This window comes from Lentzea albida (genome assembly GCF_900111005.1).
Taxonomy (GTDB): Bacteria; Actinomycetota; Actinomycetes; order Mycobacteriales; family Pseudonocardiaceae; genus Lentzea; species Lentzea albida.
Window position 1 is genome coordinate 114,660 of record NZ_FOFV01000017.1, and the last position, 96,352, is coordinate 211,011.

Below are 96,352 nucleotides of genomic sequence, written 5' to 3' on the forward strand. Positions count from 1 at the left end.
GACCGCCTGCGCCTCGATCGGGTCGCCGAGGCGGGTGCCGGTGCCGTGCGCCTCGACCACGTCGACGTCCCTGGTCGACAGGCGGGCGTCGGCGAGCGCCTGCGCGATGACGCTCCTCTGGGCGGGCCCGCTGGGCGCGGTGAGCCCGTTCGACGCGCCGTCCTGGTTGATCGCCGAACCCCGGACGACCGCGAGCACCTCGTGGCCGTTGCGCCGGGCGTCGGAGAGCTTCTCGAGCATCACCACGCCGACGCCCTCGGACCAGCCGGTGCCGTCGGCGGCCTCGGCGAACGACTTGCACCGCCCGTCGGGCGACAGGCCCCGCTGGCGCGAGAACTCGACGAAGACGCCGGGGCCTCCCATGATGTTCGCGCCGCCGGCGAGGGCGAGGTCGCACTCACCGCTGCGCAGCGCCTGCACGGCGAGGTGGATCGCCACCAGCGACGACGAGCACGCGGTGTCCACCGAGACGGCGGGGCCCTCGAGCCCGAGGTTGTAGGCGATGCGGCCGGAGTGCACCGAGCACGTCGTGCCGGTGAGGAGGTACCCCTCCACGTTCAGGGCCTCTTCGTGCAGCCGCGGTCCGTACTCCTGCGACGACACGCCCGCGTACACGGCGGTCCGGGTGCCGGCGAGGGAGCCGGGGGCGATGCCCGCCCGTTCGATCGCCTCCCACGTGACCTGCAGCAGCAGGCGCTGCTGCGGGTCCATCGCCAGGGCCTCGCGCGGCGAGATGCCGAAGAACTCGGCGTCGAACTCGTCCGCCGTGTGCACGAAGCCGCCGGTGTTCACGTAGCTCGTGCCGGAGCTCTCCGGATCGGCGTCGAACAGCCCCTCCAGGTTCCAGCCGCGGTTGGTCGGGAACGCGGAGATGCCCTCCCGCTCCTCGTCGACGAGCCGCCACAGGTCCTCGGGACTCTCGACGTCACCGGGATAGCGGCAGGCCATCCCGATGATCGCGATCGGCTCCCGGTCGCGGGACTCGGCCTGGCGCAGGCGCGTCCTGGTCTGCTGAAGGTCCGCGGTGAGCTTCTTCAGCAGGCCGACCAGCTTCTCTTGATCCGCCATCTCACAACCTCAAAGGAATGTTGACCAGGACAGGGGGCGTGCGGGTGGCGTGACGCGGAACGGATCCGGGGCGCGCATGCGCCGCCACCGTTCCCCGTCACGCCACCGGGTCAGGAAATGCCGAGCTCTCGTTCCAGGAAGTCGACGACGTCGTCGACCGACGCGTCCGCCAGGTCGTCGCTCCCGGCGTCCGGCCCCGCGGCCGCCGCCGAGAACGTCGACAGCAGCTCCTCCAGTCGCAGCACGACCGTCAGGTGGCCGCCGACGTCGCCGTCGAGGGCCTGCAGGCTCGTCTCCAGGCGGTCGAGCTCCGCGAGCACGGCGGCCGCCGACAACTTCGCGGCCTCCTGCGGGGCCAGCAGCTGCTTCAGGTGCGCCGCGAGCGCGGCCGTCGTGGGGTGGTCGAAGACGGCCGTCGCGGACAGCCGCACCTCCGCCGCCGTGTTGAGCCGGTTGCGCAGCTCGACGGCCGTCAGCGAGTCGAGGCCGATGTCCGTGAACGGCTTGGCCGTCTCCAGCGCCTCCGCGTCGGCGTGGCCGAGAACGGCGGCGGCGTGCACGCGGACGAGGTCGACCAGGAGCGCGTCCTGCTCGGTCGCCGTCAGCGAGGCGAGCCGGTCCGCCAGCGACGACGTCCTGGCCGCCTCGGTGAACCGGCGCGACGTGGCACGAGCCAGGTCGTGCCACATCTGGTTGATCTCGTTGTGCTTGGCGAACCGGCGCAGCGCGGCCCGGTCCAGCTTCACCGGGACGGCGACGGGTTCGTCGGTGCGCAGCGCGTCGTCGAACAGGGCCATGCCCTCGGCCAGGGCCAGGGCCCCGAAGCCCTCCTGCGCCATGACGTCCAGGTCGGCGCGCGACAGGCCGGCTCCCATGCCGTCCTCCCACAGGCCCCACGCGTGGGCCTGGCCGACCTGGCCGGTGCCGCGGCGGTGCTCGGCGACGGCGTTGAGGAAGGCGTTGGCCGCCGCGTAGTTGGCCTGGCCCTCCGTGCCGGTGATGCTGGTGATCGACGAGAACACGACGAACCGCGCCAGGTCTAGGTGCCCGGTCAGCTCGTGCAGGTGCCAGACCGCGTTCACCTTCGCGACCTGCACCGCGTCCAGACGAGCGGGCGTGAGCGAGCCGAGCAGGCCGTCGTCGAGCACGCCGGCGGTGTGCACGACCGCGGTCAGCGGCCGGTCCGCCGGGATGCCGTCCAGCACGCCGGCCAGCGCCTCGCGGTCGGCGGTGTCGCAGGCGGTGATGGTCGCCGTGGCACCGAGTTCGGCCAGTTCGGCCCGCAGCTCCCCGGCGCCCGGCGCCTGCGCTCCACGCCTGCTGAGCAGCAGGAGGTGGCGTACGCCGTGCTCGGTCACGAGGTGCCGGGCGACCGCGCTGCCGAGCGCCCCGGTGCCGCCGGTGATCAGGACCGTGCCGTCCCGGTCGATCGGCCGGGGCAGGGTGAGCACGACCTTGCCGACGTGCCGGGCCTGGCTGATGAACCGGAAGGCCTCCTGTGCCTGGAAGACGTTCCAGCTCCTGGTGGGCAGCGGCGTGAGCGCGCCGCGCTCGAAAAGCGCGTCCAGCTCCGCCCAGATCTCCGCGATCCGGTCCGGCCCGGCGTCGATCAGGTCGAACGCCCGGTAGGTGACGCCGAGCCCGGCCACCTCGGCGGCGTCGCGGACGTCGGTCTTGCCCATCTCCACGAAGTGGCCGCCCTCGGTGACGAGCCGCAGCGACGCGTCCACGAAGTCGCCCGCCAGCGCGTTGAGCACGACGTCGACACCGCGTCCGACGGTCGCCGCGCGGAAGACGTCCTCGAAGTCGAGGTCGCGCGACGAGGCGATGTGCAGGTCGCTCAGCCCGGCCTCGCGCAGGACGTCCTGCTTGCCGGGGCTCGCGGTGCCGAAGACCTCCGCACCGAGGTGGTGCGCGATCTGGGTGGCCGCCATGCCGACACCGCCCGCGGCGGCGTGGACCAGCACGGACTGGCCCTTCTCGAGCCGGCCGAGGTCGCGCAGGCCGTAGTACGCCGTCAGGAACACCAGCGGCACCGCGGCGGCCTGTTCGAACGTCCACCCCGCCGGCATCCGCGTGACCAGCCGGCGGTCGGCGTCGGCGACGGGTCCGATCCCGCCGATGACGAGGCCCATCACCCGGTCGCCCGGACGCAGGTCCGTCACCTGCGACCCGACCTCGAGCACCACGCCGGCGGCCTCGTTGCCGATCGTCCCGGCGTCTCCCGGGTACATGTCGAGCACCGTCAGCACGTCGCGGAAGTTCAGCCCGGCGGCACGGACGCCGATGCGCACGTCACCGGGCGCGATCGGCTCCAGCACACCGGGGTTGGGCGTCAGCACCAGGTGGTCGAGCGTGCCCTTGCCGGACATGCCGAGCACCCACGCGTCGGTCCCCTGCGGCGGTGCCAGCCTGCCCTCGGCCGCGGACACGATCCGCGGTGCGAAGGCCTGGTCGCCGCGCACGGCCAGCTGCTGCTCCCCGGATCCGATCACCCTGCCCAGCAGCTCGTTCCCGATCACGGTGCCGGGTTCGGCGTCGACGAGCAGGAAGCGGCCGGGGTACTCCTGCTGCGCGGTGCGGACGAGGCCCCAGGCGACCGCGGTCGCGGGGTTGTCCACAGTGGAGTCGACCGCGACCGCGCCGCGCGTCACCACGACGAGCTGGGAGTCCTTGAACCTGTCGTCCGCCACCCAGCGCTGGACGACGTCGAGCGTCCGGTGCGACAGCCTGCGCGCCGCTTCGGGCACGTCGACGTCGGTGTCCGCCGCGAGGTGGAGGACGACGTGCGCGGGAGCCCGGCCGCCGACCGCCTCGTAGTCCGTCCAGTCGACGGCGTCGCCGAGCGCGGCCGGTGCCCACTCCACGCGCAACGACCAGTCAATCTGCCGCTGCGTCTGCAGGCCCTCGGCGGAGATGTCCTTCAGCACCAACGATTCCACGGTCATCACCGGTTCGCCGGCGCTGTCCGCCACCAGGATCGACCAGGCGCCCCCGCTCTCCTCGCGCAGCCGGACGCGCAGTGCACCCGCACCCGACGCGTGCAGGCTGACGCCGTTCCACACGAACGGCAGCGACAGCGGCGTTTCCTCGGTGAGGCCGATCGCGTGCAGCGAGGCGTCCAGCAGTGCCGGGTGCAGCCCGTAGTCCGGGTGGGTCGAGTCGTCCTCGATCGTGACCTCGGCGTAGACGTCGTCGCCGAGTCGCCACGCGGCGGTCAGCCCCTGGAACGCGGGCCCGTAGGAGAGCCCGGTCTCGGCGAGCGCCTCGTACCGGCCGGTGACGGCGACCGGCTCGGCTCCGGCCGGCGGCCACTCCCGCAGGTCGAAGTCCGGCGCGGGCGCGGCGGGCACGAGGGAGCCCGTGGCGTGCCGCGTCCAGGCGTCCCCGGTGAGGGCGCCGGCCGCACGCGAGTGGACGGTGATCGAGCGGCGACCGTCGGCGGCGGCGGGCCCGACCTGCACCCGGACGTCCACCGCGCCCGACTCCGGCAGCACCAGCGGGGTCTGGAGGGTGAGCTCCTCGACCGTGCCGCAGCGGACCTCGTCCGCCGCGCGCACGGCCAGTTCGACCAGGCAGGCGCCGGGGACGATGACCTGGTCCAGCACGACGTGGTCGGTCAGCCAGCCGTGGGTCGACCGGGACAGGCTCCCGGTGAACAGGAACCCGTCCCCTTCCGCGAACTCGACGGCCGCGCCGAGCAGGGGGTGCTCGGCGGGGGCGAGCCCGAGACCGGCCGTGCCGGCCGTCGTGCGCGGCGCCTCCAGCCAGTACCGCTCGTGCTGGAAGGCGTACGTCGGCAACGGCACCCGCCGGGCACCGGGGAACATGGCGTCCCAGGTGACGGGCACGCCGTGCGCGTGCAACCGCGCGAGCGCCGTGGTGAACGACTCGACCTCGTCGTGCTTCTTGCGCAGCAACGGAACGAAGACGGTCTCCTCGTCCGCTCCCTCCGCGCCCAGGCCGGACAGGGAGCTGTCCGGGCCGAGCTCGACGAACCGCGACACCCCGAGCTCCGCGCACGCGGCCACCGCGTCGGCGAACCGCACGGCCTGCCGCGCGTGCCGGACCCAGTACTCCGGCGACGTCACCTCACTGGGACCCACCAGGGCGCCCGTCACGGTGGACACCACCGGCACCACGGGCTCGCGGTACCCGATCGACTCCGCCACGGCGCGGAACCCGTCCAGCATCGGCTCCATGAGCACCGAGTGGAACGCGTGCGACACCGACAACCGCGTGCACTTCCGGCCCCGCGCGGCGAGTTCCTCCGCCGCGGCCAGCACCGGACCCTCCACACCGGACAGCACCACCGAACCGGCACCGTTCACCGCGGCCAGCGACACCTCGTCCGACAGGAACTCCGCGATCTCGTCCTCGCCGGCCCGCACCGCCACCATCACACCGCCGGACGGCAGTTCCTGCATCAACCGCCCGCGCGCCGCGACCAACCGGGCCGCGTCGCCGAGGGAGAACACGCCGGCCACGTGCGCGGCCGCGATCTCACCGATCGAGTGCCCCACCAGGAACTCCGGCCGGACACCCCACGACTCCACCAGCCGGAACAGCGCCACCTCGAGGGCGAACAACGCAGGCTGTGCCACCGCGGTCCGGTTCAGCGCCTCGGCGTCCGTGCCGAACACGACCTCGCGCACGCCGGGCAGCAGCGCGCACACCTCGTCGAAGGCCGACGCGAAGACCGGGAACTCGTCGTACAGGCCGCGGCCCATCCCGAGCCGCTGCGAACCCTGTCCGGCGAAGAGGAAGGCCACGGGTCCACTGAGGACGGAGCCCTCCACCACGCCGGCGCCGGTACCTCCGGCGGCGAGAACGTCCAGGGCGGCCAGCAGTTCCCGGCGGTCCGCTCCCGTCACGGCGGCACGCGTCTCCAGCCCGGCGCGGGTCGTGGCCAGCGAGAAGCCGACGTCCGCCGGGGACAGGGTCTCGTCGGCGCCGACGAAGGCGCTCAGCCGCTTGGCCTGCTCCCGCACCGCCGCGGAGGTCCGGCCCGACAGCACCCAGGCGATCCTGGAGGTGCTCTCGCCCGTCGCGCGGACGGGGAGGTCCGCCTCGTCCGGAGCTTCGAGGATCACGTGCGCGTTGGTGCCGGAGATGCCGAACGACGACACGGCCGCACGGCGCGGGCGGTCGGCCGCGGGCCACGGCACCGGCTCGGTCAGCAGCGACACCGCACCGGTGTCCCACTCCACGTGCGGCGTCGGGGCGTCCACGTGCAACGTCGCCGGCAGCGTCTCGTTGCGCATCGCGAGGACCATCTTGATGACACCCGCGGCACCGGCGGCGGCCTGCGTATGCCCGAAGTTGGACTTGATGGAACCGAGCCACAGCGGCGGCCGCCCGTCGCGGTCCTGCCCGTAGGTGTTGAGCAGCGCCTGCGCCTCGATCGGGTCGCCGAGACGGGTGCCCGTGCCGTGCGCCTCCACCGCGTCGACGTCCGAAGTGGACAGACCGGCGTTGGCCAGCGCCTGCCGGATCACCCGCTGCTGCGAAGGCCCGTTCGGGGCGGTCAGGCCGTTCGACGCGCCGTCCTGGTTGACCGCGGAACCCTTGACCACGGCCAGGACCTCGTGGCCGTTGCGCCGCGCGTCGGACAGCCTTTCCAGCACGAGCACGCCGACGCCCTCGGACCAGCTGGTCCCGTCGGCGGCGGCCGCGAAGGACTTGCTGCGCCCGTCGGCGGCCAGGCCGCGCTGGCGGGAGAAGTCCACGAACGTCTCGGGCGTCGCCATGATCGTGACGCCACCCGCGAGGGCGAGCCCGCACTCCCCCGAGCGCAACGCCTGCGAGGCGAGGTGCAGGGCGACGAGCGAGGACGAGCAGGCGGTGTCGACGGTGACCGCCGGTCCCTCCAGTCCGAGCGTGTAGGCCACCCGGCCGGACAGCACGCTCGCCGAGGTGCCGGTGCCGATGTAGCCCTCGACCTCCTCGGGGATCGCGCCCAGGCTGTGCGCGTAGTCGTAGTACATGACCCCGGCGAAGACGCCGGTCCTGCTGCCCTTCAACGACGTCGGGTCGAGCCCGGCGTTCTCGAGCGACTCCCAGACGACCTCGAGCAGCAGGCGCTGCTGCGGGTCCATGGCCAGCGCCTCGCGCGGCGAGATGCCGAAGAACTCGGCGTCGAACGCGTCCGCGTCGTGCAGGAAGCCGCCCTCGGAGGCGTAGGAGGTGCCCCGGTGGTCGGGGTCGGGGTGGAACAGGGTGTCGAGGTCCCAGCCGCGGTTCGACGGGAAGCCGGAGATCGTGTCCGTGCCCGACGCGACGACGGTCCACAGGTCCTCGGGCGAGCCCACACCGCCTGGGTAGCGGCACGCCATGCCGACGATCGCGATCGGTTCGTCCGACGCCGCCGAGGTGACGACCGGGGCTGTCGGGGCGGGCTCGTCGCCGGAGAGCTGGACGTGCAGGAACGTGGCGAGCGCGGCGGGCGTCGGGTGGTCGAAGACCACCGTGGCCGGCAGTCGCACACCGGCGGCGGCGCTCAGGTTGTTGCGCAACTCGATCGCGGTCAGCGAGTCGAAGCCCAGGTCCGTGAACGCCTTGTCCTGCTCGACGCGGTCCGCGGAGGCGTGCCCCAGCACGGCGGCGACCTGGGCGCGCACGATGCCGAGCAGCGCCGTCTTCCGGTCGGCCTCCGGGATGCCGGACAGCGGCGAGCCCGAGGCGGCCGGGGCGCCCGCGGCGGCGCGGCGCGACCTCGTCCTGACCAGTCGTTCGAGCAGCGGCGGGAGGAGGTCGTCGCGGGACCGCGCCTCGAGAGCGGTGAGGTCGAGCCGCAGGGTGACGGCGATGGGGAGGTCGGAGGCCAGGGCCGCGTCGAACAGCGCGAGGCCCTCGTGCTCCGCCAGCGCGGGGAAACCCTGCCTGGCCGCGCGGTCGGCCTCCGCCGCCGAGAGACCACTTCCCATGCCCAGCTGCCACAGGCCCCACACGAGGGACTGGGCCGCGAGACCACGGGCGCGGCGGTGCTGTGCCAGTGCGTCGAGGAAGCTGTTGGCCGCGGCGTAGTTTCCCTGCCCGGCGCCTTCGAAGAGCCCGGACGTGGAGGAGTACAGCGCGAACAGCCGCAGGTCGAGGTGGCTCGTCAGCTCGTGCAGGTGCCAGGCGCCATCGACCTTCGGGCGGAGCACGCCGTCGAGTCGCTCCTCGTCGAGCGACGTGACGACGCCGTCGGCGAGGGAACCCGCGGTGTGCACCACGCCGACCAGGGGGCGGTCCGCCGGGATGGCGCCGAGGACGGCTTCCAGGGCCGCGCGATCGGCGACGTCGCACGCGCTGATGGTGATGTGCGCACCGAGTTCGGTGAGCTCGGCGCCCAGTTCGGCGGCTCCGGGCGACTCGGCGCCGCGGCGGCTGAGCAGCACCAGGCTCGTGACACCGCGGGCCGAGACCAGGTGCCTCGCCAGTGCGGCGCCGAGGCCTCCGGTGCCACCGGTGATGAGGACGGTGCCGTCGGCGGGCAGGACCGGCTCGGCGCCGGTCACGGCCGGGGCGCGCACGACACGGGGTGCGAGCAGGACGCCGTCGCGCACGGCCAGCTGGGCCTCACCGGACCCGGCGGCGACGCCGGCGAACTCCTCCGGGCCGTCCAGGAGGACGAACCGACCGGGGTGTTCGGCCTGCGCCGCGCGCACCAGGCCGCAGACCGCGCCGGAGGCGACGTCGGTGACGTCCGGCCCGGCCGCGCCCTGAGTCACCACGACGAGACGGGAGTCCGCGTACCGCGCGTCCGCCAGGAAGCCCTGCACGGCAGCGAGAACGGTATGGGTGGCCTCGCGCACGCCGGCCGGACCGTCGCTCTCCGGCGAGACGAAGAGCGCGAGCACACCGGGAGCCGCGTCGGCCGAGCCGTAGGTCGTCCACGCCGGTGAATCGCCGACGGGGACGGGAACCCAGTCCACCGTGTAAAGACTGGTCGTGCTCCGCGTGGCCGCGGAGGGCGCACGGGACACCAGTGAGTCGACCGTGAGCACGGGCGCACCCGCCGGGTCGACGGCGTGCAGAGCGACCTCGTCCGCGCTCTTGACGGTGATCTTCACGCGGAGCGCCGTCGCGCCGGTCGCGTGCACGGACACGCCGGACCACGAGAACGGCAGCCGTGCCCGGCCCCCGTCGTCACCGGCTCCGCCGAACGAGATCGCGTGCAGGGAGGCGTCCAGGAGTGCCGGGTGGACGGCGAAGTCCGCCGCGGCCACCGCGACCGACTCGGGCAGGGCGACCTCGGCGAAGATCTCGTCACCGGCGACCCACGCGGCGTGCAGCCCGCGGAAGACCGGGCCGTAGGCCAGACCGGTGGCGGCCAGGTCGTCGTAGACGCCGTCGAGCGCGACCTCCCGCGCCCCGGCGGGCGGCCACGACGTCGCGGACCACTGCTGCGGTGCCGACGGCTCCACGGCCAGTGCGCCGGAGGCGTGCAGGACCCACTCGTCGGAGCCCGGCAACCTGGAATGCACGCTGATCGTGGACCTGCCACCGGGCTCGGCGGGGGTGGACCGCAGCTGCACCTGCACTGAGCCCGACTCTTCGAGCACCAGGGGTGCCTGAAGGGTCAGCTCCTCGACCGCGGCGCAGCCGGCCTCCTCGGCGGCCCGCACCGCGAGGTCGAGCAGCACGGCCCCCGGTACGACGACGCGGCCGAACACGACGTGGTCGGCGAGCCACGGGTGCGTCGCCAGGGACAACCGTCCGGTGAGCACGTGGCCGTCCCCGTCGGCCAGTGCGACGGTCGCGCCCAGCAGCGGGTGCTCGCCGGGTTGCAGGCCCAGCGCGGCCGCGTCCCCGGCGGCCGTGCCCGGCAGCCAGAAGTGTTCGCGCTGGAAGGCGTACGTGGGCAGTGCGACCGTCGTCGCGGTCTCCGGGAACACCGCTGGCCAGTCGACGCGCACACCGCGCACGAAGGCGTTGCCCAGCGCGCTGAGCGCCTCGGCCTCCTCGGGGCGGTCGCGGCGCAGCACCGGCCGGACGAGCACGTCGGCCTCGTCGCTCAGGCAGTCCGCGGCCATGGCGGAGAGCACGCCGTCGGGGCCCAGTTCCAGGCACGTGGTGACGCCGGCCCCTTCGATGACCCGCACGGCGTCGTGGAACCGCACGGCCTCGCTGACGTGCGCGACCCAGTAGTCCGGTGTGGACAGTTCCGCCGGGCTCACCAGGCGGCCCGTGACGGTGGAGACGAACGGGACGGCCGGAGCGGAGAAGGTGAGGAAGTCGAGGAGCCGGCGGAACTCGTCCAGCACCGGCCGCATCAACGGCGAGTGGAAGGCGTGGCTCACGTTGAGGCGCTTCGCCTTGCCGCCCTGGGCCTGCCAGCGGTCGGCGATCGCCAGGACGACGTCGTCGGCGCCGGAGACCACGACCGAGCGCGGTCCGTTGACCGCCGCGATGCCGGCGACGTCCTCGTGCCCGCTCAGCAGCTCCCGCGCTTCCTCTTCGGTCGCGCGCAACGACACCATCGCGCCGCGCACCTCGAGTTCCTGCATCAGCCGCCCGCGGGCGGCCACCAGTGTCGCCGCGTCCTCCAGGGAGAACACGCCGGCCACGTGCGCCGCGGCGATCTCGCCGATGGAGTGCCCGCTGACGTAGTCGGGCCGCAGGCCCCACGACTCGAGCATGCGGTACAGCGCGACCTCGATCGCGAACAGCGCGGGCTGGGAGAAGGAGGTCTGGTCGACCAGGGCGGCGTCCTCGCTGCCCTCCTCGGCGAACAGCACGTCCAGCAACGGGACGTCCAGCTGGATGTCCAGGTAGCCGCAGGCGTCGTCCATCGCGCGGGCGAACACCTCGTTGCGCTGGTACAGCTCGAGTCCCATCGCGCGGCGCTGGGAACCCTGACCGGCGAACAGGAAGGCGAGGCCGCCGGTGCCCGCGACGCCCCGCAGTGCCGGGGTGGTCTCGCCGATCACGGCGTCGAGGCCCGCCAGGAGCTCGTCGCGGTCGCGGCCGACCACGGCGGCGCGGTGGGCGAGGGCGGCGCGGGTGGTGGCGAGGGACAGGCCGACGTCGGCGGGAGCGAGCGCGGGGTCGGCGGCGACGAAGGACTTCAGCCGTTCGGCCTGGGCGCGCAGGGCTTCCGGCGTCCTGCCCGACAGCACCCAGGGAACGGTGACGTCCCGGGTGTCGGCGGTCCGCTCGCCCTCCGCGGGCGGGGCTTCTTCGATGATCACGTGGGCGTTGGTGCCGGAGATGCCGAAGGACGAGACGCCGGCGCGGCGCGGGCGGCCGGTCTCCGGCCACGGCCGCGCCTCGGTGAGCAGCGAGACGGCACCGGCCGACCAGTCCACGTGCGGCGTGGGCCGGGTGAGGTGCAGCGAGCGCGGCAGCGTTCCGTGCCGCATCGCCATGACCATCTTGATCACGCCGGCGGCACCGGCGGCCGCCTGGGCGTGGCCGATGTTCGACTTGATCGACCCGACCCACAGCGGACTGTCTGCCTCGCGTTCCCGGCCGTACGTGGCGAGGATCGCCTGCGCCTCGATCGGGTCTCCCAGGCGGGTGCCGGTGCCGTGGGCCTCGACGGCGTCGACGTCCGCGGCGACGAGCCGCCCGTTCGCGAGCGCCTGGTGGATCACGCGCTGCTGCGCCAGGCCGTTCGGCGCGGTCAGGCCGTTCGAGGCGCCGTCCTGGTTGATGGCCGACGAACGCACGACGGCGAGCACGGGGTGGCCGTTGCGCCTGGCGTCGGAAAGTCGTTCCAGGGCGAGGATTCCCGCGCCCTCGCCCCACCCGGTGCCGTCGGCCGACTCGTCGAAGGGCTTGCAGCGCCCGTCGGGGGCGAGGCCCCGCTGACGGGAGAAGGCGATGAAGTTGCCGGGGCTCGCCATGACCGCGACACCGCCGGCGAGCGCGAGGTCGCACTCACCGGACCTCAGCGAGTGCGCGGCGAGGTGCAGCGCGACGAGCGAACCCGAGCAGGCGGTGTCCACGCTCAGGGCGGGACCCTCGAGGCCGAGGACGTAGGCGATGCGCCCGGAGACCACGCTCGGCGTGTTGCCGGTCAGCAGATGTCCTTCGAGGCCTTCGGGAGCGTCCGCCAGCCGGGGACCGTACTCCTGGGGCTCCACGCCGATGAACACGCCGGAACGGCTGCCGCGCAACGAGGTGGGGTCCACGCCCGCGCGTTCCAGGGCCTCCCACGAGACCTCGAGCACCAGGCGCTGCTGGGGATCCATCGCGGTCGCCTCACGCGGGGAGATCCCGAAGAACTCGGCGTCGAACTCGCTCGCGGCGTCGAGGAAGCCGCCGTGCCGGCTGTAGGTCGTCCCCGCCTTGCCGGCGTCCGGGTCGTAGATCCCCTCGACGTCCCAGCCGCGGTCGGAGGGGAAACCCGCGACGGCGTCGACACCCTCGTCGACCAGGCGCCACAACGTCTCCGGCGAGTCGACCCGTCCCGGGAACCGGCAGCCGATGCCCACGATCGCCACGTCGTCGTCGTGCTCCACCAACGGGAACGCGGGCGCGGACCCGAGCTGGTCGCCGTCCGCTCCCAGGCGCGCGGCCAGTGCCATCGGGCTCGGGTGGTCGTAGACGACGGTCACCGGCAGTTCGAGCCCGGTGGCCGCGACGAGGCGCGCGTGCAGCTCGACCGAGGCCAGCGAGTCGAACCCCAGGTCGAGGAACGACCGGGTGCCGCTGCCCACCGGCGGTGCGCCGGGCACCATGTCGGCGAGGACCTCCGCGGTCACCCGCAGGACGAGATCGCGCGATGCGTGTGCCGCCGCCCCCAGCTTTCCCGCGGGCAGCTCGTTTCCCCGGTCCGCCACCTCGCCAGTGGCAGGACGGAGGTCATCGAACTCGCTCAAGTGCGCACTCCCCAACTTCTCCGTGGGACATCAGTGATGGCGGAAACAACATCGCAATCCGATCCCGGCACATCGGGACGCAGAAGCACCACAAAGCAATCACACGCACGGGCACCTGCGGGATGCAAAGATTCCACTCACCGGCCACTGGACGAGAACCCCGGCAGCCCGGAGGATTCGAGGTTCCCGGGACTACCAACGAATTACTGGGCGATGACCGGCCTGCGGAACCGCTCCATTAACAGCCGGGTTCGCCCGCACATAGGATCCACACCTATTTCTCCGAGAGTTGCGTGGCGCAGCTTCTCGCCGGTGCGGCGCAAGCCGGGAGCACCACCAACAGGCAAACAGGAGGCGTCGTCATGAGCCGCACGGCAGTCGTGTTTCCGGGAATGGGTCCGTCGAGTTTCGCCGACGTCGGCAGGTTCATGACGGTCAGCCCGTTCGCCCGGCGGAGGGTGGCGCAGGCGGACGCCGCGCTCGGCCACTCGCTGCTCGACGAGCTGCGGTCCGGTCCCGACGAGTACAACGCGGCCCACCAGATCGGTTTCCTGGTCAACTCGGTCGCGATGGCCGACTGGATGGAGGCGTCGCTGGGCTTCCGCCCGGACGTCTGCGTCGGGTCCAGCTTCGGCGAGCGCGCCGCCGTCGCCTATTCGGGAGCCCTGCCGTTCGAGGAGGTCGTCGCACTGACCGCCGAACTGGCGCGGTGCGAGCTCGACTACTTCCAGCGGGAGCACCGGGACCTGGTCAGCCAGCTGGTCGTGCGCACGCCGCAGGAACGACTCGACGACGTCCTCGCCACCATGTCCGCGGACGGCGAGTGGTACGAGGTGTCCGGGTACTTCGACCCCGGCGTGCACCTGGTCACGATGCACGAGGAGCACCTCGCCGGGTTCAAGCGGAAGGTCGGCGACCGCGGCGGCTACTGCCTGACGACGATGCGCCCGGCCGCACACGCCGGCGTGCTGGCACCGTTGCGGGCCCGGCTGCGGGACGAGGTGTTCCCGAAGTTCTCCTTCTCCGCACCGGCGATCCCGATCGTCTCCGACCAGGACGGCTCGCTGATCAGCGACGGAGCCGAGGTCGGCGCGCTGCTCGAGGCGTCTACCGACAGCCCGGTGCACTGGGGTCACATCCGGGACCGGCTGGTGGACGAGGGCCTCACGAGGATCTGCGTGGCGGGCCCCGACTACCTCATCCACCGCCTGGGGCTCCTCAAGACCGACTTCGACGTCGTGACCGCAGGCCCCAAGGACGCGCTGAAGCCCCGCAGGCCCGCCAGGTAGGCGTCGCGCCCGGCAGCGCCGCTCCGGCGCGCACATTTTTGCGCCGATTAAAACACAGTCGTATTAAATCGGCGCAGTGTCCGCACACCCTCGACCGAACTTCCGTCAAGCCACTGAGATCCGACGAATCATCGAGGTTTGAGCAAATGGGATTCACGACGACAGTCACAGAGGACGACCCAGCACCGACCACCGGCTTCTCCCCGGACTTCCCCTTCGTCTACCAGGAATGGCTGGACCACCAGGCCGGGCTCGGTTCCGTGCCGGCGCACCGCCTCGGCACCGAGGTCGCCGTCATCGGTGGCGGGATCTCGGGAATGGTCACCGCCTACGAACTCATGAAACTCGGCCTGCGACCGGTGGTGTACGAGATCGAGCAACTCGGCGGGCGAATGCGCACCGTCGGTTTCGAGGGGCACCCGGAACCGCGGGCCGAGCTGGGATCGATGCGGTTCTCGCCGTCGGCCACGCTCTTCCACTACGTGAACAAGCTGGGTCTGAAAGCCGCGGCGTTCCCCAACCCGCTGGCGGAGGCGACTCCCAGCACCGTCGTCAACCTGCGGGGCGAGACCCACTGGGCGCGCGGTCCCGAGGACCTGCCCCTGACGTTCCAGCAGGTCTCCGACGCGTGGTCGAAGGCGTTGCACGAGAAGGCCGACCTGCCGGTCATGATGGGCGCGATGGAGCGCCGCGACATCCCCGTCATCAAGGCGTTGTGGAACCGCACGGTCCGCGAGCTGGAGAACCAGTCGTTCTACGGCTTCCTGGCCTCCACGACGGCGTTCTCCTCCTTCGAGCACCGGGAGATCTTCGGCCAGGTGGGCTTCGGGTGCGGTGGGTGGGACACCGACTTCACCAACTCCGTGCTCGACGTCCTGCGGGTCGTCTACACCGAGGTCGGCGACAAGCAGTACCGCATCATCGGCGGCAGCCAGCAGATCCCGACCGGGCTGTGGCACCACGAACCGGACGACCTCGTGCACTGGCCCGCCGGCACGTCGCTCGCGCGCCTGCACGACGGGCGGCCGCTGCCGGGGGTGAGCAGGATCGACCGCAGCGGCGACGGCTACCTGGTCGAGGACGTGTCCGGCGGTGTCCGCGAGTACCCGGCGGCCGTCTTCACGGCGCAGAGCTGGAACCTGTTGTCCCGCATCCGCTGCGATCCCGACCTGCTGCCGTCGGACCTGTGGACCGCCGTGGAGCGGACGCACTACATGGGCTCGTCGAAGCTCTTCGTGCTGACCGACCGCCCGTTCTGGCGCGACCGCGACGAGAGGACCGGCCGCGAGCTCATGGGCATGACGCTGACCGACCGGTTGCCGCGCGGCGTCTACCTGTTCGACGACGGGCCCGGCGAGCCCGGCGTGATGTGCCTGTCGTACACGTGGAACGACGACTCGCTGAAGGTCGCGACCCTCACCGCGGAGGAGAGGCTGGAGGTGGTCCTCGCGTCACTGGCCCAGATCTACCCGGACGTCGACATCCGCTCGCACATCATCGCGCCGCCGGTCTCCGTCACCTGGGAGACCGAGCCGAACTTCATGGGCGCGTTCAAGTCGAGCCTCCCGGGGCAGTACCGGTACCAGCGCGCGTTGTTCACCAACTTCATGCAGGACGGGCTCGACGAGAAGCACAGGGGCTTCCTCATGGCGGGTGACGACATCTCGTGGCTGGGCGGTTTCGCGGAGAACGCCGTGGAGACGGCGCTGAACGCGGTCTGGGGCGTGGTGCACCACCTCGGCGGCTCCACCCACCCCGACAACCCCGGCCCCGGCGACCTCTTCGACGAACTGGCGCCGGTCGTCATCTGAGAGGCGTCCCAGGTCGTGGCCGCGGACCCGGCCAGGACCTGGGACAGGCTCAGTACAGCTCCGGCCGCCGGTCGGTCAGGTACGGCGTCTCGGCGCGGACCTTCGGAATCAGCGACAGGTCGAGATCGGTGACCAGGAGTCCGTCCGAGGCCCCGGCGTCGATCCCGGTCACCCGGCCGTCCGGTCCCACCACCCTGGTGAGACCGCAGTACTCGAGATCGCGTTCCCGGCCGGTCCAGTTGGTGTAGGCGAGGAAGAGCTGGCTCTCAAAGGCGCGGGCCGGCACCAGCGTCTCGGCGACGAAGTGCCACGGCGACATCAGCGCGGTCGGCACCACCAGGAGTTCGGTGCCGCGCAGGGCGTGCGCGCGAACCAGTTCTGGGAACTCCACGTCGTAGCAGACGATCAACCCGACCGTCAGTCCGTCCACATCGGCCTGGACGACACCGGTCTCCCCGGCGCTGAAGCTCATCCGGTCGATGGCGCCGAACAGGTGCGTCTTGCGGTAGGAGGCGAGGCCCGTCCCGTCGGCGCCGACCACCCGCACCGAGTTGTAGACGCGCTCCCCCGCCAGTTCGGGCCAGCCGTGCACGATGGCGATGCCGGACTCGGCGGCGATGCGCGAGACCTCCTCGCACATCGGCCCGCTCTCCGGCTCGGCGAGCCGGCGCAGCCCCCGGCTGCCGATGTTGTACCCCGTCAGCGACATCTCCGGCGTGACCAGCAGCCGCGCGCCGGCCGCCGCGGCCTCTGCGGCGCGCACGCGCAGACGAGCGAGAGCGCCCGTCACGTCGGACGGGCGCGTCAAGGTCTGCCAACACGCAATTCTCATCGCGGGATTTCCTCCAGGACCGCACTCGGGATCGAAACTCAGGCGACGTACGTCTCCCTGGCGCCCCTGCGCGGACGCGGCGGGCGGATCGTCGTCAGGAAGGGACCGAGGACGAACCAGGCCACGCCAGTACCCGTCATGACCGGCAGCGCGACCTTCCACAGCACCTCGGTCTGCGCGGGCGTGCTGACGAAGAAGACCAAGCCGCCCATGATGACGGCCGAGATCAGCCACGCGATCGCGAACCTGCCGAACTGCTTCCACTCGTACCGCACCTTGGCGCGCCCGTACTTCGGCGGGCGGACGGGCGGCGGACCACCCGCGAAGCGGTGCTGGAAGCGCTGGTCGGCCCACCGCATCATGCTGTGCCCGAACCCGAGGGTGAGACCGAGGTAGATGGCCGCCGCCGCGTGCGGCCACGTCGCCTCACCACCGGTGCGCAGGTCGAACACCGTGACGACGAGCAGCACGACGTCCACGAGGGGCGTGCACAGGAGCAGGACACCGCCCACTTTGGGACTCCGCAGCGGATAGCGTGCGACGAGCCCGGCGAGCAGGAAGAACCAGAACCCGATCTCGCAGCCGATGATCAGGGCGAGAATGAGGTTCTCGCGGAGTTGGTCGAAGATCTCCGTCATGCCGGGAGCGTGACATCGCGATCTATTGTTCCTCTATCGCTCGTCGCCGCACCACCGCGGCGGCTCACTCGACCACCACCACGGCCTTGCCGCAGATCAGGTTCGCCTCCATGTCGCGGTGGGCCCGCGCGATGTCGGCGATGCGGTAGACGCGCCCGACGGGCACGTCGAGACGCCCCGCCTCGACCTCGTCGATCATCCTCTGCAGCACCTGCGGACCGGGCTTGCGGTCCCCGTGGCAGAGGACGAGGCGACCATCTCGCGACACCGCTGGACCTGCGTGCGACGAACCCGTTTCATCGCCGAGCGAGCCGGTGAGACACACCGTTCCCGTTTCGCTGGTTGCGCGCAGGGTGTCGGCCAGCGTGGACCAGCCCACCAGCTCGACCGCGCCGTCCACCCCGTCCGGGAACAGAGCGCGCACCTGCGGCTCCACGAAGCCGTCGTCGATCACCACGTGGTCCACGCCGTGCAGGCGCAGCAGATCGACTTTCTCGGGATCACGCGTGGTGGCGAGCACGGTCGCACCGAGGTTCTTCGCGAGCAGGATCGCGGCCAGTCCCACCGAAGACGTGCCGCCACGCACGAGCACGGTCTGCCCACGCCGCAGATCGACAGCGACGACAAGTGATTCGTAGGCGGTCTGGAACATCGTGGGCATGGCACCGAGCACGGCCCAGTTGAGCTTCGACCTGAACGGGCAGATGCCTGCCATCGGAACGCACGCGTACTCCGCGTAGCCGCCGTCGAGCTGCCGTCCCATGCCCGTGAGCACGGCCGCGACCTGCTGCCCCCGCGCGAACCGGCCGGAGCGGTCGAGGTCGACCTCCCCCACCGCCTCCGCGCCCAGGACGCGCGGCAGGCTCACCGCGTGTCCGGGAAACCCGCGCCGGGACAACAGATCCGACCGGTTCAGCCCGAACGCGCGAACGCGGACCCGCACCCACCCGGCCGGCGGATCGGGCACGGGGAGGTCGCGCACCACCAGGTTCTCCGGCGGTCCCGGAGCCTCGAGCACGGCGGCCCGCATCGTCCCGATCACCAACAAGCTCCACTCCAGACGAGGACTGGCCAGGTATGACGTTCCAGTCCGGCAACGGCTTCGGCCGGCGCCGGAGGACCCCCGCGAGGGAGTCCGCTGCGGTGATCGACTCCCTCGCGCACCGACAGGGCCACCTCTAGTCGTAGCCGCGGACGTGCCCGTCCTCGTCGGCGAGAATGTCATACCTGTCCATACGAACCTCCTGTCAACGACATCCACAACGGACAACCGGGGGACGGCGCAGCCCGCCGGGGACGAGGCAGGTCCAGGACCGCGACGCTCCCCCGGCGAGTTCATCGCGCAAGTCCACCCTCCCCCGCCATCGCCGCGCTATCGAACGGCCATCGGCGTCGACGAGCCGGACGTCGGTCACTCACGGCGACTGCGCGCACGAGCACGTGCCGTTCGGTGGCGTCACCGCCGTTGTCCACAATGGACGCGCTGCCGCGGGGTACCGCCACCTCGCCCAGCGACAGGCCCTGCGGGAAGAGGACTTCGGTCCCGGCCCACAGCCGTCTTCCCGCCCTGCTCCGAACGGACGCGACCCAGCATCGTCGACGCGTGGAACCAGTCGTGATCATCCAGGACGGCGCCAGACGCGACGAGAACGCGCTGACGTGGGCCGCCGCCCACGCCCAGCTAATGCGCACGGGCCTGGAGGTCCACCGCCCGCAGGACGACTTCCGCGCGCGGCTCGTGGTCGTCGGCTTCCGGGGTCGCGGAGCGCTCGCGATGCCGGCCCCCGCGCGCTGCGACACGGTGGTGGTGCGGGGCACGACCGCGGCCGTCGACTCCCGGCACCGGCACGTGACCGCACTGGTGAGCGGTGGACCCGGTGATGGCCGCGTGCTGCGGCACGCCGCCGACTACGCGCGGTTACGCGGTGCCAAGCTCCGCGTGCTGCACGCGGTCGCACCGTCCCCGGCCCGTCACGGCGCCGACACCGACCACGGTCACGTGCTCGCGCGCGCCACCGCGGCACTCGGTGGCTTCGCCCACCGCGCGGTGCTCGTGCACGCACAGCCGCACGAGGCGATCACCCGGTGCACCGACACCGACCTGATCATCGTCGGTGCCGGGAACGCGCACGAGTGCGGCACCGTTACGAGAGCCGCGCTCCACCACGCGCCGTGCCCCGTTCTCGTTGTGCGCCAACCCGTTCTCGAGACCTTCGACGGTCGGTTCGCCGTTCCGGAACGTCACCGCGCGCTGGGCGCGAGGCCGATCGTCACGTCGACCGCCTGAGGCGTTCCACAGCACACACCGGTCTCGGGCGGCACGAGCTCCACGCGCCGGACCTCCGGCAGCCACGACAGGTCCGGCCGGAACCCGGTCAGCACCACGACCCCGTCCACGCCCTCGACGCGGTGGCCGTCGAACGCCGGTGTCAGGCGTCCCGCAGGACCCGCCCCATCACGCCACGCCGCTGCTCACGACGTCGACACCCTCGTGCCGCAGCGCGTACCTCAGCGCGTCGGCGAGCGAGGCCTTGGTCATGATGTCGCCGAACTCGATGCCCAGCGCCACGATGGTCTGCGCGATCTGCGGCCGGATGCCCGAGACGATGCACTCGGCGCCCATCAACCGGGCCGCGACGACCGTCTTCAGCAGGTGCTGCGCGACCTGCGTGTCGACGGCGAACACACCGGTGATGTCGATGATCGCGTGCTCGGACCCGGTCTTTACCAGCATCTCGAGCAGCTTCTCCATCACGACCTGGGTGCGCGCGGAGTCCAGCGTGCCGACCAGCGGCACCGCGAGCACGCCCTCCCAGATCTTCACCACAGGGGTCGTGAGCTCCAGCAGCTGCTCGGACTGCTCCCGGATGATCTCCTCCCGCGCTCGGGAGAAGGCTTCGAACGTCCAGAGCCCCAGCGCGTCCAGCAGGCCGGAGAAGGCGAGCACCTGCCGGAACAGGTCCGCGTCGTCGTCGTTCTCGACCAGGGCGAAGACCTCGCGCTTGAGCGAGAAGATGCTCGACGCGGTCTCCGACGGCGTGAACCCGCCCCGCACCCTCGCGCGGGAGTACTCCTCGAGGAAGGTCCGGACCCCGCCGAACTCCGGTCCCGAGACGTCCTGGCCGTCCCGGCCGGCCACCGGCAGCAGGAGGTCGAAGAGCTCGCGGAAGTCGCTTTCGAGCTCCGTCCTCGTCGCACGCCCGCGCAGCAGGGCCGCCACGGCGTCCACCCACTGCCCGATCAGGCCTTCCGCGTTGGTCCGCAGCAGCGCCGCCACGCGGTCGACCTGCCCTGCATGTGCAGTCACACGAGCCTCCAAGGGCTTCTACCTCCACAGCCGCGTCGGGACGACGCGCACAACCGGTGAGGTCCGGGCGTGCCGGCATGAAGTGCGTTCGATCGCCGGATGTGGTCAGTCGCGGTCCTGCGGCCGGGGCGAGGCCGGTGCGGCCGAGTCGAGGTCCGCCCTGCGGAGGCGGAACACCTGGAGCTCGATGCCGTAGTACTTCGTGGTCTCGCCCACCCAGTGCATCCCGTTGTTGCGCACGGTGGCCGCCGCGCGGGTGTTGCCCGGCCGGACGACGGCGAACACCTCGTGCACGTCCTGGCTGAACGCATGGGCGGCCAGCGCGTGCGTGGTCTCGGTGGCGTAGCCGTGGCCCCAGGTGTCGGGACGCAGCTGCCAGCCGATCTCCAGGTCCTCCTCGCCCGGCGGCAGCGGGAGCAGGACGGCGCCGCCGATCACCAGGCCGTCGCTGTCGCGCTGGACCGCCCACCGGCCCGCCGGCGCGGACAGCCGCCCGCTCTCCGCGGCCCACTGCTGCAACAGCAGCCGCATGGCCGCCTTGTCGGGGACCCGGTCCATCTCGGGACTGAGCCACCGCGTCACTTCGGTGTGCCCGTAGACCTCCAGTGCCGCGGGTGCGTCTTCGAGCCGCCACGGGCGCAGGGTGAGCCGCTCGGTGGTGAGCACGGTGGTGGCCGTCATGAGCAGATGCATCCCCGCTGCAGCGCGGAGGCCGCGGTGGCGGTGCAGTACCGCACGCCCAGGGGGTCGTGCTCCCGCCACGGGTGGGGGCAGACAGCGCACACGCGCCCGGCTTCGGTCTCGGTGGTCAGCGGCTCGGACGTGGTCATGCGGGAACTCCGATGAACGGTGCAGCAGGAGAAGAACGCCGGTGACGGAGGCGCGGAGACCAGGACCGCGGAACGGAACCGAGGTCGGCCGGGCGCTCCCACCTCCAGCCGGACGGCCGGGTCTCGTGATGCGCCCAAGGCGGCACCAGCTCGACCGCTGCTGCACGACATGCCCTCGGTGGTGGCGAGTCTACGCGACCTACGGGAACGACGCGTCAGCGGTCGCCACGCGTCGAACGCGAGTCTTGTTGGGACGAACGCGTGAGCGTCCCGGCGGACACGTGAACGCACCGCCGACGCGGTGCGAGGTCGGTGGACGAGCTCCAGGACGTGACCGGGAGCGCGTGATGCGCTCGACCGCTCGCACACCGGAAGCCCCGACAGCCCGGGCACCACACGTCCAGGTCCGGGGCGCACCGGGATCCACCAGGTATGTTCAGGAACAACGGCGCCGCGTTCCGCCGAACACGATCTCACCCGATCCGGGTTGTCCGCGCACGGACCGGGGTACCTGGCGAAGAACGGCACACGAGCCCGCGCACGGGAGGACCGCTCCGCACGCCCCCGGCCGGTGCCGACGCGTTCAGTTCAGCCGGCCACCCGCGCCGGACCGCACGCCCTCCTGAGCAAGAGCCACGGGAGCACATGATCCTCCACCGTCCGGAGTAGACAATGTCATCATCGCCCGACGTCCTGACCTCCCAGGCCGACCGCCCGCGGGGCAGCGACTTCGCCCGCCTCACCAAGGAGCTCAAGGAAGCCGGGCTGCTCGACCGGCGACGCGGCTACTACCTGCTGCGAATGGCGGTGAACGCCCTGCTGCTCGGCGCGATCGCCACCGCGTTCGTGCTGCTGGGCGACTCGTGGTGGCAGGTGCTGACGGCGGTCGCCCTGGCCGTGGCGTCCACGCAGCTGGCGTTCATCGGGCACGACGCCGGGCACCGGCAGATCTTCCGCAGCCACCGCCACAACGACGTGGTCGGGCACCTGCACGGCAGCCTCACCGGCATCAGCTACCAGTGGTGGGTCGCCAAGCACAACCGCCACCACGCCAACCCCAACCACGAGGACCACGACCCCGACATCGAGATCCACGCCCTCGCCTTCAGCCGCGCCCAGGCGAGGGGCAAGCGCGGCCTGAACGCCTGGATCACGAAGCGCCAGGCGTTCCTGTTCTTCCCGCTGCTGCTCGCCGAAGCGGCCGTGCTGAGGATCTCCGGCATCATCGCGTTGTGCCGCAGGGAACTGCGCAACCCGTGGCGTGAGGCGGCACTGCAGATCGTCCCGCTCGCCGTCTACCTCACCGCCGCGTTCGTCGTGCTGTCACCCGTGAAGGCGGTCGTCTTCATCGCGGTGCACCAGGGCCTGATGGGTGTGTACCTCGGGTGCTCGTTCGCGCCCAACCACAAGGGAATGCCGATCATCACCGGCGAACAACGCCTCGACCACCTGCACAAACAGGTGCTGACCTCCCGCAACGTCACCGGCGGCCGGTGGGTCGACGCGCTGCTCGGCGGGCTCAACCACCAGATCGAGCACCACCTCTACCCGCACATGCCCCGCCCCAACCTGCGCCACGCGCAACCGGTCGTCGAGAACTTCTGCGAACGGCACGGGATCCCGTACAGCAAGACCACGCTGCGCCGCTCCTACGCCGAGGTCCTGCGGCACCTGCACGACGCCGGCGCACCCCTGCGGACCACGGCCTGATCGCCGCGACCCCCGCACGGCGGGCCGAGGGTGTAGCGTGGGGTGCGAAGGTGGCCGCGTTCCGCGCCCTCGACGCTCCAGTCGGAGATGTCGACCTTCCTCTGCCATTCAACGGAAAGAACCAAGTGACCCTGTTTACGGCGAACGACCTGTTCAGCCATCCCGAAACGCACCAGCCGCAGGCGGAGTCCGGCCCGGCCGGCTCCGACCGGCCGTCCTGGACGAACCTCTTCCAGGAACCGGTGCCCGCACCACGAGTCCCGTCGGAGCACTGACGCACGGGCCCGCCGCACGAGCCGGCGGGCAACGGACCGGCGCGGCATGGAGTAGTGTCGGCACCGTTGGGGTTCCAGTTGCCGGCATCCAGCCGCCGCGGACCCCGATCCAATCCGGTTCGGCGCTCTCGCCTCCGACCGGGGATTGGAGCACCGGCTTGCCGCCGGATCGCCCGTTCTCCCCCTCGCACTCCCCACTCCTGCGCACCACGCGACTCCAGCAGGTGCGCGCATGACGCGAACCAGCCAGATCGGACGCCCGAACGGCGCCGCGGCCGACTTCCAGGAGGCGCGTCTCGCCGCCGAGGAAGCGGGGGCCGTCCAGCAACGTCAAGCGGCACAACGGGTCGCGGAGCACTCCCACGACGCGCAGGACTGCCGCGACCTGCTCGCGATGCTGGGTCTGGCCGACCTGCAACCGCGTGACGCACATCCGGTGCTCGATGCAAATCCGGTGCGCGACGAACCGGCCAACGTGACTTTCCCGGAGGCGCTCGGCGTGTACCGGACGACCGAAGGAGTGGCTCGATGACCCAGGGAACCGTCAAGTGGTTCAACGGCACCAAGGGATTCGGCTTCATCGCCCCTGAAGGCGGCGGACCGGACGTCTTCGTGCACCACTCCGAGGTCCGCGAGTACGCCTACCAGGGCATCCCGGACAACCAGGCGGTGGAGTTCGACATCCAGCAGGGAGACCGCGGGCCGCAGGCCACTTCGGTCCGGCTCCTCTGACGGGACAAGGATTTCAGGAAGCGGGTCACCAGCCGGTGGCCCGCTTTCCGCGTGCCGGACGACCCGCCGCACTCAGCCCTTCCCGATGCGCAGCAAGGCGTAGATCGTGGTGCCGCCCGGACTCGTGTGCACCCGGACGAGATCGGCGAACCGGTGGACCAGGAGCAGTCCCCGTCCACCCGGCAGTTCGGCGGACCTGGGGATGCGTCCGGCGAGCGGGTCCGCCAGGTGCCCGGTGTCGCTGACCGCGCAGGCGACGTGGTCGTCCTGACGCCAGATCCTCAGTCCGCACCGGCCTTCCGGTGTGTGCACGAGGCTGTTCGTGACCAGCTCGGTGGCGATGTACTCGAGGTCCGCCACCCGATCCGCGTCGAGCCCGTGCCGCAGGCCCTCGCTCGTCGCCCATCGACGTGCGGCGGGCAGTTGTGCCGGCTCCGTGACCGTGAACTCCTCGGCGCCGACCGGGTCCGGCAAAGGCCTGTTGTGCCGGTCCAGGACCGCGTCGGGCGCGTACAGGTCACTCCGATGCCGTCCGGTGGCCTCCCAGACCTCCGGGTGGGTCGCGCGCGCGTCGGCGACGACCTGCGAGCTCACGCCCGTGATGTCGTAAGGGCACAGGATCGTGATGTCACGTCCGGCGAACGCCTGGTTGATCAACGCTTCGTGTTGTGCGCACGCCGGGTATTCGACGTCTGTCCGGCCCGGCCAGACCGGCTCTCCGACGATGCGCACGCGCCGGCCCGGATGGGCGTCGGCGAACCCGCGCAGCACCGAGGCGATGATGCGTCCGGGGTTGCGGCCCACCTCGGTCATGTCGAGCCACGTCACCTCGCCGCCGGTGGTCGCGCCCAGAGCCCGGCGCAGCAGGTGCAGGCGGTCGTGCGGCACCGCGACGGCGACGGGCCCGCCGCCGGCGATACCGTCGGTGATGAACGGCACGAGCGTCGCGCGGTATTCGTCGTCCGAGGCGTAGAACAGGGCTGGGTGCACGAACGGGGCCGCACTCGGGGCTGTCCCGGTGTCAGTCTCGGTGGTGGTCACAACGCCACCCCCTTCGGCTGAGGATGTGCCGAACTTCCGGCGCACGCCGCGGACGTTACCCCCTTCTCCTGCCCGCGAGGGCGACGGGCCGGTCCGGACGACGCGCGGCACGCGCCGGCGGTGACGCACCCGGCAGTACTGTCGCCACCATGACTGACGCACAAGGCGGCCCCGCCCTCGGCCCCACGTTGTCCGAGTGGATCAGCGCTCGCGACGAGACCGAACGGCACCTGGCGCAGGCCGCCGGGTCGCCGGTCGACGCCGAGTGGGTGCAGCGGCTCTCGGACCTGCTCGCCACCGAGAGGTCGTGGCAGGACCAGTACACCGATCTCCTCGCACTGGGCAGCGCCGGCGGCCAGTTCCCGTCCTCGAACCGCTGAACCGGCGACCGTTCGTCCATTCGTGTCGTGCGGACGCTCCGGAACGAAACCGCGCTGGTCTCGACGCGTCTGCGGTCCCTCTGCGCCGAACAGCGGCACTTGCCCCGGATGTGATTCGTGATGGACGGGTGCACCGGACGTCGCACGAGCAATCCGGTTCAGCCAGCAGCCGGTGGGACTTCCCACCGTGGCTCCTGTCCTGGACTCCTCGTCGGTCGGCGAGGAGATGGCCCGTGTCGACGTCGAAGCAGGGAGCGCCTTTCCGACGCGCTGAACGGGGAGAGCGACCTGCGCGTGGCCGTGCACCAGGCCTGCGAACAGGTCGTGCGCGCGGCGCCCGGCTTGGACGAGGCCACCGTGACCCTGCTCGACGACGGGGCGCGGCCGTTCACCGCGGCGAGCACCAGCGATCTGGTGGCGGAACTCGACGGTCTCCAGTACCGCGGCGGCGCGGGCCCGTGCCTGGACGCCGCCACCACGCGCAAGCTGGTCAGGGCCACGATCGACGAGGCGCAGCACCGCTGGCCGGCCTTCGGCGCGGCGTCCCGCACCGCCGGCGTGGTGAGCTTCCTGTCCGCGCCGCTCACCGTCGACAGTCAGCACTCCGGCGCCATCAACGGTTGTTCCCAGCGAGGACACGGCTTCCTGGAGCTGGACGCGTCGTTGCTCGCGCTCTACACGAGAGCGGTGGAAACGGCGCTTCGCAGTCACAGCAAGTACTTGGAGGCGACCGAACTGGCCGGCCAGCTGCTGGTCGCGCAGTCGCAGCGCGAGAACGTCAAGCCGCGCAAGCTGGCCGAGCGGTTCGTCACCGACGTCGTGACCCGGTCCGCCGAGCACGAACAGCGCGTGTGACCGGTCGCGTCGCGCGCCCTCAGCGCCGCGACGGGGCGAGGGTCCTCCTCCGCCTGCACCACCACCGACTCCAGGACCGGTCCGCCGAACGTCGTCACCGGCGCGACGTCAGCGGCGTCGCGGCTCCGCGAAGTCCATCGGCGCGCCACGTCCTGCGCCCTGTCGGGCCCGTCACCCAAGCGCTGTGGTGCACTGTGGACGGACCGGCAGGCAGCAGGACGCGAGATCTCCCGTTGCCGTACACACGTCCGTGGGCCAGAGCGGCCACGTCAGCTTCGCCGTGCCGCCGTGGTGGCGCGGGTTCCCAGCACCCGCTCGCGGGCCTGGAGAGTTGTCGTCATCCGGTTACCGGCACCACACCCCGCGCCGCACGGGTTTTGACCGATTCACCCGAGGTACCTCACTGGGTGTGACGCCAGTGGAACGAGGCCCTGCCGCGGCTGATGCCGGTACCGGTGACGGGTGGAGCACCCTCGAGCTCGTGAAGGGCATTCCCGACACCGCCAAGGTGCGCAGATGGGCTCGTGCCGTGCTGTGCGACCTGGTCGAGGACGACCTGGTCGACGTGCTGCTCGTCGTCTCGGAACTCGCGTCCAACGTGTTCGACCACGCCCGGTTCCCCGCGCGTCTCAAGCTGCGCAGGTCGGCTGAGCGCTGCGTCGTCGACATCGTCGCCGAGGATTCCTCACCCCTGCCACCCCGGTTGCGACCGGCCACGCCCGACTCACCGCGCAGCCGCGGACTCGTGATCGTCGAGCAGCTGTCCGAGAGGTGGGGTGTGGTCCAGCGACTGGCGGGCAAGTCCGTGTGGGCTGTCATGCCGTGCGCGCCGGTGTCCTGACCGGCCTCAGTCACCGCGTTGCTCTCGAGGCGTCGTCGCTGACGCGGCCAGCAGGGGCACGAGCAGCCGCCACAGGTTCTGGTCGCAACCGAAGCCGTGCGCCGGCAGCACCACTGGCCCGGTCCCGTGGCCGTGGGCTTGTTCGCACCCGCGGCACGGACCGTCCGACTGTCCCTTGCGGACCGTCGAGCCACCTCGGACCGTCATGCCCACTTCGACCGTGCCCGGCATCGGGCTCGGTGCGATCCTGATGGGGTGGCCGAGCCGGAACACACCTCAGACGGGCACTTCGTCATCATCAACGGGCGGCGGTGGCGGGCCACCGATCCGGAGATACCGCCCGAGCAGGCGGCACGGCTGCGCGCCCTGCTGATGGCGGCACGCCGCGACGTCGGCGCCGCCCTCCGCGCCCAGGACGCCGAGGCGGAACGGGACGCCCGCGGACGGGTCCACCTCGCGAAGACCGCCCTCGGCGAGCGCGGCGACCCGTGGTGGGAACAGACGACGAGCCAACGGCGCCAACGGTGGCAGAACGGTCTGGACGCGCTCGAACACCGCGACACGAGACGTGGTTGATCGACCAGGCGACGGGGTAACCGGGTCGAGCAGGACAATCGACCTTCAGGAGGCTGACGTGATCGGGTTCATCGTCGCCGGACTGATCATCGGCGCGCTCGCCCGACTGATCAAGCCCGGCAAGCAGAACCTCGGCATCGTGGCGACGCTGCTGCTGGGGCTGGTCGGCTCCGTCATCGGCGGCACGATCGCGAACCTGCTCGGCACCGGAGACATCTTCGAGCTCAACGTGCTGGGCTTCATCATCGCCGTGATCGCCTCCGTGCTGCTCATCGGCGTCGCGGAGGCCGTGGCCGGCCGCAACCGCACGGGCGTGCGGTAACACCTCGACCCCCGAACGGCCCTGGGCACCGCATCGGTGCCCAGGGCCGTTCGCTGTGCGCGTCACCTGGATCCGGGAAGTGGTCGGCGCGGCGGAGGAAAGCGCTGTCCCAGCGGTGGACATCACACCTAGTACGGTGTGGCCCGACGACCGGGATGCGCGAGCTCGTCGGCGCGGCCGAGCAGGAAGGACCTCCATGGAGATCTCACTCGACGCCGCTGACGTCCTCCCCCGGGACGCGGCGGACGCCGCGCTCGTCGCGAGGGTCTACGACCCGTCCGCGGGCGGCCCTTCGGTCGTCACGATCCGCGGCGAGCAGGTCGTCGACCTGTCGCCGGCGGCCGCGACCGTGTCCTCGTTGCTCGAACGCCCCGACGCGCTGGAGATCGTCAGGCACCACCCCGGCGGCACGTCGTGGCCGCTCGCGGACGTCCTGGCCGCCACGACGAACCCGGCCGGTGCCGTTCCCCGGTTCCTCGCACCGGTCGACCTGCAGGTGCTCAAGGCCGCCGGCGTGACCTTCGTCCGCAGCATGCTCGAGCGGGTCATCGAGGAGCGCGCCGACGGGGATCCGAAGCGGGCCGAGGAGGTCCGCGGGAAGCTGGGCGCGATCGTCCAGGGGCACATCTCCGACCTGAGGCCGGGTTCCGCCGAAGCCGCGGAGGTGAAGAGGGTCCTCCAGGCCGAGGGCCTGTGGTCGCAGTACCTCGAGGTCGGCATCGGCCCGGACCCCGAGATCTTCACCAAGGCCCCGGTGCTCTCCGCGGTGGGGCTGGGAGCCGACATCGGTGTTCTCGCCCGCTCGGCCTGGAACAACCCCGAGCCCGAGCTCGTCCTGGTGGTGGACTCGCGCGGGAACCCGGTCGGCGCGACGCTCGGCAACGACGTCAACCTGCGCGACTTCGAGGGCCGCAGCGCGCTCCTGCTCACCGAGGCGAAGGACAACAACGCCTCCTGCGCCATCGGGCCGTTCCTCCGGCTGTTCGACGACGGCTTCACCCCGGCGGACGCCAAGGCCACCGAGATCGCCCTCGACATCACCGGCCCCGACGGCTTCGAGCTGCACGGCGTGAACCCGGTCTCCGAGATCAGCCGGGAACTCGAGGACCTCGTGTCCCACGCCTTCGGCGCGCACCACCGCTATCCCGACGGCTTCGCGCTGTTCACCGGCACGATGTTCGCCCCGACCGAGGACCGGGACCGGCCAGGTGTTGGGTTCACCCACAAGGTCGGGGACGTCGTCCGCATCTCCTCGCCCCGGCTGGGCGCGCTGACGAACGTCGTGAACACCGCCGAGGACGCGCCGGACTGGACGTTCGGCATCACCGCGCTGATGGAGAACCTCGCCGCTCGCGGTCTGCTGGGCCCGCGTTCGTGATGTGATCGCCGTCCCGCACAATTCCGGCGGGCCGGAAACCCGCCGGAACCGCTCCAGCAGGGACGCCCTTTCACCTACCGAACAAACGCGGAAGAGTTGCGACTCACCCGTTGTCCGGACGCCCTGGACGTGGAATCAATCAGCACGCGGAGGAAATGGAACGGTAGTACGCGACATGACCGGGAAACAGTTCGTAGCGACCGTTGACCCGCAGGAAGTACTCGTCGTGGTTCGTCCCGTCGTACCGGAAGATCTCCGGATCACTGGTGGCACGCAGTTGGTTGTCGGCACGACCGAACGTCAGCGGCCCCACGCGGCCGTCGTCACCGAGTCCCCTGGCCGCCTGCCACCTGATCGTGGCGCTCTCGGTGCCCGGTCCGAACCTGCAGTCGATGTCGTTGACGGTGAGATACCCGTCCGCGTACAGCACCTTCTGCCAAATGCCCGTCGCGGAGCTGTTGGGGAACGTGGACCGCGACAGCTCGCCCTCGTCGCCCCAGTCGTCGGTCACGGTGCCACTGCCACTGATGTACCCTGCGACACCGATCCCAGCGCGGGGCCTCCCATCGCCACGGTCAGGGCGACAACGGAAGACACCACCGCGACAGCCTTGAACAAGCGCTTCATCCTTCTCCTGTCACAACGCCTCGTCCGATGCGAAACCGCATCATGCCATCCAATGCATTGCCCGGAGCGGGTACTTCGCATTCGAATGCATTCGAGATTCCCGCGATCCGCATTCGTACTCCGAACGGAGGTCGGACCTCACTTCCGAATGCCGCTGCCGAAAACACCCGGATCACCGTCGTGCCGGTACCCGCCGTCGCGATCCCGGCCCGGCCGTGTGACGAGGCCCCGCACCACTGCCGCGTTAGGCGCACCCGTGGCCGGGTAGCCGGTGGCGTCAGGAACCCGAGCTGGAGGAGAGCGATGAGCGACACGACCACGGTGGACCGGCTGCGCACGGCGCTGGCCGACGTGAGCTACCCCGCGGACAAGGGCCGGCTGGTCGACCACGCCTCGCGCAACAACGCCGACGAGGACACCGTGCACGCGTTGCACTCCATTCCCGAGCAGTCGTACGGGTCGTTCGACGAGGTGCTCGGCGTGGTCGCCGTCGACCAGAGCCGCGAATCCTGAGCCGCCGCCGCTCCCGTTGTGCAAGGTGATCGGACTGCCCATACGGTCGGAGCAGGCGCGGACACCGGCAAGGACAGTCGGCACCGGGTTTCCCCGGGCCCGTTCGCGCTGCCCTGATGGCACTTTCCGTCGGCCGAGAGCCGGAAGTGGGAGCACGATGAAGGATCGCAAGGCGGTGCGGATCCCTGCGCCCGCGGGACGTTCTCGCTTCGCGGGCGACGCGCCGGTCGTCGCGGTGGTGGGCGGGGGAATCGCCGGCCTCGCGGCGGCCACCCTCCTGGCGGAGCGTGGCGCGCGAGTCGTGTTGTGCGAGCGCGAGTCCTATCTGGGCGGCCGCGTCGGTGGGTGGCGCACGCGGCTGGCGGACGGCAGCGATGTCACGATGACGCGCGGTTTCCACGCGTTCTTCCGCCAGTACTACAACCTGCGCGCGTTGCTGGGGCGGGTGGATCCAGGCGGCCGCGCGCTGACGCCGATGCCCGACTACCCGTTGTGGCACGCGCGAGGTGACCGCGACTCCTTCGCCGGCATGCCCACGACGGCGCCGTGGAACGTGCTGGCGTTCCTGCGGCGCAGTCCGACGTTCCGCTGGCGCGACCTGCCGGAGATGAACCCAGAGGCGGCCCTGAAGCTCCTCGACGTCTCGGTTCCCGGGATCTACGACGAGATCGACGGCATCGACGCGGCCGGGTACCTGGAACGCGTCCGGTTCCCGGAGGCCGCGCACGCGCTCGCGTTCGAGGTGTTCTCCCGCAGCTTCTTCGCGCACCCGCGGGACATGTCGGCGGCCGAACTCGCCGTGATGTTCCACATCTACTTCCTCGGCTCCAACGAGGGCCTTCTCTTCGACGTCGCGGCGGACCCGTTCCCGCACGGCCTGTGGGATCCGCTCGGCCAGCGCCTCACCGACCTCGGCGCCGACGTGCGCACGGGTGTCGACGTGCGCTCCGTACGGCGGGGCGGGGCCAGGCGGTTCACCGTGACCACCGGGGACGGCGCGATCGACGCCGACGCCGTGGTGCTCGCCGCCGACGTGGGAGGGCTGCGCGGGATCGTGCGCTCTTCACCGGGCCTCGGGGACGCGGACTGGCGGGCGCGCGTGGCGGGGTTGCGGACGGCACCGCCGTTCCTCGTGTCGCGGTACTGGCTGGACACGCCCGTCGACCGCCCCGGCTTCATCGGCACGAGCGGGTTCGACCTGCTCGACAACGTGAGCGTGCTCGACGGCTACGAACACGAGGCGAGGGCGTGGGCGGCGCGCACCGGCGGTTCCGTGGTGGAGCTGCACGGTTACGCCATTACGTCCGATGTGGACGAACACGAGGCCAGGCGGCGGCTCTGGGACCAGCTGACCGAGGTCTACCCGGAGACCAAGCGCGCCACCGTGGTCGACGAACGGCACGAGTGGCGTGCCGACTGCCCGTTGTTCCCGGCGGGCGGCTACGGGGACAGGCCGACGGTGAGCACGCCGGACGACTTCCTCGTGCTGGCGGGGGATCTGGTGCGGATCGACCTGCCGGTGGCGTTGATGGAACGCGCCGCCACGACCGGTTTCACCGCGGCCAACCGGCTGCTCGGCCAGTGGGGTGTCGCCGGCACGGACCTCTGGACGGTTCCCCTGGAGGGTCGTGTGCCGCTGCTGCGGGCGGCCGCGCGCCGGCGGAGGTCGGCGTGAACGTCGGCGTGGACCGCGGTGGTTCCCGAGCCGCCGTGCGCGGGTCCGCCGCCGGACTCCGGGCGGTGGCCTGGGTCTGCGGTGCGCTCGTCGTGCTGGCGCAGATCGTCTACTCGATGACCGAGCCGGACGCCCGGTTCTTCACGACGGTCGCCTCGGTCGTCGCGTTCGCGGTGGCGTCGGTGTGCGACGCCTTCGCCCGCTTCGGGCCGCGCGCGGCGGCACTGCTGGTGGTGGTCGCCGGAGGCGGCGGGCTGGTGGCCGAGACCACCGGTGTGCACACGGGCTTCCCGTTCGGCGACTACCGGTACACGGGCACCCTCGGCCTGGAGATCGCGGGCGTGCCCGTGGTCGTCGCACTGGCGTGGATCATGATGTCCTGGCCCGCGTTGCTCGTCGGGAGGGCGCTCGCGGCCCGCGTGGACCGTCCCTCCTGGGTGGTCGTCGGGATCGGTGCGTGGGCGCTGGCGTCGTGGGACGTGTTCCTCGACCCGCAGATGGTGGACGCCGGTCACTGGACGTGGTCCGATCCGGTCCCGGCACTGCCCGGAGTGGACGGTGTCCCGCTGACGAACTACGCGGGCTGGCTGCTGGTCTCGGTGCTCATGATCACCGCGTTGCACGGGAGCGTCGGGAGGGCGCGCGTCGTGAACGAGCTCGACCTGCGGGCGGGGCCGGCTCCGGTGCTGTACCTGTGGACGTACGGCTCGTCGGTGTGGGCGCACGCGGCGTTCTTCGGGCGCCCCACCGTGTCCCTGGTAGCGGGCGTGCTGATGGGCCTGGTGGCCGTGCCGTTCGCGTGCGCGCTGTGGCGGTCCCATCGGTGAAGCGGTTCCTGCGCGCGGCGGTGCGCGGTGCCGCCGCCGGTTCGGCCGTCGCGGCGGCGCACGCCCTGGTGAACGCGCGACTGATGCGTGTGCCGCCAGCGGATCCGCCCCGCTGCGGCGAGGCGGTCTCGGTGCTGGTGCCCGCACGGGACGAGGCGCACCGGATCGCGCCGACCATCTTGTCGCTGCGGGCTCAGCGAGGCGTCGACGACCTGGAGGTCATCGTGCTCGACGACGGCTCGTCCGACGGCACCGCAGACGAGGTGCGCCGGGCAGCCGGTGACGACCCGAGGATCCGCGTCGTCACCGGGAGAACGCCGCCGGAGGGCCTGCCCGGCAAGCCCCACGCCTGCGCCCAGCTCGCCGAGCTGGCCACCGGCCGCGTGCTGGTGTTCGTCGACGCGGACGTCGTGCTCGCGCCCCACGCGATCGCCTCGGCGGTCGCCCTGTTGCGGGAACACGACCTCGATCTGGTGTCCCCGTTCCCCCGCCAGCTCGCCGACGGCGCCGGAGCGCGTCTCGTGCAGCCGCTGCTGCAGTGGTCGTGGCTGGTGTTCCTGCCGTTGCGCCTGGCCGAACGCTCGCCCAGACCGTCGTTGTCAGCGGCCAACGGGCAGTTCCTGGTCGTGGACGCCGGCGCCTACCACCGCAGCGGGGGTTTCGCGGGCATCGCCACCGCCGTGCTCGACGACATCGCGCTGCTGCGGGCGGTCAAGCGCGGCGGCGGACGCGGTGTGGTCGTCGACGGCAGCACGGTGGCGACCTGCCGGATGTACGAGGACTGGGCCGGGGTGCGCGACGGGTACGAGAAGTCGCTGTGGTCGGCGACCGGCAGCCCGGTGGCGGCGGCGGCGCTGTCCCTCGTGCTCGCCTGGCTGTACGTGCTGCCGCCCGTCGCCGCGCTCGCCGGCTCCCGCGCCGGCATCGTCGGCTACGCCGCCGGGGTGCTCACCAGGGTCGTGACGGCACGGCACACCGGCGGACGGGTGTGGCCGGACGCGCTCGCCCACCCGGTGTCGACCGGGGTGTTGCTGACGCTCGTCGCACGGTCGTGGCGGGCCAGGAAGGCGGGACGACTGCAGTGGAAGGGCCGATCGTTGCGGGGAAGCAGCTGACATGGCACGGGTAGCGGTGATCGGCGCGGGAATGGGCGGACTCGCCGCGGCCGCGCGCCTCGCGAGGTCGGGGCACGAGGTCACGGTGTACGAGCAGGCCGCCGAGCACGGCGGCAAGCTCGGTACTTTGCGGCGCAACGGGTTCACCTTCGACACCGGACCGTCGCTGCTGACGTTGCCGCACGTCTACCGCGACCTCTTCGCGGCCACCGGCGCCCCTCTCGACGACCTCGTCGAGATCGTCGCGGTGGAGCCGACCTGCCGCTACCGCTTCCCCGACGGCTCCGAGCTCGACATGCCTCACGCCGAGGACCAGGCCGAGGCCGCGCTGACCGACGCGTTCGGCCCGGAGGCCGCCCGGCAGTGGCGCGGGATGCTCACCGAGGCGGAACGGTTGTGGGAGCTCGTCGGTGACCCGGTGCTGCAGAACCCGTTGGGCGGCGTGGGAGATCTGCTGCGCCGGTCGGCGAGCGTGCGGGACCTGGTGGCGATCGCGCCGTGGCGCACGCTGCGCGGGGTGGGCAGGCGGTTCAGCGATCCGAGACTGCGCATGCTCCTCGACCGCTACGCCACCTACAGCGGCTCCGACCCGCGCCGCACGCCCGCGTTGATGACGGTGGTCCCGTTCATCGAGCAGCGGTTCGGCGGCTGGTACGTACGCGGCGGGCTGCGCCGGCTCGGCGACGCCCTGTTCGAGCGCTGCACCGAACTCGGGGTGGGATTCCGCTTCCACGCGAAGGTCACCGCCGTGGAGACCGGAGGCGGCCGCGTCACCGGGGTGGTCCTGCGGGACGGCGAGCGCAGGCCGGCCGACGTAATCGTGTCCGATGTGGACGCCGAACACCTCTACGGCGACCTCCTCACCGACCGGCGCGCAGACCGTCCACGACGGACACTGCGCAAGACCCAGCCCTCGCTGTCGGGGTTCGTGCTGCTGCTCGCGTTGCGGGGCAGGACACCGGATCCGGCCCACCACCGCGTGCTGTTCCCGGCCGACTACGACGACGAGTTCGACTCGATCTTCGGACGCCGCCCGCGCCCCGTGCCGGACCCGACCGTCTACGTGTGCGCACCGGACGACCCGGCCGTCGCACCCGAGGGTGACGAGGCGTGGTTCGTCCTGGTCAACGCACCGCGGCAGGGCGACGTCGACTGGACCGCACCGGGACTCGCCGACTCCTACGCAGACCGGGTCCTGCGCGTGATGGCCGAACGCGGCCTCGACGTCCGCGACCGGGTGCGCTGGCGCGAGATCCGCACACCGGCCGACTGGGCGCGGGACACGGGCGCGGTCGGCGGATCGATCTACGGCTCGTCCTCCAACGGCCCACGGGCAGCCCTGCTCCGGCCCGCGAACCGCTCCCCCGTGCCCGGCCTGTTCCTCGTCGGCGGCTCGGCGCATCCGGGCGGCGGCCTGCCGCTCGTGGCGATGTCAGCGCGGATCGTCGCCCAGCTGGTCGGCCCGGCGTGACGCGAACGGCCCGGTCCACGGCCGGCCCGCCAGCTCCCGCCGGATGCCCGCGGCGAGTTGCCCGAACCCGGCCACCGCGCACGCCGCCCACACCAGTGCCGACACGGCCGCCCAGCCCCACCCGGTGACCGGCGTGCCGCCCGGCGCCAGACCCGTTCCGGCACAGGCGATCGCGACCACGACGACTCTCGTCGGCCGCTCCGCCACGGTGATCGCTCCGGCCGACGTCATGCCGACGCCCTGCGCCTTCGCCCGCGTGTACTCGTGCAGCATCACCGACACACCGATGGCGGCGCACCACCACGCCCCCGCGCCGAGCGCGAACAGGACCAGCACCAGTGCCAGGTCCGCCAGGCGATCCGCGACCGCGTCCACCACAGCACCCAACGGCCGCGCACGACCGGTGCGCAACGCCACCGCGCCGTCCAGCCCGTCCAGCACTCCGGCCGAGACCACCAGCAGCAGAGCCAGAAGTGCCCACCGGCCACCCGCCGCGGCGGCGGCGACGGCGCCACCCGCGACCACCACGCCGGCCGCCGACAGCGCGTCGGGCGGAACGCGGTCCAGCGGGCGGGCCAGCACGTGCACGAGCCGCAGCCAGCCGACGACGAGCCTGTTGCCCGACACGTCCTCCCCGTGCAGCCGGGACCACCCGGCGACTGGGTTCGCCTCGTCACCGCTCACGTGACAACCGTAAGCCGAGGGGTGACGCCGTGCAGGTTCGGGTACTTCCCGATCATGCACCTGCTCCGCGCCGTGGTGACGGCTACCGGGAGCGCGCTGCGCGGCCGGGACCTCCTGCTGTGGGCCGCCGGACTGACGTTCTTCTCGGCGCTCGGCCTGGTGCCGCTGCTCCTGCTCGCCCTGCGCGGGGTGTCGCTGGTGTTCGGCGAGGACTTCGTCGTCGACAGCGCGCGCACCGTCGGCCGATCGCTGCCCCAGGCGCACGACGCCACGGAGACGCTGGTCCGGCTGGCCGAGGCGGCGACGAACACCTCGTGGCCGCTGCTCGCCGCGGCCCTGTTCCCCGCCTCGCTCTACGGCGAAGGACTGCGCCGCGGCCTCGTGCAGGCGGCCGGTGAACGCCCCACGAAGTGGACCGGCTGGGCCGGGCGGATCGCTTTCCTGCCCGTGCTCCTGCTCGCGCCCCTGCTCGTCGCGCTACCGCTCTCGCTCGCCTCGGTGGTCGGCCCGCTCTACGAGGAGGGCGGGTGGTCCACCGTGCTGGGAGTGGTGCTGTCGTTCCACCTCGACGTGATCCCGATCGGCGTGACCGTCGCGCTCGTGTTCGCCTTCGTCGGGCCGGTCGCCCTGCCGGTCAGGACGATCCTCGCGGCCGGGGTGTGCGTCGGCGCCGTCCTGACCGGCTTCCTGCACGGGTTCGTCGTGTTCCTCGCGATCCCGGTGGACTGGGCGATCCCGTACGGCGGGCTGGCGGTCCCCGGTGCGGTGGCGGCGATCGGGCTGTGGCTGTTCCTGCTGCACGCCCTGCTCCTGTTCGGGTACCGGACGACGCTCAGCACCTGCGACGTGCTCGGCCGGGACTGAGGCGGCGGGTCAGTCGAGCCCGAGTCCGGGGAACTCCACCGCCGTGGCGTCGGCTCCGAACGGCTGGGACCACGCGCGGTACCGGAGCTCGTCCGGGCTCGTGATCCCGTAGGCCTCGTGCAGTGCCGCGACGCAGCGCCGCGCCAGCCCCGCGAACTCGCTCGTGAGAGCGGGGCGCCGGAGTTCCGACGTCCAGTTGGGTTGGGTGACCTCGGGCTCGGCCCAGTCGAACCTGCGCAGCTGGAACTCGTCGGCGTCCGCAGCGACGTCCGTCCCCGGTGCTTCCGCGTACAGCCGGTCGGGCGCGCCGGCGAACTGCACGTAACGCCTGGGGTCCGCCGCCGCGTGGACGATGAGGAACACGCCGTCGGTCACGTCCCGGAAGCAGTCCGTGAGCCGCTCGGTGAACCGGTCCCACTCGTACGCGATCTTCCACGGCATGGGGACCGGTGTGCGCGTGGTGGTGAACCGCAGCTCGGCGTCGTCGAACGCGATCAGCTTTGCCAGCGGACCGCGGTGGTCGTCCCGCTCGAAGCCTTCGGCGTGCCCCGCCGGGTCGCGCGTGGTGACCCAATAGGCGCTCCCCGAGTCGCCCGCCACCTCGACGGGCAGACCGCGGTAGGTGCCGGGGCGGGCGAGGTCGTAGCACTCCAGCACGTCGTCGTGCGCGAGCCTCTTCACGAAGTGGCGGCGCCCCTGCCGGCTGAACGACTCGTCCACCTCGTGGTCCGCCGTGATCCACCACCTGCCGGCGTGGTGCTGGAGCCGGTAGTCGGTGTCGCGGTACCGGACGAACCGTCCGGGCGCCGGGAGGCGGTCGCCTGCCTGGTTCACCACTGCTGTGCCTTCCGGTCGAGCTCGACGCCCTGGGGAGTGGCGAACATCCCGCTGAAGCCCTTGCGGGAAAGGCTGAACGAGATCGCCCCGCCCGACCCGGTGGCCCACTTCGCCGACGTCGTCGTCTCGAAGTCGCGCATCACCGGCGTGCCCCAGCGCCCCTCCCCCTCGCGCACCACGAGGGTGAAGGCGTCCCCGAGGAACCGCCTCGACGCGGGGGTGACCTCGCGGATCGTGTCCGCGACGGCGAACTTGAGGTAGGACAGTTCGCCCTTGGCGCCGATGGTCATCACGTCCGGGGACGTGAACCCGGACTCCCTGTTCATGAGGTAGGAGACGCCGTTCTCGACCTCGATCGTCCACCCGAGCCACTCGACGGCCAGCTGCTGCACCTGGTCGCGCGTGAGCGGCCAGGGCGCGATCTCCCAGAAGTCCATGAGGTCGCAGGCCTCGGCGGGTGCCATCGCTCTCCACTCCACGACCTGATCGTCTCATGCGATCTCGCGAGCGGTGACGCGCAGGCCGTTCTCGTCCACAGTGGACAGTCTGGCCCGCTGCGACGGGGTGCGTCCATCTCGGTGAACGCACCCTGTCTCGTTGCCGACCGGCGGCGCGTACCTGCATGGTGTTCGCGGGAGAACCGGAGGCTCCACTGGGGGACATCATCCGCGTCGTCTCGCGTCCGAACGCGCCTTCGCCCATCAGTACACTGTGGACGTCGAGCGGCAGCGTCGATCCCTCGTCCACCTGCCCGACACCGCATGCTCACCAGACCCGTGCTCGCCGCACTCACCGTCGTGACCAGCCTGCTCGTCCCCAGCGCGGCGGCCGCCGCCGTCGGCGCGAACGGCGTGGTCGCGGGGTACTCCGGCACCAAACCGGTCGTCTGGACTTGCGGCTGACGTCGGGGGGCGGGCCGGAGGGCTGACGTCCGCAGGGAGGCTGGAGAGCCGGTCCGCCCCTGGCGACGGTCACCCCGCGTCCGCCGCCGCGATCACCCCGCCGCGCCGATCACATCGCGCGCAACGCGCTCGACACGTCCGGCTGAACCTCGACCACCCGGTCGACCCCGGTCATCTCCAGCACCCGCCGCACGATGCCGCCACGCGCGACCACCACCAGCCGCACGCCCAGCCGGGTGGCCTCCTTCTGCGCCTGCACCAGCAGGTTGAGGCCCGAGGACCCCATGAACACGACGCCGGTGAGGTCGAGGACGAGCACCTCCGGCCTGGTCGCGAGCTGGACGCGGACCTCGTGGCCGATCACGTCGTCGGTCGTGGTGTCGACCTCGCCGACGACGGACGTGACCGGGACGGGACCGGTGTGGCCGGTCCGGACCGACACGGGCTGACCTGGATCGAGCTTCGTCATGCCGTCGCTCTTCCTGCCGTGGCGCACCGCCGGAACGGGCGGAACGCGTTCGGAGGGCGTACCCGATCGGCGCGAGGCGCAAACGTGCGATTCGCGAAAGAACCGCGTGTCGCGGTTTACCTGCGCCGGGCCGTGGGTAACGGAGGATTTCGAACGTCTTCACGGAAGAGGGTCAGTTCGACATGGAGTCCAGCGACGAGCCCCCTCCACGACCGGACGTCGCTCTGGAGTTGCACGAACCCACACCTCCCCTCGCCTCCCTGCGCCACCTGCTCTCCGAGGTCTTCGACGACCTCGCCGAGGAGTCGCTGGAGGACCTGCACCTCGTCGTCACCGAGCTGGTCAGCAACGCCTACGACCACGGCCTGCACCCCCGGCACCTCCGGCTCCGGCGCCTGCCCGCCCCCGCCCTGCTCCGCGTCGAGGTCGACGACGGGTCGTCGGACCAGCCGGTCCTCGGCCGGTCCCGGATCGACGACACGCGCGGACGGGGGCTGATCATCGTGGACAAGATCGCCCGGGACTGGGGCGTCATCGGGCGCACGACCGGGAAGACCGTCTGGGCCGACCTGTCGTCGCAGACGTGACGAGCGCGGCCGCAGGGCGCGAACCGGTCAGCAGGTGACGTTGACGGTCGCGTTCGCCTGGAACGACACGTGCACGTGGTCCATGTGGTTGGCCGTGGGGCTGCCGCGGTCCTCCATCGGCGTGAAGCCACTGCCGTCGTTGTAGCGCTGGCGCCAGATCACGTAGGTGACGCCGAACGCCTTGCGGTTGGCCAGCACGTAGTCGGCGAGGGCGTTGCCCGTGGCGGTGTCGACCATGAAATCGAGTGCGAGGCCGGTGGGGTGGTCGCCGGAGCCGGCCCGGCCGGTGGCGCCACCGATGTCGTCCACGCCGAACTTGCCTCCGACGTGGTGGCCCACCTGCGCCACGTGCGGCTTGACGCCGTTCAGGGTGGTCGGGCAGGGCGGCGGCGGGGGTGGCGGCGGCGGCGGGGGTGGTGGCGGCGGCGTGGTGGTCTCGGGGGTCGTCGTCGTGGTCACCGGAGGCGGTGAGGACGGCGGCGTGCTGGACGACGTCGCGGTGGACGACGGGGTCTGACCGGCGGAGCTCGACGAGGCGGCGAGGTTGGCGGCCGCTCCGGTGGGGTCGACCGGCTGGTCGGAGGTGCGGACTACCCAGAAGGTCGCGACGAGGCCCACCGTGAGGGTGGCGGCGACCGCGATGGGGAGCTTCCGGCTTGGTTTCTCTTGCGTTCTATGTCGGCCCGGCATTCGGGAAACACCTTGCGTCGGGGACGGGGGCAGGTACGGCGGGCCATATTACGAAACGAACACGGAAGCGTCACAACCGAGTGTTCACGGTCACATCCCTGCTGGTGAGCACGTCGCTACACAAGGTGAGACCCACTGGTAGCGACCCGTCGAGGTCATAATCCATTCGCGAGAAATCAGACGAAATGGAGCTCGAACGGGCAGAAAAGTACGGGTTCGTACACTTATCGATACGGTACGCGTGTGCAGACGCGTGGAGAAGCACGTCAGGACGAGATCCTCGGCGTCGTCGCGGAGTTGATCGCCGAGGTCGGCTGGGACGGCCTGACGACGGACGCCGTGGTCGCGCGCGCCCAGACCTCGAAGACGACGCTCTACCGGCACTGGCCGGGCGGCAGGATCGACCTCGTGACGGCGGCCCTGCGCCGGGCGGCCGACTGCGCACCGGTCGCGGTGGGCGACGCGGGCGGTGTCGTGGGCGACCTGCGGGCGTGCCTCGACTCGATGGTGGACGTGCTGGTCGGCGTCCACGGCATCGCGTTGATCGAACTGCTCAACGCCGCGCGCCGGGACGACGAGCTCCGCGCGCAGATGCGCCGCCTCTTCGACGCCTCGTGCCAGGAGAACGCGGCCGCGGTGACGCGCAACGCCGCCGCGCGGGGCGTCCGGCTCGACGAGCGACTCGTCGGACGGGCGCTGGAGGTGGCGTTCGCCTGGGCGATGAGCCAGATCGTGTTCGACGCCGTCCCGCCGGACGCGGAAGCACGCCAGGAGTTCGCCGAGCACACGCTGCTGCGGCTGATCGAGAGCACGCCGTGAGCGCGGGGACCGGCCGCGGCGACCTCTTCAACCCCGCCTGCCCGACGAGGATGCTGCTCGACCGCATCGGCACGAAGTGGACGTCGATGGCCGTGAAGCTCCTCGCCGAGGCGGGCGAGGGCGAGATCCGGTTCGCGGAACTGCAGCGGCGCATGCCCGGCGTCTCGCAGAAGATGCTGTCGACGACGCTGCGCTCGCTGACCCGTGACGGCCTGGTCGCCCGCCGCGTCGAGCCGACGGTCCCGCCGAAGGTGCACTACCGCCTCACCGCGCTGGGTCACTCGCTGGAGCTCCGGCTCGCCGCCTTGCGGGACTGGGCCGAGGAGCACATCACCGAGATCAACCAGGCCAACGCCGCGAGCACCGACTGAGCCGTTACCCCGGGGAAACCACCTGACGCGGAAGTGCCGTCTTCCGCCCCCTTCCTGGCGTTCCTATCGTTGCGGCACAACGGGTGCAACGAGATCGGAAAGCGGAACTGATGGTGCTGCGAAGGATTCACACCAACGGCGTCGAGCTGAACGTCGCGGTGGAAGGCGAAGGACCGGTCCTCGTGCTGCTGCACGGTTTCCCGCACACCTGGCAGGTGTGGGAACCGGTCGTCCCGGCACTGGCCGCGCACCGGAGGGTCATCGCTCCCGACCTGCGCGGCCTGGGCGCCTCGGCCCGGCCGGAGAGCGGGTACGCGGCAGCCGACGTGGCGAACGACGTGGCCGGGCTGCTCGACGCGCTGGGGATCGCCGAAGCGGACGTCGCCGCCATCGACCTGGGCGTGCCACCGGCGTTCCTGCTCGCGGCCGGACATCCCGGCCGAGTGCGCCGGCTGGTGCTGATGGAGGCGCTCGTCGGCACACTTCCCGGCGCCGAGGACTTCCTGCGCCACGGACCGCCGTGGTGGTTCGGCTTCCACTCCGCCCCCGGCCTGGCGGAGTCGGTACTGCTCGGGCACGAGGCCGAGTACCTCGACTTCTTCCTGCACGCGGGTACCGCGGGTGATGGCGTCACACCGCGTTTCCGCGACGCGGTTCACGAGGCCTACAAGGGCCGTGCGGCGCTGAAAGCGGCGTTCGAGCACTACCGCGCACTGCCCGAGAGCGCGCGCCAGATCGAGGAGGCCGTCCACCGGAGGCGTCTGTCCGTGCCGACGCTGACGATCGGGGCGGCTCCGGTCGGCGACGCGACCTATCGGCAGGTGAAGCTGGTCGGGGACGAGGTGCGGAACGTGCGGCTCGAAGGCTGCGGTCACATCATTCCGCAGCACCGGCCCGAGGAACTGCTTGCCGTGCTTCAGGAATTCCTGTGAGGGAAGCCCGAACCGGTGCCGGACGACGGGTGAGCAGGATGCCGCCGACCACCACGGCCCCACCGGCCAGGGTGTGCCAGCCGACCGGTTCGGCCAGGAGAAACGCTCCCAGCGCGGTCGACCACAACGGGGTCACGTACGTGACCGTGGCCGCCACCGTCGGCCCCGCCGCCCGGATCAGGTCCAGGTTGAGCACGTAGGCGTAGCCCGTGCCGACCGCGCCCAACACCAGCAAGGCGAGCACGGCGGGCAGACCCGGCCAGGACGGCGGTCCGGAAAGGACAGGGGCGGCGACGGCCAACTGGACGGTGGCGCAGGTGATCTGCACGGCGGACAACGCGCTGGCGCGATGGGACCCACCGGACAGGAAGCGCCTGGTGTAAGCGAATCCGGCGCCGTAGCAGGTCGTGGCGGCCAGACAGGCCAGACCGCCCACCAGCACGTCACCGTCCAGTCCGCGCCACACGCCGAGGAGCACCAGCACGCCCGCGAAACCGAGCAGCAGGCCCGCGAGCCGGGTGGTCCTCACCCGCTCCCCCGGCACGACCAGCAACGCGAACGCCAGCGTCGTCAGCGGTGTCGTCGCGTTCAGCACGCCCGCCAGCACCGAGTCCACCCTGGACTCCCCGAAGGCCAGGAGCGTGAACGGCACCGAGTTGAGCAGGACCGCGACCACCGCCGCATGCCCCCACGTGCGCGCATCGCGCGGTATCGCCGCCCTTTGCACCACACAGATCGCCCACAGTGCCGAAGCACCGAACAGACACCGCGCCAGCGCCACCTGCACGGACGGCACGCCCGCGTCCACCGCCACCTTGATCAACGCGAAGCTGCTGCCCCAGATCGCCGACAACAGCACGAACTTCCCAGTCGACCCCACGGCGCGAGCATCACCCCGGCGGGCATCATGAGTCCAACAAGTGGTGATCGGGTGAGCATGAGAGGCGCTCATGACGTTGAACTTCGCCCAGCTCAGGGCGTTCCTCGCCGTGGTGGACGAGGGCGGGTTCGGTGCGGCCGCCGACGCGCTGGGCGTCACGCAGTCCGCGGTGTCGCACGCGGTCGCCTCGCTCGAGCGCACGCTGGGCCACCCCGTGCTGGCGCGGCGAGGGCGGAGCACCCCGACCGCGTTCGGGGAGGAGGTCCTGGCCCACGCCCGCGCCGCGGTGACGGCGTCGGCCGCGATCGCAGACCTGGCCGAGCGCCGGCGCGGTGGAGTTCGCGGCACGATCAGGCTCGCGGCGCCGCCGACCGTCTGCCAGGGCCTGCTGCCCGACCTGCTGGCGCGGTGGGCGACGGCGTTCCCGCAGGTGCGGATCAGGGTGTTCGAGGGAGAGGACGACGAGGTCGCGGAGTGGCTCGCCGGCGGCACGGTCGAGGCCGCGGTCCTCGTCGACCCGCAGCCAGGGCCGGGCGCACAGATCGGTCAGGACGCCTTCCACGCCCTGCTGCGCACCGACCACCCGCTCGCGGGCGAGCCGCGGATCAGCGTCGCGGACCTCGGCGACGACCCGTTCCTGCTGTCGCACGGGGGCTGCGAGCGGCACGTGCGGCAGGCGCACGCGGGTCATCCGTTCACGCCGCGGCACCGGGTGCGCGAACTGGGCACGCTGCTCGCCATGGTCCGCGCGGGCATCGGCGTGTCGCTCGTGCCGGGGCTGGTGGCGTCGATGTTGCCGCCGGACCTGGTGATGCTGCCCCTGCGGGAACAGGTCGTGCGCACGCTCGTCCTCAGCGGCCCGGCCGGCCGCGAGTGGCACCCGGCCGTGACGGCCTTGGTGGACTCGGTGCGCGGTGCCGCGGCAGGGGAACCCGTCCGGGTCTAGTGCGAAGGCGGTACCCGTCGGTGGATCGGACGCCGAGCCGTTCACTCCCAGGGGTTGCTGCCGGACACCGTGGTGGGGGTCGTGTCGGTCACGGCCTGGGCGGTGGTGGCGGCGACGGTCGTGAGGGCCGCGACGGCGAGGGTGACGGCGGCGATCTTGGCGATGACGGTGCGGACCATTTCGGACTCCTCGGGAATTCGTTTCTCCGGCGATGGGACAAACGTTATGGGGCCTGCTAATCCCGGTACTATCACGCGGTTTATCTCGCCACTATCCCGAGGGTGACAACTCCACCAAACCATCTCTGAGCTGCGAAGAAGCGCGATAGCAGCAGTGTTTTGCAGGCGGGATATGTGCCGGGATTGCCGCGTGATAGCGGACGTGCCGACCATTGGCTCGACAAAATCATCCGCCTGAAACGAGGATGCCGAGATGGCCACTCCGCCCGCCTTGGACCCCGGACTCCCGCCCTTCGCCCTGCTCCTGCGCCGGCACCGCAGCCGGGTCGGGTTGACGCAGCGGGAGCTGGCCGACCTGTCGACCGTGAGCGTGCGGGCCATCCGGGACCTGGAGCAGGGGCGGGCGTTGCGGCCCCGGCCGGACACCGTGCGGCTGATCGCCGAGGGGTTGCGGCTCGGCAGCCGGGCCCGGCACGACCTGGAGGTGGCGGCGGACCCGGACCGGCGCGCCGAGGTCGACCCCGCCGCCGCGGTGCCGCCCACCTCGCTGGCCGTGCAGGTCGGCCGGGACGTCGAGACCGGCGCGCTGGCCGCCGAACTGGCCGGCGGGTGCAGGCTCGCGACCGTCGTGGGTCTGCCCGGGGTGGGGAAGACGCGGTTCGCGGCCGCGGTCGCCGAGGTGCTGCACGCCCGGATGCCGGTGCTGTGGGCCGGTGCGGACAGCACTCCGTTGCGGGATCCCAGGCTGGCCGGACTGGTGACGGCGTGGTCCACGGCCGTGCGGACGGGCGGGCGGATCGAGGACGACCTCGCCGAGGTGATCGGTGCCCGGTCCGCGCTGGTGGTGCTCGACGACGTGGATGGGCCGGTCTGCGGGGACGGCGTGCTGCGGCTGCTCGCCGACTGCCCCGGGGTGCGGGTGCTGATCACCGCACCGGCGCCGTGCGGGCTCGCCGGGGAGCGGGTGTTCCTGCTCTCGGGGCTGGAGCCCGCCGACGCGGCTCGGCTGTTGCTCGCCGAGCACCACGAGCCGGTGGACGCGGTCGAGGTCGACCGGTTGTGCCAGGCGCTCGACGGGGTGCCCGCCGCGCTGGCCGCCGTGGGGTCGTGGCTGTCGGTCTACCCGCTGTCGGAGCTGGCCGCCACCGACCCGGCCTGCCTGCTGGACGACGTGCTCGTGCGCGCGCTTGCCGGCGCTGCGGCGCCCTACCGCCGGTTCCTGGAGGACCTGCCGCCGCGGTTCGGACCGTCGGCCGACACCGGGCGCCTGCTGCGCGACCTCCTCCAGCGCGGGCTGGTGCGGCCCGTCGAGACCGGGACCGGGCGCAGCTTCACCGTGTCGCCGTTGATCCGCTCGGTGCTGGCGGCCACGCCCTGACTCGCCTCCGGTCTGCCGCAGCGACTGCCGAGCGAGCCGCGTTCGCCGTGGTGGACTGGGATCCGACGCCGAGCTCCGGGAGCGTGACCGATGGCCGCCATGACCGACAACGGTCCGATAGGGGCCGCGACGGTTCCCCCCGTGCACGCCTTCTTCGTCCCCACCGGCCCGGAGGTGCTCACCGTGTGGCCTCCCACGCCGCACGCCCGCAGGGCGGCGGCGTGGGCGCTGCGGACGCTGGGGTACGACCACCTGGGCGGGGTGGTCTGCCTGATCACCCCCTCCCCCGACGCCCGCGCGGAGTGCCTGGCGACCGCGCTGGCCGTCGCCGACGCCGCGGCCGGAGGACACCGGCCTCCGGGTCCGCTGCCGGACCTCGCGCTCCGCCTGCGGGCCGACCCGGTGCACCTGTGCGGCCTCAGCGCCGCCGCGGGGCTGGCCTGAAACCACGTGGTGAACAGAGGAACGGCCCGGCCCCGTGAAGGAGGCCGGGCCGTTCCTGATGACCGCGTTACCCCGCCACCATCGAACTCGCGGGCACCGACCACCCCGCCGGCGACCACAGGTCCTCAGTGGACAGTGCGGACGGGTGGTACTTGCCCAGCGCGCTGATGAGCAGGCGCAGCTCCAGGGCCATCGCCTCCACCAGACGCGTCAGACCGGAACGCGGGTTCTCGTCGACCGCCAGCAGGGCCGCCCGGCCGAGACCCGTGGCGGTGGCGCCGGCGGCCAGGCACTTCACGGCGCGCAGCCCTTCCCAGACGCGGCCCGACACCAGCAGGCAGCCGCACGGGGAACCGATGCGGCGCAGGCACTCCGCCAGCGGGAGGCCGACACCCGCCAGTGACGCCGTGGGGGCCCAGCCGCTGCCGCCCTCGGCGCCGTCCACGGTGACCGCGTCCGCGCCCGCCTGCCACGCCACGTCCGCCGCCGCGGCGACGTCACGTCCCGGCGGCAGCTTCACCCACACCCGTGCGCGCGGGTAGTTGTTGCGCATCAGGCGCACCTGCTGCCGGAGGATCTCCTCCGTGAACGTGCCGGGGCTCGCGCTGCGCAGCACCCGGTCTCCCAGCGGTTCCAGGGCGTACTGGCCCGCCAGGCGGTCCGCCGCGTCGCCGTCGACGACGGTCAGCCCGCCGAGGCCGGGTTTGGCGCCCTGACCGACCTTGAGCTCGAACCCCAGCCGACCGGAGTCCAGCAGCGACCGCGTCGCCGGGTCGCTGTAGACGCGGTTCCAGACCTCGGCGTCGGCGTCCTCCGTGCTCTGCTGCACCACGACCCCGCCCGCGCCGTCCGGGGCGTGGTCGGCGTAGGCGGAGATCCGTGCCAGCAGGGACCGTTCGCCGGTGTAGCCGTCGACCGGGACGACGTTCTCGCCGACCACCATCGGGATGCCGAGAGCACCCGCCTGGGCCGCGGCGGCCAGGCCCAGGTCCGTGCCCACCGCGCGGGTCGAGCCGAACGCCGACAGGTACAGCGGGAGGCGTGCGGTGAAACCACCGACGGTCGTCGCCAGGTCCACGTCGCCGTGCAGGGGCTCACGGGCCAGGTCGATGAGCTTCTCCAGCCGCAACGGCATGAACACCGGGGGCACCAGGCGGGCGGCGTCGAGGGCGTCGGCGGGCGCGGGACCCACCGGTTCGCCCAGCAGCGCGCTGCCGTAGTCCGACAGCGACGGGAAGGCCGCCGCGGCACCGGTGCGGGCCCGTTCCCGGACGGCCTGCTCCGGGAACGTGCCGGCGCGCAACGCGGTCACGGGGACACCACGCCGGGGATCTTCGGGAACGCGCTCGCCTGCCAGACCGAATCCAGCCCGCACAGGTAGCGGACCAGGCGCTCCAGACCGATGCCGAAGCCCGCGCTGGACGGCACGCCCTCGCGCACCATCTTCAGGTACCACGCGTACTTCGCGGGGTTCTCCCCGGTTTCGCGCATCCTGGCGACGATGGCGGCGTACTCGTGTTCGCGCTCGCTGCCGCTGCACAGCTCGCCGTAGCCCTCGGGGGCCAGCAGGTCGAAGTTGAGCAGCCGTCCGGGGTTCGCCGGGTTCTCGCGGTCGTAGAAGCCGCGCGAGCCCTTGGGGTAGTCCGTCACGAAGAACGGGCTGCTGGACTTGGACGACAGCAGCGCCTCCCCCGTCCAGTCGATCTCCGCGTCGGGGTTCTGGTCGTGGCCGAACCCGTGCAGGTCGGCGACCGCGGTGGCGTGGGTGCGCCGCTCGAAGCCGCGGCCGGACACCAGGTCCGTGAAGGCGTCCGGATCACGGCCCAGGACCCCCAGCTCGGCGACGCAGTGCTCCACGACCCGGCGCACGACGTGCACCACGAGGTCCTCGGCCACCCGCGTCGCGTCGTCACGGGAGGCACCGGCGACCTCGACGTCGATCTGGTGGAACTCGGCGAGGTGCCTGCTGGTCGAACTGGTCTCCAGCGGCTCCAGGCGCACGTTGGGGGCGATGCAGAAGATCCGGTCGAACGCGGTCAGCGACGCCTGCTTGTAGAGGATGGCGCTGGTCATCAGCTTGTAGCGGTGACCGTAGTAGTCGACGTCGACCTGCTTGGCCCCGCGCGCGCCGGGGTCGGTGACCGGGCCGATGACCGGGGGCAGCATCTCGGTGAAACCCCGCCCTCCCAGGTGTTCGCGGACGGCGTCGAGCACGCGGTGCTGCACGCGCAGCACCGCGCGGGTGGCCGGGGAGGTCAGGTGGGCGCGCGGATCCGCCGGCGCCGGGGTGGTGGTGTCCATCGTGGTCACTCCTTGGGGACGGGGATCAGCCTCGGTCGAAGGTGCGCTCGACGTGGGTGAGCGAGCGCAGGAGCTCGTCGGCGGTGTGGTCGGCGGCGGGGACGGCACGGCCCGCGGGCAGCGGCAGGGCGCCGGTGCGCGACCACTGCAGCCGCCCGTCGCCGTCCACGAACGCCCTGGTGCGCCCGGCGTTGTCCTGGTGCAGGCAGTAGGGCACGTCGAGGTAGCCGCGCTCGACCGCGCGGACCAGGGCGATGCCGACGTCGGGTGCGAGGTCGAGCACGGCCTCGACGAGCGCGCGGGCCTCGGCGAGCACGCCCGTGTCCTCGACCTCGCCACCCGGCCGGGCGCGCGCCGCCGCGGCCGCGGCCGTCACCAGTGCGGCGACGTTCTCCGCGACGGTGGGGATGCGGTGCGCCTCCGCCGTCGTCTTGACGATCAGCCGTTCCGCCCCTGTGCGCACGGCCAGTTCGGCCGAGCGTTCCAGCAGGGCGGTCGCGCCGTGCGGGGTGCGCGGGAACACGCCCATGTACGTGTACAGCACGACGTGCCAGTCCACATCGGACAGGTGTTCGGCGGCGAGGGTGCGCAGGGCGGCCACGGCCTCGGCGTCCTGGTCGGCGTCGGTCTGCTGGGCGTAGCTCAACGACATGCTGTCCACGCCGTGCTGGCGGAAGAACAGGCCCTCCAGAACACTGATCGCCACCAGCAGGCTCGGCGGGCAGAGCTGGCCCATCATGCAGCCGCCGAACGACTCCAGGTGCGGGCGGGCGCCGCGTTCGCGGGCGTCGGAGAGCAGCAGGCAGGACTCGGCCCACGCGCGCACCGACTCGGCGACCGGAACGCGGCTGTAGGGCAGGCAGTACGACAGCGGCCCGCCCTCCGTCGCGTCCAGACCGGCGGCCAGCAGGGCCGCGACGATCTTCTGCGGGCACGCCGAGCCGTGGCGCACCTGCACCGGGAAGTCCGGTTCGCGCAGACCGTCCAGCACGGCCCTGGTCGTCTCGGGCGGGTGGGCGGCGATGGGATAGCCGTTGAGCTCGGCGCCGGTGTCCAGGGCCTTGCGCACCGCGCGGTGGTCCCCCACGCGCGTGAAGCTGTCGACCGTGATCGTGCCCGCCGCCCGCACCCCGGCTCCGCGCACCGCGGCGAGTCCGGCCCGCATCCGCGCCGGTCCGGCGACGCCCATCCTGGGCTGCACGACCAGTTCGCCCGCGGCGGCGGCGCGGGCGACGAACTCGCCGAACGAGCCACCGGTCACGACCGCACCCCCGCGGCGAGCCGGTCGACGTAGCGGCGGAAGGCCGGGATGGCGTCGCCGTCCTCGAACACCGCGTCGAACCCGGCGGCCAGCAGGACCTCCTCGCGGCCTCCCGCGCCGTCGACGCCGAGCTTGCCGCCGATCACGACCGGGGTGCTCGCGAGGCGTGCGCGCAGCGGTCCGATGACGCGCCGGGCGTCCTGGAAGCCGTGCCCGTTCACGCTGCTGATCACGACGAGGTCCGGTGCCGCCTGTCCGCACCGGGACGTCAGCATCCCGTCGGGGACGCACGCGCCCAGGTTGGTCACGCGGTGACCCATCTCCTCCAGCACCAGCTGCAGGTACACGAGGTTCCAGGTGTGCGCGTCGGAGGCGAGCCCGGAGACCACGATGTCGAGGCGGGCTGAGTCCGTCCGGGCGGCGTCCAACTCCATGGGGGCGAGCTCCCTTTGTCGCGCGGGTGTTTCCCTGTCCCGAACGTAGGAGCCGCGCCCGGCGCCTCAAGGCAGCGGCGACGGCAGCCTTCCGGCAGTTGGCGCTATCGGGAAGGCGGATCGAAGTAGTAGAAACGTCGGCTGCAGAGCAAAAGGCCCTCGTCCGACAGGGTCACCACGTCGGCGAACTCGGCCGGGTCGGGGCACTCCGCGTCCGGAGGAGGGGTGTAGCGGCCGACGACGACCACGGTGTCCTTGTCCGCCACCAGTTTGTGGATGTGGTGGCGGCCGCGCAGGGCCGGCAGGGCGGTCAGCAGCCCGACGGTGTGGTCGCGGCCGTGCCCCGCAGGCGCGTCACAGCGTTTGAGCTGCATGTCCGGATGCAGCAGGGAGGCGTACCCGTCCAGGTCCCCCGTGTCCAGGTAGTGGTAGGAGAGGCGGACGTGGTCGGCGCCTGCGGCGGTGCTCATGGCGGTTCTCCTCACGCGATGCGCCACAACCGTCCCGCCGCCGGGCAACCTGCCGATATCTTCCCGCTATCGCGGGGGCTTGTCCTCCTCCGTGATCATGTGCTTACCCTCGGGGCATCGCAGATCCGGAAAGGGTGGCCGCGCGCTATGTCCCCAGGGGGTTTCCGGGTTCTCGGCCCGGTGGAGGTCGACGGTCTCGGCGGCGCGGCGCGGATCCCGCCGGGCAGGCAGCAGGTGATCCTCGGGCTGCTGCTCGTGGAGGCGGGCCGGGTGGTGAGCACGGCGACGCTGGTCGACGCCCTGTGGGACGAGAACCCCCCGGACACCGCCCGCACGCAGGTGCAGATCTGCGTCTCCCGGCTGCGCCGCACGCTCGACACCGCCGGCATGTCCGCGGTCATCGACACCCGCCCGCCGGGCTACCAGCTGCGGCTCAACGGGGACGCGCTGGACCTCGCCGAGTTCCTCACCCGCACCGCCGAGGCCCGCGTGCTGGCCAAGGAGGGCCGTGCCGCCGAGGCGGCCGCGCTGCTGCGGGAGGCCGCGGCGCTGTGGCGCGGGCCGTGCCTGGGCGGGGCTCCCAACCGGTCGCTGCGCACCCGCGCGATGCGGCTGGACGAGGACCGGCTCACCTGCGTCGAGGACTACCTGGAACTCGAACTGGAACTGGGCCAGCACCACCAGCTCGTCGGGGAGGTCACGCGCCTGGTCCACGAGCACCCGTTGCGGGAACGGCCACGCGCCCTGCTGATGCTCGCGCTGCACCGCTCCGGAAGGCAGGCCGAAGCCCTCGACACCTACCGCGCCGGCCGGACCCTGCTGGTCGAGGAACTGGGCCTGGAGCCCGGCGAACGGTTGCGGGAGCTGGAGGCGGCGATCCTCGCCGGCGAGACCCCGGCCAAGTCCCAGGCCGAGCCGGCGCCGAAGGCCGACGAGGTCGTGCGCACAGCACGGCCGCGGCAGCTACCCGCCGACACCGCCGACTTCGTCGGTGACGAGGAGATGCTGCGGGGCGCGGAGTCCGTGCTCGTCGGCGACGCCGCGCGGTCGGCCGTGGGGGTCGTCGTGATCACCGGACGGCCCGGCGTCGGCAAGAGCACGGTCGCCGCCCACCTCGCGCACCGGGTGGCGCAGGAGCACTTCCCCGACGGACAGCTCTACTGCGACCTGCACGGCACCGGTTCGCCGTCCACTGTGGACGACGTGTTGGGCCGTTTCCTGCTGGCGCTGGGGATTCCCGGGCCGGTGATCCCCGACGGCGTGGACGCCAGGCTGGAGATGTACCGGACACTGCTGGCCGACCGGCGGGTGCTGGTCGTGCTGGACGACGCGGCCACCGAGGGCCAGGTCCTGCCGCTGCTGCCGGGCAGCAGCACGTGCGCGGTGGTGGTGACCAGCCGCTCGCGGCTGACCGGTCTGCCCGGCGCCCGCCAGGTCGAGCTCGACGTCCTCGACACCGGCCAGTCGCTGCGCCTGCTGGGCCTGGTCGTCGGGGAGCACCGGGTGGCCCGCGAGCCCGAGGCCGCCGAGGCGCTGGTGCGCACCGTCGGCGGACTGCCGCTGGCGTTGCGGATCATCGCGGCCCGCCTCGCCGCACGTCCACATTGGACGCTCGCGTCGATGGTGCTCCGGCTCGCCAGCGAACGGCACCGCCTCGACGAGCTCGCCCACGGCGAGCTGACCATCCGCGCCAGCCTCGCGCTGACCCACGACGGCCTCGACCGCCGCTCCCGCCTGCTGTTCGGCCTGCTGAGCCTCGCCGAGGGCCCCGCCGTCCCCGGCTGGGTCGCGGGTGCGGTCCTGGACGACGACAGGCCGTTCCCGTCGGACCTGCTCGAGCCGCTGGTGGACGTCCAGGTGCTCGACGTGGTCTCGGTGGAGCCGACCGGCGAGTTCCGCTACCGCTACCAGGACGTCCTGCGCCTGTTCGCGAGGGAGAAGGCGGCGGAGGAGATCCCCGCCGCCGACCGCGCCGCCGCCGTGTCCCGCCTGCTCGGCGGGTGGCTCTCCCTGGCGGAGCAGGCACACCGCGACATCTACGGCGGTGACTACACCGTGCTGCACGGAACCGCACCGCGCTGGCGTCCGCCGACGGCCCAGACCGATCCCCTGGAGTGGCTGGACGGCGAGCTGGAGAACCTGTGCGCGGCCGTCCACCAGGCAGCCACCGCGGGCCTCGACGAGCTGTGCTGGGACCTCGCGGTCACCTCGGTCACGCTGTTCGAGTCACGCGGCTACCTCGACGACTGGGAGCGGACCCACGCCGAGGCCCTGGCCGCCGTCCGTGCAGCGGGCAACAAACGCGGCACCGCGGCGGTCCTGAGCTCGCTGGGCACCCTGCACATCAACCGAGGCCGCCTCGACGCCTCCCGCGACGCGCTCCTCCCGGCCGTGGAGCTGTTCGAGGAACTGGGCGACACGCACGGCCTGGCCCTGTGCCACCGCGACCTGGCGCTGATCGCCCGAAACACCGGCGACGACACCACCGCCCTGCGCCTGTACGACCGTTCGCTCGCCGGCTACACGTCGGTCGACGACGTGGTGGGCCGCGCGATCGTCCTCACCCAGCGCGCGTTCATCCTGGCGGGCGACGGCGAGATCGCCCGAGCCCGCACCGACCTCGCCGAGGCGATGGCGGTCCACGAGTCCGTGGGGTACACCGGGGGCGCCGCCCGCACGCTCAACCGCATCGGCCAGGTCCAGGCGATGGCGGGCGAGCACGCCGAGGCCGCCGCGACGATGCGGCGGGTGCTGGACATGGTGCGGGAGACCCGTGACGTGATCGGCGAGGGGCAGCTGTTGCGGAACCTGGGTCAGGTGAGTGCGGCCGCCGGTCGTTACGGGGAGGCCCGGGCCTATCTGGAGGAGGCTCTGGCTGTTCGCGAGCGGATCCTGGACCACGGGGCCGCGTCGACGATTCGGGCGGAGTTGGCGGCGTTGCCGGAGAGGGAGGGGCAGACGCTGGTGGCGGCGGGCTGACCATCGGGTGTGGCGGGAGAACAGGATGGTGGAACGGCCCGCGGGCTGAGCCGGTGTGGTGTGGGCCGGTGAGGTGGGATGGCGGAGCTGGGACGGCGAGGGTGACGAGTCCTCGGCCCCGTCCCCCACGCCAACCTCCCACACCCCATCACACCCCGGCGGGAACCGGTTCCAGCGCCGGGATGTGCCGCGGCAGCGACCGCCACACCTCCTCGGTGTAGAAGTGCCCACCGGGCAACTCCACGTGCCGGTACTCCCCGCCGGCCAGCGCCCGCCACTGCGCCGCCGTGTCCGCGACGATCACGTCGTCGTCGGCCCCCGTCAGCACCTGCAGCGGCACGTTCACCGTCGTCCCGTCGGTGTAGGCGAACGTGTCCCGCACCCGGATGTCGGCCCGCATCAGCTCCAGCGCCATCTCGCGCAGCTCCTCGTTGCCGAGGACGTAGTCGGCGAGCAGCCCGTTGACCGTCATCCACGAAAGCAGCCCGGCATCGGTGTCGCTTTGCGCGGGGAACATGTCGCGGGGCGTCAGGCCCCTGCTCGGCGCGTTGGCCGACGACACCACCAGGGCGTCCGGGCTGCGGCCGCCCAGGCGCTCGATCCTGGCGGCCACGTCGAACGCCATCCAGCCGCCCATGCTGTGTCCGAAGAGGACGTACGGGCGGGTCGCCGCCGCGAGCACGGCCTGAGTGGCGTCGGCTGCCAGGGCCTGCCAGTCCTCGGCGTGGTCCTCGAGGAACCTGCCGTCGCGGCCCGGGTAGCAGATCGCGGCGAGTTCCACGTCCGCCGGCAGGACGTCGGCCCAGGGCAGGTACGGGCCGGCGCCGCCGCCGCAGAACCCCAGGCACACCAGCGACCGCGTGGCCTCCGGCTTGCGGCGGGGTCGGACCACCACGTTGTCGATGTTGTCCACCAGTCCTCCTAGACGCGCAGGGACTCGACGTGCCGGGCGAGGTCGGTCAGGCGGGGGTGGCGGTAGACGTCGCGGGTGGACATCTTGAGGCCGAAGGTCTTCTTCACCTTCGACACCACCCGCAGCGCGACCAGGGAGTGGCCGCCGAGGGCGAAGAAGTCGTCGTCGGCGTTGACCGAGTCGCGGCCGAGGACCTCGGCCCACACCTGGGCGATGAACTGCTCGAACTCGCCCTCCGGTGCGGTGCCCGACTGTGCGGGTGGCGCGGGCAGGGCGGCGGTGTCGAGCTTGCCGCCCGGGGTCAGCGGCAGCGCGGCGACCTCGACGAACGCGGTCGGCACCATGACCTCCGGCAGCGCTGCCGCGGCGTGCTCGCGCAGCCCCTCCGCGCCCGCCAGGCCCGACGGCACGTAGTAGGCGACCGGCTGGCCGCCCAGGTCGTCGCGGACCACGACCGCGGCCGCGGCGACGGCGGGTGAGGACCGCACGACGGTCTCGATCTCGCCCAGCTCCACCCGGTGGCCGCGGATCTTCACCTGGCGGTCGGCACGGCCGTGGAACTCCAGCAGGCCGTCCTCGGTGCGGCGCACCAGGTCGCCGGTGCGGTACATGCGCCCACCGGCCTCGCCGGAGGGGTCCGGCAGGAAGCGGGCACCGGTCAGGCCGGAGCGGCCGAGGTAGCCGTGGGTGACGCGCGGGCCGGCGACGTACAGCTCGCCGATCTCGCCGTCCGGGACCTCGCGCAGCTTCGCGTCGAGCACCAGGAGCCGGTTGCCGGGCAGCGCGTCCCCGATGGTCGGGTCGTCGCCCTCGACGACGGCGACCGTCGTGTCGACGGTGCACTCGGTCGGGCCGTAGAGGTTGAACGCCTCCACGGTGTCGGCGGCGGCCAGTTCCCGCCACACCGGCACGCTGATCGGCTCGCCGCCGATGAACAGGCGCAGCCGCCTGCCGTCGGGGCGTCCGGGCAGCAGGTGCTCGCGCAGCATCTCCCAGTGCGTCGGCGTCATGTCCACATCGGACACGCCGCACTCGTCGAGCCACGCGGCCAGCTTGGCGGGCTCGGTGCGGTGCGCGTCCTCCAGCACGACGATCGTGTCGCCGCGGCAGATCCGGGCCCACTGCTGCACGGACGCGTCGAAGGACGCACTCGCGTTCCACGCGACGACAGAGGGTTCGGCCGAGTACACGGCCATCTGCTCCAGTCCGTCCACAAGGGACGCGACGCCGCCGCGAGTGGCCTGGACGCCCTTGGGCAACCCGGTGGAGCCGGAGGTGTAGATGACGTAGGCGGCGTCGTCGGCCGACACTGCCAAGTCGCTGAACGCACCGGTGCCGACGACCAGGTCCTCCGGCGTCACGGTCGTGCGCACCGCGGCGTCCGACGCCATGTGCGCCAAGCGGTCCGCCGGGTAGGCCGGGTCGAGCGGCACGTACGCCGCGCCGGCCCGCCACACCGCCAGCAGCGCGACGAGGAGCCCGCTGCCGCGCGGCACGCTCACGCCCACGCGGTCGCCGCGGACCACTCCACGCTCGACCAGCACGGCGGCCAGCGCGGCCGTGCGCGCCTCCAGTTCGGCGAAGGTCAGCGCGCCGGCGGTGTCGCGCACGGCGATCCGCTCGGGCGCCGTCCGCACGACGTCGTGGAAGCGGGACAGCAGGTCTCGGCCCGTCATCGGCCCACTCCGCTCATCGGGGTGGCCGACGGGGCGACGGTCGGCGCGCAGTCCAGCACGGAGACCGGCTCGCCCATGGCGACGACGATCTTGCGGTCGCCGCGGAACGGGTCGCGGCCGTGCGTCGAGAGGATGTTGTCGACCAGCAGCAGGTCGCCGCGGCCCCAGCGGCGGCGGGTCGTGGCGACCTCGTAGGCGGCCTGGATGGTGGCGAGCTCCTCGCGGCTGAGCACCGTGCCGTCGCCGAAGGCGGTGTTGAACGGCAGGTCCTCGACGCCGAACTCGTCGACCAGCGCGTCGCGCAGCTCCTCGTCGAGCGCCCACTCGTTCCAGAACGCCATGTGGTTGAACCACACCTCGGCGCCGGTCACCGGGTGCGAGATGATCCCGGGACGCAGCTGGGTGGTGCGCAGGTGGCCGTCGGACTGCCACTGGCACGAGACCAGGTTCTCCGCGCCGTACGCCTCCACCTCCTCCTTCGTGGTGGCGGCGAACGCGGTCTGCCACGACGTGGAGATGTGCTCGGAGTAGCTGCGGTTGAGCAGCCAGCCGACCTTCCGCATCTTGGCGACCAGCTCCGCCGGCAGCGACGCGAGCACCTCGCGGCAGTCGGCCACCGGCGTCGCGCCGCCCTCCGGCGGGGCGATCAGGCAGGCGAACATGAGCAGGCCGGGGAACGTCAGCGTGTAGCTGTTCTCGTTGTGCATGTGGATCGGCTGCGCGGCGGGCAGGTCGGTCGACGAGAAGACGCCGTTGCCGAAGTCGCTGCGCGGGGTGGCCTTCTCGCGGTACGGCGTGCGCTCGGGCATGAGCGTGTCGCGCACGAGGCCGAAGTCGTCGACGTCGTGCACGGGCAGGCCGCGCACGTACAGCGCGGCGTGCTCGTGCAGCAGGCCGCGCAGGGCGTCGGCGTTGGCCCGCAACCACTCCGTGGCCTGCTCGATCGTGTGCACGTTCTCGGCGTCGACGGTGGCGGGCGCGCCGGGCTCGATCGTGACCACCAACGGCGCCGTACCTGACAAAGCGGTGGGGCTCATCGCACTTTCCTCTCTGCTGGCGTGGTGCCGACGCTAGGGAGGCCGCGAACCGTTGTGCGGCAGGCGGTGCGGCAGCTGCTGGGGCAGGTGGCTGCTTCCGCCAAGGTGCCGCTCGACCTGCCGATCCGGCCGTCGGGGCGCGCCTAGCTTTCGTCTCGAACGTCCACCGCGCACACCGATCCGGAGGGTGACATGTCGCTGCACGAGGAGGTCGGCCGCATCGCGACCGCCGCACCGGATCGCACCGCGGTGCGAATCGGGGGGAGGTCGACCGGCTACGCCGAGCTCGACCGGACGGCGGGCGCGCTGGCCGCGGAACTCACCGGCGCGGGCCTGCTGCCCGGCGGCGTCGTCGCGGTGCGCAGCCGGTCGCGGGCCGACTACGTGACCGCGATGCTCGCGGTGTGGCGGGCCGGTGGCGTGTACCTGCCGCTCGACCCGGAAGCGCCCGTCGGACGCACGCGGGACATGGTCGGGGACGCCGGCGCGACCCTGATCGTCGAGGACGGTGTCGTGCGCAGGACCGGGATCGCCGCTCGCGGCACGACCGCCGGCCTGGCCTACCTGATCTACACCTCGGGCACCACCGGGCGCCCCAAGGGCGTGGCCGTCGACCACGCGGCGTTGGCCGCGCACGTTCCCGCCATCGCGGAGCGCTTCGGGATCACCGGCCAGGACGTCGTCCTGCAGCTCGCGGGCCCGTCGGTCGACGTCGCCGTCGAGCAGGTGCTGACCGCGCTCACCGCGGGCGCCTGCCTGGTGCTGCCCGAACGGCGGTTGCTGTCGGTCGACGAGCTGCTGGGCCTCGTCGAGGACGAACGGGTCACCGTCGCCAACCTCCCCGCGGGCTACTTCCACGACTTCACCGCCGCCCTGGACCGGGTGCCGCCGTCGTTGCGCACCATGGTCTCCGGCAGCGACCGGCTGTCCCCGGCCGCGGCGGCCGAGTGGACCCGGCGCACCGGCGTGCGGCTGCTCAACGCCTACGGCCCCACCGAGACCGTGATCACCGCGACCGTGCACGAGACGGCCGGCGAGACCGGTTCGGTGCCGATCGGCACGCCCGTCGGCGGGCGGCGCGCGCACGTCCTCGACGGCCTGCGCCCGAGCGACGAGGGCGAGCTGTACCTCGGCGGCCCCGAGCTCGCCGTGGGGTACCTGGGCAGCGCGGCGCTGACGGCCGCGCGCTTCCTGCCCGACCCGTCCGGCCCGCCCGGATCGCGCATGTACCGCACCGGCGACACCGTCCGCCGCGGCGCCGACGGCGTGCTCGACTTCGTCGGCCGCGGCGACGACCAGGTCAAGGTCCGCGGCTACCGCGTGGAGCTGGGCGAGGTGCAGCACGCCCTCGCCGCGCACCCGGCCGTGGAGACCTGCGCGGTCGTCCCCCACGGCACCGGCCTCGCCGTCTACGTCACCGGCACCACCGACACCGCCGAGGTGCGCGACTTCCTCGCCCGGCGGCTGCCCGCGCACATGGTCCCGGCCTCGGTGACCCCGCTCGACCGGTTGCCCCTCACCGACGGCGGCAAGGTCGACCGCGCCGCGCTGCCCGCCCCTGTCTCCGCCTCCGCCGAACCCGTCGCCGACGACGCGCCCCGTGACCAGACCGAGCAGCTGCTCGCCGGGATCTGGGCCGACGTCCTGGGCGTTCGCCGGGTGGGCGCGCACGACAACTTCTTCCACCTCGGTGGTGACTCGCTGACCGCCGTCCGGGTCGCGAGCCGCGTGTTCGAGGCGTTCGGACCGGTCTCGCCGTACCTGGTCTTCGAGGCGCCCACGCTCGCCGGGTTCGCCGCCGCGCTGCGTGCCGGGTCGACGCCGGCCCGCCCCGGACCGGTCGCCCGGCCCGGTGCCCCCGCGCCGTTGTCGCGGTTCCAGCGCGGGCTGTGGCTGCGCGAGTGCTGGGAGCCGGGCGGCTCGGTCTACAACGTGCCGTGGCTGTTCCAGTTCTCCGGGCCGCTCGACACCTCCGCGTTGCGCCAGGCGTTGCAGGCGGTGGCCGACCGGCACGACGCGTTGCGCTCGAACGTCCGCACGGACGCGGACATGGCACCGGTGCTGGTCGTCCACGACCACGTCGAGGTGCCGTTCACCGAGACCCGCGCGGAGCTCGAGGAGCAGGTCGCCGTCGTGGCACAGCTCCCGTTCGACCTGGCCGAGGGGCCGCTGCTGCGCGCCCACCTGGTCCACACCGGCGATGACGAGGCGACCCTCGTGCTCGTCGTGCACCACATCGTCTGGGACGAGGGATCGCTGCGGGTGCTCGACCGCGAACTCCGCGAGTGCTACCTCGCCGCCGTCGAGGGCCGCTCGCCGCAGCTGCCCGAACTGGCCGTCCAGTACAGCGACTACGCGCGTTGGTCCGCGGAGGACGAGTCCGATGTGGACTACTGGGTCGAGCACCTGCGCGGCGCGCCTTCCGCGCCCGCCATCGGCCCGGACCGCGGCGGCGGCGCGGGCACCGGACGCGGCGAGGTCCTGCCCTTCGCCTTCGAACCCGAACTGGCCGAGGGGGTGCGCGCGCTCGCCCGTGCCGCCGGCGCGACTCCGTACCTCGTCCTGCTGGCCGCCCTCGTCGAGGTGCACCGGCGTCGCGGGATCGAGGACGTCGTGATCGGCACGCCGGTCAGCGTCCGCGACCGCGCCGAGCTCGACGCCCTCGTCGGCTACTTCATCAACCTGGTCCCGCTGCGGTTCCGGCCCGAAGGCGAGGAACTGACCGGCCGCGACCTGCTCGACCACGTCCGGTCGGTGGCGCTCGACGGCTTCCGCCACCAGGGCGTGCCGTTCGAGGAGATCGTCGCCGCGACGTCCGGCGAGCGCGACGGCGGGGGCACTCCCCTGTTCCAGCTCGTGTTCGAGATGCACACCGCCGACGCCGCCACGGCCCCGTACGGCGCTGTCGAGATGCGGAAGCGGTTGCACGCCAACGAGTTCTCCCGGTTCGACCTGTCCTGGTCGGTCGAGGACGACGGCGTCGGCCTCCACGGCCGCGTCGAGTACGCCGCCGACCTGTTCGACCGCGCGACCGCCGCGGCGCTGGGCGCGCAGTGGCGGGCGGTCGTCGAGGAGCTGGTCGCCGACGTCGACGCGGAACTGCCCCTGCCGGCCGTGCCCGTCGACATCGACACCCCGGTGCACGTCCGCATCGCCTCGCAGGCCGAGCGGACCCCGGACGCGATCGCCCTGGTGTCCGGCGCGGAGTCGCTGACCTACGCGGAACTCGACGTGAGCGCCGACCGCGTGGCCCGGCACCTGCGCGGACTCGGGGTCGCTCCCGGTGACGTGGTGGCGGTGCGCATCCCGCGTGACACGGCGCTCGTCGTGGCGTTGCTCGCCGTGCTCAAGGCCGGGGCGGCGTACACCTTGCTCGACCCGGACCTGCCCGCCGCCCGCCAGGAGCAGGTGATCGCGGACGCGGGAGTGCGCCTGGTGGTCACCGCCGAGATCGTGGCCGGGGCCGTGGGCGGCGATCAGGACTTCGTCGTTCCGGTCGACGCGGACGCCGTCGCCTGCGTCATGTACACCTCCGGCTCCACCGGCCGCCCCAAGGGCGTCGCCGCGACCCACCGGGCGCTCGCGGCCACCTACAGCGGCCAGGACTACGCCGGGTTCGGCCCCGACGAGGTGTGGTTGCAGTGCTCGCCGGTCTCGTGGGACGCGTTCGGGCTGGAGCTCTACGGGGCGCTGATGTTCGGCGGGACCTGCGTGCTGCACCCCGGCCAGCGGCCCGACCCGCAGACGATGGTCGAACTGGTCGCGCGGCACGGGGTCACGCAGCTGCAGCTGTCGTCGAGCCTGTTCAACTTCCTGGTCGACGAGCTGCCGGAGGTGTTCGCCGGCCTGCGGGTGGCGTTCACCGGCGGCGAGCGCGCCTCGGCCGCCCACATCGCCCGCCTCGCCGAGCGGTACCCGCACGTGCGGGTCGTGAACGGCTACGGGCCCGTGGAGAGCATGGGCTTCACCACGACCCACGACGTGGTGTCGGCCGATCCCACCGCGGCCGTGCCGATCGGCAAGGCCGTGGCGCACAAGGGAGTCCGCGTCCTCGACGACAAGCTGCAGCCCGTCTGCGGCACCGAACTCGGCGAGATCTGGGTGACCGGCGCGGGCCTCGCGCTGGGTTACGTCGCCCAGCCCGGCATCACCGCCGGCCGCTTCCTGCCCGACCCGCTCGGTCCGCCGGGGTCGCGGATGTACCGCACCGGTGACATCGGCGGCTGGAACCCCGACGGCACGCTGGCCATCACCGGCCGCGCCGACGACCAGGTCAAGATCCGCGGGTTCCGGGTGGAGCCCGGCGAGGTGGCGGTCGTGCTGGCGGGATGCCCCGGGGTCGGCGACTGCGCGGTCGTGGCGCACGAGCCCGAACCCGGCCGGCCGCGTCTCGCCGCCTACGTCACCGCACTCGGCGACGTCGTCCCGGACCTCGCCTCGGTGCACGACTTCCTGACGGGCCTGCTGCCCGACTACATGTTGCCGTCCAGCGTGACCGTCCTCGACGCGCTTCCGTTGACCGCCAACGGCAAACTCGACCGGGCCGCGCTCCCCGCTCCCGCCGAGACCGTCGTCCTGTCGGGCGGGCAGGTCACGACCGACGCCGAACGGCTGGTGGCACGGGTGTGGGCCGAAGTGCTCGGGCTCGCCGAAGTGGGCCCAGACGACAACTTCTTCCGCGTCGGCGGCAACTCCCTCGCCGCCGTCCGCGTCGCCATGCACCTGTCCAGCGCGACCGGGTCCCGCGTCCTGCCCCGGCAGGTGTTCGCCGCACGGACCGTCAGCGCCCTCGCCCGCACGCTCGAGACGACTGGAGCAGCACAGTGAGCACCACGACGCCGGTCTCCGGCCTGCAGCGCGGCCTGTGGTTCATGGACCGCTGGACCCCGGGCTCCTCCGCCTACCTCGTGCCGTGGGTCTTCTCGTTCGACGGCGCCGTGGACGCCTCCGTCCTGCACCGCGCGCTGCTGGTGCTGGTCGAACGGCACGAGGCCCTGCGCACCACGTTCGACCTCGGCACGGACGGTCCCGTTCGGACTGTCCACTCCGGAGCGCGGCTGCCGTTCTCCTCGGTCGTCGTGGACGGGCCGGCCGAGCTGCGGTCGTTGCTGGACCGCGAGACCCGCACCGGCTTCGACCTGGCAGAGGGACCGCTGCTGCGGGCCACCTTCGCGACCGGCCCCGGGGTGGCGGACACGCTCGTGCTGGTCGTGCACCACATCGTGTGGGACGGCTGGTCGGCCGGCGTGTTCGAGCGAGAGCTGGCCGAGGTCTACAACGCCCTGACCGAGGACCGCGACCCGGAACTCGTTCCGCTGATCGCCGCCGCTGAGACCGCGACGTCCGGCGACGCGCTGGCGTACTGGACCGAACGGCTCGCCGGCGCGCCCGCCGAGCTGACGCTGCCCACCGACCGCCCGCGCCCGCCCACCCGAACCTTCGCCGGCGGCACCGAGCCGTTCGGCCTGCCGGCGGGCACCGCCGCCCGCATCGGCGACCTGGCCGCCGACCTCGGCGCGACACCGTTCGTGGTGCAGGTGGCCGCGTTCGCCGCACTGCTGCACCGCTACACAGGTGCGCGGGACCTGGTGGTCGGCACCCCGGTCACCACCCGCGACCGCCCCGAACTGGCCGGCGTCGTCGGCTACTTCGTCAACATCATCGCCCTGCGCCTGACCATCGACCCCGCCGCCACCTTCGCCGACCTGGTCGAGCAGGTCCGCGACGCCGCCTTCGACGCCTACGCGTACCTGGACGTCCCGTTCGACGAGGTCGTCGACGCGCTGGCGTTGGAGCGCTCGGCCCGGCACGCACCCCTGGTGCAGGTCGTCTTCGGCGCGCACGCCGAGGACCCGTCGCCGCTGCGCTTCGGCGCGGCCACCGCCACCCGGCGCATGCACCACAACGGCACCAGCAAGTTCGACCTGACGTGGTCGACGTTCGACGACGGCGAGCTGCGCGGGGAGGTGGAGTACGCCACGGACCTGTTCGACCGGGAGACCGTGCTGCGGATGGCGGGCCACTGGCGCACGCTGCTCGCGGCGGCGCTGGACGCGCCGGAGGTGGCGCTGTGGCGGCTGAGCCCGCTGGACGCGGCGGAGAGGGCGGCGGCGCTGGCACCGCCGCGCTCCGCATGGGCCGCCGCCGCGCCGCCCACTCCCCTCCCCCTGCACCGCGCGTTCGAGGCCGCCGCCGACGCCCACCCCGACCGCCTCGCCCTCACCCACGGCGACCGCTCCTGGACCTACGCCGAACTCGACGCCGCCGCCAACCGCGTGGCTCACACACTGGCCGCCGACGGCGTCCGCAGGGGCGACCGGGTCGGCGTGCTGCTGGAGCGGGGCGAACGGGTCGTCACCGCCATCCTCGGCGCCCTCAAGGCCGGCGCCGCCTACGTGCCCGTCGACCTGACCACCCCGCAGGACCGCGCCGACTTCGTCTTCAGCGACACCGGCGTGGACGTGGTCGTCACCGACGACTACCTGACCCACCCGCGCCTCGACGAAGCACCAGAACACCGCCCGGACACCCACGTCGACCCGGCCGACCTCGCCTACATCATCTTCACCTCAGGCTCGACCGGCCGCCCGAAGGGCGTCGCGGTCTCGCACGAGCACGTCGGCAGGTTGATGCGCTCGGGCCACGACCACTTCGACTTCGCCGAGACCGACGTGTGGACGCTGTTCCACTCCTACGCGTTCGACTGGACGGTCTGGGAGCTGTGGGGCCCGCTGCACCACGGTGGGCGGCTGGTCGTGGTGCCGCGGGTGGTCAGCCGGTCGCCCGAGGCGTTCGCGGACCTGCTGGCCAGCGAAGGCGTCACCCGGTTGTGCCTGACGCCGTCGGCGCTGCGGACGCTGGAGGGCGTGCTGCGCTCGTGGCCGCTTCCGTTGCCCGCGTTGCGCTCCGTCATGCTCGGTGGTGAGGCGCTCGACCCGGCCGTGGTCCGGCGTTGGTTCGCGTTGGAGCACTGCCCGCCCGCCGTGCTGTGCAACCTCTACGGCATCACCGAGACCACGGTGCACGTCACCACGCTCGACCTGCCGGACGCCAGCACGTTCCAGCGCAGCCTGGTCGGCGAACCCATGCCGCACCTGTCGGCGCTGGTGCTCGACGAGCGCCTGCAGCCGTGTCCGGTCGGCGTCGCCGGCGAGCTGTACGTCGGGGGCGGGTCGCTCGCCAACGGGTACTGGGGGCGGCCGTCGCTCACCGCGCGGCGGTTCCTGCCCGACCCGTACGGCGTCGTGCCCGGCGGACGGCTCTACCGCACCGGGGACGTCGCGCGGCGGCTGGCCGGTGGTGGTCTGGAGTACGTGGGCCGGTGCGACGACCAGGTCAAGGTCCGCGGGTTCCGCATCGAGCTCGGCGAGGTCGAGGCCGCCGTCACCAGCCACCCCGCCGTCACCTCGTGCGTGGTGACGGTGCACGACAACAGCCTCGCCGCGTACGTCACGGTCGATGGCGACGCACCGTCTTACGCCGAGCTGCGTGCGTTCCTGGCCGCGACCCTGCCCGAGCACATGATCCCGGCGACGGCGACCGTGCTCGCGGTGATCCCGCTGACCGTCAACGGCAAGGTCGACCGGGCCGCGCTGCCCGCTCCCGACCTCGGGTCGGTGCGCGACGCCGACGCGCACGTCGAGCCCTCCACGCCGCAGGAACACGCGCTCGCCGAGGTCTACGCCGAGGTGCTCGGGGTCGACGGGGTGGGCGCCGGGGACAACTTCTTCCACCTGGGCGGCGACTCCATCCGCGCCGTCCACCTGGCGGGGAAGCTGCGTGAGCGCGGCTGGACGCTGGAGCTGCCGGACCTGTTCGGCGCGCCGACGCCGGCCGAGCTCGGCCCGCTGCTGAAAACCTTGACCAAGAACGAAAAGCAGTCCGCACCGTTCGACCTGGTGTCCGAAAAGGACAGGGAAGCGCTGCCCGACGACGTCGTGGACGCCTACCCGATGGTCGCCATGCAGATGTCGATGATCTTCCACATGGAACTGTCCGACGACGCGGGCGGCTACCACAACGTCAACAGCTACCGGGTCGCCGGCACGCTCGACGAGACCGCGCTGCGCCGGGCCGTCGAGGACGCCATGACCCGCCACCCCGTCCTGCGGACCACACTCGACGTCTCGCGCTACAGCGAGCCGCTCCAGCTGGTGCACGCCGAGGCGCCGGTCCCGGTGCACGTCGCCGACCTGCGCGGGCTGAGCACCGACGAGCAGGACGCCGCGGTCGCCGAGGTGTTCGACGACAACGTCGCCGCGCGGTTCGACCTGCGCACCGCCCCGCTGTTCCGGATCACCGCCCAGCACCTCGCCGACGACGCCTTCCAGCTCACGGTCGCCGAGCACCACGCCATCCTCGACGGCTGGAGCTTCACGTCGCTGCTCGCCGAGGTCCTGGAACGCCACAGCGCTCTCGCCGCCGACCCGAACAGCACACCGCTGCCGCTCCCGCGGTCGACCTTCCGCGAGTTCGTCGCCGTCGAGAAAGAAGCGCTGGCCTCGCAGGAGAGCGAGCGGTACTGGAAGTCCACACTGGACGGAGCGAGCGGCGCGATCTGGTCCAGCGGCCCGCCCGAGCTCGACGAGCCGGAGATCCCGCGCACTATCGAGCGCGTCCTGCCCGGCGCCGACGCGGTGCTGCGCGACACCGCCCGCCGGCACGGCGTCACGGTGAAGACCGTCGGCCTCGCCGCACACGTCGCCGCGCTGCACCGGATCACCGGCCTGGCGCGCTTCGTCACCGGACTGTCGGTCAACGGCCGGCTCGAGACCGACGGCGGCGCCGAGGCGTACGGGCTGTTCCTCAACACCGTCCCGCTGGTGGTCGACCACACCGACAACGGCGCCGCCCTGGTCAAGGCGATGCACGAGGCCGAGGCGGCGATGCTCCCCCACCGCCGCATGCCGTTCGCCCGGATCGCCCGCCACCTCGCCGACACCCGGCTGGAGGCCTGCTTCGCCTTCCTGCGCTTCCACTCGCTGGGCAGGCTGGCCGACTCCCCCACGAAACTGCTCGACGACCGCATCGGCTGTGAGCCGACCATGCGCTACGAGCCCACCAACTTCGCCCTCGGCGCCGCTCTGGTGCAGGACCCCTCGTCGGCACGCGTGCTCCTCGCCGTCGACCACCTGCCCTCCGTCGTTCCCGACGACGTCGCCGACGCCTACGCCGACGCCTACGCCGAGGCGCTGCACGTGCTCGCCGAGGACACGGACTCACTGGTTCCGGCGTTCGCCCGCTAGCCCCAGATTTTCCCGTTGGAGAAAGGAAAACCCATGGACGCGTTCACCGACTTCGCCGTGGTGATCAACCACGAGGAGCAGTACTCGATCTGGCCGACGGAGCTGGACGTGCCGGCGGGCTGGCACGCGGTCGGCAAGAGCGGCGCGCAGCAGGAGTGCCTCGACTACATCGACGAGGTGTGGACCGACATCCGCCCGCTGAGCCTGCGCACCGCGCTGGGGGTCTGACATGACCGCCACCACCGACATCGAGGGCGTGGTCGCCGAAGTCTGGGCCGACGTGCTCGGCGTCGAGCGGGTCGCGCCGACCGACGGCTTCTTCGCCCTGGGCGGCTACTCGCAGCAGGCGGTGCGCACCGTGCACCTGCTGCGGGACCGCCTGGGCGTGGCCGTCACCCTGCGGGACCTGATGTCGGCGGGCACGCTCGCCGACTTCACCGCCGCCGTGCGGGCCCGTGCCGAGGCGGGCGCGCCCGCCCGGCCGGTGGTGCGCCTGACCGGCAGGCGCGGTACGCGATGACCACCGCCGTCGCCCGCCCGGTCGTGCTGGACGACTGGTCCTACCTGCCCCGTCCGCAGAGGACGGGGACGCAGCGCCTGGTGTGCTTCCCGCACGCGGGCGGCGACGTCGGCACCTTCGCGGAGCTGGCCGCCGCGGTCGGACCGGACGTCGAGGTGCTCGCCGTCCGGCTCCCCGGCCGGGGCGGGCGCTACACCCACCCGCTGCCGGGCACGTTCGCCGAACTGACGTCCGCGGTCGCCGCGGGCATCGGTCCCCGGCTCGGCCCGGACGCGGTGTTCTACGGCCAGAGTTTCGGCGCGCTGCTCGCCTACGAGGTGGCGGTGGCGTTGGGGCACAGGGGTCCTGCGGCGGTCGTGGCCGCCTCGGCGCCCGCCCCGGCCGACTGGGAACGCACCGTCTCAGATGTCGTGGCCGACCCCGCCGCCGGTGCGGAACGGCTGCTCGCCGAGTGCGGGCTGACCGTGCCCGACGACGACGCGGTCCGCGCCATGGTGCTGGCCGTGCTGCGCGCCGACATCGCCGTCGGCGCGACCTACCGGCACCGGCCGGTCCCACCGGCCCGGTTCGCCGTCCACGCCCTGGCGGGTGCCGCCGACTCCGGCGCGAGCCCGCCCGGGACGTGGGCCGGCACCACGACGGGTCCGTTCACGTCGGCGGTGCTGCCCGGCGGGCACCTGCTCGTCGCCCCCGGCGACCCCGGGCCGGCCGACCTCCTCCGAACCCTCTGCCTGGGAGCGCGCAGTGACCACGACCACGACAGTTGACCTGACCGACGCCCGCCTCTGGGCGGAACCCGGCATCGGCGCGCTCGTCGACGAGCTGCGCGCCGTCGCCCCCGTCCAGCTCACCCACACCGCCGAGGACGGTCCGGTGTGGTCGGTGCTGTCGTACGAGCACTCGTCCGCCGTGCTGACCGACGCCGCCACGTTCACCTCGGCGGGCGGCTCCCTGCTCGGCACCGGCGGTGCGCCCGCCGGGGCCGGGAAGATGATGGCGCTGACCGACGGCAAGCACCACCGGGACCTGCGGGCGCCACTGTTGCCGTTCTTCTCCCCCAAAGGCGTGCGCGGCAGCGCCGAACGCATCAACGACCTCGCCGCCCAGGTCGTCACCGAGGCGGTCGCTCGCGGGCAGGTCGACCTCGTCGAGGTCATGGCCACCGTGCCGCTGGTCGTGATGTGCGACGTGCTCGACATCCCCGAGTCCGACCGCGACATGGTCGTGTCGGTGTGCGACGCGGCGTTCCTCGGCACCACCCCGCAGGACCGCAGGGCCGCCCACCAGCGGCTGCTGCCCTACCTGTTCGACCAGGCGATGCGCCGCCGGATGGCCCCGGCCGGCGACCTGATCAGCGTGCTCGCCACGCACAAGGTGAAGGGCCGCCTGCTGCCGATCGAGGACGTCGTCCTCAACCTCGACAACATCATCGTCGGCGGCGTGCAGACCGTCCGGCACACCGCGGCGATGAGCATCATGGCGCTGCTGGACAACCCCGCGGAGTTCCAGCGGCTGCGCGAAGGCGCCGTCGAGGTCGACTCCGCCACCGACGAACTTCTGCGCTACACCTCCGTCGGCCTGCACGTGCTGCGCACCGCCACCCGCGACGTCCGGCTGGGCGGGATCGACATCGCGGCCGGCGACAAGGTCGCGGTGTGGACGTGGGCCGCCGACCACGACGCGGCCGCGTTCGACGCCCCGCACGAGCTGCGCCTGGACCGGTCGCCCAACCGCCACCTGGCCCTGGGCGTCGGCCCGCACTACTGCATCGGCGCGCCGCTGGCCAAGGCCGAGCTCGGCGCCGTCTACCGGGCGCTGCTCGACCAGGTCGCCGAGATCGAGGTGACCGGGGAACCGGTGCACAACCAGTCGATCATCAACTTCGGCTTCGACCACCTGCCCGTCACCCTGCACGCGCGCTGAGAGAGGTCCCTCCCATGTCCCAGACGACGACCGTCGGCGTCGCACCCCCCACCCGAAGGCCCGGCTGGACCCGCGTCGGGATCGTCCTGGGCGGCCAGGGCGTGTCGCTGATCGGCGACCAGGTCTTCTTCATCGCCGCGGTGTGGGCGGCCGCCCAGATGGGCGGGACGACCGCCGTCACGCTGGTCACCCTGGCCGAGTCGGTGCCCCGCGCCCTCGCGATGATCTTCGGCGGGGTGCTGTGCGACGCGCTGGGGCCGCGGGTCGTGTTGCTGCGCACCACCTCCGTGCGGATCGCGGTGCTCGGCGTGGCCACGGTGCTCGCGCTGACCTCGCCGTCGGTGTGGCTGCTCGTCGTGGTGGCCGCACTGGAAGGCGCCTTGCTGGGCCTGGGCACGCCGTCGTTCGGCACGCTCATGCCGCGCATGGTGGACGGCGACCAACTCGGCCGCGCCAACTCCGTGCGCACCATGGTCGCCCGGTTCGCGCCGATCATCGGATCGCCGTTCGGCGCGTGGCTCGTCGCCGAAGGGCAGCTGCCGGTCGCCCTCGGCGTGGTGACGGTCGGGTGTGTGGTCGCGCTGCTGTGCCTGGCACCGGTCACCAGGGAGATCTCGGACCCCACCGGCGCGCCGAGCGGGGTGCCGATGTGGAAGCGCACCGGCGACGGGCTGAAGTTGCTGCGCTCCAACCAGAAGCTGCGCCTGCTGTTCCTCTCCGCGCTGTGCCTCGACTTCGCGTTCGCCTGGCCGATGAACCCCGGCCTGCCGGTGCTCGTGATCGAGCGCGGCTGGCAGGTCTCCGCCGTGGGCCTGGTGATCGCCTGCTGGGCGGGTGGCGCCCTGGCCGGAGCCGGGATCAGCGCCGTCGTCGGCGAGCGGGTCCCCTTGTCGTTCCGGCTCGTGGGCAGCGGTGTCGGCATCGGCGTGCTGCTGGTGGCGATGGTGCTCGCCCCGACGCTGACGGCGATGGCCGTCCTGTCCGTCGCTTTGGGGCTCTGCTCCGGCCTCAACGGTCCCGCGGCCGTCACGCTCTACCAGAAGGCCGCCCCGGCCGACCGGCTCGGCACCGCCATGGCGATGCTCGCGCTGGCGGGCATCGGCTGCGCCCCCTTCGCCTACGCCCTCTCCGGCGCTCTCGCCGGCCTCACCTCGCCCGAGCTCGCCTGGGCGGTCACCGCGCTGGTCGCGTTCGGCGGGCCGATCGCGGCCGCCCGCGCGCTGCGGATCCCGTCGGCCTAGAAAGGAAAGCCTCCCATGTCCGCACTGTCGTTCGGCCAGCAGCGCCTGTGGTTCCTCGACCAGCTCGACGGTCCTGGCTCCGCCTACAACGTCCCGGTCGCCCTGCGGCTGCGCGGACCCCTGGACGTCGCCGCCCTGCGCGACGCCGTCGCGGACGTGGCGGAGCGGCACGAGGTGCTGCGCACCGTGGTCCCGGTGGTGGACGGGACGCCGGGGTACCGGGTGGTGGAGGACGTGAGGCCGCCGTTCGAGGTGGTCGACGCCGCACTGCCCGCGGCACTGATCGCGGCGGCGTCCCGGCCGTTCGACCTCTCCACCGAGATCCCCTTGCGCACCACCCTGTTCCGGGTCGGGCCCGACGAACACGTGCTCCTGTTGCTGCTGCACCACATCGCCGCCGACGGGGGCTCGTTCGGACCGCTGCTGCGCGACCTCGACGCCGCCTACACGGCCCGGGTCGCAGGGACCGGCTCGGGCTGGGAGCCGTTGGAGGTGCAGTACGGCGACTTCGCGTTGTGGCAGCAGGAGGTGCTCGGCGACGAGGACGACCCGGGCAGCCTGCTCTCCGAGCAACTGGCGTACTGGGGCGGCAAGCTGGCCGGCCTGCCCGAGCGGATCACGTTGCCCGCCAACGGACAGGGTTCGGGTGCCGGGATCGTTGAGGTCGAGCTGCCGGCGGAGCTCTGCGCACAGCTGGCCGACGCGGCTCGGGCGGCGGGCTGCACGCCGTTCGTCGGGCTGCAGGCGGCCGTCAGCGCCTTGCTGGCCCTGAACGGCGCCGGACCGGACGTCGTGCTGGGCACCCCGGTGTCGGGCCGGCAGGATCCCGCCCTGGACGACCTCGTCGGGTTCTTCGGCAACACCCTCGCGCTGCGCACCGACCTCTCCGGTGACCCCGGCTTCGGCGAGGTGCTGCGCCGGGCCAAGGAGACCGCGTTCGACGCGTACGCGCACCAGGACGTGCCGTTCGAGCGGGTCGTCGAACGGCTCGGCGTGGATCGCGGTTCGAGCGCCCACCCGGTCTACCAGGTCATGCTGGTGCTGCAGGAGGACGCGGCGCCGCCGCGGCTGGGCGGTCTCGACGTCACCGTGGAGCCGCTCGACCTCGCCGCGGCCAAGCTCGACCTGAGCGTGGTGTTCGGCCGGCGTGCCGACGGCGGCATGGACTGCCAGCTCGAGTACGCCGCCGACCGGCTCGACCGCGCCTTCGTGGCGCACCTGGGCGAGTCCCTCGTCCGGCTGCTCGAGGTCGCACTGTCCACTCCGGACGTTCCGCTGTCCCGGCTCGGTCTGCCCGCCACCCCGGCCCCGGTGCGTGCGGAGGAGCCGGTGCGGGTCGAGGAGGTTCCGGTCCGCCGGGAGCCGCGTGACGAACGCGAACGCATCCTTTGTGGACTGTTCGCCGACGTGCTCGGCCTGGAGTCGGTCGGCGTCCACGACGGGTTCTTCGCGCTGGGCGGGCACTCGCTGCTGGCGACCCGGCTGATCAGCCGCATCGGTGCGGTGCTGGGCGTCAAGCCGGGCCTGCGCACCTTCTTCCGCGCGCCGACCGTCGCCGGGCTGGCCGCAGCCCTCGACCAGGCCTCCGGCGCGGCGCACCCGCCGCTGGTGGCCCAGCCGCGCCCCGAGGTCGTCCCACTCTCGCCCGCCCAGCAGGGACTGTGGTTCCTCTCGGGCGTGCGCGGCCAGGACCGCGCCTACACGATCCCGTTGACCCTGCGGTTGAGCGGAAGCGTAGACGTACCCGCACTCACCACCGCCTTGCGCGACGTGGTCACGCGGCACGAGAGCCTGCGCACGGTGTTCCCCGCCGTCGACGGGCAGCCCCGCCAGCACGTCCTGGCCGAGTTCGGTGACGTGCTCACCACGCGCCGTTGTGCCGCCTCCGACCTCGACCGGCTCGTGGACGAAGCCGCCCGCGCGCCGTTCGACCTCGCCGCCGACCTCCCGTTGCGCGCGACGCTGCTCTCCACGAGCGGCACCGAGTCCGTGCTCGTCCTCGCCCTGCACCACATCGCGAGCGACGGCGTGTCGAGCGGCCCGCTGCTGCGCGACCTGGGCACCGCCTACGAGGCCAGGCTGGTGGGTCGCGAGCCCGGCTGGGCGCCGCTGCCGGTGCAGTACGCCGACTACACGCTCTGGCAACGGGAACTGGACCTCGACGGACGGGTCGACCACTGGAAGACCGCGCTCGACGGCCTGCCCGAAGAGCTCGCCCTGCCCTACGACCGCTCCCGACCGGCCGACCCGACCCACGCCAAGGACGCCGTCACCGCCCGCGTCGACGCCGGCACCCACACCGCCCTCACCGCTCTGGCGCGGGCCAACCAGGCGACGCTGTTCATGGTCGTGCACGCCGCACTCGCCGCCGCGCTGACCCGCATGGGCGCGGGCACCGACGTCGTCGTCGGCACGCCCGTCGCGGGCCGCGCCGACGAGGTCCTCGACGACCTGGTCGGGTTCTTCGTCAACTCCCTGGTGCTGCGGGTCGACACCGGCGGCGGACTCGCGTTCACCGACCTGCTCGCCCGCGTCCGCGACGCCGACCTCGCCGCCTACGCCGCCGCCGACGTGCCGTTCGACCGGCTCGTCCAGGAGCTCAACCCGCCGCGCGTGCTCGCCCGCCACCCGCTGTTCCAGGTGGCGCTGTCGCTGACCGGCGGCGGGGACTCCGCCGGTCCGAAGTGGACAGGGCTCGACGTCCGCCTCGACGACGGCGCGCAGGGCAACGCCAAGTTCGACCTGACCCTGACCGTCGACGAGAAGCCGCGCGGCGCGGGGCTGGACTGCACGCTGGAGTTCGCCACCGACCTGTTCGACCCGGCCAGCGCGCGCCGCCTGCTCACCGCCGTCACCCTGGTCCTCGACGCCGTCGCCGCCGATCCCGGCCAGGCCGTCGACCGCCTGCCCGTGCTCGACGCCGCCGACGGCGCGCTGGTGCTGCGCGAGTGGAACGACACCGGCGCGCCCTTCCCGGACGAGACCGTGCACGCCCTGTTCTCCGCCCGCGCCACCGCCCACCCCGACGCCGTCGCGCTGATCACCGACGACGCTCGCGTCGACTACCGCGAGCTGGACGAGCGGTCCCACCGCGTCGCCCGCCACCTGCGCGACTCCGGAGTGCGGCGCGGGGACGTCGTCGGCGTCGCACTGGAACGCGGCGTCGACCTCGTGGCCGCCGTGCTCGGCGTGTTCAAGGCGGGCGCGGCCTACACCGTGCTCGACCCCGCGCTGCCGGCCGAGCGCATCCGCGAGATCAGCACCGGCGCCGGGGTCGGTGAGGTCCTCACCCCGGAACGGATGGCGGCGGCCACCGCGCTGTCCGCCGAACCCGTCGAGGTTCCGGGCGCGCCCACCGACGCGGCGTGCGTCATGTTCACCTCGGGCTCCACCGGGCGTCCCAAAGGGATCCTGAGCTCGCACCGCTCGATCGTGGCGAGCCTGCTGTCGCAGTCGTTCCTGGACTTCGGCGCGGAGGAGGTGTGGCTGCAGTGCTCGCCGGCGTCGTGGGACGCGTTCGTGCTGGAGCTGTTCGGGCCGCTGCTGACGGGGGCCGCCTGCGTGCTGCACCCCGGCTCGCGTCCCGAACCCGCGGTCGTCGCCCGGCTCATCCCCCGGCACGCCGTGACCACCGCCTACCTGTCGGCCAGCCTGTTCAACTACCTCGTCGACGAGCACCCGGACGTCTTCGCCGGGATGCGCCAGGTGATGACCGGCGGTGAGGCCGCCTCCACCCGCCACGTCGGCGCACTGCTGCGCCGCCACCCGCACGTCCGCCTGGTCAACGGCTACGGCCCGGTCGAGAACATGATCATCGGCACCAGCCACGAGCTGACGCCGTCCGACGCGCTCGGCCGGTCGGTGCCGATCGGCCGCTCCCTCGCCAACAAGCGCACGCACGTGCTCGACGCCGCCCTCCAGCCCGTGCCGCCCGGTGTGGTCGGCGAGGTGTACCTGTCCGGCCTCGGGCTCGCCGAGGGCTACCTCGGCCAGTCCGGCCTCACCGCGGGACGGTTCGTCACCAGCCCGTTCGACGGGCCCGGTGAGCGCATGTACCGCACCGGCGACCTCGGCCGCTGGAGTGCCGACGGCGTGCTGGAGTACGTCGGCCGCACCGACGACCAGGTCAAGATCCGCGGGTTCCGGGTGGAGCCGGGTGAGGTCGGCGCGGTGCTGACCCGGCACCCCGGGGTCGCCCAGGCCGCGGTGGTGGTGCGGGAGGACCGGCCCGGGGACAAGCGGCTGGTGGCGTACCTGGTGCCGGCGGTGGTCGACGCGGCCGGAGGCCGCGGGAAGGACGCCGGGGCCGACACGCTCGACGCCGGCCAGGCGGCCACGTCCGACGCCGCTGCGGTCCGCGTGCTCGACACCGCCGCGATCCGTGCGCACGCCGCCGCCGCACTCCCCGACTACCTCGTGCCCAGCGCGTTCATCGTGCTCGACGCCCTTCCCCTGACCCCCAACGGCAAGCTCGACCGCCGCGCCCTGCCCGCCCCGTCGGCCGAGGCCGCCCCCGACCAGGCCCGGCCGCGCACGGCCCGTGAGGAGATCCTCTGCGGGATGTTCGCCGACGTGCTCGGCGTCGAGGAGGTCGGCGTCCGCGACGGCTTCTTCGACCTCGGCGGTCACTCGCTGCTGGCGGCCAAGCTGATCGCCCGCGTCCGCACCACGTTCGACGCGGAGCTCGCGCTCGCCGTCCTGTTCGCCGACCCGACCGTCGAGGGCGTCGCGGCCGCCGTCGACCGCGCCGCGGGCAGGCCCGTGCGCCCGGCCCTCACCGCGGGGCCCCGGCCGCGGGTGCTGCCGCTGTCGCCCGCCCAGTCGCGGCTGTGGTTCCTCAACCGCCTCGAGAACCAGGGCGCGGGCTACGCCGTCCCGTACGCGCTGCGGCTGACCGGCGCGCTCGACCGCGCCGCGCTCGAAGCCGCCCTGCACGACGTGGTCGGCCGGCACGAGGCGCTGCGCACCGTCTTCCCCGAGGTCGACGGCACGCCGTGCCAGGTCGTGCTCGACGACTGGCGGCCCGCGCTGCACGTCGTCGAGGACGCCGACCTCGACAGCGCGCTCGCCGACGCCGCCCGGCAGGAGTTCGACCTCGCCACCGAGGCGCCCGTGCGCACGACGCTGTTCGCCATCGGACCCGATGAGCACGTGCTCCTGTTGCTGCTGCACCACATCGCCGTCGACGGCGCGTCCCTCGGGCCGCTGGTCCGCGACCTGCGCACCGCCTACACCGCGCGGCTGGAGGGCGCCGAGCCCGGCTGGGCACCCTTGCCGGTGCAGTACGCGGACTACACGTTGTGGCAGCGCGACCTGCTCGACTCGCTGCTGGCGGGCCAGGTCGAGCACTGGCGCGGTGCGCTCGCGGGGCTGCCCGACGAGCTGGCGCTGCCCGCCGACCGCGCCCGTCCCGCCGTCGCGACCCACCGGGGCGGCACGGTGCCCGTCGAGATCGGCGCCGCCCTGCACGCCCGGCTGCTGGAACTGGCCCGCGAGCACCGCGTGACGCTGTTCATGGTCCTGCAGGCCGCGCTCGCGACGCTCCTCACCCGCGTCGGCGCGGGCACGGACATCCCGATCGGCACCCCTGTCGCCGGTCGCGCGGACCGCGCCCTCGACGACGTCGTCGGGTTCTTCGTGAACACGCTCGTGCTGCGCGTCGACACGGCGGGCGACCCCGCGTTCACCGACGTGCTCGCCAGGGTCCGGGAGACCGACCTGCGCGCGTTCGAGCACCAGGACGTGCCGTTCGAGCGGCTCGTGCAGGAGCTGAACCCGGCGAGGTCGCTCGCGAGGCACCCGTTGTTCCAGGTGTCGCTGGTGCTGCAGAACAACGACCAGGCCGACCTGTCGCTGCCGGGTCTCGCCGTCACCGAGCACGAGATCGGCGCGGAGAGCGTCAAGTTCGACCTGGGTCTGGGCTTCGCCGAGTCTCCCGACGGCGGGCTGGACGGTTCTCTCGCCTACTCCGCCGACCTGTTCGACGCCGAGACCGCGCGGGGCCTGGCCGACCGGTTCGTCCGCGTGCTGGCCGCCGTCGCCGCCGAACCCGGCCGGCGCATCCGCGAGATCGAGGTGCTCGCTCCGGCCGAGCGCGTGCGGATCCTGCAGGGCTGGAACGACACCGACGCCGACGTGCCCGCCACGACGTTGCCCGCGCTCTTCGCCGCCCAGGTCGCCCGCACCCCGCACGCGCCCGCGGTCGAGTTCGACGGCACCGGCCTGACCTACGCCGAACTGGACGACCGCGCCACCGCGCTGGCCCGCGCCCTGCACCGCGAGGGCGCCGCTCCGGGCCGCACGGTCGGCGTGGCGCTGCCGCGCTCGCTGGAGCTGATCGTCGCGCTGTACGCCGTGCACAAGACGGGCGCGGCCTACCTGCCCGTCGACCCCGGCTACCCGGCCGACCGGGTGGCGCACATGGTCTCCGACGCCGACCCGGTGCTCGTGCTGACCCCGGAGTCGCTCGCCGCTCTCCCCGCGGCGACCGAGGACGTCCCGCTGCCGTCGGCGACCCCGGACGACGCGGCGTACGTCATCTACACCTCGGGCTCCACCGGCAAGCCGAAGGGCGTGGTCGTCCCGCACTCCGGCATCGTGAACCGCCTGCTGTGGATGCAGGACCGCTACCGCCTCACCCCGGCGGACCGCGTCCTGCAGAAGACCCCGTCGAGCTTCGACGTGTCGGTGTGGGAGTTCTTCTGGCCGCTGATCACGGGCGCCGTCCTGGTCGTCGCGAAACCCGAGGGGCACAAGGACCCCGCGTACCTCGCGGACCTGATCGAGGACGCGGGCGTCACCGTCGCCCACTTCGTGCCGTCGATGCTGGAGGTCTTCACCGCCTCCGTCGCGCCCGGCCGCTGCCCCGGGCTGCGCCAGGTCGTCTGCAGCGGCGAGGCCCTCCCCACGCCGTTGGCCGAACGCTTCGCCGCGGGGTTCGCCGCCCACCTCGACAACCTCTACGGCCCCACCGAGGCGTCCGTGGACGTGACGTGGCAACGGTTCCGGCACGACCCGACGCCGTCCGTCCCCATCGGACGTCCGGTGTGGAACACCCAGGTCTACGTCCTCGACCCCGCGCTGTCCCCGGTGCCCGCCGGCGCGACCGGGGAGCTCTACCTCTCCGGCACGCAGCTGGCCACCGGTTACCTCAACCGGCCCTCGACGACCGGTCAGCGCTTCGTTCCCAACCCCCACCGGCCAGGGGAGCGGATGTACCGCACCGGTGACCTGGTCCGCTGGCACGCCGGTGGAGTGCTGGAATATCTGGGGCGCACGGACGACCAGGTCAAGATCCGCGGGGTGCGGATCGAGCTGGGCGAGGTGGCGGCGGCGGTCTCCGTGCACCCGTCGGTGGTGCAGGCCGCCGCGGTGGTCCGGGAGGACCGGCCCGGGGACAAGAAGCTGGTCGTCTACGTCGTGCCCGTGGGGTCGGCCGGTTCCGGCGCGGCTCCGGGAACGGAGTTCGCCGGCTTCGACCCGGCCGCGGTGCGCGATTTCGCGGCGCGATCCCTGGCCGAGGCCATGGTCCCCGCGGCCGTCGTCCCGGTGGCCGAACTGCCGCTGAGCCCGTCCGGCAAGCTCGACCGCAGGGCCCTGCCCGCCCCCGACTTCACCCGCACCCCGAGCCGCGCGCCGCGCGACCACCGCGAACGCGTCCTCTGCGCCCTGTTCGCCGACGTCCTCGGCCTCGACTCCGTCGGCGTCGACGACGACTTCTTCGACCTGGGCGGCCACTCCCTGCTCGCCACCCGCCTGGTCGACCGCGTGCGCCGGGCCCTCGGGGTGCGCGCGACCATCCGGTCCGTCTTCGACGCCCCCACCCCCGCGGGGATGGCCACCCGCCTCGACGAGGCGGAGACAGACCCGCTCAACGTCCTGCTCCCGTTGCGCTCCACCGGTTCGAAGGCGCCGCTGTTCTGCGTCCACCCGGCCGCGGGCATCGGCTGGGTCTACTCAGGACTGCTCCGCCACCTCGACGACCGCCCCGTCCACGCGCTGCAGTCCCGGGCCCTCACCGAGCCGTGGGCCGGCACGCTGGACGAGATGGTCAAGGACTACGTGGCCGAGATCCGCGCCGTCCAGCCCGAGGGGCCCTACCACCTGCTGGGCTGGTCGTTCGGGGCCCAGGTGGCGCATGCGATCGCGACCCGGCTGCAGGCCGAGAACGCGGAGGTCGCGTTCCTGGCGCTCCTCGACGGCTACCCCGGCAGCTCCACGGGCACGGCAGACGCCTCGGACCCGACCGCGGACCTCCTGGCCTCCCTGGGCCGCACGTCCCTGGACGACCTGGTCCCGGTCCTCGGCGCCCGAGCCGTGGCCGCCCTCCCGGCCGTCTTCGCCCACAACCGGCACCTGTCCGACACCCACACCCCCACGACCCCCTACCGCGGCGATGCCCTGTTCTTCCTGGCCACCGAGGGCCGCACCGAGTCCTCGCCGCACCCCGACGCGTGGGCCCCGCACATCACCGGGACCCTCCACCTGCACCCCGTCCCGACCACTCACGGCGACATGACCCACCCCGTTCCCTTGGCAGAGATCGGAGCCACGATCGCCGGTCACCTGAACAGCGGGTGCTAGATACCCAGGCGCTGCTGTTCGGCCTGCACCACCCGCTGTTCCACCGACACGGCGGAGTCCAGCGCGCTCGCGTGCGAGTGCTTGGTGTCGCTCTCGCGGGCGTAGTGGTCGAACAGCAGAGTCTTGTGGTCGCGGATCTCCTGGACGCGCGCGTCCACGCTGTCCTTGACCAGCAACCGGTGCACGTGCACCTTGCGCACCTGGCCCATGCGGTGGCACCGGGCGATCGCCTGGTCCTCCGTGCTCGGCTTCCACTGCGGCTCGGTGATGATCACCACGGACGCGGCCTGGATGTTGAGGCCCACGCCGCCCGCCTCGATCTGCGCGAGCAGGACGGCGTGGTCCTCGCAGGCGGTGAAGGCGTCCACCAGTTCCTGACGGCCCTGCGCCGAGGTGGCGCCGGTCAGGGGGCCGAAGGCATCGACGTGGTCGGCGACGGCGTCCAGCACGTCGTGGAAGTACGAGAACACCACGACCTTCCAGCCGTTGTCCCTCGACTCCTCGACGATCTCCAGCAGCCGCTCCAGCTTCGCCGAGCCGCGGGGTGTGCGCGGGGTGTAGGCGGCGCGGCGCATCGCCATCAGGTTGCCCTCGCGCACGGCGTCGAGGTAGGCGGCGCGGTCCTGCTTGCCGAACTCGACCCAGTCCTCCACCTCGAGCAGCTCCGGCAGCTCTCCGAGCACGTCCTCCTGGTTGCGGCGCAGGTAGACCGGCGCCACGACGCGGCGGAACGCCTTCGCTCCCACCACGGCGTCGGTGGCGCCCGTGCGGGCCGCGACGCCCGGCTGGAGGTAGGCGACGAGGTTGCGGAACTCCTCGACGCGGTTCTCCATCGGCGTGCCGGTGAGGAGCACGGCCCGTTCCGCGCGCTGCACTACCGCGTTGACCGCCTGCGAGCGCTGCGTGTCCGGGTTCTTCACGTAGTGCGCCTCGTCGACGACGACCAGCGTCGGGCGGAAGCGCTTCGGCAGCACCAGTTTCGGCAGGGTGCCGAAGGTCGTCACGCCGACACCGCCCTGCGCCAGCCACTTCTCCACCGCGCCATCGCGGCCCGTGCCGTGCAGGCGGTGCGGCACGAGGTCGCTGTGCCGCGCGATCTCGTTGACCCAGTTGACGACGACGCTCGCCGGGCAGACCACCAGGAAACCCTTGCGGCCACCGGCGGCGAGGCTCGCCATCACCGCGACGGCCTCGATCGTCTTGCCCAGCCCCATCTCGTCGCCGATGATGACGCGCTTGCGGGCCAGCGCGAACTTGGCCCCGAACACCTGGTAGCCGCGCAGCGACACCTTCAGCAGGCTGGTGTCCAGCGGGGTCGCGTCGACCTCGTGCTCGATCTCGGCCGGAACAAAACCCTTGGCGGCACTGCGATCCGGCACCGCGTCCGCACCCGCGAGGTCGGCGAGGAGCGTGTTGTAGGCGGCCGCGTCGAGCTCGTAGTCGCGCCAGAGCGCGCGGTGGTCCAGGTCCGGCACGCGCAGCTGCGTGCCCACGGCGCGCAACGCCGCCACGTCACGGCCGGCGAGCAGCTTTTCGAGCCGGCCGAGCGAGTCGAGGGCGGCCTGCCGGGTCTTGCGCAGCGAGAAGAACATCCGCACGCGGCTCGCGGCACGGGACGCGGCGCGCACGTCCGCGTCGACCCTGCCCAGCACGTCCCCGAGCGCCTCGTGCAGCGGGCCGACGAGCTGGTTCGCCCTGCGCAGCTTGGACATCAGCTGCAGCAGCTCGGTCTGGGCGCGGTCGGCGCGGTCGGGGTTCAGCCGGACGGTCGTGTCGCGCGCGATGCCGTCGAGCACGGCGCGGGCGACCCGCACGATCTGCTCGGCGGACCGCCTGCCGATGCCGGGCACGCGGTCGAGCTGGTCCGAGCGCGCCGCGGCGACGTCGGCGACGGTCCGGTACCCGGCCTCCTTGAGCGTGCTCAGCCGGAGGTTCGCCCTGGTGTCGCGGAGCTTCTCGACCGGCATGGCCCTGAGCTGCTCGGCCACCAGCGCGTCCCGCACCGCCTGGTACCGCTCGGCCGCGAGCGCGAGCAGCCGGTCCGGTTCCGCGCGCACCCCCGCCGCCTCGGCGCGGAACGCCTTCGCGGCGGCCAGCACCTCACGAGCACGGCCACCGACCTTCGACGAGTCGTCCACCCGTATCCTTCCGTCAGGCGGTCCGCAGGATATCGAACCGGCATCCGATCCGAAGGGGTGTTTCCGACCGCATCGGTGACACAAGGACTTCCCCGTCCGGACGCTGACGGCATGCCCAGCGGTCAACCGGACGACGATCCCGTCCCAGCACCACCTGCGGCTGTGCCGGCGCGTGGTGGTCACCTCGGCGTCGGGGTTCGGCGACCGGGACGCCGAGGCCGAGGTGGGTTTTCCGCTGTTCGACGCGGATCTCCGGCTCCGGGCCACCGTGCTGGAGCGCCGGCTCGACCTGGCCGCCGAGCCGAACACCGAACGACTCGCGCACCGGTACGGGCTCGCCGCCGCCCGCCTGCTGTAGTTCGGCGCACGGCTGCACGCCTAGCTCGTCTTCCCGGAGAGCGACTTCAGGACACTGCCGGCCACGAAGGCGTCCGACGTCTGCGCCGAGCTGCGCGTCCCGGTCGAGGTCTCCACCCCGCTCATCACCGTGCTGCGTTCCGAGGAGGACCACCACGCCGTCGAGAACGCCGTGTTCGACTTCGACGCGGCACTCACCCGGCACCGGCGGCGCACGGCGACCGTCACCTGAAACGCCCTGTGCGGTCAGCCCTTGCGACGGCGAGGTGTCGCCGACCGCGGCGGTGTCGAGCGCATGTGGTCGCGCACCGGTGCCAGCAGTCCGGCGAGGGTGTGGACGTCCTCGCGGGAGAGCGGTTCGAACAGCAGCCCGCTGACCACCTCGACGTGGCCGGGCAGCACCTTCGCCAGCAGCTCGCGGCCGGCGTCGGTGATGGTGACCGTGACGCTGCGCTCGTCCTCCGCGGACGGCGTGCGTTCGACGAGGTCGGCCTTCTCCAGCAAGCCCACCTGGTAGGTCAGGCCGCTGCGGCTGTAGACCACGCCGTCGGCCAGGTCGGTCATGCGGTGGCTGCCCGTCGGTGAGTCGCCGAGCCGCGCCAGCAGCTGGAACTGGACGTAGCTCAGGTCGCCCGCGTCCTTCAGCTGCTGTTCGACCGCGTGCCGCAGCAGGCTCGTCACCTCGACGAGGGCGAAGTAGGCGCCGAGCTGGACGGGGTCGAGCGACGGCGGTGAGTCGGGCATGACGGCAGTCTACTGCTTCGAATTCGAAGAGCAGGGGGCGCAGGGCTCACGTGTCCAGAGGCGTGACTTCGGTCAACACTGAAGTCACGAAGGCGACGCAGCTACCCGTCGGCAGCCACCACCCGCGGTCACCCGGCGGGCGCGGGAACCGGAATCGGCTTGGTGCGCAACAACTCCAGCGACTCGCGGGTGATGTCCGCGATCTTGACGCCGCCACCGCTCGCGGCCCACGTGTGCACGACGACCTCGATGACGTTCATGGTGTTCGCGGCGACGAGGGCGGCGAACAGTGCGTTCCCCTCGGCTTCCGGCCTGCGGAGGATCTGCTGGGCCAACTTCTGGCGCCAGGACCAGTCCAGGTCGGCGAGGCCCGCCCGCAGGCCCGTCGTCCGGTCGAAGATCTCGTAGAGGGCGAGCAGGCGGGCCTGGTTCGCCGTGATCGTCTGTTCCACGCTGTCGATGACCGCGTACAGCGCCTCGGACAGCGGCGTCTCGTCGGACTGGGCCTCGAACGCCTCCATCGCCGCGTTCAGCCCGTTCTCCACGAAGCTGACGACCAGCGCCTCTTTGCTGGCGTAGTAGCGGTACAGCGTGCGGGTGCCGACCTCGGCCGCCGCGGCGATCTGCTCGATCGTGGTGCCGTCGTAGCCGTGCGCGACGAACAGGTCGAACGCCGTGTCGGCGATGAACCGCCGAGTGCGTTCCATCTTCGTCTCGCGCAAGCCCACAGCGCACCTCCTGACCCGATTTGCCGCGAACCGTAGCACTGCCACTTGGCAGTGACTGTCAAGTGACACACAGTTGCGGCATGCATTGCCGTCTGGCAGCCTTGGCCATGTGACAGTGACTGCCATAATTCTTGGAGAAGGTGGCACGGACGAATGAGTGAGACCACCGTCGGCGCACGGCCGGACCTGGCCGGGTTCCCGACCGCGCGCGACCCCCGCTGCCCGTTCGACCCGCCCGCCGAGTACACCGAGCTCCGCGCCCAGGAGGGCACGGCTTCGCTGTCCTGCCCGGTCGGTGTCGAGGCCCGCGTCGTCAGCCGGTACGACGACGTGCGCGCGATGCTGAGCAATCCGCAGCTCAGCTCGCACGCGGCCCCGTCCACGCACGTGGTGGCGGGCGGACAGCTCGACCGGCCGGTGTCGCCCGGCAGCCTGCTGCACATGGACGGCCCGGACCACGCACGGCTGCGCCGCCTGCTGACGCCGGAGTTCACCGTCAAGCGGATCCAGGCCATGCGGCCCTACATCCAGCGACTGGTCGACGACCACGTCGACGCGCTGCTGGCGCAGACGGGACCCGTCGACCTGGTCTCGGAGTTCGCGCTGCCGATCCCGTCGCTGGTGATCTGCGAGCTGCTCGGCGTCGACTACGCCGACCGCGACCGGTTCCAGCGGCAGACCGCGGTGCTCATCGCCACCAACAGCGACCCGGCCGCGCTGGAGCAGGCCAACCTCGAGGTCGTCGGGTTCATGACGCAGCTCGTGCTCGGCAAGCTCGCGGCGCCGGGCGACGACCTGCTGGGCAGGCTGATCGTCCGGGCGCGCGAGAGCGGCCAGGAGCTGTCCGTCGAGGAGCTCGTGACGCTGGGCATCACGCTGCTGATCGCCGGGCACGAGACCACGGCCAACATGATCGGTCTCAGCACGCTGGCCCTGTTGCGCCAGCCCGACCAGCTGGAAGCGCTGCGGGCGGACCCCGGTCTCGCGGGCACGGCCGTCGACGAGATGCTGCGGTACCTGTCGATCGTGCAGTTCGGCGTGCTGCGCCAGGCCACCGGGGACGTGACGGTCGGGGACGAGACGGTGAAGGCCGGCGAGTGGCTCGTCGCCGTGCTGTCCGCCGGCAACCGGGACGAGTCGGTGTTCCCCGACCCCGACCGCATCGACCTCCGGCGCGAGGCGACCGCGCACCTCGCGTTCGGCTACGGCATCCACCAGTGCCTCGGCCAGCAGCTCGCGAGGGTCGAGCTGCAGGAGGTGTTCGCCCGGCTGCACCAGCGCATCCCGACGCTGCGGCTCGCCGTGCCGTTCGAGGAGGTCGAGTTCAAGGACGACGCGCTGGTCTACGGCGTGAAGGCGCTGCCGGTCACCTGGGACCGCGCCGGGGAGGACGCGCGATGAAGGTCCGGATCGACGTCGACGCCTGCGTGGGCGCGGGCCAGTGCGTGCTCGCCGCACCGGACGTGTTCGATCAGCGCGACGAGGACGGCATGGTGGTCCTGTTGCTGGAGACCCCGCCGCCCGCGCTGGAGGCGGCGGCCGAGCACGCCGCCCTGCTGTGCCCGGCGCTGGCGATCGCGGTGGACAGGTAGTGGGAAGCCTCGAACGGGTGGTCGTCGTCGGCGCTTCGGCCGCCGGCGTGACCACCGCCGAGACGCTGCGCCGCGAGGGCTACACCGGCGGGCTCGTCCTGGTCGGCGACGAGAAGGTGCTCCCCTACGACCGGCCGCCACTGTCCAAACAGGTCCTGGCGGGCACGTGGGAGCCGGAGAAGACGGTGCTGCGGCCCGATTCCGCGTACGCCGGGCACGGGATCGAGCTCCGGCTCGGGAGCGCCGCGACCGGGCTGGACCTCGCCCGTCGCACGATCGCCCTGTCCACCGGCGAGGAGATCGGCTACGACGGCCTGGTGATCGCCACCGGGACGACCGCGCGGACGTTGCCGTTCGGCCACGACCTCAAGGGCGTGCACGTGCTGCGGACCGTCGACGACGCGGTGGCGTTGCGCGGCGACCTGCTGCGGTCCGCGTCGGTGGTGGTCGTCGGCGCCGGCTTCCTCGGCTCGGAGGCGGCGGCGTCCGCCCGGCGGCTCGGGCTGGACGTGACGCTGGTCGACCCGCTGCCGCTGCCGCTCGTCCGCCCGTTCGGCGACGAGGTCGGCACGGCGATCGCCGGACTCCACGAGGAGGAGGGCGTGCGGCTGCGCCTCGGGACCGGCGTGACCGCGCTGCACGGCGAAGGCGCGGTGACGGGCGTCGGACTCTCCGACGGCACGGTGCTGCCGGCGGACGTCGTGCTGGTGGCGATCGGCGCGCGGCCCGCCACCGGCTGGCTCGACGGCTCCGGGCTGCCGGTGGACGACGGCGTGGTCTGCGACGCCACCTGCCGGGCCGCCGACGGCGTGTACGCGGCAGGCGACGTGGCCCGGTGGTTCAACCCGCACTTCGGTGGCCTGATGCGGGTCGAGCACCGGATGAACGCCACCGAGCAGGGCATGGCGGCGGCCCGGAACCTGCTCGGCGCGCAGGTCCCGTTCGCCCCGGCGCCGTACTTCTGGACCGACCAGTTCGACGCCAGGATCCAGGCGTACGGCGTCTTCCCGGCCGAGGCGGAGATGGTGGTGGCGCACGGCGGTGTCGCCGAACGGAAGTTCGTGGCGCACTACCTCGCGGACGGCCGGGTCGTCGGTGTGCTCGGGTGGAACATGGCCAGGCAGCTGCGGGCGGACCGGCAACTGGTCCGTTCGGCGGCCTGACCGCGTCACCGGTACCGGCTCCCCCGCGTCACCGGGACCTGCGGCCCGCACCGGCCGAAGGTCTTCGCGGAACCACCGCCGTCAGACGGCCCGTGCGATGGCGATGTTGCCCGCCAGCCGGTCCCCCGCCTCGTAGATCATGTACTCGCGGCCCTGGTAGGTGCCGAACGACGGCGCGGCCGCCCGGCCGTTGTCGGGCGAGCCGGACACCGAGTCGTGGAAGACGCCCAGGTGCCTGCGCAGGGAGAAGTCGCGGCCCACCTCGGTGATGAGGATGTTGCCGCCGCTGCCGATGTCGGTGTTGTAGACGACGTAGACGCTGTTGTTGCGGAAGAGCAGGTGCGGGCCGCCGACGTTGACCGCGCCGACGTCCTGGTGGCGGATCAGCGGGGTCTGGGAGAACGTCCAGTCGCGGGCGTTCGGTGACCAGCCCCAGCCGATGTCGCGGTGGTTCGAGCGGTTGTTGATCATGAACACCATGACGTACCGGGCGCCGCGAGCCGTCAGGTCGTGCCGGAACACCCTGGCGTAGGAGGTCTCCGTGGTCCCTTCGGGCTGCAGCCGCGTGGACAGGACCTCCTTCTCGTAGGTGAAGTTGATGCCGTCGGCGGAGCTGGCCAGGCGGGTCACGGTGTTCTCGCCGTGGAAGTAGAGGTACATGCGCTTGACGTCGTCGTTCCACATCGCGTGCGGCGACGACACGTGCGACACGCTGTACTCGCCGGGCCAGTTCCTGGTGATGATGGGATTTCCGGGGTATTCGGTGAATTCCTCGTCGAGGGTGTTCGCATAGGCCAGGCAGATGCCGCCCGGTGCGTCGTGCGGCGCGTAATAGAGGTAATAGGCGGCACGCGCGCCGGGAATGCGGTCCTTCGTGCCCCGGATGGTCGGGAAGATCAGTTCGTTGGTGGGGTTGTAGCGGAGTTTGCTCTTGACGAGCGCGAGCCTCTGGTACCGGTAGTCCGGGAAGCCCGCGGGGGCCGCGGCGGCGGGGGCGGCCGTGCTCGCGGTGCCCGCCAGCAGTGCGGCGCTGCCGAGCAGCAGCCGGCGACGGTTGAACGACATGGGAATGCTCCTCAGCGCTGGGGAACTCCTCGGTGGACGGACCGGGCCGCCGTGGCGGCCCGGTCCGGTGGTGCTCAGTAGATGGCCACGCCGTAGGCCCGGAGGGCCTCGGTGACCGGCTGGTAGAACGACCGCCCACCGCTCGTGCAGTCGCCGCTGCCGCCGGAGGTCAGGCCGAGCGCGGTGTCGTCGGCGAACAGGGGTCCTCCGCTGTCGCCGCCCTGCACGCAGACCGTCGTGCCGATCATGCCGGTCACCGTCGTGCCGTCGACGTAGTTCACGGTGACGTTCAGGCCGGTGACCTTGCCGCGGTGGAAACCCGTCGTGCTGCCGCTGCGGCCGACGGTCTGGCCGACGACCGGGTCGCCGGCGCGGGCGATGTCGCGGTGGTTGCCGTTGTAGAGGTTGACCGAGCCTGGCCGGTTGATGCCGCTCGTGTAGCGGAACAGGGCGTAGTCGTTGCCGGGGAAGCTCGTTCCCACGCGGGACGCGATGACCTGGCCACCGGAGGTGCTCCAGGTGGACGTGGCGTTGCCGCAGTGGCCCGCGGTGAGCAGGAAGGCGGTGCTGGTGCCGGGCGTCTTCACGTTGAAGCCGAGCGAACACCGCACGCCGCCGCCCAGGATGGCGTCGCCGCCCGTGATCGTCGGCCGGAACGAGCCGCCGACCTGCTCCAGCCTCGCGGTGTCGCCGAGCCCCGCGACCACGTTCCTCAACCGCGCGAGCGCGTCGCCGGTGACGGTCGTGTCGGCGGACACCACGACCTGGTTGGCGACCGGGTCGACTCCCCAGGACGTGCCGGGGATCTTCGCCGTGCGCTCCAGGACTCCCGTGGTGGCGTCGAGCGTCGCGGCGCTGTGCTCGACGACCCGCGCGCGTGCACCGGCCGCGGTCACGGCCTTCGCCGCGGTCGCGTCGGTGACGGTGACGACGAGCTGCCCGCTGTCGTCCACATAGGACCCGGCGCTCGCGGGCCCGAGCCTCGCGTGCAGGGTGCCGGCGAGCTGAGCCGGCTCGGCCCTGGCGATCGGCGCGCTCACGACGAGCCCCGCCGCCAGGGCTGTGACCGCGGCCAGGGTGAGGGTGGCAGTGCGACCCATCAATTCTCCTCGACTGTTCCGTGACGGGAAGGCGAGGCGGCTCGCCTGGCTACGGACAGACAGAGTGCTCGTTTCCCAGAAATGCGTCCAGACGATAATTTTTATTTGTCGCGCATTGGCGTCTTGATTGGCCCGGCGAAAGCCGGTCGCTTTCGATTCGGAGGTTCGGCCGAACCGGCTGCGCGGCGGTGGCGCAGGCGGCTAGCGTGTCCGCGGTCACCAGAGGACTAGAGCGCTCGGCGATGAAGTACACCGTCTCGTTGGAGATCGCCCTGCCGCGGGAGCGGGTCGTCCAGCTGCTCGCCGACCCGCGGCACCTGCCGAAGTGGTTGCGGGGACTGGTCGTGCACGAGCCGCTGAACGGGGTGCACGGAGAGCTCGGCACCCGGTCGCGCGTCGTGCTGCGGACGGGACGGCAGGAGTTCGAGGCCACCGAGACGATCACGCGCCGGGAACCGGTGGACCTGCGCGCGATCCCGCGGGACGTGGTCGTCCACTTCGAACGCGAGATCACCGCCAAGGGCATGTGGAGCTCCACGCGCGACCGCCTGACCGAGATCGGCCCGGAGACGACGCTCTGGGTGAGCGAGAACGAGTACCGGTTCAGCGGCGTGCTCATGCGGGTGGTGGGGCTGGTGGCGCCCGGCACCTTCCGCAAGCAGTCGCTCCGGCACATGCAGGACTTCAAGGCGTTCGCCGAGGACGGCCGGGACGTGCGCGACACCGACGTGTGACGCGGCCCGCGTTTGCCCGCGCGCTGCCGGGCTAACTCCTCCGCACCGGAACGAGATCCAGCGGAGGCGACACGGGTGCGAACCATGCCTGCGGACGAGCAGCTCATCACGACGGCGGACGAGGTCTTCGGCTGGACCGAGCTGCGCCGGGAGCAACTGCTCGGCATGCGGCACCTCCTGGACGGCCGGGACGTGCTGCTCGTCATGCCGACCGGCGCCGGGAAGTCGGCCGTCTACCAGGTCCCGGCGATCCTGCTCGACGGTCCGGCCGTGGTCGTGTCGCCGCTGATCGCCCTGCAACGGGACCAGGTCGCCTCGCTGCGGCGGGCCGGTGCGCCACCGGCGGCGGCGGTCAACTCGGGTCAGTCCGCGGAGGTCAACGAGCAGGCCTGGCAGGCGTTCGACGAAGGCGGCACGAAGTACCTCTTCCTGTCACCGGAACAACTCGCGGACGCCGGCACGCTCGAGCGGCTGCACCGGGCGAGACCCTCGTTGTTCGTCGTGGACGAGGCCCACTGCGTGTCGGCGTGGGGGCACGACTTCCGGCCCGACTACCTGCGGCTGCGGCACGTGGTCGAGCGGCTGGGCCATCCGCCCGTGCTCGCGCTCACGGCCACCGCCAGCGGTCCGGTCCGCGCGGACGTGGTCGAGCACCTCGGTCTGCGCGACCCGGCGGTGCTCGTCGCCGGGTTCGACCGGCCCAACCTGCACCTGGCCGTGCGGTTCGGCACCGACGACGACCAGCGCCGGCGCATGGTGACCGACTGGGTGACGGACCGCTCCGGGCCGGGTCTGCTGTACGTGCCGACCCGCAAGGACGCCGAGCGGTACGCGGACGACCTGATCTCCCGCGGCGTGGCCGCGGCCGCCTTCCACGCGGGCATGAAGGCCGCTGACCGCAGGCGGGTGCAGGACGCGTTCATGCGGGGTGACGTGCGCGTGGTCGCGGCTACCTCCGCGTTCGGCATGGGCATCGACAAACCGGACGTGCGGTTCGTCGCGCACGCCGCGACGCCCGGTTCCCTCGACGCCTACTACCAGGAGATCGGCCGGGCGGGCCGCGACGGCGAGCCCGCGGACGTGGTGCTCTTCCACCGGCCGGAAGACCAGGGCCTGCAACGGTTCCTGACCGGGAGGACGCTGGACCGCGAGTGCGTGCGCGAGGTCGCGGCCTTCGTGCGCAGGCGGCGGACCGGCGTCGCGATCACCGACCTGGCGCGGCGGCTGGACCGGTCGCGCCGCAAGGTCACCGCCGTCGTGAACCTGCTGGAGGGCGCGGGGGTCGTGCGGACCGGTCACGACCGGGTGCGGTACGAGGAGGGCGCTCCGCCGCCCGCGAAGGCCGTCGCGGCGGTGGCCGGGGAGGCGGAGAGGCAGGAGCACCGGGACCGTTCGCGGCTCGAGGTCATGCACCGCTACGCCGACACGCGGGACTGCCGCCGGCGGTTCCTGATCGGCTACTTCGGCGAGGAGCTCGACCAGCCCTGCGGCCACTGCGACACCTGCGACGAGGGCGTGGCCGACGACGACTCCGTGAGCACCGAGTACCCGCCGAACTCCCCCGTCCGGCACGACCAGTGGGGCCGGGGCACGGTCGTGCACCACGAGGCCGACCGGTTGATGGTCCTGTTCGACGACGTCGGCTACAAGACGCTCTCCCTCGCCGCCGTGCGCGAGACCGGAGTGCTCACATCGGTGTGACGCGCGGTTGGGCGTCGTCCACGTGGGAACACCTGCGGTTCCGGAGTCGACCCGTCGCGAGGTGACCGCACACATGTCCGCAGACCAGTACACCCGCCAGGACCCGCGCGAGCAGTACCCGCGCCCCGGCCGCCAGGAGGGCCAGGAGCAGCCGCATCCCGGCACCGGCAGCCGGATGGGCCCCGAGCCGGACCACGGCGAGAGCACCTACCGGGGTGCCGGCCGCCTGCCCGACACCAAGGCGGTGATCACCGGCGGGGACTCCGGCATCGGCCGCGCCACCGCGCTGGCGTTCGCCCGCGAAGGCGCGGACGTGCTGCTCTCCTACCTGCCGGAGGAGCAGGCCGACGCCGAGCGGACCGCCGAACTCGTGCGCGACGCGGGCCGCCAGGCCGTGCTCGTGCCGGGTGACCTGCGCACCGAGGACGCCTGCCGCGAACTGGCCGGGCGCGCCGGGGAGGAGTTCGGGCGCATCGACGTGCTGGTGAACAACGCGGCCTTCCAGATGGCCCAGAACGACGGCCTGCTCGGCATCAGCAGCGAGCAGTTCGACCGGGTCTTCAAGACCAACGTGTACGCGCTGTTCTGGCTGTGCAAGGCGGCGGTGCCGCTCATGCGACCCGGTTCCGCGATCATCAACACCTCGTCGATCCAGGCGTTCACGCCCTCGCCCGAGCTGCTGGACTACGCCGCCACCAAGGCCGCGATCGTCAACCTCACCAAGTCGCTGTCCGCCGACCTCGTCGAGAAGGGGATCAGGGTCAACTCGGTCGCGCCCGGTCCGGTGTGGACACCGCTCATCCCGGCGACGATGCCCGCGGAGAAGGTCGACGAGTTCGGCGCTCAGACACCGATGGGACGCGCCGGGCAACCGGCGGAGCTGGCGCCGGTGTTCGTGTTCCTGGCCTCGCAGGAGTCGAGCTACGTGACCGGGGAGGTCGTCGGCGTCACCGGGGGCCAGTTCCTCACCTGAGCACGGCGTCCACCACGCGGGACTCCCACCACGTGGTACTTCTCTCTTGAGAAATACCGATCCGTGACCTACCGTCGAGCCGTGCACGGTGATCACGCCCCGGAGACGGCTGCGCCTGGGCCGGGGCGCAGGCTGTTCGCCCTGCTGCTCGTCAACGCGGTCCTGGCGCAGGTCGTCACGTTCGTCCTGCGCCCGGCCGCCACGTACCGCGCGATCGAGCTCGACGTCCCCAGCGGCTGGCTGGGGGCGCTGACCGCGCTGTTCGCGGTCGTTCCGCTGGTGCTCGCCGTCCCCTCGGGGCAAGCCACCGACCGGTTCAGCGAACGGCGCGTGATGATCGCCGGAGGGGTGCTGATGACGGCGTCCGCCGTCGTGCTGCTGCTCGCCGGGTCGACCACGGCCGGGCTGGCCGCCGGGATCATCGTCCTCGGCACCGGACACCTGCTCTGCGTCGTCGGGCAGCAGGCCGCCGTCGCCAACTCCGCCCCGGACGGCAGGTTCGACACCGCGTTCGGCCACTACACCTTCGCCGCCTCGCTCGGGCAGGCCGCCGGACCGGGCCTGATCATCCTGGCCGGCGGTGGCCGGGCGGTCCCCGACACCGGCCTGCTGTTCGCCGGTTCGATCGGCATCGGCCTGGTGCTGACGCTCAGCGCCCTGTTCATCCGCACGCCCGCCCGGCCGCCGGGATCGCGGGAGCAGGAGGCGGGCGGGATGCGGACGCTGGTCCGGCTCCCCGGCCTGCCCCGCGCGCTGCTGGTCAGCTGCGTCGTGCTCGCCGCCGTCGACATCACCCTCGTCTACCTGCCCGCGCTCGGCACCGATCGCGACCTCAGCGCGGGGTTCATCGGGTTGCTGCTGACCCTGCGGGCCGTCGCGTCGATGACGTCGCGCTTCTTCCTCGGCAAGCTCGTCACGCTCCTGGACCGCCGGCGGCTGATGGTGGTCACGACGGTGCTGTCGGCGCTGTCCATGGCCGCTCTCGCGTTGCCGCTACCGCCCGCCGCCCTGGCGTGCCTGGTCGTCTGCCTGGGTCTGGGCCTCGGCGTCGGCCAGCCGCTCACCATGGCGTGGCTGGCGAGCTCCACGCCACCGGGCCTGCGGGGCCGCGCCATGTCGCTGCGCCTCACCGGCAACCGGCTCGGCCAGGTTGTGCTCCCCAGCGCGGTCGGCGCCCTCGCCATCACCACCGGGGCCGCGGGCGTCCTCTGCGCCACCGCCGCGGCGCTGGGTGCCGCCGCCGCGCTCGCCGGTCGCCGCACGGCGGAGACGGCCGGTACCTCCTGACAGTCCACTGAGGACTTTCCGATCAGCGGCAGGCGCGGCGCTCAGGGTTGCGCGGTCAGCGGGAAGCTCACCCCGGTGAGGCGCTCCGACGTCTCCCACAGCCGGCGCGCGAGCACCGGGTCGCTGGCCGCCGCCGACCGGCCGACCAGCGCGGGATGGCCGTGCATCTCGAACCGCCCGTCCGGGCCGACGTAGCTGGCGCCCGGCAGGTCCTGCGTCGCCGCGTACAGCGTGGGGAGCGCGCCTTGCAGCTCCGTCTGCGCGAGGTAGCGGCCGGCCACGTGCACGAGCTTGACCAGGTGCTTGTTGCGCCCTTTGGTGCCCAAATTGGACGCCGTGTAGCCGGGGTGGGCGGACAGCGCGCGCACGGACGTCCCGGCCTCACGAAGGCGCCGCTCCAGCTCCAGGGTGAACAGCAGGTTCGAGAGCTTCGACCGGCCGTAGGCCTTCACCGCGGTGTAGCCGGAGCGGGCGAAGTCGAGGTCGTCGAGGTCGAGCACGCCCGCCTTGTGCGCACCGGAGGCCACCGTCACCACGCGGCCGGTGATCGACGGCAGCAGCAGGTTGGTCAGCGCGAAGTGGCCGAGGTGGTTGGTGCCGAACTGCAGCTCGAACCCGTCCGCCGTGTGGCGGTGCGGGGTCATGGCGACACCGGCGTTGTTGACGAGGACGTCGAGCTCGCCGTGCCAGCCCTCGGCGAACGAGCGGACCGACGCCAGGTCCGCCAGGTCCAGTTCGCGGACCTCGGTCGTGCCGGACATGGCGGCCGCCGCCCGTTCCCCGGCGGCGACGTCGCGCACCGCGAGCACCGTGCGCGCCCCCGCCGCCGCGAAGGCGGTGGCCGTGCCCCGGCCCACCCCGCTCGCGGCACCGGTCACCACGACGGTGCGACCGGTGAGATCGGGCAGGTCGTCGGCGGTCCACCGGTTCTTGGCCATGATCGCCAGCTTATTCGCCCGTCGCGGGCTCGGCGTGACAGCTCGGTGCGCGTTTCAGAAGGCGTACCGGACGCGCAGGTACGGCGCGTGCGCCTGCACGAGCGCCAGGAACGAGTCGAGGAGCTCCCGCTTGAGCCCGCGCCGGTAGCGGACGTTGACCCCACCGCCCTCGCTGCGCTTGACCTCCTGCAGTTCGGGACGCCACAGCAGGTCCTCGGCGCGCGGGTGCCAGCGCAGGTTCACCTCGTGCAGCGGCTGGTTGTGGGTGAGCATGATGACCTCGGCGGCCAGCTGCTCGCGGGTGGCCGCCGACGTGGCGTCCCCGAGCGACTCGAACAGCTGCCGCCAGTCCTCGAGCCAGCCGTCGTGCACGACCACGGGGCTGAGGTTCACGTGCACCTCGTAGCCCGCCTCGCGGAAGTCGTCGAGCGCGGCGAGGCGCTCCGCGACCGGGGTGGTGCGGATGTCGAGCAGTTTCGCGGTGCGTTCGGGCATCAGCGAGAACCGGACGCGGGTGCGCCCGCGCGGATCCCACTCCAGCAGGTCGCGGTTGACGTACTTGGTCGCGAAGGAGGCCTTCGCGCTCGGCAGACCGCGGAACAGCTCCACCAGGTCCCGCACGTTGTCGCTGACCAGCGCGTCCGCCGAGCAGTCCGAGTTCTCCCCGATGTCGTACACCCACGCCCGGTCGTCGATCTGCCCCGGCTCGGCCATCGGCCCCTGCCGGGCGACGTGGCGGCTCAGGTAGCCGGTGATCTGGTCGATGTTCGCGAACACCGTGATCGGGTTCGAGTAGCCCTTGCGCCTCGGCACGTAGCAATAGGCGCAGGCCATCGCGCACCCGTTGGCCGTGGACGGCGCGATGAAGTGCGCCGAGCGCCCGTTGGGCCGCGCGCTGAGGGACTTCTTCACCCCGAGCACCAGCGCCTCGCGCTTGATCCGGACCCAGCGGCGGGCGTTGGCCTCGTCGCCGTGCAGCTCGGGGATGCGCCAGTGGCTGTCGACCTCGACCCGCTCCGCGTCGGGGAACCTGTCCAGCACCTCACGGCCGCGCGGCAGCAGCGCGGCGGCGGGCTCGACGTAGATGCGGGTCGGACTCAACAAGGGGGTCGACGTGCTCACCCTTGCAGTGTCCACACGACACCGACAAGAACGCGGCCGCCGGCCACAGCGGTGTCGTACGCCACGCGGGTGCCGATGATTTCTGCGCGCCGCGCCGGTCCATCCCCCGGACCGGCTGACGGAAGGATGACGCCATGCGGAAACTGATCTACGGCATGAACCTGAGCCTGGACGGCTACGTCGCCGCGGCGGGCGGTGACCTCGGCTGGAGCGAGCCGAGCGACGAGCTGTTCGAGTGGTGGCTCGAACAGGAGAAGGCGATCGAGCTGTTCCTGTACGGGCGCGGGCTGTGGGAGACGATGAGCTCCCACTGGCCGACCGGCGACCAGCAGCCGGGCGCCACCCCGGCGGAGGTCGAGTTCGCCCGGAACTGGCGGGACACGCCGAAGGTGGTGTTCACGTCCGCGGCGATCGACGAGTCCCGCTGGAACACCCGCGTGGTGACCGGCGACGCGATCGCCGAGATCACCCGGCTCAAGGCCGGGGAGGGCGGCCCGATGAGGGTCGGCGGCGCGAGGCTGGGCGGGGCGGCGGTGCGGGCCGGGCTGGTCGACGAGTTCGAGGTCGTCACGCACCCGGTCCTGGTGGGCGGGGGCGCGCCTTTCCACACCGCGCTGGACGCGTGGGTGGGGCTGAGCCTGGTGGAGACCCGGACGTTCCCCGGTGGGGTGGTGCTGACCAGGTATCGGAGGCGGTGAGGCGGCTCAGGCAGGGCGGTCGGGCGGACCGGGCCAGGCGGTCAGCCGTCCGGCCCGCCGTGCACGCGCTGCGCGACCCCCGGCGCCTCCGCACCCACTCAGGATTCGCTGTGGACACAGCACCCGCCCGCCGGGACTAGTTGTGATGTCCAGGGAGGTTGGTCAGCCGGGTGATGGGTGGCTGGCCTCCGAGGGCGGAGTGGGCTCGGTGGTGATTGTAGAAATGCAGCCAGCCGGGCAGGGCTGCTCGGCGCTGGGTTTCTGAGGGGTAGTGGCGGGCGTAGGCCCAGCCGTCGGCCAGGGTGCGGTGGAAGCGTTCGATCTTGCCATTGGTCTGCGGACGGTAGGGCCGGGTCCGTTTGTGCCGGACGCCGAGCTCGGCGCAGGCGTCGCGCCAGGCATGCGAGCGGTAGCAGGATCCGTTGTCGGACAACACTCTTTCGACCATGACATCGCGGTCGGCGAACCAGGCGATCGCTCGTTGCAGGACACCGATGGCGGTGGCGGCGGTCTCGTCGGCA

The 96,352-nt window shown here is 72.4% G+C and carries 78 protein-coding genes and 1 pseudogene (1 of these 79 running past the window's edge); 45 read left to right on the forward strand and 34 right to left on the reverse strand.

Features of this window, described 5'->3' with window-relative positions; all coding sequences use genetic code 11:
- A protein-coding gene (locus BMY74_RS33850) for a type I polyketide synthase (RefSeq protein ID WP_089922662.1) crosses the window boundary here: on the reverse strand, nt 1–1,068 show its 5' portion. It extends 4,341 nt beyond the left edge of the window; 1,068 of the gene's 5,409 nt are visible here — the first part of the coding sequence; it begins with the start codon at nt 1,066–1,068; the stop codon falls past the left edge of the window.
- 110 nt (nt 1,069–1,178) lie between these two features.
- Nucleotides 1,179–12,749, reverse strand: a pseudogene (locus BMY74_RS45820) (SDR family NAD(P)-dependent oxidoreductase); the annotation flags it as partial.
- Nucleotides 12,750–13,243: 494 nt separating this feature from the next.
- Here BMY74_RS45820 and BMY74_RS33895 point away from each other — a divergent pair.
- Together BMY74_RS33895 and BMY74_RS33900 are read left to right on the forward strand one after the other, a co-directional pair.
- Complete coding sequence (locus BMY74_RS33895; RefSeq protein WP_089922666.1) at nt 13,244–14,170, forward strand: ACP S-malonyltransferase; 927 nt, start codon at nt 13,244–13,246, stop codon at nt 14,168–14,170.
- A gap of 146 nt (nt 14,171–14,316) precedes the next feature.
- Nucleotides 14,317–15,981, forward strand: a complete 1,665-nt coding sequence (locus tag BMY74_RS33900; protein ID WP_089922669.1) for a flavin monoamine oxidase family protein — start codon at nt 14,317–14,319, stop codon at nt 15,979–15,981.
- Nucleotides 15,982–16,030: 49 nt separating this feature from the next.
- On the opposite strand, the gene BMY74_RS33905 is transcribed toward BMY74_RS33900, so the two are convergent.
- The 3 genes from BMY74_RS33905 to BMY74_RS33915 all read right to left on the reverse strand — a co-directional run bounded on the left by BMY74_RS33905 (nt 16,031) and on the right by BMY74_RS33915 (nt 18,493).
- A complete protein-coding gene (locus BMY74_RS33905) occupies nt 16,031–16,813 on the reverse strand; it encodes a carbon-nitrogen hydrolase family protein (RefSeq protein WP_089922671.1) in 783 nt (260 codons plus the stop codon).
- A gap of 38 nt (nt 16,814–16,851) precedes the next feature.
- A complete protein-coding gene (locus BMY74_RS33910; RefSeq protein ID WP_089922673.1) occupies nt 16,852–17,451 on the reverse strand; it encodes a hypothetical protein in 600 nt (199 codons plus the stop codon).
- A 64-nt stretch (nt 17,452–17,515) separates the two neighbouring features.
- Nucleotides 17,516–18,493 (reverse strand): zinc-binding dehydrogenase, encoded by a 978-nt coding sequence (locus BMY74_RS33915; protein ID WP_089922675.1) that lies wholly within the window; start codon nt 18,491–18,493, stop codon nt 17,516–17,518.
- 561 nt (nt 18,494–19,054) lie between these two features.
- Here BMY74_RS33915 and BMY74_RS33920 point away from each other — a divergent pair.
- Nucleotides 19,055–19,738, forward strand: coding sequence for a universal stress protein (locus BMY74_RS33920; RefSeq protein WP_177230053.1), 684 nt, complete (start codon nt 19,055–19,057; stop codon nt 19,736–19,738).
- Here the strand turns inward: BMY74_RS33920 and BMY74_RS45385 are convergent.
- From BMY74_RS45385 to BMY74_RS45390, 4 genes are all read right to left on the reverse strand, one after another.
- Complete coding sequence (locus tag BMY74_RS45385; RefSeq protein WP_177230054.1) at nt 19,693–19,848, reverse strand: hypothetical protein; 156 nt, start codon at nt 19,846–19,848, stop codon at nt 19,693–19,695. The genes BMY74_RS33920 and BMY74_RS45385 overlap by 46 nt on opposite strands.
- Before the next feature lie 58 nt (nt 19,849–19,906).
- Entirely contained in the window at nt 19,907–20,758 is an 852-nt protein-coding gene (locus tag BMY74_RS33925) for an STAS domain-containing protein (protein ID WP_089922679.1), read from the reverse strand.
- Between the two features lie 105 nt (nt 20,759–20,863).
- A complete protein-coding gene (locus BMY74_RS33930) occupies nt 20,864–21,439 on the reverse strand; it encodes a GNAT family N-acetyltransferase (RefSeq protein ID WP_089922681.1) in 576 nt (191 codons plus the stop codon).
- On the reverse strand, nt 21,436–21,588 hold the full coding sequence (locus tag BMY74_RS45390; RefSeq protein WP_177230056.1) for an RGCVC family protein: 153 nt from the start codon (nt 21,586–21,588) through the stop codon (nt 21,436–21,438). Before BMY74_RS45390 ends, BMY74_RS33930 begins: the two co-directional genes overlap by 4 nt.
- Before the next feature lie 672 nt (nt 21,589–22,260).
- Between BMY74_RS45390 and BMY74_RS33935 the strand changes: the two genes are divergently transcribed.
- From BMY74_RS33935 to BMY74_RS33945, 4 genes are all read left to right on the forward strand, one after another.
- Nucleotides 22,261–23,298 carry a fatty acid desaturase family protein gene (locus BMY74_RS33935; protein WP_089922683.1) on the forward strand — a complete coding sequence of 346 codons (1,038 nt, stop codon included), beginning with the start codon at nt 22,261–22,263 and terminating at the stop codon, nt 23,296–23,298.
- Between the two features lie 125 nt (nt 23,299–23,423).
- The gene (locus tag BMY74_RS45395; protein WP_177230057.1) at nt 23,424–23,573 is read left to right on the forward strand and encodes a hypothetical protein; all 150 of its coding nucleotides are present in this window, start codon (nt 23,424–23,426) and stop codon (nt 23,571–23,573) included.
- Nucleotides 23,574–23,805: 232 nt separating this feature from the next.
- Nucleotides 23,806–24,105: a hypothetical protein gene (locus BMY74_RS33940; RefSeq protein WP_089922685.1), complete on the forward strand. Its 300-nt coding sequence runs from the start codon at nt 23,806–23,808 to the stop codon at nt 24,103–24,105.
- The gene (locus BMY74_RS33945) at nt 24,102–24,305 is read left to right on the forward strand and encodes a cold-shock protein (RefSeq protein ID WP_089922690.1); all 204 of its coding nucleotides are present in this window, start codon (nt 24,102–24,104) and stop codon (nt 24,303–24,305) included. Before BMY74_RS33940 ends, BMY74_RS33945 begins: the two co-directional genes overlap by 4 nt.
- Nucleotides 24,306–24,377: 72 nt before the next feature.
- Here BMY74_RS33945 and BMY74_RS33950 read toward each other — a convergent pair whose 3' ends face one another.
- A complete protein-coding gene (locus BMY74_RS33950) occupies nt 24,378–25,346 on the reverse strand; it encodes a sensor histidine kinase (RefSeq protein WP_089922693.1) in 969 nt (322 codons plus the stop codon).
- A gap of 149 nt (nt 25,347–25,495) precedes the next feature.
- Between BMY74_RS33950 and BMY74_RS33955 the strand changes: the two genes are divergently transcribed.
- The 6 genes from BMY74_RS33955 to BMY74_RS33985 all read left to right on the forward strand — a co-directional run bounded on the left by BMY74_RS33955 (nt 25,496) and on the right by BMY74_RS33985 (nt 29,698).
- On the forward strand, nt 25,496–25,726 hold the full coding sequence (locus BMY74_RS33955; protein ID WP_143091799.1) for a hypothetical protein: 231 nt from the start codon (nt 25,496–25,498) through the stop codon (nt 25,724–25,726).
- 294 nt (nt 25,727–26,020) lie between these two features.
- On the forward strand, nt 26,021–26,581 hold the full coding sequence (locus tag BMY74_RS33960) for a GAF domain-containing protein (protein ID WP_245786499.1): 561 nt from the start codon (nt 26,021–26,023) through the stop codon (nt 26,579–26,581).
- A gap of 481 nt (nt 26,582–27,062) precedes the next feature.
- Entirely contained in the window at nt 27,063–27,422 is a 360-nt protein-coding gene (locus tag BMY74_RS33965; protein ID WP_089922701.1) for an ATP-binding protein, read from the forward strand.
- A 255-nt stretch (nt 27,423–27,677) separates the two neighbouring features.
- Complete coding sequence (locus tag BMY74_RS33975) at nt 27,678–27,998, forward strand: hypothetical protein (protein WP_089922706.1); 321 nt, start codon at nt 27,678–27,680, stop codon at nt 27,996–27,998.
- A 58-nt stretch (nt 27,999–28,056) separates the two neighbouring features.
- A complete protein-coding gene (locus BMY74_RS33980; RefSeq protein ID WP_089922708.1) occupies nt 28,057–28,320 on the forward strand; it encodes a GlsB/YeaQ/YmgE family stress response membrane protein in 264 nt (87 codons plus the stop codon).
- Between the two features lie 196 nt (nt 28,321–28,516).
- Nucleotides 28,517–29,698 (forward strand): fumarylacetoacetate hydrolase family protein, encoded by a 1,182-nt coding sequence (locus tag BMY74_RS33985; protein ID WP_089922711.1) that lies wholly within the window; start codon nt 28,517–28,519, stop codon nt 29,696–29,698.
- 139 nt (nt 29,699–29,837) lie between these two features.
- Here the strand turns inward: BMY74_RS33985 and BMY74_RS33990 are convergent, their stop codons facing one another.
- Nucleotides 29,838–30,209, reverse strand: a complete 372-nt coding sequence (locus BMY74_RS33990; RefSeq protein WP_177230059.1) for a peptidoglycan-binding domain-containing protein — start codon at nt 30,207–30,209, stop codon at nt 29,838–29,840.
- Nucleotides 30,210–30,628: 419 nt separating this feature from the next.
- Between BMY74_RS33990 and BMY74_RS44410 the strand changes: the two genes are divergently transcribed.
- From BMY74_RS44410 to BMY74_RS34015, 5 genes are all read left to right on the forward strand, one after another.
- Nucleotides 30,629–30,838: a DUF2795 domain-containing protein gene (locus tag BMY74_RS44410; RefSeq protein ID WP_143091801.1), complete on the forward strand. Its 210-nt coding sequence runs from the start codon at nt 30,629–30,631 to the stop codon at nt 30,836–30,838.
- 157 nt (nt 30,839–30,995) lie between these two features.
- Nucleotides 30,996–32,513: an FAD-dependent oxidoreductase gene (locus BMY74_RS34000; protein ID WP_089922717.1), complete on the forward strand. Its 1,518-nt coding sequence runs from the start codon at nt 30,996–30,998 to the stop codon at nt 32,511–32,513.
- Nucleotides 32,510–33,340 (forward strand): carotenoid biosynthesis protein, encoded by an 831-nt coding sequence (locus BMY74_RS34005; RefSeq protein ID WP_245786500.1) that lies wholly within the window; start codon nt 32,510–32,512, stop codon nt 33,338–33,340. Before BMY74_RS34000 ends, BMY74_RS34005 begins: the two co-directional genes overlap by 4 nt.
- A complete protein-coding gene (locus tag BMY74_RS34010) occupies nt 33,322–34,455 on the forward strand; it encodes a glycosyltransferase family 2 protein (protein ID WP_245786501.1) in 1,134 nt (377 codons plus the stop codon). The genes BMY74_RS34005 and BMY74_RS34010 overlap by 19 nt, the downstream gene beginning before the upstream one ends.
- Nucleotide 34,456: 1 nt before the next feature.
- Nucleotides 34,457–35,926 (forward strand): phytoene desaturase family protein, encoded by a 1,470-nt coding sequence (locus tag BMY74_RS34015; RefSeq protein ID WP_089922719.1) that lies wholly within the window; start codon nt 34,457–34,459, stop codon nt 35,924–35,926.
- Here the strand turns inward: BMY74_RS34015 and BMY74_RS34020 are convergent.
- Complete coding sequence (locus tag BMY74_RS34020; protein WP_245786502.1) at nt 35,888–36,610, reverse strand: CDP-alcohol phosphatidyltransferase family protein; 723 nt, start codon at nt 36,608–36,610, stop codon at nt 35,888–35,890. The genes BMY74_RS34015 and BMY74_RS34020 overlap by 39 nt on opposite strands.
- Nucleotides 36,611–36,664: 54 nt before the next feature.
- Here BMY74_RS34020 and BMY74_RS34025 point away from each other — a divergent pair, with 54 nt between their 5' ends.
- Nucleotides 36,665–37,474: a YhjD/YihY/BrkB family envelope integrity protein gene (locus tag BMY74_RS34025; protein WP_143091802.1), complete on the forward strand. Its 810-nt coding sequence runs from the start codon at nt 36,665–36,667 to the stop codon at nt 37,472–37,474.
- Between the two features lie 9 nt (nt 37,475–37,483).
- On the opposite strand, the gene BMY74_RS34030 is transcribed toward BMY74_RS34025, so the two are convergent.
- Nucleotides 37,484–38,311, reverse strand: a complete 828-nt coding sequence (locus tag BMY74_RS34030) for a TY-Chap domain-containing protein (RefSeq protein ID WP_089922724.1) — start codon at nt 38,309–38,311, stop codon at nt 37,484–37,486.
- Nucleotides 38,305–38,790 (reverse strand): DUF6301 family protein, encoded by a 486-nt coding sequence (locus BMY74_RS34035; RefSeq protein WP_143091803.1) that lies wholly within the window; start codon nt 38,788–38,790, stop codon nt 38,305–38,307. Before BMY74_RS34035 ends, BMY74_RS34030 begins: the two co-directional genes overlap by 7 nt.
- A gap of 282 nt (nt 38,791–39,072) precedes the next feature.
- On the opposite strand from BMY74_RS34035, the gene BMY74_RS45400 reads away from it, so the two are divergent.
- Nucleotides 39,073–39,213, forward strand: coding sequence for a hypothetical protein (locus tag BMY74_RS45400; RefSeq protein ID WP_177230060.1), 141 nt, complete (start codon nt 39,073–39,075; stop codon nt 39,211–39,213).
- Nucleotides 39,214–39,322: 109 nt separating this feature from the next.
- Here the strand turns inward: BMY74_RS45400 and BMY74_RS34040 are convergent, their stop codons facing one another.
- A complete protein-coding gene (locus tag BMY74_RS34040; RefSeq protein WP_089922728.1) occupies nt 39,323–39,682 on the reverse strand; it encodes an STAS domain-containing protein in 360 nt (119 codons plus the stop codon).
- A 182-nt stretch (nt 39,683–39,864) separates the two neighbouring features.
- Here BMY74_RS34040 and BMY74_RS34045 point away from each other — a divergent pair, with 182 nt between their 5' ends.
- Nucleotides 39,865–40,269: an ATP-binding protein gene (locus tag BMY74_RS34045; RefSeq protein ID WP_089922731.1), complete on the forward strand. Its 405-nt coding sequence runs from the start codon at nt 39,865–39,867 to the stop codon at nt 40,267–40,269.
- A 27-nt stretch (nt 40,270–40,296) separates the two neighbouring features.
- Here BMY74_RS34045 and BMY74_RS34050 read toward each other — a convergent pair whose 3' ends face one another.
- On the reverse strand, nt 40,297–40,887 hold the full coding sequence (locus BMY74_RS34050) for a VldE C-terminal domain-containing protein (protein ID WP_245786503.1): 591 nt from the start codon (nt 40,885–40,887) through the stop codon (nt 40,297–40,299).
- 315 nt (nt 40,888–41,202) lie between these two features.
- Between BMY74_RS34050 and BMY74_RS34055 the strand changes: the two genes are divergently transcribed.
- The 3 genes from BMY74_RS34055 to BMY74_RS34065 all read left to right on the forward strand — a co-directional run bounded on the left by BMY74_RS34055 (nt 41,203) and on the right by BMY74_RS34065 (nt 43,081).
- Nucleotides 41,203–41,778 (forward strand): TetR/AcrR family transcriptional regulator, encoded by a 576-nt coding sequence (locus BMY74_RS34055; protein ID WP_089922737.1) that lies wholly within the window; start codon nt 41,203–41,205, stop codon nt 41,776–41,778.
- A 50-nt stretch (nt 41,779–41,828) separates the two neighbouring features.
- Complete coding sequence (locus BMY74_RS34060) at nt 41,829–42,149, forward strand: winged helix-turn-helix transcriptional regulator (RefSeq protein WP_089922857.1); 321 nt, start codon at nt 41,829–41,831, stop codon at nt 42,147–42,149.
- 110 nt (nt 42,150–42,259) lie between these two features.
- Nucleotides 42,260–43,081, forward strand: a complete 822-nt coding sequence (locus BMY74_RS34065) for an alpha/beta fold hydrolase (RefSeq protein ID WP_089922739.1) — start codon at nt 42,260–42,262, stop codon at nt 43,079–43,081.
- On the opposite strand, the gene BMY74_RS34070 is transcribed toward BMY74_RS34065, so the two are convergent.
- The gene (locus BMY74_RS34070) at nt 43,026–43,961 is read right to left on the reverse strand and encodes a DMT family transporter (RefSeq protein ID WP_245786504.1); all 936 of its coding nucleotides are present in this window, start codon (nt 43,959–43,961) and stop codon (nt 43,026–43,028) included. The genes BMY74_RS34065 and BMY74_RS34070 overlap by 56 nt on opposite strands.
- A 70-nt stretch (nt 43,962–44,031) precedes the next feature.
- Between BMY74_RS34070 and BMY74_RS34075 the strand changes: the two genes are divergently transcribed.
- Nucleotides 44,032–44,907, forward strand: a complete 876-nt coding sequence (locus BMY74_RS34075; RefSeq protein ID WP_089922741.1) for a LysR family transcriptional regulator — start codon at nt 44,032–44,034, stop codon at nt 44,905–44,907.
- Nucleotides 44,908–44,948: 41 nt separating this feature from the next.
- Here BMY74_RS34075 and BMY74_RS45405 read toward each other — a convergent pair whose 3' ends face one another.
- Complete coding sequence (locus BMY74_RS45405; RefSeq protein WP_177230061.1) at nt 44,949–45,086, reverse strand: hypothetical protein; 138 nt, start codon at nt 45,084–45,086, stop codon at nt 44,949–44,951.
- A 253-nt stretch (nt 45,087–45,339) separates the two neighbouring features.
- Between BMY74_RS45405 and BMY74_RS34080 the strand changes: the two genes are divergently transcribed.
- Entirely contained in the window at nt 45,340–46,464 is a 1,125-nt protein-coding gene (locus BMY74_RS34080) for a helix-turn-helix domain-containing protein (protein WP_089922743.1), read from the forward strand.
- Nucleotides 46,465–46,554: 90 nt separating this feature from the next.
- Complete coding sequence (locus BMY74_RS34085; RefSeq protein ID WP_089922746.1) at nt 46,555–46,908, forward strand: hypothetical protein; 354 nt, start codon at nt 46,555–46,557, stop codon at nt 46,906–46,908.
- Between the two features lie 67 nt (nt 46,909–46,975).
- Here BMY74_RS34085 and BMY74_RS34090 read toward each other — a convergent pair whose 3' ends face one another.
- The 5 genes from BMY74_RS34090 to BMY74_RS34110 form a co-directional block, all read right to left on the reverse strand.
- Entirely contained in the window at nt 46,976–48,220 is a 1,245-nt protein-coding gene (locus BMY74_RS34090; RefSeq protein WP_089922751.1) for a glutamate synthase-related protein, read from the reverse strand.
- Complete coding sequence (locus BMY74_RS34095) at nt 48,217–49,209, reverse strand: asparagine synthetase A (RefSeq protein ID WP_089922754.1); 993 nt, start codon at nt 49,207–49,209, stop codon at nt 48,217–48,219. Before BMY74_RS34095 ends, BMY74_RS34090 begins: the two co-directional genes overlap by 4 nt.
- 25 nt (nt 49,210–49,234) lie before the next feature.
- Nucleotides 49,235–50,470: a methylaspartate mutase gene (locus tag BMY74_RS34100; RefSeq protein ID WP_089922757.1), complete on the reverse strand. Its 1,236-nt coding sequence runs from the start codon at nt 50,468–50,470 to the stop codon at nt 49,235–49,237.
- Complete coding sequence (locus tag BMY74_RS34105; RefSeq protein ID WP_089922760.1) at nt 50,467–50,904, reverse strand: cobalamin B12-binding domain-containing protein; 438 nt, start codon at nt 50,902–50,904, stop codon at nt 50,467–50,469. The genes BMY74_RS34100 and BMY74_RS34105 overlap by 4 nt, the downstream gene beginning before the upstream one ends.
- 104 nt (nt 50,905–51,008) lie before the next feature.
- Entirely contained in the window at nt 51,009–51,374 is a 366-nt protein-coding gene (locus BMY74_RS34110; protein WP_089922762.1) for a nuclear transport factor 2 family protein, read from the reverse strand.
- A 147-nt stretch (nt 51,375–51,521) separates the two neighbouring features.
- On the opposite strand from BMY74_RS34110, the gene BMY74_RS34115 reads away from it, so the two are divergent.
- Nucleotides 51,522–54,353, forward strand: coding sequence for an AfsR/SARP family transcriptional regulator (locus BMY74_RS34115; protein ID WP_089922764.1), 2,832 nt, complete (start codon nt 51,522–51,524; stop codon nt 54,351–54,353).
- A 148-nt stretch (nt 54,354–54,501) separates the two neighbouring features.
- Here BMY74_RS34115 and BMY74_RS34120 read toward each other — a convergent pair whose 3' ends face one another.
- Genes BMY74_RS34120 through BMY74_RS34130 form a run of 3 tightly spaced genes read right to left on the reverse strand, consistent with a single transcriptional unit; the run spans nt 54,502 to nt 57,979 of the window.
- On the reverse strand, nt 54,502–55,266 hold the full coding sequence (locus BMY74_RS34120; protein WP_089922766.1) for a thioesterase II family protein: 765 nt from the start codon (nt 55,264–55,266) through the stop codon (nt 54,502–54,504).
- Nucleotides 55,267–55,274: 8 nt separating this feature from the next.
- The gene (locus BMY74_RS34125; RefSeq protein ID WP_089922769.1) at nt 55,275–56,942 is read right to left on the reverse strand and encodes a non-ribosomal peptide synthetase; all 1,668 of its coding nucleotides are present in this window, start codon (nt 56,940–56,942) and stop codon (nt 55,275–55,277) included.
- Nucleotides 56,939–57,979, reverse strand: a complete 1,041-nt coding sequence (locus tag BMY74_RS34130; protein WP_089922771.1) for a TauD/TfdA family dioxygenase — start codon at nt 57,977–57,979, stop codon at nt 56,939–56,941. The genes BMY74_RS34125 and BMY74_RS34130 overlap by 4 nt, the downstream gene beginning before the upstream one ends.
- A gap of 192 nt (nt 57,980–58,171) precedes the next feature.
- Between BMY74_RS34130 and BMY74_RS34135 the strand changes: the two genes are divergently transcribed.
- Genes BMY74_RS34135 through BMY74_RS34170 form a run of 8 tightly spaced genes read left to right on the forward strand, consistent with a single transcriptional unit; the run spans nt 58,172 to nt 79,491 of the window.
- Nucleotides 58,172–62,806 carry a non-ribosomal peptide synthetase gene (locus tag BMY74_RS34135; protein WP_089922773.1) on the forward strand — a complete coding sequence of 1,545 codons (4,635 nt, stop codon included), beginning with the start codon at nt 58,172–58,174 and terminating at the stop codon, nt 62,804–62,806.
- Nucleotides 62,803–67,224 (forward strand): amino acid adenylation domain-containing protein, encoded by a 4,422-nt coding sequence (locus BMY74_RS34140; protein WP_245786505.1) that lies wholly within the window; start codon nt 62,803–62,805, stop codon nt 67,222–67,224. The genes BMY74_RS34135 and BMY74_RS34140 overlap by 4 nt, the downstream gene beginning before the upstream one ends.
- Nucleotides 67,225–67,257: 33 nt before the next feature.
- Nucleotides 67,258–67,452: an MbtH family protein gene (locus BMY74_RS34145; RefSeq protein WP_089922775.1), complete on the forward strand. Its 195-nt coding sequence runs from the start codon at nt 67,258–67,260 to the stop codon at nt 67,450–67,452.
- Nucleotide 67,453: 1 nt separating this feature from the next.
- Nucleotides 67,454–67,744, forward strand: a complete 291-nt coding sequence (locus BMY74_RS34150) for a phosphopantetheine-binding protein (RefSeq protein WP_089922778.1) — start codon at nt 67,454–67,456, stop codon at nt 67,742–67,744.
- Nucleotides 67,741–68,511, forward strand: a complete 771-nt coding sequence (locus BMY74_RS45825) for a thioesterase II family protein (protein ID WP_089922782.1) — start codon at nt 67,741–67,743, stop codon at nt 68,509–68,511. Before BMY74_RS34150 ends, BMY74_RS45825 begins: the two co-directional genes overlap by 4 nt.
- Complete coding sequence (locus tag BMY74_RS34160) at nt 68,489–69,667, forward strand: cytochrome P450 (protein WP_089922785.1); 1,179 nt, start codon at nt 68,489–68,491, stop codon at nt 69,665–69,667. Before BMY74_RS45825 ends, BMY74_RS34160 begins: the two co-directional genes overlap by 23 nt.
- 14 nt (nt 69,668–69,681) lie before the next feature.
- A complete protein-coding gene (locus BMY74_RS34165) occupies nt 69,682–70,908 on the forward strand; it encodes an MFS transporter (protein ID WP_089922788.1) in 1,227 nt (408 codons plus the stop codon).
- Between the two features lie 15 nt (nt 70,909–70,923).
- Nucleotides 70,924–79,491, forward strand: coding sequence for a non-ribosomal peptide synthetase (locus tag BMY74_RS34170; protein WP_089922790.1), 8,568 nt, complete (start codon nt 70,924–70,926; stop codon nt 79,489–79,491).
- On the opposite strand, the gene BMY74_RS34175 is transcribed toward BMY74_RS34170, so the two are convergent.
- Complete coding sequence (locus BMY74_RS34175; protein WP_245786506.1) at nt 79,488–81,629, reverse strand: DEAD/DEAH box helicase; 2,142 nt, start codon at nt 81,627–81,629, stop codon at nt 79,488–79,490. The two genes, BMY74_RS34170 and BMY74_RS34175, sit on opposite strands and share 4 nt — an antisense overlap.
- Nucleotides 81,630–81,801: 172 nt before the next feature.
- Between BMY74_RS34175 and BMY74_RS34180 the strand changes: the two genes are divergently transcribed.
- Entirely contained in the window at nt 81,802–81,987 is a 186-nt protein-coding gene (locus BMY74_RS34180; RefSeq protein WP_089922793.1) for a hypothetical protein, read from the forward strand.
- 245 nt (nt 81,988–82,232) lie between these two features.
- Here BMY74_RS34180 and BMY74_RS34185 read toward each other — a convergent pair whose 3' ends face one another.
- Nucleotides 82,233–82,730 (reverse strand): MarR family winged helix-turn-helix transcriptional regulator, encoded by a 498-nt coding sequence (locus tag BMY74_RS34185; protein WP_089922796.1) that lies wholly within the window; start codon nt 82,728–82,730, stop codon nt 82,233–82,235.
- A gap of 128 nt (nt 82,731–82,858) precedes the next feature.
- Nucleotides 82,859–83,458, reverse strand: a complete 600-nt coding sequence (locus BMY74_RS46725) for a TetR/AcrR family transcriptional regulator (protein ID WP_089922802.1) — start codon at nt 83,456–83,458, stop codon at nt 82,859–82,861.
- Between the two features lie 153 nt (nt 83,459–83,611).
- On the opposite strand from BMY74_RS46725, the gene BMY74_RS34195 reads away from it, so the two are divergent.
- The 3 genes from BMY74_RS34195 to BMY74_RS34205 are packed head-to-tail and all read left to right on the forward strand — an operon-like array spanning nt 83,612 to nt 86,213.
- Complete coding sequence (locus BMY74_RS34195; protein WP_089922804.1) at nt 83,612–84,859, forward strand: cytochrome P450; 1,248 nt, start codon at nt 83,612–83,614, stop codon at nt 84,857–84,859.
- Nucleotides 84,856–85,050 carry a ferredoxin gene (locus BMY74_RS34200; RefSeq protein WP_089922807.1) on the forward strand — a complete coding sequence of 65 codons (195 nt, stop codon included), beginning with the start codon at nt 84,856–84,858 and terminating at the stop codon, nt 85,048–85,050. The genes BMY74_RS34195 and BMY74_RS34200 overlap by 4 nt, the downstream gene beginning before the upstream one ends.
- Nucleotides 85,050–86,213, forward strand: coding sequence for an NAD(P)/FAD-dependent oxidoreductase (locus BMY74_RS34205; protein WP_089922809.1), 1,164 nt, complete (start codon nt 85,050–85,052; stop codon nt 86,211–86,213). Before BMY74_RS34200 ends, BMY74_RS34205 begins: the two co-directional genes overlap by 1 nt.
- An 81-nt stretch (nt 86,214–86,294) precedes the next feature.
- Here BMY74_RS34205 and BMY74_RS34210 read toward each other — a convergent pair whose 3' ends face one another.
- Together BMY74_RS34210 and BMY74_RS34215 are read right to left on the reverse strand one after the other, a co-directional pair.
- Nucleotides 86,295–87,278, reverse strand: a complete 984-nt coding sequence (locus BMY74_RS34210; RefSeq protein ID WP_089922811.1) for a hypothetical protein — start codon at nt 87,276–87,278, stop codon at nt 86,295–86,297.
- Nucleotides 87,279–87,352: 74 nt separating this feature from the next.
- Nucleotides 87,353–88,378 carry a S1 family peptidase gene (locus BMY74_RS34215; RefSeq protein WP_089922813.1) on the reverse strand — a complete coding sequence of 342 codons (1,026 nt, stop codon included), beginning with the start codon at nt 88,376–88,378 and terminating at the stop codon, nt 87,353–87,355.
- 242 nt (nt 88,379–88,620) lie between these two features.
- Here BMY74_RS34215 and BMY74_RS34220 point away from each other — a divergent pair, with 242 nt between their 5' ends.
- The 4 genes from BMY74_RS34220 (at nt 88,621) to BMY74_RS34235 (ending at nt 93,073) form a co-directional block, all read left to right on the forward strand.
- Nucleotides 88,621–89,112, forward strand: a complete 492-nt coding sequence (locus tag BMY74_RS34220; RefSeq protein ID WP_089922816.1) for an SRPBCC family protein — start codon at nt 88,621–88,623, stop codon at nt 89,110–89,112.
- A gap of 84 nt (nt 89,113–89,196) precedes the next feature.
- Complete coding sequence (locus BMY74_RS34225; protein ID WP_089922819.1) at nt 89,197–90,813, forward strand: RecQ family ATP-dependent DNA helicase; 1,617 nt, start codon at nt 89,197–89,199, stop codon at nt 90,811–90,813.
- Nucleotides 90,814–90,886: 73 nt separating this feature from the next.
- The gene (locus tag BMY74_RS34230) at nt 90,887–91,786 is read left to right on the forward strand and encodes an SDR family oxidoreductase (protein WP_089922821.1); all 900 of its coding nucleotides are present in this window, start codon (nt 90,887–90,889) and stop codon (nt 91,784–91,786) included.
- Between the two features lie 81 nt (nt 91,787–91,867).
- Complete coding sequence (locus BMY74_RS34235) at nt 91,868–93,073, forward strand: MFS transporter (RefSeq protein WP_218159830.1); 1,206 nt, start codon at nt 91,868–91,870, stop codon at nt 93,071–93,073.
- Nucleotides 93,074–93,114: 41 nt separating this feature from the next.
- Here the strand turns inward: BMY74_RS34235 and BMY74_RS34240 are convergent, their stop codons facing one another.
- Entirely contained in the window at nt 93,115–94,011 is an 897-nt protein-coding gene (locus BMY74_RS34240) for an oxidoreductase (protein ID WP_089922823.1), read from the reverse strand.
- Nucleotides 94,012–94,065: 54 nt separating this feature from the next.
- Nucleotides 94,066–95,133, reverse strand: a complete 1,068-nt coding sequence (locus BMY74_RS34245; protein ID WP_218159831.1) for a spore photoproduct lyase family protein — start codon at nt 95,131–95,133, stop codon at nt 94,066–94,068.
- A 134-nt stretch (nt 95,134–95,267) separates the two neighbouring features.
- Here BMY74_RS34245 and BMY74_RS34250 point away from each other — a divergent pair, with 134 nt between their 5' ends.
- Complete coding sequence (locus BMY74_RS34250; RefSeq protein ID WP_089922825.1) at nt 95,268–95,831, forward strand: dihydrofolate reductase family protein; 564 nt, start codon at nt 95,268–95,270, stop codon at nt 95,829–95,831.
- Nucleotides 95,832–95,967: 136 nt separating this feature from the next.
- On the opposite strand, the gene BMY74_RS34255 is transcribed toward BMY74_RS34250, so the two are convergent.
- The coding region (locus BMY74_RS34255) for an integrase core domain-containing protein (RefSeq protein WP_143091805.1) at nt 95,968–96,352 on the reverse strand (385 nt) is incomplete at its 5' end.

Bases quoted from the DNA above. Each gene is read 5' to 3' on its own strand.
- BMY74_RS33895 (WP_089922666.1), top strand. From the start codon at position 13,244: ATGAGCCGCACGGCAGTCGTGTTTCCGGGAATGGGTCCGTCGAGTTTC.
- BMY74_RS33900 (WP_089922669.1), top strand. From the start codon at position 14,317: ATGGGATTCACGACGACAGTCACAGAGGACGACCCAGCACCGACCACC.
- BMY74_RS33905 (WP_089922671.1), bottom strand. From the start codon at position 16,813: ATGAGAATTGCGTGTTGGCAGACCTTGACGCGCCCGTCCGACGTGACG.
- BMY74_RS33910 (WP_089922673.1), bottom strand. From the start codon at position 17,451: ATGACGGAGATCTTCGACCAACTCCGCGAGAACCTCATTCTCGCCCTG.
- BMY74_RS33930 (WP_089922681.1), bottom strand. From the start codon at position 21,439: ATGACGGCCACCACCGTGCTCACCACCGAGCGGCTCACCCTGCGCCCG.
- BMY74_RS45390 (WP_177230056.1), bottom strand. From the start codon at position 21,588: ATGACCACGTCCGAGCCGCTGACCACCGAGACCGAAGCCGGGCGCGTG.
- BMY74_RS33935 (WP_089922683.1), top strand. From the start codon at position 22,261: ATGTCATCATCGCCCGACGTCCTGACCTCCCAGGCCGACCGCCCGCGG.
- BMY74_RS33940 (WP_089922685.1), top strand. From the start codon at position 23,806: ATGACGCGAACCAGCCAGATCGGACGCCCGAACGGCGCCGCGGCCGAC.
- BMY74_RS33945 (WP_089922690.1), top strand. From the start codon at position 24,102: ATGACCCAGGGAACCGTCAAGTGGTTCAACGGCACCAAGGGATTCGGC.
- BMY74_RS33955 (WP_143091799.1), top strand. From the start codon at position 25,496: ATGACTGACGCACAAGGCGGCCCCGCCCTCGGCCCCACGTTGTCCGAG.
- BMY74_RS33985 (WP_089922711.1), top strand. From the start codon at position 28,517: ATGGAGATCTCACTCGACGCCGCTGACGTCCTCCCCCGGGACGCGGCG.
- BMY74_RS44410 (WP_143091801.1), top strand. From the start codon at position 30,629: ATGAGCGACACGACCACGGTGGACCGGCTGCGCACGGCGCTGGCCGAC.
- BMY74_RS34000 (WP_089922717.1), top strand. From the start codon at position 30,996: ATGAAGGATCGCAAGGCGGTGCGGATCCCTGCGCCCGCGGGACGTTCT.
- BMY74_RS34015 (WP_089922719.1), top strand. From the start codon at position 34,457: ATGGCACGGGTAGCGGTGATCGGCGCGGGAATGGGCGGACTCGCCGCG.
- BMY74_RS34025 (WP_143091802.1), top strand. From the start codon at position 36,665: ATGCACCTGCTCCGCGCCGTGGTGACGGCTACCGGGAGCGCGCTGCGC.
- BMY74_RS45400 (WP_177230060.1), top strand. From the start codon at position 39,073: ATGCTCACCAGACCCGTGCTCGCCGCACTCACCGTCGTGACCAGCCTG.
- BMY74_RS34040 (WP_089922728.1), bottom strand. From the start codon at position 39,682: ATGACGAAGCTCGATCCAGGTCAGCCCGTGTCGGTCCGGACCGGCCAC.
- BMY74_RS34045 (WP_089922731.1), top strand. From the start codon at position 39,865: ATGGAGTCCAGCGACGAGCCCCCTCCACGACCGGACGTCGCTCTGGAG.
- BMY74_RS34060 (WP_089922857.1), top strand. From the start codon at position 41,829: ATGCTGCTCGACCGCATCGGCACGAAGTGGACGTCGATGGCCGTGAAG.
- BMY74_RS34065 (WP_089922739.1), top strand. From the start codon at position 42,260: ATGGTGCTGCGAAGGATTCACACCAACGGCGTCGAGCTGAACGTCGCG.
- BMY74_RS34075 (WP_089922741.1), top strand. From the start codon at position 44,032: ATGACGTTGAACTTCGCCCAGCTCAGGGCGTTCCTCGCCGTGGTGGAC.
- BMY74_RS45405 (WP_177230061.1), bottom strand. From the start codon at position 45,086: ATGGTCCGCACCGTCATCGCCAAGATCGCCGCCGTCACCCTCGCCGTC.
- BMY74_RS34080 (WP_089922743.1), top strand. From the start codon at position 45,340: ATGGCCACTCCGCCCGCCTTGGACCCCGGACTCCCGCCCTTCGCCCTG.
- BMY74_RS34085 (WP_089922746.1), top strand. From the start codon at position 46,555: ATGGCCGCCATGACCGACAACGGTCCGATAGGGGCCGCGACGGTTCCC.
- BMY74_RS34095 (WP_089922754.1), bottom strand. From the start codon at position 49,209: ATGGACACCACCACCCCGGCGCCGGCGGATCCGCGCGCCCACCTGACC.
- BMY74_RS34105 (WP_089922760.1), bottom strand. From the start codon at position 50,904: ATGGAGTTGGACGCCGCCCGGACGGACTCAGCCCGCCTCGACATCGTG.
- BMY74_RS34110 (WP_089922762.1), bottom strand. From the start codon at position 51,374: ATGAGCACCGCCGCAGGCGCCGACCACGTCCGCCTCTCCTACCACTAC.
- BMY74_RS34115 (WP_089922764.1), top strand. From the start codon at position 51,522: ATGTCCCCAGGGGGTTTCCGGGTTCTCGGCCCGGTGGAGGTCGACGGT.
- BMY74_RS34125 (WP_089922769.1), bottom strand. From the start codon at position 56,942: ATGACGGGCCGAGACCTGCTGTCCCGCTTCCACGACGTCGTGCGGACG.
- BMY74_RS34130 (WP_089922771.1), bottom strand. From the start codon at position 57,979: ATGAGCCCCACCGCTTTGTCAGGTACGGCGCCGTTGGTGGTCACGATC.
- BMY74_RS34135 (WP_089922773.1), top strand. From the start codon at position 58,172: ATGTCGCTGCACGAGGAGGTCGGCCGCATCGCGACCGCCGCACCGGAT.
- BMY74_RS34145 (WP_089922775.1), top strand. From the start codon at position 67,258: ATGGACGCGTTCACCGACTTCGCCGTGGTGATCAACCACGAGGAGCAG.
- BMY74_RS34150 (WP_089922778.1), top strand. From the start codon at position 67,454: ATGACCGCCACCACCGACATCGAGGGCGTGGTCGCCGAAGTCTGGGCC.
- BMY74_RS45825 (WP_089922782.1), top strand. From the start codon at position 67,741: ATGACCACCGCCGTCGCCCGCCCGGTCGTGCTGGACGACTGGTCCTAC.
- BMY74_RS34165 (WP_089922788.1), top strand. From the start codon at position 69,682: ATGTCCCAGACGACGACCGTCGGCGTCGCACCCCCCACCCGAAGGCCC.
- BMY74_RS34170 (WP_089922790.1), top strand. From the start codon at position 70,924: ATGTCCGCACTGTCGTTCGGCCAGCAGCGCCTGTGGTTCCTCGACCAG.
- BMY74_RS34185 (WP_089922796.1), bottom strand. From the start codon at position 82,730: ATGCCCGACTCACCGCCGTCGCTCGACCCCGTCCAGCTCGGCGCCTAC.
- BMY74_RS34195 (WP_089922804.1), top strand. From the start codon at position 83,612: ATGAGTGAGACCACCGTCGGCGCACGGCCGGACCTGGCCGGGTTCCCG.
- BMY74_RS34200 (WP_089922807.1), top strand. From the start codon at position 84,856: ATGAAGGTCCGGATCGACGTCGACGCCTGCGTGGGCGCGGGCCAGTGC.
- BMY74_RS34210 (WP_089922811.1), bottom strand. From the start codon at position 87,278: ATGTCGTTCAACCGTCGCCGGCTGCTGCTCGGCAGCGCCGCACTGCTG.
- BMY74_RS34215 (WP_089922813.1), bottom strand. From the start codon at position 88,378: ATGGGTCGCACTGCCACCCTCACCCTGGCCGCGGTCACAGCCCTGGCG.
- BMY74_RS34220 (WP_089922816.1), top strand. From the start codon at position 88,621: ATGAAGTACACCGTCTCGTTGGAGATCGCCCTGCCGCGGGAGCGGGTC.
- BMY74_RS34225 (WP_089922819.1), top strand. From the start codon at position 89,197: ATGCCTGCGGACGAGCAGCTCATCACGACGGCGGACGAGGTCTTCGGC.
- BMY74_RS34230 (WP_089922821.1), top strand. From the start codon at position 90,887: ATGTCCGCAGACCAGTACACCCGCCAGGACCCGCGCGAGCAGTACCCG.
- BMY74_RS34240 (WP_089922823.1), bottom strand. From the start codon at position 94,011: ATGGCCAAGAACCGGTGGACCGCCGACGACCTGCCCGATCTCACCGGT.
- BMY74_RS34250 (WP_089922825.1), top strand. From the start codon at position 95,268: ATGCGGAAACTGATCTACGGCATGAACCTGAGCCTGGACGGCTACGTC.